This is a genomic window from Leucobacter sp. WKLB1 (genome assembly GCF_059696215.1).
In genome coordinates this window covers 3,084,469-3,199,096 of record NZ_AP046115.1, presented here as the reverse complement: position 1 = coordinate 3,199,096, position 114,628 = coordinate 3,084,469, and the positions used below count along the sequence as shown (strand labels likewise).

Annotated in this window: 102 protein-coding genes and 1 tRNA gene (2 of these 103 running past the window's edge); 55 read left to right on the top strand and 48 right to left on the bottom strand. The window is 67.5% G+C overall.

All coding sequences use genetic code 11. The features are described 5' to 3' along the window. From ACZF5Y_RS14680 to ACZF5Y_RS14660, 5 genes are all read right to left on the bottom strand, one after another. On the bottom strand, positions 1–1,192 hold the 5' portion of the coding sequence (locus ACZF5Y_RS14680) for an LPXTG cell wall anchor domain-containing protein (RefSeq protein WP_497533458.1). It extends 674 nt beyond the left edge of the window; the window shows 1,192 of its 1,866 coding nt (coding positions 1–1,192); its start codon is at positions 1,190–1,192; its stop codon lies off the left edge, out of view. A 211-nt stretch (positions 1,193–1,403) separates the two neighbouring features. After that, complete coding sequence (locus ACZF5Y_RS14675) at positions 1,404–2,132, bottom strand: hypothetical protein (RefSeq protein ID WP_497533457.1); 729 nt, start codon at positions 2,130–2,132, stop codon at positions 1,404–1,406. 115 nt (positions 2,133–2,247) lie between these two features. Continuing rightward, positions 2,248–2,964: a collagen-like domain-containing protein gene (locus ACZF5Y_RS14670; protein WP_497533456.1), complete on the bottom strand. Its 717-nt coding sequence runs from the start codon at positions 2,962–2,964 to the stop codon at positions 2,248–2,250. A 116-nt stretch (positions 2,965–3,080) separates the two neighbouring features. Continuing rightward, positions 3,081–4,007, bottom strand: coding sequence for a carbon-nitrogen hydrolase family protein (locus tag ACZF5Y_RS14665; protein ID WP_497533455.1), 927 nt, complete (start codon positions 4,005–4,007; stop codon positions 3,081–3,083). 30 nt (positions 4,008–4,037) lie between these two features. After that, a complete protein-coding gene (locus tag ACZF5Y_RS14660; RefSeq protein ID WP_497533454.1) occupies positions 4,038–5,378 on the bottom strand; it encodes an MFS transporter in 1,341 nt (446 codons plus the stop codon). 88 nt (positions 5,379–5,466) lie between these two features. Here ACZF5Y_RS14660 and ACZF5Y_RS14655 point away from each other — a divergent pair, with 88 nt between their 5' ends. The 6 genes from ACZF5Y_RS14655 to ACZF5Y_RS14630 all read left to right on the top strand — a co-directional run bounded on the left by ACZF5Y_RS14655 (position 5,467) and on the right by ACZF5Y_RS14630 (position 10,568). Then, entirely contained in the window at positions 5,467–6,390 is a 924-nt protein-coding gene (locus ACZF5Y_RS14655) for a LysR substrate-binding domain-containing protein (protein ID WP_497533453.1), read from the top strand. Positions 6,391–6,453: 63 nt separating this feature from the next. Next, positions 6,454–7,137, top strand: a complete 684-nt coding sequence (locus ACZF5Y_RS14650; protein ID WP_497533452.1) for a GntR family transcriptional regulator — start codon at positions 6,454–6,456, stop codon at positions 7,135–7,137. Continuing rightward, positions 7,134–8,036 carry an NAD(P)-dependent oxidoreductase gene (locus tag ACZF5Y_RS14645; protein WP_497533451.1) on the top strand — a complete coding sequence of 301 codons (903 nt, stop codon included), beginning with the start codon at positions 7,134–7,136 and terminating at the stop codon, positions 8,034–8,036. Before ACZF5Y_RS14650 ends, ACZF5Y_RS14645 begins: the two co-directional genes overlap by 4 nt. Beyond that, positions 8,033–8,452, top strand: coding sequence for a carboxymuconolactone decarboxylase family protein (locus ACZF5Y_RS14640; RefSeq protein WP_497533450.1), 420 nt, complete (start codon positions 8,033–8,035; stop codon positions 8,450–8,452). The genes ACZF5Y_RS14645 and ACZF5Y_RS14640 overlap by 4 nt, the downstream gene beginning before the upstream one ends. A 114-nt stretch (positions 8,453–8,566) precedes the next feature. Continuing rightward, on the top strand, positions 8,567–9,367 hold the full coding sequence (locus ACZF5Y_RS14635) for an N-acyl homoserine lactonase family protein (RefSeq protein ID WP_497533449.1): 801 nt from the start codon (positions 8,567–8,569) through the stop codon (positions 9,365–9,367). After that, entirely contained in the window at positions 9,357–10,568 is a 1,212-nt protein-coding gene (locus ACZF5Y_RS14630; protein WP_497533448.1) for an alpha/beta fold hydrolase, read from the top strand. Before ACZF5Y_RS14635 ends, ACZF5Y_RS14630 begins: the two co-directional genes overlap by 11 nt. Before the next feature lie 440 nt (positions 10,569–11,008). Here ACZF5Y_RS14630 and ACZF5Y_RS14625 read toward each other — a convergent pair. The 3 genes from ACZF5Y_RS14625 to ACZF5Y_RS14615 form a co-directional block, all read right to left on the bottom strand. Further along, positions 11,009–11,082, bottom strand: a tRNA-Met gene (locus tag ACZF5Y_RS14625). A 13-nt stretch (positions 11,083–11,095) separates the two neighbouring features. Beyond that, positions 11,096–11,965 carry a CPBP family intramembrane glutamic endopeptidase gene (locus ACZF5Y_RS14620; protein ID WP_497533447.1) on the bottom strand — a complete coding sequence of 290 codons (870 nt, stop codon included), beginning with the start codon at positions 11,963–11,965 and terminating at the stop codon, positions 11,096–11,098. Between the two features lie 335 nt (positions 11,966–12,300). Further along, complete coding sequence (locus tag ACZF5Y_RS14615; protein ID WP_497533446.1) at positions 12,301–15,927, bottom strand: SdrD B-like domain-containing protein; 3,627 nt, start codon at positions 15,925–15,927, stop codon at positions 12,301–12,303. Positions 15,928–16,245: 318 nt separating this feature from the next. On the opposite strand from ACZF5Y_RS14615, the gene ACZF5Y_RS14610 reads away from it, so the two are divergent. Next, positions 16,246–16,668 (top strand): organic hydroperoxide resistance protein, encoded by a 423-nt coding sequence (locus tag ACZF5Y_RS14610; protein ID WP_053385745.1) that lies wholly within the window; start codon positions 16,246–16,248, stop codon positions 16,666–16,668. Between the two features lie 39 nt (positions 16,669–16,707). Here the strand turns inward: ACZF5Y_RS14610 and ACZF5Y_RS14605 are convergent, their stop codons facing one another. From ACZF5Y_RS14605 to ACZF5Y_RS14550, 12 genes are all read right to left on the bottom strand, one after another. Then, complete coding sequence (locus ACZF5Y_RS14605; protein WP_497533445.1) at positions 16,708–17,466, bottom strand: hypothetical protein; 759 nt, start codon at positions 17,464–17,466, stop codon at positions 16,708–16,710. 3 nt (positions 17,467–17,469) lie between these two features. After that, positions 17,470–18,579, bottom strand: coding sequence for a hypothetical protein (locus tag ACZF5Y_RS14600; protein ID WP_497533444.1), 1,110 nt, complete (start codon positions 18,577–18,579; stop codon positions 17,470–17,472). After that, complete coding sequence (locus tag ACZF5Y_RS14595; protein WP_053353775.1) at positions 18,579–18,872, bottom strand: hypothetical protein; 294 nt, start codon at positions 18,870–18,872, stop codon at positions 18,579–18,581. The genes ACZF5Y_RS14600 and ACZF5Y_RS14595 overlap by 1 nt, the downstream gene beginning before the upstream one ends. Continuing rightward, positions 18,869–19,153, bottom strand: coding sequence for an SAV_915 family protein (locus tag ACZF5Y_RS14590; RefSeq protein WP_053353776.1), 285 nt, complete (start codon positions 19,151–19,153; stop codon positions 18,869–18,871). Before ACZF5Y_RS14590 ends, ACZF5Y_RS14595 begins: the two co-directional genes overlap by 4 nt. A 219-nt stretch (positions 19,154–19,372) precedes the next feature. Beyond that, the gene (locus ACZF5Y_RS14585; protein WP_497533443.1) at positions 19,373–20,533 is read right to left on the bottom strand and encodes a hydroxymethylglutaryl-CoA synthase; all 1,161 of its coding nucleotides are present in this window, start codon (positions 20,531–20,533) and stop codon (positions 19,373–19,375) included. Then, entirely contained in the window at positions 20,530–21,594 is a 1,065-nt protein-coding gene (locus tag ACZF5Y_RS14580) for a hydroxymethylglutaryl-coenzyme A reductase family protein (protein ID WP_497533442.1), read from the bottom strand. The genes ACZF5Y_RS14585 and ACZF5Y_RS14580 overlap by 4 nt, the downstream gene beginning before the upstream one ends. A 58-nt stretch (positions 21,595–21,652) precedes the next feature. Then, entirely contained in the window at positions 21,653–22,837 is a 1,185-nt protein-coding gene (fni, locus tag ACZF5Y_RS14575; protein WP_497533441.1) for a type 2 isopentenyl-diphosphate Delta-isomerase, read from the bottom strand. After that, positions 22,827–23,921: a phosphomevalonate kinase gene (locus ACZF5Y_RS14570; RefSeq protein ID WP_497533440.1), complete on the bottom strand. Its 1,095-nt coding sequence runs from the start codon at positions 23,919–23,921 to the stop codon at positions 22,827–22,829. Before ACZF5Y_RS14570 ends, fni begins: the two co-directional genes overlap by 11 nt. Then, positions 23,918–24,907: a diphosphomevalonate decarboxylase gene (mvaD, locus tag ACZF5Y_RS14565; RefSeq protein WP_497533439.1), complete on the bottom strand. Its 990-nt coding sequence runs from the start codon at positions 24,905–24,907 to the stop codon at positions 23,918–23,920. Before mvaD ends, ACZF5Y_RS14570 begins: the two co-directional genes overlap by 4 nt. Then, positions 24,904–25,923, bottom strand: coding sequence for a mevalonate kinase (gene mvk, locus ACZF5Y_RS14560; RefSeq protein WP_497533438.1), 1,020 nt, complete (start codon positions 25,921–25,923; stop codon positions 24,904–24,906). Before mvk ends, mvaD begins: the two co-directional genes overlap by 4 nt. Positions 25,924–26,118: 195 nt before the next feature. Next, positions 26,119–26,967, bottom strand: a complete 849-nt coding sequence (locus tag ACZF5Y_RS14555; RefSeq protein WP_497533437.1) for a phosphosulfolactate synthase — start codon at positions 26,965–26,967, stop codon at positions 26,119–26,121. A 79-nt stretch (positions 26,968–27,046) separates the two neighbouring features. Then, positions 27,047–28,471 carry an MmgE/PrpD family protein gene (locus tag ACZF5Y_RS14550; RefSeq protein ID WP_497533436.1) on the bottom strand — a complete coding sequence of 475 codons (1,425 nt, stop codon included), beginning with the start codon at positions 28,469–28,471 and terminating at the stop codon, positions 27,047–27,049. A 264-nt stretch (positions 28,472–28,735) separates the two neighbouring features. On the opposite strand from ACZF5Y_RS14550, the gene ACZF5Y_RS14545 reads away from it, so the two are divergent. Together ACZF5Y_RS14545 and ACZF5Y_RS14540 are read left to right on the top strand one after the other, a co-directional pair. Next, positions 28,736–30,604, top strand: coding sequence for an ABC transporter ATP-binding protein (locus ACZF5Y_RS14545; RefSeq protein ID WP_497535345.1), 1,869 nt, complete (start codon positions 28,736–28,738; stop codon positions 30,602–30,604). Between the two features lie 398 nt (positions 30,605–31,002). Continuing rightward, positions 31,003–32,226 carry a pyridoxal phosphate-dependent aminotransferase gene (locus ACZF5Y_RS14540; RefSeq protein WP_497533435.1) on the top strand — a complete coding sequence of 408 codons (1,224 nt, stop codon included), beginning with the start codon at positions 31,003–31,005 and terminating at the stop codon, positions 32,224–32,226. Positions 32,227–32,262: 36 nt separating this feature from the next. Here the strand turns inward: ACZF5Y_RS14540 and ACZF5Y_RS14535 are convergent, their stop codons facing one another. Next, a complete protein-coding gene (locus tag ACZF5Y_RS14535; RefSeq protein ID WP_497533434.1) occupies positions 32,263–32,958 on the bottom strand; it encodes a type 1 periplasmic-binding domain-containing protein in 696 nt (231 codons plus the stop codon). Between the two features lie 156 nt (positions 32,959–33,114). Next, the gene (locus ACZF5Y_RS14530) at positions 33,115–35,712 is read right to left on the bottom strand and encodes a purple acid phosphatase family protein (protein WP_497533433.1); all 2,598 of its coding nucleotides are present in this window, start codon (positions 35,710–35,712) and stop codon (positions 33,115–33,117) included. Positions 35,713–35,959: 247 nt separating this feature from the next. Between ACZF5Y_RS14530 and ACZF5Y_RS14525 the strand changes: the two genes are divergently transcribed. The 7 genes from ACZF5Y_RS14525 to nrdF all read left to right on the top strand — a co-directional run bounded on the left by ACZF5Y_RS14525 (position 35,960) and on the right by nrdF (position 41,848). After that, a complete protein-coding gene (locus ACZF5Y_RS14525; protein WP_497533432.1) occupies positions 35,960–36,418 on the top strand; it encodes a 23S rRNA (pseudouridine(1915)-N(3))-methyltransferase RlmH in 459 nt (152 codons plus the stop codon). Positions 36,419–36,447: 29 nt separating this feature from the next. Beyond that, positions 36,448–37,287: a PfkB family carbohydrate kinase gene (locus ACZF5Y_RS14520; protein WP_497533431.1), complete on the top strand. Its 840-nt coding sequence runs from the start codon at positions 36,448–36,450 to the stop codon at positions 37,285–37,287. A gap of 48 nt (positions 37,288–37,335) precedes the next feature. After that, positions 37,336–37,731: a hypothetical protein gene (locus ACZF5Y_RS14515; protein WP_497533430.1), complete on the top strand. Its 396-nt coding sequence runs from the start codon at positions 37,336–37,338 to the stop codon at positions 37,729–37,731. A gap of 250 nt (positions 37,732–37,981) precedes the next feature. Continuing rightward, the gene (gene nrdH, locus ACZF5Y_RS14510; RefSeq protein WP_053353789.1) at positions 37,982–38,215 is read left to right on the top strand and encodes a glutaredoxin-like protein NrdH; all 234 of its coding nucleotides are present in this window, start codon (positions 37,982–37,984) and stop codon (positions 38,213–38,215) included. Positions 38,216–38,283: 68 nt separating this feature from the next. Then, on the top strand, positions 38,284–38,685 hold the full coding sequence (nrdI, locus tag ACZF5Y_RS14505) for a class Ib ribonucleoside-diphosphate reductase assembly flavoprotein NrdI (RefSeq protein WP_053353872.1): 402 nt from the start codon (positions 38,284–38,286) through the stop codon (positions 38,683–38,685). Further along, positions 38,685–40,826 carry a class 1b ribonucleoside-diphosphate reductase subunit alpha gene (gene nrdE, locus ACZF5Y_RS14500; protein ID WP_497533429.1) on the top strand — a complete coding sequence of 714 codons (2,142 nt, stop codon included), beginning with the start codon at positions 38,685–38,687 and terminating at the stop codon, positions 40,824–40,826. The genes nrdI and nrdE overlap by 1 nt, the downstream gene beginning before the upstream one ends. Before the next feature lie 53 nt (positions 40,827–40,879). Beyond that, positions 40,880–41,848: a class 1b ribonucleoside-diphosphate reductase subunit beta gene (gene nrdF / locus ACZF5Y_RS14495; RefSeq protein WP_053353791.1), complete on the top strand. Its 969-nt coding sequence runs from the start codon at positions 40,880–40,882 to the stop codon at positions 41,846–41,848. Between the two features lie 87 nt (positions 41,849–41,935). On the opposite strand, the gene ACZF5Y_RS14490 is transcribed toward nrdF, so the two are convergent. The 6 genes from ACZF5Y_RS14490 to ACZF5Y_RS14465 all read right to left on the bottom strand — a co-directional run bounded on the left by ACZF5Y_RS14490 (position 41,936) and on the right by ACZF5Y_RS14465 (position 49,998). Next, on the bottom strand, positions 41,936–42,670 hold the full coding sequence (locus ACZF5Y_RS14490) for a Pr6Pr family membrane protein (RefSeq protein WP_497533428.1): 735 nt from the start codon (positions 42,668–42,670) through the stop codon (positions 41,936–41,938). Between the two features lie 390 nt (positions 42,671–43,060). Then, on the bottom strand, positions 43,061–44,719 hold the full coding sequence (locus ACZF5Y_RS14485) for a dipeptide ABC transporter ATP-binding protein (protein WP_497533427.1): 1,659 nt from the start codon (positions 44,717–44,719) through the stop codon (positions 43,061–43,063). Continuing rightward, positions 44,716–45,636, bottom strand: coding sequence for an ABC transporter permease (locus ACZF5Y_RS14480; protein ID WP_497533426.1), 921 nt, complete (start codon positions 45,634–45,636; stop codon positions 44,716–44,718). The genes ACZF5Y_RS14485 and ACZF5Y_RS14480 overlap by 4 nt, the downstream gene beginning before the upstream one ends. Then, entirely contained in the window at positions 45,633–46,682 is a 1,050-nt protein-coding gene (locus ACZF5Y_RS14475) for an ABC transporter permease (RefSeq protein ID WP_497533425.1), read from the bottom strand. Before ACZF5Y_RS14475 ends, ACZF5Y_RS14480 begins: the two co-directional genes overlap by 4 nt. Next, a complete protein-coding gene (locus ACZF5Y_RS14470; protein WP_497533424.1) occupies positions 46,682–48,325 on the bottom strand; it encodes an ABC transporter substrate-binding protein in 1,644 nt (547 codons plus the stop codon). The genes ACZF5Y_RS14475 and ACZF5Y_RS14470 overlap by 1 nt, the downstream gene beginning before the upstream one ends. Beyond that, a complete protein-coding gene (locus ACZF5Y_RS14465; protein WP_497535344.1) occupies positions 48,322–49,998 on the bottom strand; it encodes an amidohydrolase in 1,677 nt (558 codons plus the stop codon). Before ACZF5Y_RS14465 ends, ACZF5Y_RS14470 begins: the two co-directional genes overlap by 4 nt. A 256-nt stretch (positions 49,999–50,254) precedes the next feature. Between ACZF5Y_RS14465 and ACZF5Y_RS14460 the strand changes: the two genes are divergently transcribed. Then, on the top strand, positions 50,255–50,920 hold the full coding sequence (locus ACZF5Y_RS14460) for a TetR/AcrR family transcriptional regulator (protein ID WP_497533423.1): 666 nt from the start codon (positions 50,255–50,257) through the stop codon (positions 50,918–50,920). A gap of 250 nt (positions 50,921–51,170) precedes the next feature. Next, positions 51,171–52,586: a M20/M25/M40 family metallo-hydrolase gene (locus ACZF5Y_RS14455; protein WP_497533422.1), complete on the top strand. Its 1,416-nt coding sequence runs from the start codon at positions 51,171–51,173 to the stop codon at positions 52,584–52,586. Between the two features lie 247 nt (positions 52,587–52,833). Here ACZF5Y_RS14455 and ACZF5Y_RS14450 read toward each other — a convergent pair whose 3' ends face one another. Continuing rightward, the gene (locus ACZF5Y_RS14450; RefSeq protein ID WP_497533421.1) at positions 52,834–54,024 is read right to left on the bottom strand and encodes a PucR family transcriptional regulator; all 1,191 of its coding nucleotides are present in this window, start codon (positions 54,022–54,024) and stop codon (positions 52,834–52,836) included. A 156-nt stretch (positions 54,025–54,180) separates the two neighbouring features. On the opposite strand from ACZF5Y_RS14450, the gene ACZF5Y_RS14445 reads away from it, so the two are divergent. The 4 genes from ACZF5Y_RS14445 (at position 54,181) to ACZF5Y_RS14430 (ending at position 60,282) form a co-directional block, all read left to right on the top strand. Then, a complete protein-coding gene (locus ACZF5Y_RS14445; protein ID WP_497533420.1) occupies positions 54,181–55,512 on the top strand; it encodes an MFS transporter in 1,332 nt (443 codons plus the stop codon). A gap of 92 nt (positions 55,513–55,604) precedes the next feature. Then, complete coding sequence (locus ACZF5Y_RS14440) at positions 55,605–57,287, top strand: thiamine pyrophosphate-dependent enzyme (protein WP_497533419.1); 1,683 nt, start codon at positions 55,605–55,607, stop codon at positions 57,285–57,287. A 10-nt stretch (positions 57,288–57,297) separates the two neighbouring features. Further along, positions 57,298–58,947, top strand: coding sequence for an amidohydrolase (locus ACZF5Y_RS14435; RefSeq protein ID WP_497533418.1), 1,650 nt, complete (start codon positions 57,298–57,300; stop codon positions 58,945–58,947). Positions 58,948–59,016: 69 nt separating this feature from the next. Beyond that, complete coding sequence (locus ACZF5Y_RS14430; protein ID WP_497533417.1) at positions 59,017–60,282, top strand: M20 family metallo-hydrolase; 1,266 nt, start codon at positions 59,017–59,019, stop codon at positions 60,280–60,282. Positions 60,283–60,451: 169 nt separating this feature from the next. On the opposite strand, the gene ACZF5Y_RS14425 is transcribed toward ACZF5Y_RS14430, so the two are convergent. After that, positions 60,452–61,273, bottom strand: a complete 822-nt coding sequence (locus ACZF5Y_RS14425; protein WP_497533416.1) for an SDR family NAD(P)-dependent oxidoreductase — start codon at positions 61,271–61,273, stop codon at positions 60,452–60,454. Positions 61,274–61,440: 167 nt separating this feature from the next. Then, entirely contained in the window at positions 61,441–62,799 is a 1,359-nt protein-coding gene (locus ACZF5Y_RS14420) for a D-alanyl-D-alanine carboxypeptidase family protein (protein ID WP_497533415.1), read from the bottom strand. A gap of 165 nt (positions 62,800–62,964) precedes the next feature. On the opposite strand from ACZF5Y_RS14420, the gene ACZF5Y_RS14415 reads away from it, so the two are divergent. The 3 genes from ACZF5Y_RS14415 (at position 62,965) to ACZF5Y_RS14405 (ending at position 66,227) form a co-directional block, all read left to right on the top strand. Beyond that, positions 62,965–64,137 carry an acetyl-CoA C-acyltransferase gene (locus ACZF5Y_RS14415; RefSeq protein WP_497533414.1) on the top strand — a complete coding sequence of 391 codons (1,173 nt, stop codon included), beginning with the start codon at positions 62,965–62,967 and terminating at the stop codon, positions 64,135–64,137. A gap of 86 nt (positions 64,138–64,223) precedes the next feature. Next, a complete protein-coding gene (gene ppgK / locus ACZF5Y_RS14410; RefSeq protein WP_497533413.1) occupies positions 64,224–65,015 on the top strand; it encodes a polyphosphate--glucose phosphotransferase in 792 nt (263 codons plus the stop codon). Between the two features lie 96 nt (positions 65,016–65,111). After that, positions 65,112–66,227: an FUSC family protein gene (locus tag ACZF5Y_RS14405; protein WP_497533412.1), complete on the top strand. Its 1,116-nt coding sequence runs from the start codon at positions 65,112–65,114 to the stop codon at positions 66,225–66,227. 34 nt (positions 66,228–66,261) lie between these two features. Here the strand turns inward: ACZF5Y_RS14405 and ACZF5Y_RS14400 are convergent, their stop codons facing one another. The 6 genes from ACZF5Y_RS14400 to ACZF5Y_RS14375 form a co-directional block, all read right to left on the bottom strand. Then, the gene (locus ACZF5Y_RS14400) at positions 66,262–66,723 is read right to left on the bottom strand and encodes a DUF3237 domain-containing protein (RefSeq protein WP_497533411.1); all 462 of its coding nucleotides are present in this window, start codon (positions 66,721–66,723) and stop codon (positions 66,262–66,264) included. Positions 66,724–66,734: 11 nt separating this feature from the next. Then, positions 66,735–67,205, bottom strand: coding sequence for a MarR family winged helix-turn-helix transcriptional regulator (locus ACZF5Y_RS14395; protein ID WP_497533409.1), 471 nt, complete (start codon positions 67,203–67,205; stop codon positions 66,735–66,737). After that, positions 67,202–68,467, bottom strand: coding sequence for a flavin-dependent oxidoreductase (locus ACZF5Y_RS14390; protein ID WP_497533408.1), 1,266 nt, complete (start codon positions 68,465–68,467; stop codon positions 67,202–67,204). The genes ACZF5Y_RS14395 and ACZF5Y_RS14390 overlap by 4 nt, the downstream gene beginning before the upstream one ends. Before the next feature lie 523 nt (positions 68,468–68,990). After that, the gene (locus ACZF5Y_RS14385; RefSeq protein WP_053353812.1) at positions 68,991–70,004 is read right to left on the bottom strand and encodes an aldo/keto reductase family protein; all 1,014 of its coding nucleotides are present in this window, start codon (positions 70,002–70,004) and stop codon (positions 68,991–68,993) included. Between the two features lie 120 nt (positions 70,005–70,124). Then, positions 70,125–70,895, bottom strand: coding sequence for an SDR family NAD(P)-dependent oxidoreductase (locus tag ACZF5Y_RS14380; protein WP_497533406.1), 771 nt, complete (start codon positions 70,893–70,895; stop codon positions 70,125–70,127). A gap of 83 nt (positions 70,896–70,978) precedes the next feature. Beyond that, complete coding sequence (locus ACZF5Y_RS14375; protein WP_497533405.1) at positions 70,979–71,419, bottom strand: DoxX family protein; 441 nt, start codon at positions 71,417–71,419, stop codon at positions 70,979–70,981. Positions 71,420–71,512: 93 nt separating this feature from the next. On the opposite strand from ACZF5Y_RS14375, the gene ACZF5Y_RS14370 reads away from it, so the two are divergent. Continuing rightward, positions 71,513–72,481: an arsenic resistance protein gene (locus tag ACZF5Y_RS14370; RefSeq protein ID WP_497533404.1), complete on the top strand. Its 969-nt coding sequence runs from the start codon at positions 71,513–71,515 to the stop codon at positions 72,479–72,481. 72 nt (positions 72,482–72,553) lie between these two features. Here ACZF5Y_RS14370 and ddaH read toward each other — a convergent pair whose 3' ends face one another. Further along, entirely contained in the window at positions 72,554–73,324 is a 771-nt protein-coding gene (gene ddaH, locus ACZF5Y_RS14365) for a dimethylargininase (RefSeq protein WP_497533403.1), read from the bottom strand. Between the two features lie 193 nt (positions 73,325–73,517). Between ddaH and ACZF5Y_RS14360 the strand changes: the two genes are divergently transcribed. After that, the gene (locus ACZF5Y_RS14360; protein ID WP_497533402.1) at positions 73,518–75,689 is read left to right on the top strand and encodes an ATP-dependent Clp protease ATP-binding subunit; all 2,172 of its coding nucleotides are present in this window, start codon (positions 73,518–73,520) and stop codon (positions 75,687–75,689) included. 29 nt (positions 75,690–75,718) lie between these two features. Here ACZF5Y_RS14360 and ACZF5Y_RS14355 read toward each other — a convergent pair whose 3' ends face one another. Then, positions 75,719–76,528, bottom strand: coding sequence for an endonuclease/exonuclease/phosphatase family protein (locus ACZF5Y_RS14355; RefSeq protein ID WP_497533400.1), 810 nt, complete (start codon positions 76,526–76,528; stop codon positions 75,719–75,721). A gap of 285 nt (positions 76,529–76,813) precedes the next feature. Between ACZF5Y_RS14355 and ACZF5Y_RS14350 the strand changes: the two genes are divergently transcribed. The 3 genes from ACZF5Y_RS14350 (at position 76,814) to ACZF5Y_RS14340 (ending at position 79,719) form a co-directional block, all read left to right on the top strand. After that, the gene (locus ACZF5Y_RS14350; RefSeq protein ID WP_497533399.1) at positions 76,814–77,437 is read left to right on the top strand and encodes an excalibur calcium-binding domain-containing protein; all 624 of its coding nucleotides are present in this window, start codon (positions 76,814–76,816) and stop codon (positions 77,435–77,437) included. Positions 77,438–77,684: 247 nt separating this feature from the next. Beyond that, positions 77,685–78,662, top strand: a complete 978-nt coding sequence (locus tag ACZF5Y_RS14345) for an aldo/keto reductase (protein WP_497533398.1) — start codon at positions 77,685–77,687, stop codon at positions 78,660–78,662. Positions 78,663–78,786: 124 nt separating this feature from the next. Beyond that, positions 78,787–79,719, top strand: a complete 933-nt coding sequence (locus tag ACZF5Y_RS14340; RefSeq protein ID WP_497533397.1) for an aldo/keto reductase — start codon at positions 78,787–78,789, stop codon at positions 79,717–79,719. 173 nt (positions 79,720–79,892) lie between these two features. Here the strand turns inward: ACZF5Y_RS14340 and ACZF5Y_RS14335 are convergent, their stop codons facing one another. Continuing rightward, positions 79,893–81,077 carry an ROK family protein gene (locus ACZF5Y_RS14335; RefSeq protein WP_497535343.1) on the bottom strand — a complete coding sequence of 395 codons (1,185 nt, stop codon included), beginning with the start codon at positions 81,075–81,077 and terminating at the stop codon, positions 79,893–79,895. 98 nt (positions 81,078–81,175) lie between these two features. Here ACZF5Y_RS14335 and ACZF5Y_RS14330 point away from each other — a divergent pair, with 98 nt between their 5' ends. From ACZF5Y_RS14330 to ACZF5Y_RS14295, 8 genes are all read left to right on the top strand, one after another. Then, positions 81,176–82,276, top strand: a complete 1,101-nt coding sequence (locus ACZF5Y_RS14330; RefSeq protein ID WP_497533396.1) for a Gfo/Idh/MocA family protein — start codon at positions 81,176–81,178, stop codon at positions 82,274–82,276. Continuing rightward, positions 82,273–83,799: a sugar ABC transporter ATP-binding protein gene (locus ACZF5Y_RS14325; RefSeq protein ID WP_497533395.1), complete on the top strand. Its 1,527-nt coding sequence runs from the start codon at positions 82,273–82,275 to the stop codon at positions 83,797–83,799. The genes ACZF5Y_RS14330 and ACZF5Y_RS14325 overlap by 4 nt, the downstream gene beginning before the upstream one ends. Next, on the top strand, positions 83,796–84,839 hold the full coding sequence (locus tag ACZF5Y_RS14320) for an ABC transporter permease (protein ID WP_497533394.1): 1,044 nt from the start codon (positions 83,796–83,798) through the stop codon (positions 84,837–84,839). Before ACZF5Y_RS14325 ends, ACZF5Y_RS14320 begins: the two co-directional genes overlap by 4 nt. Next, the gene (locus ACZF5Y_RS14315; protein WP_497533393.1) at positions 84,836–86,059 is read left to right on the top strand and encodes an ABC transporter permease; all 1,224 of its coding nucleotides are present in this window, start codon (positions 84,836–84,838) and stop codon (positions 86,057–86,059) included. The genes ACZF5Y_RS14320 and ACZF5Y_RS14315 overlap by 4 nt, the downstream gene beginning before the upstream one ends. After that, positions 86,056–87,282 carry a substrate-binding domain-containing protein gene (locus ACZF5Y_RS14310; protein ID WP_497533392.1) on the top strand — a complete coding sequence of 409 codons (1,227 nt, stop codon included), beginning with the start codon at positions 86,056–86,058 and terminating at the stop codon, positions 87,280–87,282. The genes ACZF5Y_RS14315 and ACZF5Y_RS14310 overlap by 4 nt, the downstream gene beginning before the upstream one ends. A gap of 234 nt (positions 87,283–87,516) precedes the next feature. After that, entirely contained in the window at positions 87,517–88,389 is an 873-nt protein-coding gene (locus ACZF5Y_RS14305; RefSeq protein ID WP_497533391.1) for a sugar phosphate isomerase/epimerase family protein, read from the top strand. Then, entirely contained in the window at positions 88,386–89,402 is a 1,017-nt protein-coding gene (locus ACZF5Y_RS14300) for a sugar phosphate isomerase/epimerase family protein (RefSeq protein ID WP_497533389.1), read from the top strand. The genes ACZF5Y_RS14305 and ACZF5Y_RS14300 overlap by 4 nt, the downstream gene beginning before the upstream one ends. 205 nt (positions 89,403–89,607) lie before the next feature. Further along, complete coding sequence (locus ACZF5Y_RS14295) at positions 89,608–90,267, top strand: TrmH family RNA methyltransferase (RefSeq protein ID WP_497533388.1); 660 nt, start codon at positions 89,608–89,610, stop codon at positions 90,265–90,267. 160 nt (positions 90,268–90,427) lie between these two features. Here the strand turns inward: ACZF5Y_RS14295 and ACZF5Y_RS14290 are convergent, their stop codons facing one another. From ACZF5Y_RS14290 to ACZF5Y_RS14280, 3 genes are read right to left on the bottom strand one after another with little or no spacing between them, the layout of a single operon-like run. Further along, positions 90,428–91,153: a GntR family transcriptional regulator gene (locus ACZF5Y_RS14290; protein ID WP_497533387.1), complete on the bottom strand. Its 726-nt coding sequence runs from the start codon at positions 91,151–91,153 to the stop codon at positions 90,428–90,430. Between the two features lie 14 nt (positions 91,154–91,167). Then, entirely contained in the window at positions 91,168–91,971 is an 804-nt protein-coding gene (locus ACZF5Y_RS14285; RefSeq protein ID WP_497533385.1) for a carbon-nitrogen hydrolase family protein, read from the bottom strand. Continuing rightward, positions 91,971–92,612: an RraA family protein gene (locus tag ACZF5Y_RS14280; RefSeq protein ID WP_497533383.1), complete on the bottom strand. Its 642-nt coding sequence runs from the start codon at positions 92,610–92,612 to the stop codon at positions 91,971–91,973. The genes ACZF5Y_RS14285 and ACZF5Y_RS14280 overlap by 1 nt, the downstream gene beginning before the upstream one ends. Before the next feature lie 363 nt (positions 92,613–92,975). Between ACZF5Y_RS14280 and ACZF5Y_RS14275 the strand changes: the two genes are divergently transcribed. The 14 genes from ACZF5Y_RS14275 (at position 92,976) to ACZF5Y_RS14210 (ending at position 107,427) form a co-directional block, all read left to right on the top strand. Then, a complete protein-coding gene (locus ACZF5Y_RS14275; RefSeq protein ID WP_497533382.1) occupies positions 92,976–94,043 on the top strand; it encodes an extracellular solute-binding protein in 1,068 nt (355 codons plus the stop codon). A gap of 2 nt (positions 94,044–94,045) precedes the next feature. Next, positions 94,046–95,146 (top strand): ABC transporter ATP-binding protein, encoded by a 1,101-nt coding sequence (locus ACZF5Y_RS14270; RefSeq protein ID WP_497533381.1) that lies wholly within the window; start codon positions 94,046–94,048, stop codon positions 95,144–95,146. A 10-nt stretch (positions 95,147–95,156) separates the two neighbouring features. Then, positions 95,157–96,062: an ABC transporter permease gene (locus ACZF5Y_RS14265; protein WP_497533380.1), complete on the top strand. Its 906-nt coding sequence runs from the start codon at positions 95,157–95,159 to the stop codon at positions 96,060–96,062. Between the two features lie 6 nt (positions 96,063–96,068). After that, entirely contained in the window at positions 96,069–96,851 is a 783-nt protein-coding gene (locus tag ACZF5Y_RS14260) for an ABC transporter permease (RefSeq protein ID WP_053353831.1), read from the top strand. Positions 96,852–97,156: 305 nt separating this feature from the next. After that, positions 97,157–97,978 carry a creatininase family protein gene (locus tag ACZF5Y_RS14255; protein WP_497533379.1) on the top strand — a complete coding sequence of 274 codons (822 nt, stop codon included), beginning with the start codon at positions 97,157–97,159 and terminating at the stop codon, positions 97,976–97,978. Continuing rightward, positions 97,975–98,847 carry a nitrilase-related carbon-nitrogen hydrolase gene (locus ACZF5Y_RS14250; protein WP_497533377.1) on the top strand — a complete coding sequence of 291 codons (873 nt, stop codon included), beginning with the start codon at positions 97,975–97,977 and terminating at the stop codon, positions 98,845–98,847. Before ACZF5Y_RS14255 ends, ACZF5Y_RS14250 begins: the two co-directional genes overlap by 4 nt. A gap of 354 nt (positions 98,848–99,201) precedes the next feature. Beyond that, positions 99,202–100,767 (top strand): ABC transporter substrate-binding protein, encoded by a 1,566-nt coding sequence (locus ACZF5Y_RS14245; RefSeq protein WP_497533376.1) that lies wholly within the window; start codon positions 99,202–99,204, stop codon positions 100,765–100,767. 26 nt (positions 100,768–100,793) lie between these two features. After that, positions 100,794–101,747 carry an ABC transporter permease gene (locus ACZF5Y_RS14240; RefSeq protein WP_075201386.1) on the top strand — a complete coding sequence of 318 codons (954 nt, stop codon included), beginning with the start codon at positions 100,794–100,796 and terminating at the stop codon, positions 101,745–101,747. Continuing rightward, on the top strand, positions 101,744–102,589 hold the full coding sequence (locus ACZF5Y_RS14235; protein ID WP_497533374.1) for an ABC transporter permease: 846 nt from the start codon (positions 101,744–101,746) through the stop codon (positions 102,587–102,589). The genes ACZF5Y_RS14240 and ACZF5Y_RS14235 overlap by 4 nt, the downstream gene beginning before the upstream one ends. Beyond that, a complete protein-coding gene (locus ACZF5Y_RS14230; RefSeq protein ID WP_497533372.1) occupies positions 102,586–104,271 on the top strand; it encodes an ABC transporter ATP-binding protein in 1,686 nt (561 codons plus the stop codon). Before ACZF5Y_RS14235 ends, ACZF5Y_RS14230 begins: the two co-directional genes overlap by 4 nt. Positions 104,272–104,273: 2 nt before the next feature. Then, positions 104,274–105,164, top strand: coding sequence for a LysR family transcriptional regulator (locus tag ACZF5Y_RS14225; RefSeq protein ID WP_497533371.1), 891 nt, complete (start codon positions 104,274–104,276; stop codon positions 105,162–105,164). Positions 105,165–105,320: 156 nt separating this feature from the next. Continuing rightward, positions 105,321–106,112: a carbon-nitrogen hydrolase family protein gene (locus ACZF5Y_RS14220; protein ID WP_053387794.1), complete on the top strand. Its 792-nt coding sequence runs from the start codon at positions 105,321–105,323 to the stop codon at positions 106,110–106,112. Between the two features lie 40 nt (positions 106,113–106,152). Continuing rightward, positions 106,153–106,899 carry an HpcH/HpaI aldolase family protein gene (locus ACZF5Y_RS14215; RefSeq protein WP_497533368.1) on the top strand — a complete coding sequence of 249 codons (747 nt, stop codon included), beginning with the start codon at positions 106,153–106,155 and terminating at the stop codon, positions 106,897–106,899. A gap of 93 nt (positions 106,900–106,992) precedes the next feature. Beyond that, positions 106,993–107,427, top strand: a complete 435-nt coding sequence (locus ACZF5Y_RS14210) for a RidA family protein (RefSeq protein WP_497533367.1) — start codon at positions 106,993–106,995, stop codon at positions 107,425–107,427. A gap of 184 nt (positions 107,428–107,611) precedes the next feature. On the opposite strand, the gene solA is transcribed toward ACZF5Y_RS14210, so the two are convergent. From solA to ACZF5Y_RS14195, 3 genes are all read right to left on the bottom strand, one after another. Further along, positions 107,612–108,796, bottom strand: coding sequence for an N-methyl-L-tryptophan oxidase (solA, locus tag ACZF5Y_RS14205; RefSeq protein WP_497533366.1), 1,185 nt, complete (start codon positions 108,794–108,796; stop codon positions 107,612–107,614). 103 nt (positions 108,797–108,899) lie between these two features. Next, positions 108,900–110,048, bottom strand: a complete 1,149-nt coding sequence (locus ACZF5Y_RS14200; protein WP_497533365.1) for a tyramine oxidase subunit B — start codon at positions 110,046–110,048, stop codon at positions 108,900–108,902. Between the two features lie 181 nt (positions 110,049–110,229). Beyond that, the gene (locus ACZF5Y_RS14195; RefSeq protein ID WP_497533364.1) at positions 110,230–110,898 is read right to left on the bottom strand and encodes a TetR/AcrR family transcriptional regulator; all 669 of its coding nucleotides are present in this window, start codon (positions 110,896–110,898) and stop codon (positions 110,230–110,232) included. Between ACZF5Y_RS14195 and ACZF5Y_RS14190 the strand changes: the two genes are divergently transcribed. The 3 genes from ACZF5Y_RS14190 (at position 110,899) to ACZF5Y_RS14180 (ending at position 114,125) form a co-directional block, all read left to right on the top strand. Further along, positions 110,899–112,482 carry a DNA-3-methyladenine glycosylase 2 family protein gene (locus ACZF5Y_RS14190; RefSeq protein ID WP_497533362.1) on the top strand — a complete coding sequence of 528 codons (1,584 nt, stop codon included), beginning with the start codon at positions 110,899–110,901 and terminating at the stop codon, positions 112,480–112,482. Continuing rightward, a complete protein-coding gene (locus tag ACZF5Y_RS14185) occupies positions 112,479–113,057 on the top strand; it encodes a methylated-DNA--[protein]-cysteine S-methyltransferase (RefSeq protein ID WP_497533360.1) in 579 nt (192 codons plus the stop codon). Before ACZF5Y_RS14190 ends, ACZF5Y_RS14185 begins: the two co-directional genes overlap by 4 nt. Before the next feature lie 93 nt (positions 113,058–113,150). Next, a complete protein-coding gene (locus ACZF5Y_RS14180) occupies positions 113,151–114,125 on the top strand; it encodes an IS481 family transposase (protein ID WP_497533359.1) in 975 nt (324 codons plus the stop codon). Positions 114,126–114,188: 63 nt separating this feature from the next. Here ACZF5Y_RS14180 and ACZF5Y_RS14175 read toward each other — a convergent pair whose 3' ends face one another. Both ACZF5Y_RS14175 and ACZF5Y_RS14170 read right to left on the bottom strand, forming a co-directional pair. Beyond that, positions 114,189–114,389 (bottom strand): hypothetical protein, encoded by a 201-nt coding sequence (locus tag ACZF5Y_RS14175; RefSeq protein WP_053353845.1) that lies wholly within the window; start codon positions 114,387–114,389, stop codon positions 114,189–114,191. A 116-nt stretch (positions 114,390–114,505) separates the two neighbouring features. Then, on the bottom strand, positions 114,506–114,628 hold the final stretch of the coding sequence (locus tag ACZF5Y_RS14170) for a hypothetical protein (protein ID WP_497533358.1). 300 nt of this gene lie beyond the right edge of the window; 123 of the gene's 423 nt are visible here — the last part of the coding sequence; its start codon lies beyond the right edge, outside the window; it ends in the stop codon at positions 114,506–114,508.

The following is a 114,628-nucleotide window of genomic DNA, read 5'->3' as shown; positions in this document are numbered from 1 at the left end:
CGAGGTCGAGCGACCCCGCAGGCACCTGCAGCTCAGTCGTGAACGCGCCGTTGGTGATCGAGCGCGCCGGCACCCACGCCATCTGCACCCAGCCGTCAGCGGGCAGTGCGCCAGTGCCCGACCAGACGCTCTGCTCGCCGAAGAGCACGTAGGCACCGTTCACGGCGCTATCGCCGGTGTACCCGGTCGCCGAGACGGTGAGCGTGTGGTCGACGGCGGGGTCGAGGTCGGTGCTCGGGGTGACGGTGATCTTCGGATCCTTGACGGGCTCGGGCTGCGGCTCGGTCGCGACCTTCCAGGACACCGGCGTGAAGAGCTCGTTGTCGGGCTGCAGGCCCGTGGTCGCCTTGTTGCCGAACGTGAAGACGCCGAGCTGGTAATGCTCGCTGGGACGCTTGGCGTCTGCGGCCTGCTTGTTGACGTCGACGGTCCACGTGAAGTTGACGGTGCCGTCGGCATTTTCGACCCACTGCACATTCGCGTCGTTGTTCGGCTGGCTCGAGACGGTGGTGAACACAATCGACGGCCGCGCCGAGTTAGGGGCGCCGTCGGTGGGCTTCCAGGTCTCGGCGATCCATCCGAAGCGCAGTGCGAACCCGGCACCGGTCTCGATCGGGTGGTAGTTGCGCCCCTCGACCGTGAGCGTGGCGCCGGCGGGATCGACATCGGTGTTCGGGGTGACCGTCAATGTCGGTGACGGCAGCGGGGTCTCGCCGCCGTTCTCACCCGAGCCCGGGAAGAGCGCATCCCAGTCGATGATGACCGCGCTGCGCGCCATGACGTTGTCGACAGTGGGGAAGGAACGCGTCGGCCACGCGATGACCTCGTACGACTTCTCTCGGTCGAGCCCTGTTGCCGGGGCAGTGAGGCTGCCATTGATCTCGCCGGCCTCTGATACGACGAGCGACGCTGAGGGCGTCGATGACTGGTCAGCGTCGTAGCTGCCGGCCTCGACCAGCCCTACGTAGACGCTGCGCGCCGACTGCCCGGGGTAGATCGGTGCATCGGCGTATCCGGCGCCGGTGACGGAGATGGTCGCTGACGTGTCGGCGATCACCGAGGTCGACAGCTCAAGGGATGAGCCCGCGGCAGAGGCCGGGGCGGCGAGACCGATGATGGCGCCGGTTGCGACGAGCGCAGCGGCAATCGCACTCGCGAGCGACCGCGATGCGGTTCGCATCGTTCTGGACATGCAAAAACTCCTTCAGGGATCAGCGCGGAACGGCGTGCGCCCGATCACTCGTGTGTGGGCAACCTGAACAAGCTTAGCCTTGCCTAAGTATCATCTGAAATTTAGCACCATGTTCGGCTGGTGCTCCCGGTGCGGCATGCCTGATCGGAACACCATAGTGGGGCCTGATCCGAATGCTGGATCAGGCCCCACTGCAGAGCGTGGTGCTGCGTCAGACCTCGCTGCGCTTACGGCGCGCCAGCGCAGCGACCGCGATGCCGCCAGCGGCGAGCACCACCGCTCCGGCTCCGGCCAGGGCGAGCAGATTGCTGTCTGCTCCGGTGCGCGCGAGCCCGCTCGCTGTCACCGCTGGCCTGCCGGACGCAACCGCGGAGGTCGGGGCCGTGGTTCCGTGGGTGCCGTTCGTCGCTGCCGCGCCCGCGGTGCCCGACCCGGTTGCCGCCGTGCCGCTGCCCGTGCTCGTGCCAGTGCCCGACGACGAGCCCGCGCCCGCCGCGGCAGCTGTGCCGTTGCCGGAGGTGGCATTGGTTCCGGTTGCGGTGCCCGAGCCGGAAGCGCTACCGGTCGCCGCCGACGTGCCGGCACCCGTCGCGCCGTCGGTGCCGTTTGCGGTGCCCGCTCCGTTCGAGCTGGTGCTGCCCGCATCGGCCGAACCGTCGTCTGAGGTGCTGCCGGCGTCTGCGGAGCTGTTGCTCGCATCGGCGTCGATTGAGCCATCGGCATTGATGCTGCCGGCATCGGCAGCGCCCTCGGCTTCGGCCTCAGCTTCAGCCCCAGTGCCGTCAGCGTCGGCGTCCGCCGCGGTATCCGCGTCGGTTCCGGATTCGGCTTCGCCTGCTGCGTCGGCTTCGCCTGCTGCGTCGGCTTCGCCTACTGTGTCGGCATCCGCCGCGGCATCGTCGCCACCGTCGTCGATCGTCGCGAAGCAATTCGCAGGCAACGTGACGACGTCGCCATTGCTCGCCGTGATCGACGCCGCAGCTGCAAAGATCGACGCGGGCGCGAGTGCGACGGCTCCGGGAGGGCCCGCCGGGCCAGCAGGGCCCGTGTCGCCCTTATTCCCCCTGAGGTCCTGGAGCGCCGGGCAACCCGTCTTTCCCGGGAGCGCCGTCTTCGCCGGCCTGACCACGCACGCCCTGGGGGCCGATGACTTCGATGGTGCAGGTCTCTTCAAACCCTGCGCAGTCGCCGCCGTATTGCACAACGCTCCGCGCCACAGACGACGTGATGGCCGTGGTCAGTGCGGTCGCTGCAGCCGGAGCTCCAGACGGGCCCGCGGGCCCCATCGGACCGGGGTCGCCAGTCTCTCCCTTCGGCCCAGCTGGCCCCGGGAGTCCGTTCTTGCCGTTTTGGCCGTCATTTCCATCGGGACCCTTGAGACCGGGTTGACCGGGGGTCAGAATCACGCACACCTGTGCGAAGTCGCCGCAGTTCGGCAGTTCCTCATCGGCGGCACTCACCACTCCGCCAGAGAGCAGAGCACTCAATGCGGTGATGGCACCCGGAGCTCCTGGCGGACCTGCGGGGCCAGCTGGCCCGGTGTCCGCCGTCGGGCCTTGCGGTCCGACTGCACCATTGAGACCGTTGACGCCATCGGCGCCGGGCGCTCCGGTATCGCGTTTTTCTCCGCCCGGCGCATTCGGCACCACGCACGAGACGGGTTCACCTGCGGCGCTCGCTGCCGTGCTGGTGAACAGCACGAGTCCGACGCTGGACAGCAGCATGGTGGTCGCGGCCGCACCGGCCGCAAGTCGTTTCTTCCTGGATTGCATCACTGCCTCGTTTCGATTTCGAGAGAGTCCCCCAAGCACCCAAAATCTAAACGCCGTCCAGCGAGATGCGTAGCTCTTCGTTCACGATGACCCCCCTGCGGGGGACGTTCGTGTGATCAGTCAGATGAAAACGTCACCGAAGTGCGAGGAGTCGTATCGACGCGGAGGCTAAAGACGTCGGGGCGAGAATAGTGACCGGCCGCATCGAAATCGAGGTGCGCGCGTGTCTTATCGTTGAGATCTATGTCCGCATACAGCACTGCCTCGGTATCAAAGACGGGGCCTGCGAGCACCGTGCCGGCAGGGTCGATGATGACGCTGCCGCCTCGCATCAGCACATCACCATGCGGTGTCTCGAAATCGATCGGGTGATCCCCGGGCAAATCCGCGCGCGTTAGGTACTGGCATGCCGACAGCACGAATACCCGACCCTCAAGTGCGACGTGGGTCATTGTTGAGAGCCAAGTCGCCCGGTCGTCCGCGGTGGGGGCGCAGTAGATCTGCACCCCCTGGGCGTACATGGTTTGCCGCATGAGCGGCATGTAGTTCTCCCAGCAGATGACGGTTCCCACTCGGCCAAACGGCGTCGGCATCGTGTCGAGTGTCGAACCGTCGCCGAATCCCCATACCAAGCGCTCTGTGCCGGTGGGCATCAGCTTGCGATGCACGTTCACCAGGCCAGTACTCGGCGAGAGATGCAGTGCCGTGCAGTAGAGAGTGTCACCGAGTCTTTCGATGACGCCGATCACCACATACGCGCCGGCGTCGGCTGCGGCCTTGACAAGTCGAGCCACCTCGGAGCCTTCGAGGGTGATCGCCCCGTGGGCGTAGCGAGCAAATTCTTCCCGTCCACGCGTCGTGCGTAAACCGATTGCAGCGCCGAACGCCGTGCCCTTGGGGTATCCACCGATGAAGGCTTCCGGAAACACGATGAGTTGTCCCCCGGAAGCACCAATCTCGGCGATGAGGGACTCTGCTTTGGTGGTAGCGGCGTCGGCGTTGAACGGTATCGAGGCGCTTTGGACGACGGCGACAGTAGTCATTCGAATCCCTCTCCGAGAATGCGGTTCGGATCAGCCGTGGCTGATATCGACGTTCTTGGTCTCCTTGAGCATGGGCCAAATCACGGCGAGCGCAACGATGGCGACGGCGATGACATAGAAAGCCGGGGAATAGAGCAAGCCTGTGCCCGCGACGAGTGCAGCGGCGATGAGTGGGCCGGGGCCCGCGAGCAGCGCGTATGCGATGTTGTAACCGAGCGACGAGCCCGTCGAACGCACTGAGGCAGGGAAAACCTCGACCAGCAGCACATTGTTCATGACCGCGCAGCAGGCGACGAAGAACGAGAACACGATGAGTGCAAGGAATGCTAAGAAGGGCACGCCGGTGTTGAGAAGGAGGAATGCGGGGAGTGCCCAGACAATGAGGCCGATGATGCCCGTCAGCAGCACGGGTCGGCGGCCGACGCGATCTGACCAGATGCCGACAAGGGGATTGAAAGCGACGTACAACACCATGGCGGCACCGGTTGCGAGCAGCGCGTCAATACGCGGCATGCCCACCGGTCCGGTGAGGTGGTTATTCGAGTACGTGACAAAGTAATAGAGACCTACGCCGAAGATTCCCGAGAACGCGAGTGTCATCACGAATGCGCGGAACTTTACTGCGAACGAGGTGACCTCGACCGAGTTCGTGGCTCGCTTGCGCTCGAGCTCTTGATAGACCGGGGTGTCTTCGAGCTTGCGACGGATGTACACCGCGACGATCGCCATGATGATCGAAGCAATGAAGGGGACTCGCCAGCCCCAGGTCGACAGGGCTTCTTCGCTGAGTGCCGCCGTGAGCAGTGCCGCGACAACGGTGCCGACAAGGAATGCGAGTCCGGCTGTGGCTGTGATCAGGCTCGCGAAGAGGCCTCGCTTGGCTTTCGGCGCACTTTCGCCGATGTAGGCTGCGGCGCTCGTCCACTCTCCACCGACCATCATGCCCTGCAGCAGTCGCAGGATCACGATGATGACGGGAGCAGCGATACCGATCGTTGCATACGCCGGAGTCAGTCCGATGAGGGCGGTGATAATGCCCATGCTCAGCACCGTGATAATGAGCACCGTCTTGCGACCGAACTTGTCTCCGATCGGCCCCAGAAAGAGGGCGCCGACCGGACGCGAGATAAAGCCGACCGCGAAGACCGCAAGCGACGAGAGCATCTCGGCGGTGGGGTCGCCTGACGGGAAGAACTGAGCGCCGATGATCGCGGCGAAGTAGCCGTAGATTGCGAAGTCGAACCACTCCATGAAGTTGCCGATGCCGACGGCGAGGAGCCGCTTGCGCTGCTCCGCTCGGGGCAAATTCAATAATTCGGTCGTACTCTGCGGCGCCTCCCGTGGAGGCAACGCGGTTTCGGGGGTCTGCATGAGTGAGCTCCTTTGGTCGCTGTGCAGCAGGATGAAGAACGAAACAACTGTGTAACGGGCGAGAAACTTTGTCCAATTCATAATTATCATGAGCAATATGAATGTGGTCGATTTAAGACGAGTGGATCTCAATCTTCTCGTGGTGTTTCAAACGTTGATGCAGGAGGCCAGCGTCACGCGTGCGGCGGTCAAACTCAAGCTGAGCCAGAGCGCGGTGAGCGCAGCCCTGGCTCGACTCCGAGTGCTGTTCGACGATGCGCTATTCGAGCGCAGCCGAGCCGGCATGGTGCCAACTTCTCGCGCGCTCGCCATCTCGGCGCGAATCGGGCCGTCGCTTACTTCGATTGCCTGCGTCATCGCCGCCGAGCCCGAATTCGACCCGATGCGGAGCGACCGGATCATGCACATTGCGATGTCCGATGATCTGGAACTCGCGCTGGCCCCTCGACTCGCTCGACTCAAGCTTGCCAACGATTGGCGGGTGGAGTTCGCCCTGCACCAGACGAACAGCACGCTCTGGCAGCGGAGCGTCGACAATCCGCGCAACGATTTGACGGTGACGGTCACGCCGCGCAGTCAGGGTGCCGATGTGCTCTCGGAACCGTTGCTCTCCGGGGGATACCTGTGCGTGTACAACCCGAAGCTTCTGCGCCTCTCATCGCCAGTGACGTTCGAGGAGTACGCGTCGCTGCACCATGCCCGAGTCTCGTTCGATGTGCAGCGCGGGTGGGTGGATGATCTCCTGGCGGCACGTGGGTTTCAGCGCAGGATGCTCTGCGCGGTGAGTCACTTCTCGGGCCTGATTCCGATCCTCGCATCCACTCCGGTCATCGCGACGGTGCCCGAGCATGCCGCGCGTGAGCTGGCTGCACTCGGGGGTCTCGAGCTGAGCCCTGTGCCGCTCCATGCCCCGAAATTCACGCTGTCTACCCTGTGGAATGCGCGTGTTGACGGTAGCCCGCAAAACACTTGGCTCCGGGGGGTATTGCAGGACGTCGTGGCGGAGCTGTGACACGCTGACGGCTTGCGCACCACGGGATTACGGTATTACGGTAATTCCGATTGGAGGTGGCTGATGTTGGAACGTCAAGCAGCACCGCTGCGTGAACAAGCGGTGACGGAGTTGCGCCGTCGCATCGTGAGTGGTTCTTACGTTGCGGGCGAACGTCTCAAAGAGCGCGCGCTTGTCGAGGAACTGTCGGTGAGCCGCACCGTGGTGCGCGAAGCGCTGCGGCAACTCGAAACCGAGCGGCTAATCCGGCTGGAACCGCAGGTCGGACCCGTGGTGGCGGAGCTATCAGATGATCAGGCCCGGCAGCTCTACGAGGTGCGTGCCGCACTTGAGGCGACCGCCGCCCGCCTCGCGGCCATGCGGGCGTCGGATGACGAAATCTCAGAGCTCTACGTCGCGCTCGGCCGTGTCGCGGCCCACCTCGAACCAGTTGATTTGCTGCTTGACGCGAAGCAGCAGTTCTACGCGGCCCTCATCGCTGCCAGCCACAACGCCATCATCGGCGAGCAGCTCGACAACGTGCAATCGCGCATCAGTCAGCTTCGGCGACTAACGCTCTCAGCGCCGAACCGAGGGCCTCAGATGCTCGCTGAGCTGCGGACGGTGGTGCAGGCCATCGGCGACCGGGAACCGGTGCGAGCCTATGACGCAAGCCTCGCGCATGTGCGCGCGGCATCGCGAATTGCACTGGGGCACCTGACTCCCGAGGCTCTCGAAACCTTGAACCCTGCAGAGGAGACGCTGTGACCCGCACGCTATTCATTGGGCTCGGGCGTATGGGGCGCCCGATGTCCGCTCATATTGCACAACGATTTCGCACCAGCGTGCATGACGTATTCCGCGAGGCCGTTGACGCTGTGGCTGCGGAGACGGGTGCCGAGCCGCTCTATGATCTGGCAGACGTGACAGACATTGGAACTGTTCTGCTCATGCTTCCGACGAGCGCGCACGTCGAGGAGATTCTCCGAGGCGCAAAAGGCGACAACGGACTTTTTGCGCGTCTTGCTCCAGGCACGCTCATCATCGATATGGGTTCGAGCGAACCGGCGAGCACGCGCGCGCTTGCCGAAGCCGCTGATGCTCGCGGCTTCTCATATGTAGATGCGCCGGTTTCAGGAGGCATCTCGAAAGCAGGAACCGGAGAGCTGACGATGCTCGTCGGCGGCGACGAAGCTCAGATTGAGCGCGCCCGGCCTTATCTTGAGGCAGTGGGGTCAACCGTCGTCGTCGTGGGAGGCAGCGGGACGGGGCATGCGGCGAAGGCCATCAATAACCTCGTAAGCGCCTCCAACATTGCGATCGCAAGCGAGGCAGTTATTCGTGCGCAGGCCGCTGGTATCGCCCCTCACCGCATCATCGAGGTGCTCAACGCCTCAACCGGGATGAGTCAGGCGAGTCAGGTGAAGTTCGTCAATCACATTCTTCCCGCTACTTATGCATCGAACTTCACTTACGACCTCATGCTCAAAGACATGCGCATCGCTCTCAACATTGATGCCCCCGAGCAGGCGACTGAACTGGCGCGCACCGCGTATCGAATTCTCTCAGAGGGCCGAGAGCATCTCGGAGAGCACCCCGACCACACCGAAATCGCACGAGTCTACGAGCACCTCGCCGGGACTCCCATTGCACAGGAGGACGCATGACCGACAGCACCGTGACCGCTCAGGAGTACATCGACGACATGGCGCGCAAGCGCGGGTATGTGCTCGATTACCACAAGACGATGGCGAAGCAGGATTTTCCGGTACTACAGGCGGCGAATCATCTCGTCTCCGCTGCGTATCTCGATCAGCGCACACTCGATCGCAAAACGAAGGAACTGATCTTCATCGTTTCGCTGACGGTCATGCGCGCGTCGAAGGGGCACATCCAGTCTCACATTCGGGTCGCCCTCGACTTGGGGCTGACGCCGACCGAGATTCTCGAGGCGATTGAGATCGCGCTTCCTGAAGCCGGTGTGGTCGCATTCCAGACCGGGTTCGATGCCTGGAAGGAGGTCGTCGGCGCCGACGGCCTCGAACCCACGGTCGCTGCACACGACGGTGGATCCGGCGCGTAGCTCGTTTCCCCCGCGCCAAAAGTGCGGCTTCCGCGTGCGGGGTCGACCCATCGGCGGATCTCATCCGGCTCCGATGCGGTCGGCGCCGTCGTCTCTTGAAGAACGGATATCGAAGTGACGTCGAAGATGTGGGAAATCCTGGTGATCAAGCACGGTACGCGGCTGACACGTCGCAGTGACGTGTATATGAACTATGGCTTCTACGATGACCCTGATGATGAGTTTAGGCTCAACTACTATCTGTGGGTGTTGCGGAGCGGCGAAGAAGTGATTCTCGTTGATACCGGGTATTCGGCAGAGGGTGCTCGTAAACGGGGACGCGAGGTGCTCATCGATCCGATCGAGGCGCTCGGACGGATCGGGATCACCCCGAGCGACGGACATCCTGTTGTCGTCACGCACGCGCACTACGACCACATCGGCAATCTCGGCGCCTTCACGAAGTCACCGATCTACATCGCCCGTAGCGAGCTCGAATTCTGGACGAGTGAACTGGGTGCGAAACCGCTCTTCTCCCACTACGGCGACGCCGATGAGATCGCCGAACTTCGCCGCGCAGCGGCGCAGGGGCGCGTTCAAGCGTTCTCAGATCGGCACGATCTTGCTCCGGGCGTGGAGCTCATCGAGGTCGGCGGGCACACGCCGGGCCAGATCGTGGTCAAAGTGCAGACATCGATCGGCGAGGTGCTTCTCGCCGCAGATGCGGCGCATTTTCACGAGGAATTGGAACGAGACATGCTGTTCCAGTCAATGGCGGATTTACCGCAGTCCTATCGCACTCTCAAGTGGCTCCGCGATCTTCCCGTTGCGGCACTTGTGACGGGGCATGACGAGGGGGAACTCGACCGATTTCCAACGTATGGCGAGCCACTTGCGGGCCTGGCCTCGATCATCGGGAGGCACGATGCAGAATGACGCGATCGTTCGACAACTGCAGGTGGGAGGCGAATCAGACCAGGTTGCGGCTCTGATTCGAGGCACCGACGTGCAGTTCGTTCTCGCGGGCACCGACTGGGAGTTCAACGTTCGCGTCGATGATGGCTCCATCATTACGACGCTCGGGTCGCGTGCGGGTGCTTGTTACACGCTTTCAGCACCGGACTCGCTCTGGGAGGAACTCCTATCCGAGACCCCAATGCCCGGGTGCCACAGCCTCGTGACACTGGTGCGCTCAGGGGGCATCGCACTGACAGGATCAACGCTCGAATATGAGCGCACCGTGCATATCGCGCGGGCAATCGTCGATGGCGCCCGCCCGTCACGCCCGCAGCTTCCTCTGGGGAGGCCGCTCACCGCAGTTAGTGGTTATCACCGAGTGACGACGTCGCTCGGCACGAGCGACGTCTACGTCGAACGCGCCGGCACAGGCACGTCGATGCTCGCGTTCGCCACTGCGGGGACTGATATTTCGCAGTGGCACGGCATTCTGACGCACACCGACTTCACCGACCACTATGAGCTCATCACTGTGGATCTTCCCTGGCACGGAAAGTCCTCGCCGGCGTGGGGTGCGGATGTCGGCTCCTACAAGTTAACGCCCGAGACCTACACCGAGTTCATCGTGGCGTGCGCTGACATGCTGCAACTCGATCGCCCGGTGCTGGTGGGTGTTTCGATGGGTGGCGGTGCCGTGGTGCACGCGGTGGCAACCCACCCCGAGCGCTTCATCGGAGCAGTGTCGTGCCAAGCGGGACCGTCGGTCACCGCCCGTGCGAATGTGCACTTGCGAGGCACGCAGGTGAACCCAGCAACGTTTATTCCGGAGTGGACCTATGGGCTGATGAACCCAGCGTCGCCGCACGAGTTTAAACAGCGAGTATGGTGGGGATACTCGTCCGGTGGGTTCGGCCTCTACGCGGCTGACATCGAATCGTACTTGCAATGGGATGTGGCAACGATCGCCGATCGGTTTACGGAGCACACACCGCATATCGCAGTGCTGAGTGGGGCATTCGACACCAGTGTGCCAACGGCGCGATCACGTGAACTCGCGACGCTGATCCCGAACTCCTCGTTCGCTGAAATGCCTGATCTAGGGCACTTTCCGCATGCGGAGAACCCGGCGCGATTCGTGCAATATCTGCTTCCCGCGATCGATCGAGTTCTTACGGCGTGACGTTGGCGGCAGCGGCGCGACTGAGGCGCAGTTACCAAGGCAGAAGGAGAGGCCCTCGGGCTGGAAACTAGATCACGGGCCTTTCTCATTGGTGAGGGGCCGCGTCTGATTTCGATACATAGTGGACACAGAGGTGCCACGGGCGTTGATGTCTCGGGACATCATGGACCGTGCACCGCGGCCACCGCTTGACCCGTGCCCTCACGGGTCAGCATCCCTACTGTGGACGCCGCGACGCGGGCCCCGACCCTGACGTGCTCTTCGCCATTAGGGATTGGTGTCAAAAAAGGTCGTCATGCCCACGATTTCTCGCCGAAAACGTGCATAAAGTGACACCGATTCGGCGGCGTCGACCGCAGCGTTCGATTCGACCAATGGCACGCAGCAGAAACAGCGAAAGGCCCCCGACCTGGAAACCAGATCAGGGGCCTTTCTCATCGTTGCGGGGGCGGGATTTGAACCCACGACCTCCGGGTTATGAGCCCGGCGAGCTACCGAACTGCTCCACCCCGCGGCACTCCTCCAGGTTAGCGCGCAGCGCTGGGAAGATCGAATCGAGGCTCGCGCTTGGCGCGCCGTCGCTCGCTCACGATGAAGACGATGAGCAGAACGAGACCGGTGATGATGACCAGATAGGTGCCGACCGAGGGGAGCAATGCCAGGGGATTGCCGGTCGCCGGGTGCGCGCGGAAGAGGAACAGCGTGGGGTCGGTCGACGCGTGCAGCAGCATCGGCCAGATCAGCCGACCGGTGAGCCGCAGCGCCAGGTACATGATGATGCCGAAGCAGAATGTGTACACGACCTGCACCGCAGTCGTGACGAGGCCCTGATCGGTGGTGAAGAAGTTGCCCGCGTGCAGTGCACCGAAGACCGCGGCCGACACGAGGGCCACCGCAATCTCTCCGTGACCGGCCTTGCGCATGAGCATGACGACGAACCCGCGCGTCAGCAGCTCTTCGGCGAACCCGATGCAAAGACCGGTGAGCAGCCACGTCGCGATGAGCACTCCGCCGGCCGCAGCGTAGTCGAGTGCGCCCAGCGCGCTGATGTTGATGGCGAGTACGACGGCGATGCCGATCCAGATCCACCCCCGACCCCCGCGCAGCTGCGGCCCGAAGAGCTCGCGCAGCCATCCGAGCGATGCGGCGAAGGCCACGAGCACGATCGAGCCGAGCACGATCGGCAGTGCCGTATCGATCAGCACGTCGGCGGCGCTGCCGGCGGGCCCGCGCACGGCGCCGCCTGCCGGGAAGATCTGCACTACGGCCAGCGAGAGCAGCTCATAAACGGCGTAGTAGGCGGCGGCAAGGATGATCGCGCGCCACCAGTTGCCGCGTTCCCAGAAGCGGCGCCAGGGCGAGGCGGGTGCGGTGCGGGCATGCTCGGCATCGTGCATGCGGCGTCTCCGATGGGGTGAGATCAGCGGATGCCGCCACCCTACCGCGTTGAGCGCCGTCAGTGTCCCCTGAGCAGGGGACAATCGCGTGCGCGCACTTTCGCCCGTTGCGCGCCACAGATAGATTTTCGCTGTCGAGGTCGGCGCGCACCCCTCGTGCTACCCCCTGCGCGCCCCGCCGCCGGCTTCGATACGCGCCCCCATGGACCGCCCTCCACGGGGGCGCACTTGTGTGCCCCCGTGGAGCTTCCGCGCGGGATCACGTGGGGCCTACGCGAACGGGGGCGCGAACGAGTCGAAACCCATTCGCGCCCCCGTGAGAACCGCGTGACGTGCTATGTCGTGCGGCGCTTGCGCAGCAGGAGCACGCCCCCGGCCAGCAGCAGTGCCAGGGCGCCCGCGATCCAGCCGAACTGACCCGCGCCGCCTGTGCGGGCGAGGTCGTTCACTCCGGGGGTGCCGGGGTGTGCGGGATCACCGGCACCCGTTACCGAGTTCGCCGCAGCGGTCGCACCCGTGCTCGAGGCATCGGCGCTTGCGCCAGACGTGGCCGCAGCGCTGGCATTCGCAGACGTGTCTGCGCCGTTCGTGTCTGCCGAGGCATCGCTGTCGGTGCCTGCGCCAGTGGCGTCCGCATCCGCATCCGGCCCACGACCGGTCGAGTCGGAGTCCGAGTCGCCCTCGTTCGTGGTCGCGTTGACGACGACGCCGGCATCCCAGGTCGGGTCGATGCCCTCGGTGGCGCGCACATCAGCCCACTCGTACTCGTGCGTGAGGCGCGAGTTGTCGGGACCGAGCACGATGATGCCGGTGCGTCCGGTGAACCGATCGGCGTCCGAGTCGATCGCGTCGTCATCGCCGGCGTCCTGGCGGGTGAAGGAGTAGATCTTCGCCTGCTCGGGCGTGAGCGTGAACTGCACCTGGTACTCGCCGGCAGGCAGCTCGTCGAACAGGTAGCGGCCGCGATCATCGGTAGTGGTGGTCGCGATTACTTCGCCGTCGCGGATCAGCTCGACGGTCACGCCGGGAAGCACCTGCTCGTCGCTGTCCTGCTGGCCATTACGGTTGGCATCGATCCACACCACGTCGCCGACGGCGTAGGTGCGCTCGGGCTCTACGACGGGCTCGGGAGTGTTGGGCAGGGCGACCTGCTCGGACGAACCGTCTGCGCCCACGGTGATCCGGCGCAGCTCGTCGCTCAGCACGTAGCCGTCCGGCGCGACGTCCTCGCGCAACCAGTAGGTGCCCGGCTGCTTCACGAGCGGCGAGGTGCCATCCGCGGCCACGATGCGACCGTCCACGAGGCGCAGGTCGCTCAGCGCGACCGTCGTCTCGTCGTCGGCGAGCACCGAGAAGCGGGCGTCGTCGTCGGAGAGCACGGCTTCGGCATCCGTGCTGTCACGCTTGACGAGGTCGAGCGGGTAGCCGTCAGACGGAGTGATGGTGGCGCTGGTGGATCCGATGACGTTGGTGATCCCGACGTTCGCCGCGAAGTCCGTCACGCGCACCTTGAAGTACAGGCTCACGGTCTGGCCGCTGGTCAGCTTGCCCTTCTGCAGCGTGACCGAGTCGTTCTCGGCGTTGTACGTCGCGGTGATGTTTGAGCCGGGAATGCGGTACGTGTCGTTCGCCGCGACGGTGCCGTTCGCGACGTCGCCCGGAGCGACGAACCCGACGAACTCGACGCCCTCGGGCAGCACGTCGACGACGTCTTCGATCATCGTCGTGAAGCTGCCGTGCGGCATCAGCTCGACGCGGTAGACGAAGTCGCTCTGCACGAGGGCGCCCTCGGCATCGGTGTCGACGCGCAGGTTGGTCGTGTAGCTGTCGGTGGCAGCGTCGTAGACGCGCTTGCGCACCTCCATTTCGTTGCCGAAGCTCGTCGCCTCGGCCGAGGAGCTCGACGTGTACACGATCTCGGACGAGGCGCCCTCGTAGCGCGCATTATTCGTGATCTCGAGCGTCTGCTTGCCGTCGAGGGCGTGCGTCGGCAGCGTCACCTCGATGTTCCAGGCCTTCGTGAACGGGCCCTCGGCGCCGCCCCACGCCGCGTCCAGCGGGAATGCCTCGTTCGGCGTGATGATGAGGCTGCCGGCCTCGTCGATCGTCAGATCGTACGTGCTGCCGTCGAGGGGGTAGTTCGAGTCGTAGCGGCCCGTGATCGACGCGCGAATCTGATCGAGCGTCTCAGCCGTCACGTCGAACACGTCGTGATCGATCGCATCGATGATGCGCGAGTGCGCGGCATCGCCGACGTTATTGCCCACCGAGAATACGAAAGGAATCTGCGCGACGCCGCCCGGAGTGACCGAGGTGGTCGCGTTCTTCACCCGCTTACTGAACTTGCTCGAGTCATCGACGCCGCCGGTCGTGTCTTTCGGCACGGTGATGGTCGTCGTCGCATCCTTGCCCTCGTACTTCTTCCACGAGGAATCGGTGCCGAAGATGAAGTAGGCGTTGTTCTGCACCCGGTACTGCGATTCGTACTGATTCTGCGAGCTGCTTGAACCGGGCAGATCGGTGATGGTCGCGTGCGCGGTGACCGTGTACTTCTTCGACGTGTCTTTGCCGAGGTTGAGGTACAGGGTGTTGCCGTCGATGAAGTACTGATGCACGTACGCGTCAGCCGCCATCTCGACCTCGAGGTTGCCGGTGACGTCAGTCGCACGCGTGAATGCCACGGCGTCGCCATTCTGGTCGACGACGGTGATGAAGTTCGCGTCATCGACGTTCCATGCTGCCTGAGCGGGAAGCGGATCGCGCACCACGACGTTGCGGGAGAGCTCGAAGCTCGGGTCAGAGACATTGGCGAAGACGGTAAGGTCGGCGCCGATCGTGTAGGCCACGTCGATGCCGCCCGCAATTTCGGTGCCGGCCGCCTGCGTCGCGCCGAGTCGCTCGGCCGTCGTGTCGACGTTCTTTGAGAACGCGGTGCCGGTGCCCGGCTTGGTGAGGCCCGCGCGATTGCCCGAGAACGACGTGGTCGCGGAGTGCTGCTGGCCGTTCACATCGACCGTGTTCTTGAGCGAGACCGAGTAGCCGCCGCCGTTCACGGGGTTGATGGCGTCGTATTTCGCCTGCAGCTCTTCGCGAATCGCCTCGAGTGTGGCTGCGTCGGTGATGGTGGCGCGGTACTGGAAGGTGTACACCGAGTTCGCTTCGGCATCGAACGTCGTGGTGAACGAGGTGCCCGAGATCGCGGGAATCGAGGTCACGGGTGTGGTCTGCGGGTGCAGGCCATCGGTGTCACGCACGACCTTCGAACCGGTCAGCGAGTTCGCGACGTAGGTGAGCCCCGTACCCAGCGTGTCGGTGAGGGTGACGCTGCGCGCATTGGCGCTCGAGACGGTGACCGTGTAGGGAATCTCGGTGCCGATCACGCTCTCGTCGATGACGACGCGGCCGTCGACGATCGAGTGGGGCAGTGAACCGCGCGACGTCGACTTGCTCGACCCCGTGCCGGTCGCCTGCGGCTGCTCGCCGGGCTTCGTCACGATGACGCGCTGCGTGGTCGATTCGCCGCCCGCCGACCAGACGAGGTCGCGCGACCCGGTGGTCTCGACGTCGGTGAAGGTGAGCAGCAGATCGAGGTAGCCCTGGCTGACGTCGCCGGGGAACGGATCGGCGAACGTGATGACGAGCTCGCCCTGCTCATTCACGGCGAGCGACTGCACCGCCGTGTTGCCCGCGGGTACCGCGAGTGCGCCCTGCGGGATCGTCACGCCTTCCGGCAGCTGCACGGCGACCACGGCGCCGTCATCCATGCTGCCGTAGCCGATCTGGAACGGGTAGCTCTGTCCCTCGACCAGCACCGGCGTGCCGTTGTAGTTGCCGCCTCCGTCAACCGGAAGAATCGTCACCTTGCCGCCGGCAGCGAAGGCCGGGGCGCTCAATCCTCCAAGCGCCAGCAGTGCAACGAGCAGCCCCGTCATCACCTGCAGTAGTGTGCGTGCGCGACCCATTCTCGCGACTCTGTGTGTCATTCTCGCCCTCCCCAGGCATGAAAAAAGAGGGCACGCGAAAAGATCGCGCACCCCCCAGTGCCGACGCTGCTCATTCAGCGCCTCCGAACGTGGACTCAGTCCACGAAGCCGTCATCCAGCCTATCGAATAGATAGCTGCGCATGCACATCGACGGCCGCAGTGACCCCGTGACGGGGGTCACGGTTCTGGGGTTTCGCGCTCAGCGGAGGTGTGGCTCGCACCGGCGTGCCGCACAGGCTGCAGGCGTACGCTGCGCCGTGGGCGCGCACCGGGCGACGCCCGCGAAAGGGGATCCCATGAGTATCGTCTACACCGCAGAAGCCCTCGCCACCGGCGACGGACGCAACGGGCACGTCAAGACCGTCGACGGCTTCGTCGACACTGACGTACGCGTACCCGAATCGATGGGCGGCCCGGGAGGTGCCCCCAACCCTGAGGCGCTGTTCGCCGCCGGCTACGCGGCCTGCTTTCACGGCGCCCTGCAGGCGGTCGCGCGGGCGCAGAAGATCGACATCGCCGATTCGAGCGTCGGATCGCGCGTGCACCTCAGCGGCGGCGTCGACGGCGGATTCGAGTTGTCGGTCGAACTCGAGGTGATCCTGCCCACGCTCGATCACGACCAGGCCCAGCAGCTCGCCGATGCGGCCCATCAGGTGTGCCCGTACTCGAACGCGACCCGCGGCAACATCGACGTGAAGATCACCGCCTCCGACGACTGACCCCCGAAGACCGGTCGCGCTGCGCGCCGTCGACGCCCGCTATCGGGCGGTCTCGATGGCGCGCAGCGCTGCGGCCCCGGTCGCGAGTTCGTCGCGCGCCTCGGGGTGTGCGGCGTACCAGCGGATCGCTTCCGCCACGACCGCCGGGTCGCTGCCGATGTGGTGGGTGTCGATGATGATCGGGCCGACATCGCGGTTCACGATCGTGAGCTTCGCGCCGTGGGGGCCGAACGCGCCAGCGCTCTCGACCGCATCCCACGGGAGATCGAAGCGCCGCGCGCCGCGCACACCGCGAATGCCCTGCGTATCGAGCTGCAATCCGAGCGGCGTGCGCAGGCCCCAGAGCTGTCGCAGCAGTGAAACCGCTCCGAACACGATCAGCGCATACGGCAACAGCTGAGTCAGGCGGGTGCTGCCGATCTGGTTCGGGAGTCCGAGCGCCGTGACGAGCAGCAGGGTCGCCCCAGGGATCATAAACGCGATGGAGACCGCGGCGAATGCTCGCGGGACCGATCGCGGCGGCACGAAACGCAACGATCCGGTGTCGGCAACTCGCACGACACCCGTGGTGAGCGCGCGCGTCCAGATCAGCAGCGCCGTTACGAGCACCAGCGCGGCCAGCGCGAGCGACGCCATGAAGAGCCGGAAGCCCGAGCGGTCATCGGCGAGCGCGACGAGCGTCGGGATCGCGGGCAACAGATACAGTGCCCAGATGATCGGCGAGGGCTCTCGGCCGTTGGGCAGCACCGATCGGCGGTGCGTCGGCATCTGGGGCACGTAGAGTCGGGATCGGGTCACGCCTTACCTCGCCAGCTGCGGGCCCTGCCAGGCCGTCGTTCCGTCATAGAGCCATCCGTCGATGGACTCGCGCACATCGAGTGGTACCCAGGACTCCCATCCCCATTTCGCAGCGCTGCCGATGGCGATGCCGCCGACAACGACGCCGCCGATGACCCAGCCGACCGGGCCGCCGGCCGCGGCAATACCGGCGCCGACAGCGGCACCTCCGCCGATGCCGGCGCCTGCCTCCACGATGGCCGATGATCCGGATTCACCGCTCGCGATGTCGTTGGCCACCGAGATGATCTCGATGACATTGCCCGCGATAGGAATCAGCTTGCTGACGCGCGAGACGCCGTGGATATCGTCGAGGAGATCGGCGACGCCCTCCCTGATTGCGCGTGGGTTGGCAGCTTCGGCCGCGGCCTTCACTCCCGGGTGGCCCGATCGGAGGCCCCGAGTGAAATCGTCGGCATCCTGCTGCATCTGCTGTGCGACACCGCGGTAGTCGGCCAAGTCGCGACGCACGCGCTCATCGGCAGCGGTGAGCGCCGTCGAGACGATGTCAGAGTTGCCGAACTCGAGCTCGTCGAATGTCGCGCCGAGCGACGCGAACCCCTCGACTTCAGCGATGAGCGGAGCCATGTGCTCGGCGATCCACGCCTCCAGGTCGCCCCACCACGTGCCGACGCGTTCTGCGAGGTCGTTGTACGTGCGCACCCGAGACATATGCGCGTCCCACTCCGGATCTTCGCCGGGCATCGAACACACCTGAGCGGAGGTCGTCGGCTGCAGCACCTTCTTGCCGTAGACGACGAGATCGCGCTCGCGGCACTGCTCGAGATACCCATCGAAATCGCGCACACCGCGCTCGAGACGTGTCGCATAGGCGTGGAACACGTCGGCGGCATCGCCGAGATAGCTCGGCACGGAATTACTGTGGTTGCGCACCGCGGTCGTCGTGCGCTGGAACGCGTTGCCGGCCTGGCCGACCATGTACATCTGAGCGTCGCTCGCGATGTAGGCCAGCTCGAGGTCGACCTCGACGAGCCCGTCTTTCATCGCATCGAGTCGCTCCGCGAGTGTATGGATAGCCGCGGGGTCCCCGGGAATGGCGAGATCGATGCTCATCAGTCGGTGAGTTCCGCTTCGAGATCGCGCAGCTCGTCAGCGATCTCCACATCGGTATTGTCCATGTCGTCGATCACGTCGATGGCGATGACACTGAGCGCCCGCGCGGTGTCGGCGGTGAGGCCCGCGGCTTCGACGCCCGCCGAGGTGATGAACGCGATGAAGGTCGAGGCGATGCCGCCATCGGGCGCATCGGGCAAGCGGCCAATGGCAGCGTCCGCGGTATCGACACGGTCGATCACCTCGTTCAGGCGACGCTCCATATTGACGCGATCGATCGAGATCTCGGTCATGCGATGCGCTTTCCGCGACGCTGATCGGGTGGCACGACAAGGTCGAACGCGACCACGTCGAACGGCTGGGCCTGCTTGATGCGTTCGAGCTGTTCGATCGGCAGCAGCACCCACGGCTGGTCGTCGCCGCAGTTCGTGGCGAGCCGATCGAGTGCCGTGTACGCGAGCAGGCCGTCGCGCCCATCGGTGAGCCGTCGCACCACGAACTGCTGCTGTGCGGGGTCGGCGCCCGGCACGACCGGGAAGTAGAGAACGGGCGGCACGATCGTGCGGGGACTCAACGCGGTACTCCTCCGAGGGTTCGAGCAGGGGTATCGCCACTGTACTGCACGGAACTGAACCGTCCGCCGCACGCACGCCAGCGCCGTCCGTCTCGCCGAGACACCGCCGCGCCGCCGAGTGACCGCCCAGATACGTGATCTGAGCGGTCACTCGTGACGGCGGCGGTCACTCGGCGTCGCGGGTCGGGAACGGTGAGCGTTCGACCACCGGCCCGCGGCCTACCGGCGCTCGTAGCGGCGGGCGCCGCCCTGAATGCCGGCGAAGCGGAACGGCGCCTGGGTGACGCGCGGCGTCTCGACGTCGACGTTGCTCGGCAGCACGGTGGCGTGCAGCTCGCGGTACTCGGCGACGGTGAGCGGCACACGCGCGTCGAGCACCGAGGTGAAGTGGTCGGATCGCTTGGCGGCGCCCGCCTGCACGACGCCGGTCAAGAACTCGCTGACGCTGCCCGACCCGTAGCTGAACAGGCCGATCCGTTTGCCCGGCAGGCCCTGCTCGTGGTCAAGAATCGCGGCGAGGCCCGCGTAGACCGAGGCGGTGTAGGCGTTGCCGATCCGGCGATTGTAAATCGCGCCCTCGGCGAGACCCGAATCTCCCAGACCGCCCTCGCCCAGTTCGGCTGAGAGGTGGGTGCTGAGTCGCGCCTGCGCCTTGCGCGCCATCTTCGTATACGGCTGGTGGTAGACGAGGCGGTCGATCTCGGTGATCGCGGGGCCGCCGTGGGCAGCGAGGTCGTCCCACGCACCGGCCATCGCGTCGAGGTACGCCTTGATCGAGAGGGCGCCGTCGACGATCGCGGTCGACGAGTCGTTGGGGCGCCAGAAGTCGTCGACGTCGTCGGTGAAGAGGCCCGAGGCGGGCTCGATTTCGAGGAGCGCGGGGTCGGCGCCGATGATCATTGCGATCGCGCCGGCACCCTGCGTGGGCTCGCCGGGGGAGTCGAGTGCGTACCGTGCCACGTCGCTCGCGATGACGAGCACGCGCTCGCCGGGGTTGCGCAGCACGATGCCGACGGCGGCCTGGATCGCGGCGGTGCCGCCGTAGCAGGCCTGCTTGATCTCGGCGACGCGCACCTGCGGGGGCAACCCGAGCAGCTGGTGCACGTAGACGCCGGCTGCCTTCGAGTGGTCGATGCCCGACTCGGTCGCGAAGAGCAGCGTGCGCACGCCCTCGATGCCGGTGCGTTCGAGCACGGCCTGCGCGGCGGTCGCGCCCATGGTCACGATGTCTTCATCGGCTGCGGGCACGCTGAACTCGTCTTGCCCGAGCCCGATGCGATACTTCGCCGGGTCGACGCCGGCATATTCGGCGAGCACGCCGAGGTCGAGCACGTGGTGCGCGGTCGCCAGTTCGAGGTCGTGGATTCCGATGGAGGTCATGCGCTGGGCGTCCCCTTCCGCTCGATGCGCAGATGCGCGGCCATGAGTTCGCCCGGGTTGGTCTGCGCGGCGATGAGCGACAGCTCGCCGCAGAGCACGGTTGCCGCGATGAGTTCGGCGAGGCGACGCGCGTTCTCACCGGGCTCGCGCTCTTCGCGGCAGCCGATGCGCTCGAGCGCCTCTTCGATGTGGGGCAGGTGCTTGCCGTTGCCGACCGTGCCGACGATGAGATGCGGCACGGTGCATGAGAAGTACAGGCCCTCTTCGCGGTTCTCGGCGTAGGTGATGCCCTGCGAGCCCTCGACGATGTTCGCGGCATCTTGGCCCGTCGCCAGGTAGAAGCCGAGCAGCATGTTGGCGTAGTGCGCGTTCGCGGAACGGATCGCACCGGCGATCGTGCTGCCGACGAAGTTCTTGCGCACGACGAGGTCGGTGATGCGCTGGGCATCGCTGCGCAGCATCTTGCGCACGAGGTCGTGCGGGATCAGGATCTCCGCAACAACGCTGCGCCCGCGGCCGAGCACACCGTTGACCGCCGTGGCCTTCTTGTCGGAGCAGTAGTTGCCCGAGATCGACCCGTACTCGATGGGCAGCCCCCACGAGAGAATGCGCGCCATGAGCGCGTCGGCGGCGTTCGTCACCATGTTGTGCCCCGACGCGTCGCCGGTGGTGAACGCGAAGCGCACGAAGAGCAGGTTGCCCACGATCTCGGAGTGCGCCTCGAGCAGCTTGGCGTGGCGGCTGCCTGCAGAGACGACCTCGCGCAGTTCGTCGAGGCGATCCTCGATTGCCTGCGCCGCGATCTGCGCGTCGACCGCACCCGCCGCGGTGAACTGCACGGAACGGGTCATGCGCTCGCCGGTGACGATGGTGCGGATGCCGCCCTCGATCGCGCGCGAGACACGGGCCCCGCGACCGACCGAGGGCCACAGCGGGGTCTCGTAGGTCGCGAGGGGCACGGAGATTTCGCCGGAGACGGCGGAGCCGGTGATGCGGATCGGGCCCACCCAGCTGGTGGGGATCTCGGTGACGGTTTCCCGTGCGGACGATGCGGCGCTCATGGCTTCCTTCGTGAGAGTGGGGTGACGGTCGGTGCGGGGCCGAACCAGCGGGAACGTGTCATGCGCGGTGCGCCTCCGAGCGCTGCGCGAGCCCGCTCAGGTCAACGTCGCGGTCGGCGCAGAATTCCCGGAGGCGTCCGCGCAGAATGAGGTCGGTGTGCAGCAGTTCGTCGCGGGTAACGGCTCCGAGCAGCGCGTAGACGGCGCGGGTGCGCGCCTGCCAGTCGGTGATGAGGGCGATGAGGCGCTCGGCGCCGCCTGGGTCGCCATCGTGGCCGATCGCCGCGAGGAAGGTTCCGGCGACGCCGACCGCCTGGGCGCCGGCCGCGAGGGCCTTCACCACATCGAACGGCGAGCGCACGCCGCCCGACGCGAGCAGCGTGGGCGCAGGGTGCGGCGCGTCGAGCAGGCTTGCGAGCGCCGACTGCCCGAACCCGGTGAGCATTGCGTACTCTCCGGCCGAGCGGCGCGCGTTCTCGATCTTCAAGAAGTCGGTGCCGCCGCGGCCGCTGACGTCGGCGATCCCGACCCCGATCTCCGACAAGTGGCGCAGCGCCGAGCGGCTGAGACCGAACCCCACCTCTTTGACGATGACGGGCACCGGAGAGGCGGCGGCGAGCTGTTCGACCGAGGTGAGCCACGACGAGAAGTCGCGCGATCCCTCAGGCATCGCCGTCTCTTGCACCGCGTTGACGTGCACCTGCAGGGCGTTCGCGCCGAGCAGCTCGACGGCGCGTGGAGCATCTGAGGCGGGTCGACCGACGCCGACGTTCGCCATCACGAAGCCGTCGGGGTTCTCGTCACGAATCACCGCGAACCCGCGAGCGGCAGCCGGATCATCGAGCGCCACCGACACCGACCCGCAGGCCATGGGCAGCCCGGTTTCGCGCGCCGCGATGGCGAGCTCCCGGTTGATGCGGGTGGTGCGCTCGGTGCCGCCGGTCATGCCGTTGAGATAGAAAGGCGTCTCCCAGTGCCACTCCCCGGCGGCGTACTGCGCGCCCGCGGCGAAAGCGATGCTGACGCCGAGATCGACGCGATCGGCGTCGACGCCGTCGAGCGCCTGGTGCACGAAATCGAGGTCGTCGAACTCGTTGTTGCCCGAGGCGTTGCGGCGCTGGTCGAGCGCAAGGTCGACGTGCTCATCTTTGCGGGCTGCGCGGGCGCTGTCGCCGGCGAAGGCGGGTGTCGCGCCGGCCCCGGCTGGGGCAGTCGCGGCGGCGGAGGCGTCGTTAGAAGTCACTGACGCCTCCTGACGCGGGGTGCGGCGCGAGGCTCAGGCGACGAATGTCGTTCGCCTCCCACTCGCGCAAGATCGGGTCGGTTGCGAGATCCGCCCCTGCGAGCACGATACCGCAGTCGCCTCCGCCGGCACCCGACGGCTTGGCTGAGGCGCCGTAGCGCTCGGAGATGTCGCAGAGCGCCTGCAGCTGCGGGGTCTCGATCGTGATGCCCGACGAAGCGCTGAGGCGCTGCAGCACGCGGCGCGCGCGGCCGATGACCTCGGGGGCGCCGGTGCCCTGATGTTCAAAGGCGGTGACGAGCGCGTCGACACAGGCGCGGCTGTCGTCGATGAACGCGGGGTAGGGCTGCAACTTCTTGCGGGCGTCGGTGGTGCGCACCTGCTCGACGAGGCGCTCGGTCGACGCGGGCGACCCGGTCCAGCCGACGAGCAGTTGGAGCGCGTCGGGGTTGGGCAGTCGCTGCACGCCGCTGCCCGCCCACTCGCCGGTGGCCGCGAGCGTCGCGGCGACGCCGTGCACGGAGCGGTGCACGCGGAGGGCGCCGCGGTCGGGCGACGCGTAGCGGATCCACCCGCCGAACGTGCTCGCTGCCAGGTCGCCGCCCGAGGCGGTCGGAGCGACCTCGATCGTCGCGAGCAGCGCGAGCTTGAACCGCTCGGTGCGGGTGAGGTCGAGGCCGTAGAACTCGTCGAGCGCGGCGACGACGGCGACGGTGACTGCCGCCGACGAGCCGAGGCCGAACTTCCGGCCGCTGACGTCGTCGAGCTCGCTGCCAATGTCGAGGTCGTAATAGCGCGGCGCGAGCCCCAGCTCGGAGCGCAGCTGCTCGACGGCGGTGATCGCGGCGAAGACATAGTCGTAGGGCTGGTGCTCGAGCACGATGCGATCGCTCGCGTCATCGCGCACCCACACGAGCGGCGATCGGCCGTAGGCGCTGGATCGCACGCGGCCCACTTCGGAACCCTCGGTGAGCTGCACCGTGATGTAGCGGTCGACGGCGACGATCACGGCGGGCTGACCCGGGTCGACCACCGCGTATTCGCCCGCGATGTAGAGCTTGCCGGGCGCGCGCTGCACGATCACGCGTCGGCTCCCGCCACCGGCCCGTCAATGGGGGCATCGATGATCTCGGCGCCAGCGCCGGGGCCCACGAGACGCACGGAGCCGAAGCCCGCCAGCGCGTCGCGCAGCTGCTCAGCCTGTTCCGGGCGCACGATCACGGCGACGTTCGGGCCGGCGTCGGCGGTCGCGTATGCCTCAATACCCTGCTCGCGCAGTGCGGCCACGGCGTCGAAGATCGCGACGCTGGTCGGTACGAGGTAGCGGATGGGTGGGTCGCACGACTGGATCACGGCGTGCATGCGCAGCGCGTGCGACTCGGTGATGCGGCCGACCCGGGTGAAATCGTCGGCGGCGCAGGCCTCGAGCATCGCGGCGAGCGACTCTTCGGTGGACGAGATCCAGGCGGGGAAGAACGGCGAGGTGAGCGCGGTGCGACGCATGGCCGCGCGGCTCGAGACGGCCTTCTGCGCGGTGTCGACGGTGACGATCACCATGCGCATGTCGGGGCCGGTGACGGGCTCCGCGTACGAGTGCGCGTCGTCGCCCGCGTGCCAGACGGCGAGGCCCTCGACGAGGCTGCGCGACGCTGACCCCGATCCGCGGCGTGCCAGGCGGCTCAGGTCGCGGCGGTCGAGGTCGAGGCCGTAGGCGTGGGTGGCGGCGGTCGCGAGGGCGGCGAAGCCCGAGGCCGACGAGGCGAGCCCGGCGCCCGTGGGTGCCTCGTTCGTCGAGGTGACGACGGCGTACGTGTCGACCCCTGCGAGCTCGCGCACGCGGTCGAGGAAGCGGGTGACGCGATCGGCGGCGTTGCCGGTCTGCGCAGTGCCGTTCAGGGTGAACACGTCGGCGTCGAGCGCCTCGTCGAGCGCGACCGTCGTGGTCGTCGGGAACGCGTCGAGCGTGAGCGACAGGCTGCCCGCCACCGGCAGGATCAGCTCCTCGTCGTGCTTGCCCCAGTACTTCACCAGGGCGATATTCGGGAACGCGCGAGCGGTTGCGGTCGTCATGCGGCGGGAACCTCCACGGTCCAGGTGCGTTCGGCACCGGCAGCGCGCATCGCGTCGCCGATCTGTGCGGCGTGATCGAGGGAATCGGCGACAGCGATGACGCAGCCGCCGAGGCCGCCACCGGTGAGCTTTGCGCCGGCGGAGCCGACGGAGCGGGCCGCGGCGACGATGGCGTCGAGGCGCTCGGAACTCACACCGACCTCGTGCAGGATCGCGTGCGCCTCGCTCATCGCGGCCCCGATAGCGGTGTGATCGCCGGATGCAAGCGTGTCGATCGACTGCTCGGCGATCTCGGCGAGGCGCGAGAGCAGTGCATCGGTCGGCTCGGGCGCGCGTTCGCGCAACTCGCGGACGGACCCGACGGCCTTGGCGGTCGACCCCGGATGACCGGAATCGGCGAACGCGAGAATCAGTGGAGCGCCCACGCGAATCGGGGCGACCGCGCCGCGATTGAAGCGGATCGCGCCGGTGGCGGCGACCGTGCGGGCGTCGATGCCGCTCGGGGTGCCGTGTGCAACGCGCTCTGCGGTCTGGATGAGGTCGAACAGCGTTTCGCTGTCGAGCTCGGCGCCCGCGAGATCGAACGCCGCGCGGGCGATCGCCGCGGCGACGGCGGCGCTCGAGCCGACGCCGCGCTCGTGCGGGATCGTGCTGGTGATGGTGACCGTCACGCCGGTGGGCTCGTCGGGAGATCCCTCGGTGAGCCCCGCGAGACCGGCGCGCTCGAGCGAAGCGCGGATCGCGGTGACCACCGGAGCGAGACGCTCGGGTGCATCGTCGACGGTGCCGGTGTACAGCGAACTGATGATCCGGAGCCCCGGAGGGCCGGGCTCGATCACTGTCTCGGCGGTGAGACTGTCGACCGGGATCGCGATGGCCGGGGCGCCGTAGACGACGGCGTGCTCGCCGAACAGAATGGCTTTGGCGTGCGAGGCGCCGACCCCGCGGCGCGCTTCCTCCTGCGGAGTCGGGGTCGCCGCAGCGACGCGCGATTCCGCGTGTGGAGTTCGGGACATTCGGATCCGTTCGGTCGGCTCCCGAGGCGTGGACGGCCGCCGGGCACACGTGAAGAGGGCCGGACTTCTCCGTCCCTCATTACGTCAGATCTCTTAGGGTATGCCGATCCGCCTGAAGATGCGACCCGGGGCGGCGGCCCAAAATCTGCTCACCGCCCCGGAAACTCCCGATCGCTTCGAGAATTCGACCCGAAATCAGCTCTCGGCGGAAGGTGCGGGGTTGATCACGCGGCCCCACGTGCTCTTGTTGCCCCAGATGTTCTGACGCAGGCCCTCGAGCTGCAGCGCCTGGCTGTGGTCGACGAAGAGATTGACCTCGTTGCCGTAGTTCTTGATGTACCACTCGAAGACCGGGCCGTCTGCCGCCTCGAACATCACGTTCTCGAGCCCGAGGCCGTTGATGATCGACGCGGCCGCGCCCGTGTTCCACTCGCGCACGTTTTCGGTGATGCCCTCGGACTCGATCATGATGATCGATGCGCCCGCGTCGAGTGCGCGCTGCCCGCGGTCGATCAGGTCGCCGATGTCTTTCTTGCTCTCGCCCGCCAGCTCGGCCTCGCTCGAATCGCCGCCCGATCCGATCTGAATGCCGAGCTCCGGCTTCGCCTTCAGGCCGGCCTTCACGACCTTGTCGACGAGGCGCAGCAGGCCCGACGTATTCAGCATGATGAAGCCGGTCGAGATTTCGATGACGTCGAAGCCGACCTCCTTCGCCTCCTTGAGGTAGTGGTCGACCGCGTCGTCGCCGTAGCGCAGCACGGTCTCGATCCAGCCGCCCGACGACACGTACGAGCCGTGCTCGTGGGCGATGTCGCTGAACGTGCGCACCTGTTCCTGGGGCAGCAGCGCGAAGGATCCACCCGCCCACTTGATGCCGTCGACCCACTGACCGCCGACGTCGAACACATCCTGCAGGTGACGGGTGCCGAAGGTGTCGTAGTAGGGCGCGCGGATCTCGGTGATGCCGAACGTGCGCGGCTTGGCCGGGCGGTAGGCGCGGGGAACGAAGTTGAAGGAGACGTCGTGGGGAACTGCGGTGCTCATGGTGAGCTCCTTTCGTGCGGTGGTGCGGTTGATGCGGTGCGGTGTGCGCGGTGTGCGCAGGCTGCTCTGCGGTGTGGGATCAGGCGGCGTGCGCGGCAGACGCCGTGGTCGCCCCGTCTGCGTTCTGCGCGGCGCTGCGGGTGCGGGGTACGCGTGCGAGCGCTGCGGTCAACTCGCGCGTGCTGCGCGCGTCGAGATCGTGCACGATCTCCGCGATCTCGTCGCGGAGCGCCTGGTCGGCGAACGGCGACGTGAGGGCGTCGAACTTACGCCGGGCCGAGACCCAGTCGAGGGGGTTGTCGTGGAAGCCGTGGTGGCTGTCTTGCGACGAGCGGAAGACCGTGCCGTCGGCGAGCTCGACCTCGAGATCAGCTGGCATGTGCGCCGGGAATCGCGCCGAGAACTCATCGCTCGGAGTGATGGTGACGCGGGTCATGAGGCCCTGCACGTCGGCCGCGACGATGCGCTCGGGCTCGTACTGCTCCGGGTTGAGTGCGCCGTCGAGCAGCACGACCGCGACCATCCACGGCAGCGAGTGATCCGCCTCCTCCTTGTTGCGAACCAGGCGCTTGTCGCCCTCTTCTCCGCCGCCGATGATCGAGTAGGCGACGTCGAAGGTCGTGAGGCGCACGCGCTCGATCGCGCGCGGGTTGAAGCCGTCTTGCGCGCGAATGTCTTGCGCCGCATCGAGCGCCGACTGCGAGTGGATCTCGGCGTTGTGCTTCTTGATGATGGTCTGCCGCACGCGCTCAAGATCTTCGCGCGACCAGTCGAGATCGAACGGGCCCGAGACCGAGTCCTTGAAGCCCTTGTTGCCCTCGAAGACCGCCTCGGGGCCGGTGATGCCGCGGCTCGCGAGCAGGGCGGCGAAGGTGCCGTTCTGCGAGACGTGCGGGTAGGCGAGTCCCTTCCAGTGGCTGAGGTTGCCCGTACGGGTGACGCGGAGCGCCACATTTGCCGTGCCCGCGATGGCCACCGCGTTGGCGATCTGCTCGGGGGCGAGGCCGAGTGCTTTCGCGGCGCCGGCCGCGGCGGCGAACGCGCCCTGCGTCGTGTGATCGAAGCCCTTGGCGCGCACCGGCGCCTCGTCCGAGAGTCGGGCGTGCACCTGGTAGGCGACGCCGAGGGCGGTGAGGAACTCGGCGCCCGATGCGTCGGCCGACTCGGCGGCCGCGAGTACGGCGCCGAGGTTGTCGGAGGGGTGGTTCGTCTCGCCGGGCGCGAGGTAGGAATCCATGAAGTCGAGGTAGCGGCTGAGTGCGCTGTTGTAGAAGGCCGCGCGCTCGGGGCTCGTCGCGCCGCCGCCGATCATCGTCGCGGTGGGGGCGCCGCCCAGGTCTTCGAGGAGGCCGCGGATTGCCTCGGTGGGCTCAGCGTCGAGCGCGCCGATGGCCACGCCCAGGGTGTCGAGCACCCGGATCTTGAGTTGTTCGAGCGCCGCAGCGCTCAGGTCGTCGATCGCTGCCGCGTCGACGAATCGTGCCAGTTCCTGTACTTCGGTCATCGCCCATTCCAATCATCCGATGAATATAAGGGTCACCTTCATTAGACTCCTGAAGTATCTCGACGTCAAGATAGTTTCTCTGGGAATGCTCACGGTTTTCAGGCGTATCGTGCGCGTGCGGCGCGCGTTTCTTGCGGGTGTCCGATCAACGCGCCGCTGCGTGCCGCGCCGACTCGCGGCTCCCTGTCGTATCAACGTGCGACCGCCCGACGCGAACAAATCGACCGAGTGTCGGCGGCGCGCGATATTCTCCGAGGTATGAGCATGGGTGGCGGCCCGGGAGGCCGAGGGTCTCGCGTATCGGCGGGCGACGCAGAACTGCAGCGCAAGCTGAACCGCGCCGCCCCGAAAGTCGACGGGCTCGGGCACCGCATCGCCGAACTCTTCCGGCCTTACCGTGGGCAGCTCGTCATCATCGTGGCACTCGTGCTGGTGTCGGCGGCGCTCGCGATCCTGCCCCCGCTGTTGACGCAGCGCGTCTTCGATGACGGGCTCTTTCCGCTCGACGGCGGCGGGCCGCACCTCACGACCCTCGCCTGGCTCGTCGCCGCGATGATCGCCGTGTTCATCGTCTCCTCGGGCCTTGGCATCGTGCAAACCCTCTTCACCGCGCGCGTCGGCAATCGCGTAATGGGCGACCTGCGCGTCAAGCTGTTCTCGCACCTGCAATCCATGGAGTTGGGCTTCTTCACGCGCACGAAGACGGGCGTCATTCAGTCGCGACTCCAGAACGACGTCGGCGGCGTGGCCAACGTGCTGACGAATACGGTGTCGAACATCATCGGCAACACCGTCACCGTGGTGGCTGCCGCGGTCGCGATGATCTTGCTCAGCTGGCAGCTCACGCTCATCGCCGTGGTGATCATGCCCGTGCTCGTCATCGCCCAGCGGCGCGTCGGGCAGATCCGTGCGAAGATCGCCGGCCGCACGCAAGAATCGCTGTCCGAGATGTCGGCGATCACGCAAGAAGCGCTCTCGATCTCGGGCGTACTGCTGGCGAAGACCTACTCCCGGCAGAGTGCCGAGACCGAGCGCTATGCTGCCGAGAATCGCAACCAGATCGACCTGCAGGTACGGCAGACGATGAGCGGGCAGCTGTTCTTTGCGCTGGTGCAGGTCTTTCTGTCGGCGGTGCCGGCGATCGTCTACCTCATCTCGGGCTGGCTCATCGCGCGCGGGCAAGGCGAAGGGTTCGACCCCGGCATCACCGCCGGCACCATCGTCGCCTTCACAACGGTGCAGTCGCGGCTGCTCTTCCCGCTCGTCTCGCTCATGCGCATCGCGCTCGACCTGCAGACCTCGCAGGCGCTTTTCGCGCGCATCTTCGAGTATCTCGACCTGACGCCGGCCATCGTCGACGCACCCGATGCACAGCAGCCCTCCGATGCCCCAGGTCGCGCCGGCCGCATCACGTTTGAGGGGGTGACGTTCCGCTATCCCGACGCGGGCCCCGACGACCGGCCAACGCTCGACGCGGTGTCGTTCCACGTGGAGCCCGGCGAGTTCGTCGCGTTCGTCGGCGCCTCGGGTTCGGGCAAGACGACCATCGGGTCGCTGATTCCGCGCCTCTACGACGCCTCCGAAGGCACGGTGCGCTACGGCGACGACGACGTGCGCTCACTCAGCCAAGAGGCGCTGATGGACCGCATCGGCGTCGTCACGCAGGAGCCGTATCTCTTCCACGCCACCATTCAGGCGAACCTGCGCTATGCGAAGCCCGACGCCACCGACGCCGAGATCGAGGCAGCCGCGCGCCTCGCGAACATCCACGACACGATCGCGAGCTTCGCCGACGGGTACGACACCGTCGTCGGCGAGCGCGGCTACCGACTGTCGGGCGGTGAGAAGCAACGCATCGCGATCGCGCGCGTGCTGCTCAAGAACCCGCGCGTGCTCGTGCTCGACGAGGCGACGAGCGCGCTCGACACCGTGAACGAGCGCATCGTGCAGCACGCTCTCGAAGACGCGCGCAGCGGCCGCACCACGATCGCGATCGCGCACCGGCTCTCCACCATCGTCGACGCCGACCGCATCTACGTGGTCGGCGCGGGCCGCATCTTGGAGCACGGCACCCACCAGCAGCTGCTCGACCTCGGCGGCTCGTACGCCGAGCTCTACGCCCAGCAGCAGTAGGCGCGCTGTGGCGGCGCGTCGCTGCGCCCACTCCGCTGCGTCGCTGCGCCCACTCCGCTGCGTCGCTGCGCCCACTCCGCCGCGCCGCTGCGCCTATGCCGCCGCTGCGGCCGTGCCGCCGCGCCATCATTGCGATCGGGGTAACTTCGGACCGGTGTTGCGGCAGGAATGGGCGGCCACACCCACCGAAAGTTACCCCGATCGCACTGCGCGACTGCGGATCGGTCGCTGCGCCGCTGCGCTGCTGCGTCCGGTGGCAGCGGGGTCACTTTCGGAGTGTGTTGCGGTACTCGCACCCTCCCAAAGTGACCCCGATCGCACGGGAGCGGCAGCGCCGCAGAGTGGAGATGATCCACCATCGCCGCACCCGGCCCCCGCAGCGTCGTAGGATCGAACTCGTGCGGAACATCACCCAATCCCGGAAGCTCGCCGGGGTGCGCTATGACGTGCGCGGCCCGATCTTGCAGGAGGCCGAGCGCCTCGAGCGCGAGGGTCATCAGATCCTGAAGCTCAACATCGGCAACCCGGCGCCGTTCGGCTTCGAGGCGCCGCCCGAGATCGTCGACCGCCTGCAGCAGGTACTCACCGAGGCTCAGGGCTACAGCGATTCGCGCGGCATCCTGCCGGCGCGCGAGGCAGTCGCCCGCTACTACAGCGAAGAGGGCGTCGCGGGTGTGACCCCCGACGACATCTACATCGGCAACGGTGTGAGCGAGATGATCTCGCTCGTGCTGCAGGCGCTGGTCGATGACGGCGATGAGATCCTCGTGCCGTCGCCCGACTATCCACTCTGGACCGCGCAGGTCACTCTTTCGGGCGGCCAGGCCGTGCACTATCCGTGCGACGAGTCGAACGGGTGGATGCCCGACCTCGAAGCGATCGAGCGCCTGGTCACGCCGGCGACCAAGGGCATCGTGCTCATCAACCCCAATAACCCGACGGGTGCGGTTTACTCGGCCGAGCTGGTGCGCGGATTCGCGGCGTTGGCCGAGCGGCACGGCATCGTGCTGATGGCCGATGAGATCTACGAGCGCATCTTGTACGACGGTGCGATTCACGAGCACGCCGCGCTGCACACGCACGACACCCTGTGCCTGACATTCAGCGGCCTGTCGAAGGCGCAGCGCGTCGCCGGCTACCGTTCGGGGTGGCTCGCGATTTCGGGCGACCGCACCCGCTCGCGCGACTTCCTTGAGGGGTTGCAGCTGCTCGCGAATATGCGCATGTGCGCGAATGTGCCGGCGCAGCACGCGATCCCGGTTGCCCTCGACCCGGCGTCGAACTGGTCGGGTATCGCCGAATTGTGCGCCCCCGGCGGGCGGCTGCGTGAGCAGCGCGATACGGCGCACCGACTGCTCACCGAGATCCCGGGCGTGACCTGCGAGTTGCCGGGCGGGGCGATGTATCTCTTCCCGAAGCTCGACCCCGAGGCGTACCCGATCGCAGACGATCAGGCGTTCGTGATCGATGTGCTGCAGGCGACGCACGTGCTAGTGACGAACGGCCGCGGTTTCAATCTGCCGACGCCGGATCACCTGCGCTTCGTCACCCTCCCGTCCGTGCCGGTGCTCACCGAGGCGATCGGGCGCATCGGCGGGTATCTCGATACGGTTCGGGCCTAGCAGGTCGAGCGCGCGAGCCGGAACTCGAGGAGCAGCTCAGTCCAGGGGAGCGGGGTCGGCGCCGGCTTCGAAGACGAACCCGTTCCATCCGGTTGCGGCTGCGGTGATGCCCGCGAGCACTGCCGCGTCGGCATCGGCAGGCGTGGCGAAGAACGACGGCGCGCGATCGGCGAACACTGCACGCTCGTCGGCGCCGGGCCAGACCGCCGCGGTCACGTTGTCGGTGGGTTCGGCGAGCTGCGTGCCGAGCATGAGGAACTGCTGGTCGAGGTTTGCGGCGCTGAGTAGATCGAAGGCTCCCGCCGTGGCGGGTCCGATGCCGACGATGAGGTCGGGTCGGGCGGTCGTGGCCTGATCGCCGAGCAGGTGAGCCAGCGACTCGTCGGCGCGGTCGGTGGTACGCACATCGACGGACGCGAGATGCTCGGGGGCGAGGCGCAGCAGCGCGTCTGAGACGATCTGTGAATCGGTGTCGCCCGAACTGATCACCACGACGTGCCAATCCGCGGTCGCCTCCGGGATCTGCCCGAGCGACCGTGCGTCGAGTGTCGCGCCGGGCGCGAGCGCGGATTCCGTCGCGGTGCCTTGCGCCGATGTCTGCGCTGCGACGACCGTATCGGAGGTCTGAGGGCCCTGAGTGTCGGCCGCAGAGCTGCACCCGGTCACGGCGATGGCGAGCGCCGTTGCGAAGGCGAGCGCCACGCCGAGACCGGCGGTGCGCATGCTGTGCATAGCTCCTCGGGCGGACGATTCAGTGACGACCTTGGCCGAGACGATCGAACGGTGACGCGAGTGGCTCACGAGTAACTCCAGAAGATCAATAGGGATGCAGCGGTGCGGAGCAGCGGTGGCGGCCGAACCGGAAGACTCGGCCGCCACCGCTGGGTGTTACTCCCCGGCGCGCGCTCGGCGGCGCGCCAGCACGGTGCCCGCGACGACGATGCCACCGAGTGCCAGCAGTGCGCCGGCGATCACGAAGGTCAGGAGCTGACCGTCTGAGCCGGTGACGGCGAGACCACTGCCTGCAGTGGAGCCGGTGCCGGTGGCGACAGGGGATCCCGCACCGCCGTTCGCGGCCGCCTCGGCCGTGGTCGCAGAACCGGAAGAACCAGCAGAACCAGTTGAGCCCGCCGTGCCGTCGGCTGCGGAGGTGCCACCGGCGGAGGCAGCGGAGCCGTCAGCGGTGCCTCCGGCCGTCGCGCCAGCGTCGGCAGCGCCGCTCGCACCCGCTGCATCCGCGTCGGTGGCGGCCTCGGCCGCAGCGACCACGAAGGCGATCGTCACGGGGGTGCCGTCGGCGCGCGTGATCACGAGCTCGTGGTCGCCCGGCTCGAAATCAGCAGGGATCTGCCATTGCAGGTCGATCGCGCCCGCAGCATCTGCCGAGAACGGGTCGAGTGCAATCGGCTCGGAGTGCACCTCGGCGGTGAGCGCTTCGTTGGGCTCGAAGCCCGCGCCAGTCACCGAGAGCGTGCCGCCCTGCTGCACCGATGTGTTGCCGAGGGTGAGCTGCGGCGCGGGTGCGGCAGGGCGTCCCTCGTGGCGCAGCGTCACCGTGTCGACGACGCTGTTGACCGCGTCGGCACCGTGCTGCTCGCTGCGGAGCGTGGTGACGGTGATCTCGTCATCGGAGATGGAAACGTTCGAGTAGTTGCGCACCTGCTCCTGGTTGATGACCGATGCGTACCAGGCCTCGGGGTCCTTGACGTCGTAGTACTTCGAGCCGCTCGCGGAGTTGGCCGTGACGTAAAGCACGTCGCCGTCCTTCGCCGTCACGACCGACTGCCCGGGAACCTCTTCGGCGTTGGCAAGCGCGCCATCGTTGACGAGGTAGCTGCGGGTGTAGCTGTGGTCGTGGCCCTGGAGCACGAGGTCGAAGCCGAGGTCCGAGATGGTCTCGGGCAGTGCCGTGCGCAAGTTCTTGATCTGTGCGTCGAAGACGTGCGAAGCCACGGAGTAGATGGAGTGGTGGAATCCGAGCACCTTCCACTTCGCGTCGGCGCCGTGCTCGGCGACCACGCGATTCATGAACTCGATGTGGCTCGCGGTGTCGCTGCTGTTCGTGTTCAGAATGACGTACAGCACGTCCTTGTATTCGAACCAGTAGTCGCCGCCCGAGGAGTTTGCGTTCGATGCCGGGCCCGCGTTCGGGTCGAAGTTCGGCACGGTGAAGTGCTGCTCGTAGGCCTTAGAACCGACGTCGTGGTTGCCGTTGACGGGCACGAGGGGGTACTCGCGGAGCGCGTCAGGTGATAGGAACGTCGCGTACTGATCCTCGTTCGAAGCCGTGTTGACCTGGTCGCCCGCGGAGAACAGCAGTTCGGTCTCGGGGTAGGTGCTGAGGGCCACGTCGACGGTATCGTTCCAGCCGGCCTCATCGGAGGCGAGGTTGCCCGATGCGCCGACCTGGGGGTCGCCGAAGAAGAGGAAACTCGTGTCGCCCGAGAAGGCGGCCGTGGTGAGCGGGTAGGTCGCCGACCAGCCCGACTCCTCCGAGCCGACGCGGTAGACGTAGCCGCTGCGCTCGGTGAGGCCGGTGATCGTGGCGCGGTGGTTGACCTGGCCGCTGCTCGTCGTGCCGTCGCTGGTCGCGGCGATGGTCTGCGCGCCAGTGACGGGGAATGCGGCGCCGGATCGCGCGGCTTCGGTCGCCGCAGCCGCCGAGGGCATGGCAGCGATCTGCGCCGACTGAGCGGTGTCGCGGTCGGTGTACCAGGTGAGGTTGCGGCTCGTCGCGTCGCCGCCGACGGTCTGCACGATATCGCTCGGCAGGTTGGGCGCGGCCACGTCGACCGCGGTCAGCGACGCGAAATCGAAGTAGATGTCGGAGCTCGTGGCGCGGTCCTGATAGAGCGCGACGGCGACCGTGTTCGATCCGGCGTGCAGTGCTTCGGCCGGGATCGAGAACGTCGAGGTCGCCGGGTCGCCGCCCGAATCGCCGGCGTACATGAGGTTGCGCTCGGACTCGGGGGCGGCATTCACGCGATCGTCGACGAAGCCGGCGACCTTTTCGCCGTTCACGAAGACCTGGATCGCATCGTCGTAGGTGACCTTCGCCTGAAGCTCTGAGATCGCCGAGAGCTCGTCTTCGGTGAGGTCGACGCTCGTGCGGAAGTGGAAGGTGCGCACGTCGACCTTGGAGCTCCCGACGTACTGGTTCAGCAGTGTCGTGACGGGGAACGCAGAGCCCAGCCCGGTGGGGGCTCCATTCTTCGCGCCGAAGGGTGCGGTGCCCGTCTTGAACGCGGAGTCGTCGAAGTCGTCAGTGGTCCAGGCGAGACGATCGGGATTGCCGGCGGCGGGGTCGGTGTCGTTGTCCGAGTACGTCCACTCGGTCGACGCGGTGTCGATGAGCGGAACGTCGGGCACGGCCGCGCTGGCGAAGTCGGGGGCGATGAACGCGGGGGTGAGCCCGGCTACCGCTGCGACTACGGCGAGGCCGGTGACGAGCCGGCGGCGGAGGGGGAGTGGGGAGCGTTGTTGCATGATGAAGTGGTGCAATCCTTCGCGATGATGAGGGGCCCGGAACAGGGCCGTGTTCACGCTACGAGGGCAGATTGATCAGGGTGAGAACGGGGCATGACACTTCTCGAACGACGGGTGACCAAACCCGAACGGCGCGTGGCATCGTGATGAACGCGCGCGTCGGAGGTGTCGTGGCAGACTGGGGCGGGGCCGCCGGGGCCCGCCGGGGCCGTCTCGGCTGTCTCGGCCGCGGGATGAGAGGAGTGGGATGAGCATCCGCGTCCTCGCCGTCGGCAAGAAGCATGAAACCTGGGTCTCCGACGGCATCGACCGCTACGAGAAGCGCCTGCGCAAGCCGTTCGACACCGCTTGGCAGCTGCTGCCGCATTCGTCGCGCGAGGGCGATGCGGCGCGCACTGAGGAGTCTGACCGGCTGCTTGCGAAGCTCGACCGCGATGCCTTCGTCGTGCTGCTCGACGAGCGCGGCAAGAACGTCGACTCCCCGAAGCTCGCCGCCACCCTGCAGCGCGCGTTCGACGGTGGGCGGGCGGTGACCGTGATCATCGGCGGCGCATACGGCGTCGACGATCGCGTGCGTGCTCGCGCAGACTTCGTGTGGAGCCTGTCGCAGCTCGTCTTTCCCCACCAGCTCGTGCGTCTGATGCTCGTCGAGCAGTTGTATCGCTCGCAGGAGATCTCGGCGGGGCGTTCGTACCATCACGTGTAAGGCGATCAGGATCGCCGGAAGGAGCCGCAATGTCGCGTCGCCCGCAGCTTGCCGTGCTCGGCAGCATCAATATCGACCTCATCGCGCAGACGGAGTCGTTGCCCCGACCCGGTGAGACGATCGGTGGTGGCACGTTCAGTCGGCTGCCCGGGGGCAAGGGGGCCAACCAGGCAGTCGCGGCCTCGCATCTCGGTGCGCAGGTGCGCATGGTGGGCGTCGTCGGCGATGACGGTGAGGGTGCACTTGCGCGCGCGGCGCTCGAGGCTGCGGGCGTCTCGCTCGACGCGGTGCGCCGTGGTGCGCAACCGACGGGGGTGGCGCTGATCGGGGTTGATGCAGCCGGTGAGAATCAGATCAGTGTGTGCCCAGGGGCGAATGGCGAAGTCAGTGCGGTCGACGCGGTATTCGGCGACGGTGAGGCGGTGCTTGTGCAGCTCGAGGTGCCGATGGCTGCGGTGGTCGCCGCCGCGCGATCCTGCACCGGATTCTTCGCGGTGAATGCGGCGCCTGCCGCCGATCTGCCGAGCGAGGTCATCGAGCGGGCGGATCTCGTGATTGTGAATGAATCAGAGTTCGCAGCGATCCCCGCACTGCACACCGCTGATGCGCTCGTCGCGGTGAGTCTCGGCGCCGATGGCGCCAAGCTGCTGCGCGGCGGCGTCGAGATCGCTCGAGCGGCGTCGCACGCCGATGAGGTGCGCAGCACAGTGGGTGCGGGTGACGCTTTCTGTGCGGGGCTCGTGGTCGCGCTGGTGAGCGGTGAGGCGCCTGATGCGGCGCTGGCCGCTGCCTGTGCAGTGGGTGCAGCGGCCGTCGCCGACGTGCGCTCGCAGCCCGAGCTGGCGCCGCTGGATGTCTATTTGGGGTAATGCCACGCCCCACCCATCAATGTCGGTGGTCCCCCACACACTGGAACCATGAACCCGTTCCGCCTCTCGACCCGGTTGCAGCCCCCAGCGCGCACGCGCGCCCAGCCTGTCGTCGCCGAGGCCGTTTCGGCCGAGACGCACGCGGCAGCGGCACCGGGGCAGGCCGTTGTGGTGCCGTGGCGCATCTCGCAGCGCTCAGCCAGTGGCGTGATCGAGGTTGAGAACACGGGGGGTGGCCCGTTGCACTCGGTGCGCTTCACACTGGCGGGCGACGGCATGCTCGGGTTGTCGTTGCCGCGAACCATATTGCCCGGGGAGCGGTTGCGCGTCGTGCTGCGGGGAGTGCGCTCCGAGGCGGCTGTCGCGGCGCCCGATGCGATGCTCGTATTGCGCTGGTTTCAGCCCGATGGGAGTGAGCTGCTGTGGCCGATTGCGCTCATCTGAGCCCCCGCTTGCCGACACGCCGAGTCGGGTGTGGAGGGCAAAGTTTTTCGACCCGCGCGGGGTTGTGGATAACCTCCGTGCAAGGGCGGAACGGTGCCGAAAGTTCTCCCCAATTCGCCCCTTGCGCAGGTGGATATCAAGTGGAAAACTACATTGGTGTAACTACATCATGTTGTGGTCGGCCCCGGTGTGGTTCACTAGATGTAGTGCCTCGGTCGAGGCGAGCGAGTTTGTGAGAGAAGGGCGTGAAATGGCAGTCACCGTTTACACCAAGCCGTCGTGCGTGCAGTGCAACATGACCTACCGAGAGCTCGACAAGCAGGGCATCGAGTACAACGTGCTCGACGTCACTGCCGACGAGACGGCGCTCGAAGCGGTCAAGGGTCTGGGCTATCTGCAGGCACCCGTGGTGGTGGCTGATGACGAGCACTGGTCGGGCTTCCGCCCCGACAAGATCTCGGAACTCGCCGGCCGACTCGCGTAAGACGGATGCGTATGGGGCGGGAACACGAGCGGTTCTCGCCCCATGCTGTTTCCGGCAAGTCTGCGCCCATGGCGAACCTCGTCTACTTCTCCAGCGTTTCGGGCAACACGCACCGCTTCGTTGAGAAGCTCGGAACCCCCGCGGTTCGCATCCCGCTGCATGCGAAAGACGAACCGCTCATCGTGCACGAGCCCTACGTGCTCATCCTCCCCACCTACGGCGGAGGGCCTGACACGCGAGCCGTGCCCAAGCAGGTCATCAAGTTCCTCAACGTCGAGGAGAATCGATCGCATCTGCGCGGAGTGATCGCCGCGGGCAACACCAACTTCGGTGAGGCGTACGGGATCGCGGGCGACATCGTCGCCCGGAAGTGCCAAGTGCCCTTCCTCTACCGATTTGAACTCTTTGGAACCCCGGACGACGTGACCGCCGTCCACGATGGATTGGAACAGTTTTGGAAACAGCAGTGATGGAGCCGGGACTCGACTCGTCGAAGATCAGCGAGATGGATTATCACGCGCTGAACGCGATGCTCAATCTGTACGACGCCGACGGTAACATCCAGTTCGATCGCGACCGCGAGGCGGCGCGGCAGTACTTCCTGCAGCACGTCAACCAGAACATGGTGTTCTTCCACAACTACGAAGAGCGCATGCGCTACCTGATCGATAACGACTACTACGAGTCGGAGCTGGTCGAGCAGTACGGCGTTCCGTTCATCGAAGAGCTCACGAACGAAGCGTTCGCGATGAAGTTCCGCTTCCCGACCTTCCTCGGCGCTTTCAAGTTCTTCACCTCCTACGCGCTGAAGACGTTCGATGGTAAGCGCTACCTCGAGCGCTTCGAAGACCGTGTCGTCATGTCGGCACTCGGCCTCGCCGAGGGTGACCGAGAACTCGCACGCGGACTCGTGCGCGAAATCATCTCGGGCCGGTTCCAGCCTGCGACCCCGACGTTCCTGAACCTCGGCAAGGCGCAGCGCGGCGAGCTCGTCTCCTGCTTCCTGCTGCGCATCGAAGACAACATGGAGTCGATCTCGCGCGGCATCAACTCGTCGCTGCAGCTCTCGAAGCGCGGCGGCGGTGTCGCCCTGCTGCTCTCCAACATTCGCGAGACCGGTGCCCCGATCAAGAAGATCGAGAACCAGTCGTCGGGCATCATCCCCGTCATGAAGCTGCTCGAAGACAGCTTCAGCTACGCGAACCAGCTTGGCGCGCGCCAGGGTGCCGGTGCGGTGTACCTCTCGGCGCACCACCCTGACATCATGCGCTTCCTCGACACCAAGCGTGAGAACGCCGACGAGAAGATCCGCATCAAGACGCTCTCCCTCGGCGTCGTCATCCCCGACATCACGTTCGAACTCGCCAAGAAGGGCGAGGACATGTACCTGTTCTCGCCGTACGACGTCGAGCGCATCTACGGCGTTCCCTTCGGCGACATCTCGCTGAGCGAGAAGTACTACGAGATGGTCGATGACGCGCGCATCAAGAAGACGAAGATCAACGCGCGTCACTTCTTCCAGACGATCGCCGAGCTGCAGTTCGAGTCGGGCTACCCCTACATCGTGTTCGAAGACACGGTGAACCGGGCGAACCCGATCAAGGGCCGCATCAACATGTCGAACCTCTGCTCCGAGATCCTCCAGGTCAACACCCCGACCACGTACAACGAAGATCTGAGCTACGGCGCCATCGGCAAGGACATCTCCTGCAACCTGGGCTCGATGAACATCGCGGCAGCTATGGACGGCGGCAATCTCGCCGGCACTGTCGAGCTCGCCATCCGCGCGCTCACCTCGGTCAGTGACCAGAGCCACATCTCGTCCGTGCGCTCCATCGAAGACGGCAACGACCAGTCGCACGCCATCGGCCTCGGCCAGATGAACCTGCACGGCTACCTCGCTCGTGAGCACGTGCACTACGGCTCCGAAGAGGGCATCGATTTCACGAACATCTACTTCTACACGGTGCTCTTCCATGCGCTCCAGGCGTCGAACCGCATCGCGATCGAGCGCAAGCAGGTGTTCGGCGGTTTCGAGGACTCGCAGTACGCATCGGGCGTGTTCTTCGACAAGTACACCGACGAAGCCTGGGTGCCCGCTACCGAGCGGGTCGCCGAGCTCTTCGCGAAGGCCGGCATCGACATCCCGACGCAAGACGACTGGCGCGAACTGAAGTCCAGCGTCATGGAGCACGGCATCTACAACCAGAACCTCCAGGCGGTGCCGCCGACCGGCTCGATCTCGTACATCAACAACTCGACGAGCTCGATTCACCCGATCGCGTCGAAGATCGAGATCCGCAAGGAAGGCAAGCTCGGCCGCGTCTACTACCCGGCGCCGTTCATGTCGAACGAGAACCTCGAGTTCTACCAGGATGCCTACGAGATCGGCCCCGAGAAGATCATCGACACCTACGCTGCGGCGACGCAGCACGTCGATCAGGGTCTGTCGCTGACGCTGTTCTTCAAGGACACTGCCACGACTCGCGACATCAACAAGGCGCAGATCTACGCATGGCGCAAGGGCATCAAGACGATTTACTACATCCGTCTGCGCCAGCTCGCGCTCGAGGGTACGGACATGTCGGAGTGCGTCAGCTGCATGTTGTGATTGCCCTGATCAGAGCACTTTTTTAGAGAATCCACCGGAGTAGAGAGAACCCGATGAATTACAAGCTGGGACACGCGGTTCAGGCGATCAACTGGAACCGCATCCAGGACGATAAAGACCTTGAAGTCTGGAACCGTCTCGTCAACAACTTCTGGCTGCCCGAGAAGGTGCCGCTGTCGAACGACGTGCAGTCGTGGGCCACGCTGACGCCGCAGGAGCAGCTGCTCACCATGCGCGTGTTCACCGGCCTCACGCTGCTCGACACCATCCAGGGCACTGTCGGCGCCGTCTCGCTAATCCCCGATGCCATCACCCCGCATGAGGAGGCCGTCTACACGAACATCGCGTTCATGGAGTCGGTGCACGCCAAGAGCTACTCGTCGATCTTCTCGACGCTGTGCTCGACGCAGGAGATCGACGATGCCTTCCGCTGGTCGGTCGAGAACCCGAATCTGCAGAAGAAGGCGCAGATCATCACCGACTACTACGAGGGCGACGACCCGCTGAAGCGCAAGATCGCGTCGACGCTGCTCGAGTCGTTCCTGTTCTACTCGGGGTTCTACCTGCCCATGTACTGGTCTTCGCACGCGAAGCTCACAAACACGGCAGACCTGATTCGCCTCATCATTCGCGACGAGGCCGTGCACGGGTACTACATCGGCTACAAGTTCCAGAAGGGGCTCGAGAACGAGACCGAAGAGCGCCGCCAGGAGCTCAAGGATTACACGTTCACCCTGATGTACGAGCTCTACGAGAACGAGGTCAAGTACACCGCCGACCTCTACGACCCGGTGGGTCTGACCGAAGACGTCAAGAAGTTCCTCCACTACAACGCCAACAAGGCGCTGATGAACCTCGGCTACGAGCCGATGTTCCCCAAGGAGATGACCGACGTCAACCCGGCCATCCTGTCGTCGCTCTCGCCGAACGCCGACGAGAATCATGACTTCTTCTCGGGCTCGGGTTCGAGCTACGTCATCGGCAAGGCTGTTGCGACCGAAGATGAGGACTGGGACTTCTAACCCATACTGCGCACGGTGCATGAGCTGCACGAAGGCCCCGCGATCCACCACGGATCGCGGGGCCTTCTGCGAACCAGCCGAGCCGCACTACCGCCGGAACACCCGCGCAAGCAGCCGATCGATCGCGAAGTACACGTAGCCGAGTGCAATGAGCACCACCGACAGTGCAAGCACCCACAGCGCGACGCCGCCGACACCCTGCGTTGCGACATCGAGGAACGGGTACGGGTAGGTCTGGCCGGGAACGAACTCACCGCCGAATCCGCCGTAGATGAGCGCAAAGACGAGGTAGGCGTATGGGATCAGCGTCCACAGCAGCGGATCGAACGCGCGCAGGCGACCCTTCGGCACGAACAGCAGCCAATCGACGATCAGGAAGATCGGCGTGAAGACGTGGATCAGATTGTCGGTGAACGAGAACGGTTCGTAGTCACCGCCCTGCTTGAACGTCATCGGCACGAGCACGAACACATAGACGAACATCGTGACCGTGATCGCCATCATGACCGCTGCGCTCCAGCGTGGCGACGGCGTCGACGTGCCGCGAGCGCCGTGCGCACGCAGGTCGCGCACCGTGCGCACGATGAGGATCGCTACCCACACCAAGCACAGCAGGTTGCTGAGCACCGTGTAGAAGAGCAGGGCGTTCCACTCGGGTGACGGCGTCAGCAGGCCGGTGATGCGGATGATGCCGGTCGCGATCAGCGCGAACGCGGCGACCCGGTACACGAGGGCGACCGGGCGCCAGGGGAGCGCGGCTGAGTTCGTCGCCGGGGCAGCGGGTGCGGGGCTGCCCGCAGGCGCGATGGTCTGAGTTTCCATGGTGGGTCTATTCAACCTCACGGTGAGCGCGCAGTGCGAGTGTGCCGCGCGCGAAGTTCGCGCGGGTCTGTGGGTGGGGGCCCGTGCCTCGCTTGCTCGCTCTGCGCCCCTGCCCCCCCGCCATTCACTCCCCACTCCCTGTGACCCGCTCATCACCCCATGGCCCTGCCCTGCCCGCGAGCGCACCGGTTTGGTGCGAGTGCACCACTTTGACAATGGTGCACTCGCGTGAAAGTGGTGCGCTCGCGGCGGGGCGCGGCAGGGCAGGGCAGGGCAGGGCAGGGTAGGCCCGGGCGCGGATGGCGCGGGGGGCGGGGGGGGGGGGGGGGGGCGGATGGCGAGGCGCGGCGCAGCGCGGGCCGGCGCCGGATCACCCGCCCGCGCGCACCCTCACGCCGCCCGCAGCCAGAGGGGTTCGGGGCGCGACGCGATGAGGCGCTGCGTGTATTCCTCGGCGGGGGCCGCGAGAATCTGCGCGGTCGGCCCGGCCTCGACCACCTCGCCGCGCTGCATCACGAGTGTCGTCGTGCAGATGCGCGACACCACCGCGAGGTCGTGGGTCACGAACACGATGGTGAGGCCGAACTGGTCGCGCACTTCCTCGATGAGTTCGAGCACCTGCGCCTGAACAGACACATCGAGCGCGCTCGTCGCCTCGTCGAGCACGAGCACCTGCGGCCGCGCGGCGAGCGCCTTCGCGAGGGCGACGCGCTGCCGCTGCCCACCCGAGAGCGCCTTGGGCCGTGCGGCGAGCTGGTCGGGGCGCAGCCCGACCCGACCGAGCAGCGTTGCCGCCTCGGTCTCGGCGTCGCTTCGCGAACCGCCGCGGTGCAGTCGCACGACGTCGGCGACGGCGCGCCCGATCGGAATGCGCGGGTCGAGCGAGAGATACGGATCCTGGAACACCATCTGTGTGGTGCTCGCCAGCGTGCGTCGCTCGGCTGCGGTGAGCGCGCGATCGGGGCGCTCGACCCCGTCGAACGACAGCGAGCCGGAGCTCGCCTGCTCGAGACCGACGATGATGCGCGCGAGCGTTGATTTGCCCGAACCCGATTCGCCGACGATGCCGAGCGATCCGCCGCGCGCGAGATCGAAGTCGACGCCCGAGAGTGCCACGACGTCGTCGCGTCCGGTGACCCGGTAGCGCTTCGTGATACCGGTCGCGGCGATCAGCGGGGCAGCGGCACCCCCGGCAGGCTCGGGCGAATCCGCACCCGAACCCGCATCGGCATCAGCCCGAATCTCGATCCGCGGCGTCGCCGCGAGCAGGTCGCGTGTGTACGGCTGCTCGGGCGACTGGAAGACGGCTTCGGTTGCACCCTCCTCGATCACGCGTCCGCCGCGCAGCACGACGACGCGCTCGCAGAGCGATGCGGCGAGCCCGAGGTCGTGCGTGATGAACAGCATGCCCATGCCGCGCTCAGCCTGCTGCTCGCGCAGCAGCTCGACGATGCCCGCCTGCGTGGTGACGTCGAGCGCTGTCGTGGGCTCGTCGCAGAGCAGCAGTTCGGGGGAGTCGAGCAGTGCGGCGGCGATCATGACGCGCTGCAGCATGCCGCCCGAGAGCTGATGCGGATACTGCTCGAGCAGCGCGGAGGCGCGCGGCAGCCCGACCTGTTCGAGCTGCGCGACCGCCCGGGCAGCGGCGTCGGCTCGGTTGAGCCCGTGCCACCGCACCAGCGTCTCCGTGAGGAAGTCGCCGAGGGTGCGCACCGGGTTGATGCCGGCGCGCGGATCCTGGAAAATCATCGATGCGCGCGTGCGGCGAATGGTGCGCAGCTGGGCTTCGGTCGCGGTGACGGTGTCGAGGTTGCCGACGCGCACTGACCCGTCGAGTGACGCATGATCGGGAAACAGGCCGAGGGCGGCGCGGGTGGTGAGCGACTTGCCTGATCCCGACTCACCGACGAGTGCGACGGATTCGCCCGCCGCGACCGAGAGTGAGACCTCGTTGAGCAGGGCGCCGCGGCCGGGAACCCGCAGCGACAGCGCATCGACAGTGAGCAGAGCCGGCTGGGCAGAAGATCGAGCTGCAGTCCGTGCGGTCATGAGAAGTTGCCTCCGATGCGGTCCGAGAGTTCTTCGCCGATGATGTTGATGGCGACCACGACGAGCACGACCACGGCGGCCGGCACGAACGTGGGCAGCAGTGCCCCGCTCATGAGCGCCCCGCGGCTCTCGTTGATCATGGAGCCCCAGTCGGCGGTGGGCGCCTGTACGCCGAGGCCGATGAACGACAGCGCTGCGAGGTCGGCGAGCACGTAGCCGAAGTTCAGCGTCGACTGCGCCCCAACGGTCGGCACCACGTTGGGCAGCACGCGCCGCAGGGCGATCCACGACCCCGTGAATCCGAGTACGCGGTAGGCCTGCACGTAGGGGCGGGTGCGCTCTGCGACGATCAGCCCGCGCGTGAGTCGCGCGACGTATGGCACGTACGCGATCGTCATGGCGAGCACGGGGGCGAAGAGCCCCTTGCCGAAGAGCGCGACGGCGAGAATCGCGAGCAGCATGGCGGGGAACGAGAACAGGAAGTCGAACACGCGTGAGAGCACGGCGTCGATCCACCCGCCGCGCCAGGCCGCAACGAGGCCGAGCAGCAGGCCGAGCACCGTCGAGCCGACCACCACGATGAGTGGGCCGACGAGCGAGGTGCGCGCGCCGTACATGAGGCGCGTGAGCAGGTCGCGGCCGAGCGCGTCGGTGCCGAGCCAGTGCGCCCAGCTCGGCCCGGCGAGCACGTTCTGCAGGTCGACGTGGTCAGGGTCGTAGGGCGCGATCAGGGTGGCGAACGCGGCGGCCAGCACCACGATCGCGATGAACGCGAGCGACACCGTCGTCGTGATCGTGAAGCGGCGACGGGTGAGCGAGCGCGGCACGGCGAGGGCGCGCGTCGCCTCGGGCGGCAGCGCTGCCGACGGCTCGGGGGCGCCGGGCGCCGGGCGCGCGGCCTGGGATGCGGTGCTCATCGGGTCTCCGTTCCTGCGGCGATGCGCGGATCGATCAGCGGTTGGATGAGGTCGACGATGGTGTTGATGGTGACGAAGGCGATCACCACGACGAGCACAATCGCCTGCACGACCGGGAAGTCGAGGCGGTCGACCGATTGCACGAGCAGCGAGCCCATGCCGGCGAGGCCGAAGGTCTGCTCGACGATCGCGCTCGAGACGAGTAGGCCCGCAACGAGCACACCGCTCACGAGCAGGATCGGCCCGACCGCGTTGCGTAGCACGTGCCGCAGCACGACCGACGAGCGGGTGAGCCCGCGGCTGGTTGCGACTTCGACGTGCTCGCGCACGAACTGCTCGTTCATCGACGAGCGCGTGACGCGGGCGATCAGTGCGACGAAGGCGAGACCGAGCGCGAGGGCGGGCAGAATCAGGTGCACGAAGCGATCCCACCCCTCGTCTCCGCTGCCGAAGGAGGGGAACCAACCGAGCCGCACGGCGAAGATGGCGATGAGCAGGATCGCGATGACGAACGACGGCACCGCGCCGAGGGCGGTGGAGGTCATCAGGATCACGCGATCCGTCAGTCGCCCGCGCCGCAGGCTGGCGATGATACCGGCCGCGAGCCCGATGATCACGATGAACACGGCGGCGAGCGCGACGAGTTCGAGCGTGACGGGGAGACGCGCGAGCAGCACGTTCGAGACGTCGTCGCGGTACTGCAGCGAGCGGCCGAAGTCGCCGCGCAGCACGCCGCCGATCCATGAGAGGTACTGCTCGATCGGCGACTTGTCGAGGCCGTACTGCTTCGTGACCTCGGCGATCGCCTCGGGGCTCGGGCTGCGCCCGCGCAGCAGGAACCGTGCAGGGTCGCCGGGCACGACGAAGCGGGAAAAGAACACGACGAGCGACGCGGCGAAGAGCGTCGCGACGAGGCCGACGACGCGGCCCGCGATGAACTTCGCCATGCGGGCGCCGCGGCCGCTGCCGGTGCGGGGCGTCTCGGCCCCGTCTTCTCTCAGACGGACGGCGCGCGTCTCGCTGGCTGCTGCAGTGTCACCGGCCATCACTCGGCCCTCCCGATCGTCGCGGCCCAGGGGTAGTACATGTAGTAGATGGAGGGATCGACGCCGGTGATGCGGTCGCCGAGCCACAGGGTCGTCGGCACGTCGAACAGCGGAATCCAGGGCAGCTCCTCGCTGGTCAGACGCTGCGCCTCGGCGGCCAGGTGCGACCGCTCAAACGCGTCATCGGTCTGCAGAGCGCGGTTGACCACGTCGTCGAACTCGGGGTCAGACCACTGCCCGTAGTTCGAGAACTCTCCGGTGCGAATCACGGCGTACATTTCGAGCGGGTCGGTGCTCGACAGGTACCAGCGGGTCGTGAAGAGGTCGACGCCCTCAAGTGCCGATGGGTCGGAGAAGAGCAGGGTGTACGCGTTCGGCGTGCGCGTCTCGATCTCGATGTCGAGGCCGATCTCGGCGCCGGCCGACGCAACCGCCTGCGAGATCACGTCGAACGACGAGTCGATCGATGCCGTGACGTAGGTGATCTTCGCGCCCTCTGCGCCGGCCTCCTTGACTAGTGCGCGGGCGGCGTCGAGGTCATAATCGTGATTCGGCAAGTCGTCGAAGGCCTCTTTCGTGGCCTCCGGGTCGCCGTTCACCCACACCGACTCGGAGGTCAGCGCGTCGGTCGGCGTCGCGTAGCCCTGCACGGCCGCCTTCACGAGCGCTTGGCGATCCAGCGCCATCGTCAGCGCTTGCCGCACGCGCACATCGCCGAGCGGGCCCTCCATGTCAGACACCACGAGGCTCTGCACCGTCGCGTTCGTGCCGAAGTACACCTCGCCGGTGTCGCTCGCGCGCAGCACATCGATGGCATTGCTCGGGATCGTCCACGCGCCGTCGATCTCGCCCGTCTGCAGTGCGTTCACGCGCGCGTTCGCATCGTTCAAGATCACGAACGTCATCTGCTTCGCCTTCGCGCGCAGCTCAGGGTCCCAGTAGTCGTCGAAGCGGTCGAGCGTGATCGATTCGCCCGAGCGCCACTCGGTGAACTTGAACGGACCAGTGCAGTTCACGCCCGTCGATTGATTGCCGTAATCGGCGCCCGCCGCTTCCGTGCTCGCGGCCGACTGGATCACGCCAGGCGCCGCCGACATGAGCTGGTTGAACTGCGAGTCGGTGACCTTCGTGCGCACGGTGACCTCGTGATCGCCGGTCTGCTCGATCGTGTCGACGTTCTTGAACGTGTCGTACCAGAACGAGGCGACCTCGGGGTCGAGATGGCGCTGCAGCGAGACCACCACGTCGTTCGGCGTCATCGTCGTGCCGTCGTGGAACTTCACGCCCTCGCGAATCGTGTACACCCAGGTCAATGGGTCGGGGTGATCGAAGCCGGTTGCGAGCCCGGGGGAGACCGACAGGTCGGAGTTCCAGCGCAGCAGCGACTCGCACACGTTCGCGAGCACGGTGTTGTCGGCGTAGTCGAAGGCGTACGCCGGGTCGAGCGAGTATGGCTCGGTCATGAGCGCCCAGCTGAACGAATCGATGTCGCCCGCCGGTGCCGGCGTGTGTGCCACGAGCTCGAAGGTGCCCGCGTCGGCGCCGATCGCGCTCTGACCGCACCCGGCGAGACCCGCGGCGAGCAGGATCGCCGTGCCGGCAGTCGCCCAGCGCCGCACGCGGTGTCGAGCCGTGCGGGTCATGCTGCGCGCTCCTCAGTGCTGGTGGTGGTGCTGGCGCGGTCGGTGCGTGCGAACACGCGCTCGCCGCCGATCCACGTTTCGTCGACGCGGGCCGTGTGCAGATCCTCCGCTGCGAGCTCGAACAGATTGCGGTCGAGGATCGCGAGATCCGCGTAGTAGCCCGGCAGCAGGCGCCCGGTCGCGTGATCGAGGTGGTTGATGCGCGCCGTGCCCTGCGTGTAGGCGTCGAGGGCCTGCGCGAGGGTGAGGCGCTGCCCGGGCGGGCCGAGCGGTGGGCGCTCGCCGCCGGGGGAGACGCGGTTCACAGCGATGTGGATCGCCTGAATCGGGTCGGGGCTCGACACCGACCAGTCGCTGCCCGCCGCGAGCTCGGCCCCCGAATCGATCAGCTCCCCGAACGGGTAGTGGTGCGCTTCGGCGTCGTCGGCCAAGAACGGCAGCGTGAGCGTGTCGAGCTGCTCCTCGTGGCAGGCCCAGAGTGCCTGAATGTTCGCGGTCGCGCCGAGCGGGGCGAATCGGGCGACGTCTTCCGAACGCACCACCTGCAGGTGGGCGAGGTGGTGGCGGTTGTCGCTCGGCCCGTTCTCGGTGCGCGCGTGCTCGACGGCGTCGAGGGCGTCGGTGACGGCGCGGTCGCCGAGCGCGTGGAAGTGCACCTGCATGTCGGCGGCGTCGAGCGCGGCGACGAAGCGCGCCATATCGCGCGGGTCGAAGAACGAGATGCCGCGGTTCTCGGTCGCGTCGCCGTGGTGGTCGCGGTAGCACTGGTGCATCGCCGCGGTGAAGTTCTCGGCGACACCGTCGACCATCACCTTCACGGAGGCGAGCGAGAGCCGATCGGGGTCGCAGGCCGCCGCCACCTCGTCGCAACGGGCGAGGATCGGCTCCAGCTGGGAGTCGCCGTCTTCACGGTTCCACCACTGCGCGCCGCGCACCCGCACGCGCAGCGCGTCTTCACGCACTGCCCGCAGGTACACGGGCACGGTGTCGGGGCTGCCCATGAACTCGCCGACCGCTGCATCTTGCCACGCGGTGATGCCGAATCCGACGAGGTGCTGCTGCGCGGCGAGCAGCCCGTCGTAGGCCTGATCGAGGGTTGGGCGCGGGCGTACCGCGCCGAAGAGGCTCATTGCACCCTCGTGAGCGGTGCCCGCCGGGAAGCCGTCGGGCTCGCGTTCGAAGCGACCGTCGGCGGGGTCGGGGGTGTCGGCGTCGATGCCGGCGAGTTCGAGCGCGCGGGTGTTCACCCACGCGCCGTGATGGTCTCGGTTCTCGAGCAGCACGGGCCGGTCGGGCACGATCGCGTCGAGCATCTGCCGAGTCGGGGTGCCGCCCGGAAACGCGTCCATCGACCAGCCGGCGCCCAAGATCCACTCCAGCTCGGGGTGGGCCGCCGCGTAGTCGGCGATGGCGGCGAGCGTCTGCTCGGCGGTGTCCGTGCCCGAGAGGTCGCAGCTCAACAGCTCGACGCCGGCCATGATCGGGTGGATGTGGGCGTCTTGGAATCCGGGAATGAGCAATCGATCAGCGAGATCGACGCGCGTGTCGGCCGTTTCGGCGAGGCGAGCAACCTCGGCCGGATCCGTCGTGATGATGCGGCCGTTCGCGACGGCGACACCCCCGCGCACCGGAGCGGCGTCGGTGCCGGTGTAGATCCAGCCGTGTTCGAACACGACCTCCGCGCGTGCGGGGTCTGCGTGCGTCGGGTGATCCTGAGCCGTGCCATGTGCAGCTCGGTCAGGGGTCGGGGAATGGGTCACCGGTGGCCTCCTCGCGGCGTATCTTCATCGATGCGTGGAGCACACGCTATGCGAGTTGCGCGGTGAAGTCAACGTCGTTGACATTGATATTGACTCGTGGAGTCGCACCGTGATTGGATCGTTGCGCGGCCGATATCAGCCGGAAACTCGACGAGCGGAGGTGGCGCCGATGCCCGATGGGTCGAAACGCGTGCGTCTGGATCAGCGCACCATCGTCGACGGCGTACTCGACCTGGCGCGCACCGAACCGAGCTCCCGCGTCACATTCAAGCGGCTCGGCCAGCACCTCGGCGTCGACGCCTCGGCCATGTACCGGCACTTCCGCAACAAGGACGAGCTGGTGCGGGCCTCGCTCGACCGCCTGAGCGGGTGGGCGGCAGAGGCCGGGCGATCCGCCAACGGTACCTGGCGCGAGCGCCTCGAGATCGTCGTCTATCGCACGGCCGAGCTCAGCCTGGAGCACCCGGCAATCGGCATGGAGAGCGCTGTCACCGACCCGGCCGGGCCGGGCGACGCGAGCGCCGTCGAGTTCCTGCTCGAGATGCTCACCGAGGCCGGGCTCACGGGCGACGAGCTGATCCGGTACTACGCCGCGGTCTCGGGATTCATGCTCGCGCACTCCTCGGCGATGGCGCACGAGGCCTTCAACCGCCACCCCGACGCTCGCGATGGATCCATCCCCTGGATCAGCACGTTCGGCCCGGTCGTGCTGAGCGACTACCCGCTTGTGAACACGCACCGCGACGCGCTGCTCGCCGTCGATGGCATGGCCGTGTACCGTGCAGGGGTCTCGGCGATCCTCGACTCGATCGAGCGCGACGGCCCCGCGCGCTGAGGCCTGGCCTCTGCCGTGGCGCTGCGCCATCGCCGCACCCGTCTCTCTCCTCGAATGCACCCTTTTCTCTCGAGTGCACCCCTTTGAAAACAGTGCACTCGCAACACAGGGGTGCTTTCGGTGAGGGGCGGAGGCGGGGGAGGGGCGAGGGGCGCGGGGTGCCGGATCACCCGGCCAACTGCACTCCCGCCGCCGCCGAGTAGGCTGGAACTCTGAACGGGCAGGGCCCGAAGCGAGGAGGTGGCGGCCGGTGGCTGAGGTGTCGCAGCGCGAGGAGCGCACGATCAAGACCGCGAGCGATACCGCCGCCGATACCGCGATCGAGACAACGATCGCCCGCACCAGTGATGCGGCGGCCGACACCATCGCGCTGTTGCGCGCGCTCATTCGCGAGGCGTGCGTCAACGACGGCAGTGTCGAATCGGGCCAGGAGATCCGCAGCGTCCGCGTACTGCAGCGCTTCCTCGCCGAGGCGGTCGCGACCGGCCGCGTTGAGACGCAGGTGCTCGAGTCGGCGCCGGGGCGCGCATCGCTCGTGGCCCGCGTGCGCGGCACCGACCCCGATGCGCCGTCACTCGGCCTGCTCGGACACCTCGACGTCGTTCCGGTCGACGAAGCCGGCTGGACGCGCAATCCCTTCGGCGGCGACCTCGTCGACGGTGAGATCTGGGGTCGCGGAGCCGTCGACATGCTCTACCTCACTGCGGCGTTCGCGTGCGTGCTGCGCGATGTGGCGCTCGCGCCCCAACCGCCGCGCGGCGATCTCGTGCTGATCGCGGTCGCCGATGAAGAGGGCGGCGGCGAGTACGGCATCCACTGGCTCGTGCGGCAGCACCCTGAAGCGGTACGCGTCACCGAGGCGCTCTCGGAGTCGGGCGGCATGCGCATGGGGCGCCATGTCGCGATCGAGATCGCCGAAAAAGGGTCGGCGGGGCGCCGCCTGACCGTTCACGGCAAACCCGGCCACGCGTCGACGCCGTACGGGGCAAAAAGCGCGTCGTATCGCGTGGGCGAGGTGCTGCAGCGGCTCGGCGAAGTCATGCCCGCCGCGCAGCTCGGACCGCTGTGGGAAAAGTTCGTGGCGGCGCGCATCGATGACCCCGCGCTGGCCGAACGGCTGCGCGATCCGGTGCGACTCGATGCCGCTCTGCCGCATCTCGGCGGTATCGCGGGCTACGCGCACGCCGTCTCACGCATCACCATTTCGCCGACCGTGCTGCGAGCTGGTGCGACCCACAACGTGATCCCGGCGTCCGGCACGATCGATCTCGACATTCGCACGCTGCCCGGCACCACCGACGCCGAGGTCGACGAGCTGCTGCGCATGGTGCTCGGGCCGCACGCCGACGAGATCGAGATTCAGCACCTGCGCGGCTGGGCGGCGACGACATCGCCCGCCGATACGCCGTTATTCGCTGCGATCGAGCGCGCGGTAGCGGCGGTCGCCGACGCACCGACGGTGCCGATCATGGCGGCCGGCGGATCCGACGCTCGTGTGCTCCGCGAACTCGGAATCCCCGCCTACGGCTTCGGCCTGCTCGGCCCCGGGTGGACGTACGAGCGGTACCGCGAGGGCGTGCACGGTCACAACGAGCGCATCGACGTCGAGTCGGTCACGCTATCGCTCGAGGCGCTGCAGCGCATCGTGCAGGATCGCGTGGGCTGAGCCGACTCGGCGCTCAGGGCGTCTCGCCGCATCCGCAGCCCGACTCCGTAGATCGGTCAACCCCTGTATCTGCCGGCCCCAGTATCTGCCGGCCCCGTGGATCGGTGTCACTATCTGCGCGTTCTGCGCCGCCTTTCGAACAGAAACTGACACTGATTCGCCGGGGCGGGACTGGGGCGGGACCGGGGCGGGAGCACGGGCGGGAACGGGGCGGAAGAACGGGCGGGCGCAAGCGAGCAGGCCACCGTTACGCCCAGCCTACGACGAGCCGCGCCGCGTCCGCGGGCACGAGCGGGTCGACGCCGGTGAGGTCGGCGAAGCGGCGCAACCGATTCGTGAGCGTGTTGCGATGGCAGAACAGCGCGTCGGCGGACGCCCCGATGCTGCCGGTGCCGAGGTAACTGCGCGCCGCTTCCTCGAGCCGACTTCGCTCGGCGGGAGTGCACCCGGCGAGCGCGGCGTGCACGTCGGCGAGCACGGGCGTGCCCGATTCGAGCAGGCGATCGGCGGCGAGCCGCGCCCACCCGCGGTTCCAGGTCATGGCGCCGAACTCGCCGACGCGAATCAGGTGGGCGAGCGATCGTGCGGTCGTCGCGGCTCGTCGCAGGCCGAGCACCCCGGTCGGCGAATGCGCGATGCCGACGCGAAGTTCGTCGAGTTGGTCGGCGATCTCCGCGAGTCGTGAGCCGGGAAGATCGACGGTGCGCGCGAAGGCGATGAGGGTATCGCCGAAGTGGTGGGTGAATGTGCGCCCGCCGGATCGTTCGAACTCCGAGATGTGCACCCGGAGCGCGGTGATGTCGGTGCCGACTGCGGCGGCGACGCGCAGGTCGGCGTCGTTGCCGAGCCCGAGCTCTTCCGCGATGACGGCCAGACGCTCGGGGTCGGCGGGCGGTTCGTGGAAGATCGATGCGATCAGCCCCTGTCGCACGGAGGCCTGCTCCTCGTTCATGCGCTGCAGTTCGGCGATGTATGCGGCCTCGGTCTGGTGCACGTAATCGTCGACGGTGCGCAGCACGATGTTGGTGTGCCGCACGATGAGTTCGGCATCCTCCGCGGTTGCGGCCCGAGTGAGTGCCTCCCAGAGCACGGTGAAGTCGTGGCGAATCGCGGTCATGAGCGAGGTCAGCGGCAGGCCGGCTCGGGCCCGCGAAACGCCGACGTCGGTGGCGACGGCGACGGGTGCGGTGAAGCCTCCCGCGCGCAGGCCCTCGATGAGGGAGACGAACGAGAGTACGCCGGTGCGCCGCAGCTCCGAGACGGGAATGGGGGCGGGGTCGTAGCCGGGCACGCCGCCGACTCGCGTGAGAAAGCGATCGGTGAGCGCTTCGGGGTCGAGGGCTGACAGCAATTCGAGCCAGCGCGCGTGGTCGGCATCGGTGGGGGTGTCGCTGAGCGCACCCGCGGGGCGCGGGTCAGGGGCGGATCGCGGAGCCATTCCCTCAGAATATGTGCACATGCACTGAATCGCACGCAAAACCGGAGGCGATCCGGCACATCATGTGTGCGAACTCCCTGAGATGATCGTTATCCGACGCCCGCGCACTCCGCGCGGCGCACCGCACGGATCCCGCATCCTCGACGGAGAGAACGCATGAGCGAGACACCCCATACGGCGACCATCGAATACGGCGCCACGCAAGAACTGAGCGTGAAAGACGCGAACAAGGTCGCCCTCGGTGCCCTGATCGGTACTGCCCTCGAGTGGTACGACTTCTTCCTCTTCAGCGCCGCTGCAGCCCTGGTCTTCAACGTCCAGTACTTCACGAGCGAGAACGCGACCGCCGCGGCGCTCGCATCGTTCGCCACGTTCGGCGTCGGCCTCGCGGCCCGCCCGATCGGCGGCATCATCTTCGGTCGCATGGGCGACAGCATCGGCCGCCGCAAGGTGCTGATGATCACGATCGTCGGTATCGGCCTGGTCACGGGCCTGATCGGTCTGCTGCCCACCTACGCGGCGATCGGCATCGCCGCGCCGATCCTGCTCGTGCTGCTGCGCGTGCTGCAGGGTCTCTTCGTCGGCGGCGAGTGGTCGGGCGCGATGACGATCGTCGTCGAGAACGCGCCGCTGCACCTTCGTGCGCGCTACGCCGCGATTCCGCAGGTCGGCTCGCCGATCGGCACGATCCTGTCGTCGGGCGGGTTCTTCGTGATGACCCTTCTGTTCTCGCAGGAGAGCTTCAACTCGTGGGGCTGGCGCATTCCGTTCCTCATCGCGTTCCCGCTGCTGCTGATCGCGATCTACATCCGCTCGAAGCTTGAGGAGTCGCCGGTCTTCCGTCAGCTCGAAGAGTCGGGCGAGGTCGACAAGAGCCCGGTCGCGAGCACGTTCAAGCACAGCTGGAAGCAGGTCATCGTCGGCATGGCCGCCGCACTGCTCGGCGTCGGCGGCTTCTACCTGGTCACCGCGTTCTGCGTCTACTACGGCGTCAACGTGCTCGGCTACTCGTCGTCGCTCATGCTGCTCGGCAGCATGGTCGCCGCGTTCGTCGAGATCTTCGTACTGCTCTGGGGCGGCGCGCTCGGCGCGAAGTACGGCGCCAGCAAGGTGATTCTCTGGGGCGGTATCGCGTCGGCGATCGTCGCAGTGCCCGCCTTCCTGATGCTCTCGTCGGGCAACCCGGTGCTGGTCGTGCTCGCGATGACGCTCGCCGTCGCCGCGCTCTCCCTGCCGTACGCGGCTTCGGGCACCGTGCTCACAGGCCTGTTCCCCGCGAAGACGCGCTACACCGGAGTCGGCCTCGCCCAGAACACCGCGGGCATGCTCTCGGGCTTTATCCCGCTGCTGGCCACCGGCTTCGTCGCCGCGGCCGCCGATCACTGGTGGCCCGCCGCCGCGATGCTCATCTTCTTGAGCCTGTTCTCGGCGTTCGCCGGAGCCGTCGCACCGCGACTCAGCGTGAACCTGCCCGGTTTCAAGCACTAACCCGTGCGACCGGTGCGGATCACCCAGCGTCGGTGATCCGCACCGGTCTCATCGTTTCCCCCGTCACCCAGCTTCCTCGGAAGGACCCCCACATGTCGCAGTCGGCCGGCCACCTCATCGTCCGCACTCTCGAAGCTCACGGCGTGCCCCGCGTGTACGCCGTGCCTGGCGAGAGCTACCTCGATGTGCTCGATGGGCTGCATGATTCGTCGATCGAGACGGTCGTGTGTCGGCAGGAAGGCGGTGCCGGGTTCATGGCTCTCGCCGAGGGGCGGCTTACGGGGGTGCCCGGAATCGCGATGGTGACGCGCGGGCCGGGGGCGTCGAACGCGATGATCGCGATTCACACCGCGTGGCAGGATGCGACGCCGCTCGTGCTGTTCGTCGGCCTGATTCCGGTGGCCGATCGCGAGCGCGATTCGTTCCAGGAGTTCAGCCTGACGGGGTGGTTCGGGTCGACGGCGAAGAAGGTGCTCACCATTGACGATGCGGATCGTGCGGGAGAGCTGGTGGCTGAAGCGATGCGGATCGCGGCCGCCGGCCGCCCCGGCCCGGTCGTGATCGGGCTCCCCGAAGACGTGCTCGTGCATCTGACGGACGCGGCGCCGAGCACGCCGATCGCGGTGCCGAACCCGCAGCCCGCGGCGTCGGAGATCGCGGAGTTGACGGAGCGGCTCGCGCGGGCTGAGCGCCCGGCGTTCGTCGTCGGTGGCGACGGGTGGCAGTCGGGTGCGGGTCGCGAGGTGCTTGCGTTCGCCGAGGCTGCGGGCGTGCCCGTGTTTGCCGACTGGCGCGCGTATGACGCGGTGCTGCACGCGGGTGCGGCGTGGGCGGGCTGGCTGGGCTACGGCCGCGCCGACGCGGTCGCTGCGGGGTACGCGGCCGCAGATCTGCTGGTGCTCGTGGGTTGCGGCCGATCCGATGTGATGAGTGATGGGTACCGGCTTGGCTTTGACGCTGAGACCGTGCTGGTCACGGTCGACCCCGAGGCCACGATGCACGCAGGGCGGTTGGATCAGCATCTGCTCGCGACGCCGCAGGCGTTCGCGGCTGCGCTGGCCGGTGTGGAACCTGCAGCGGCGCGCGGCGCGCGCGACGACGCATGGATGACGGGTCGATCGGAGGCGCAGGCACGGTTCGCGGCGCACCGCCCGGACGCGTCAGTTCCGGGTGTGGCGGGTGCATCGGGGATCCCGGCAGGCACCGAGCATCCCGGCGTCGATCTCGGTATTGCGTTCGGTGAGCTCGACGAACGCCTCGCGGGTGAGGCCGTGCTGACGTTCGGTGCGGGGAACGCGACGATCTGGGCGCATCGCTTCGTGCGACACCTCACGCCGGCAAGCCTCGTGGGGGCGCGCAACGGGGCGATGGGGCTTGCGGTTCCGGCCGCGGTCGCGGCGTCGCTCGCGTTCCCTGATCGACGTGCGGTCGCGGTGTGCGGTGACGGCGATTTCATGATGAACGGGCAGGAGCTCGCGACCGCAGTCGCGCACGGCGGCAAGCCGCTCGTGATCGTGGTCGACAACGGCATCTACGGCACGATCGTGCAGCACCAGGAGAAGCACTACCCGGGGCGCCCGTCGGGCACGCGCATGGCGAACCCCGATTTCGCAGCGTGGATGCAGTCCTTCGGCGGCCACGGCGAGCGGGTCGAGGCGACCGACGACTTCTCGGCGGCGCTGGATCGGGCACTTGCGGCCGATGCGCCCGCACTCATCCACGTACTCATCGCCGACAGCGTGATGCCGCCCGCCGCCGACGAGATCGCAGCCTGAGAGGACCATCATGCAACTCGACCTGATCCTGACCGCGCGCGAAATACTCACCCTCGACCCCGCGCGACCGACCGCCACCGCGGTCGGCGTCATCAACGGCCGCATCGTCGGTTTCGATGACGAACTCACCGGCCTCGACGCTGTACAGCGCCTCGACTTTCCGGAGGCCTGCGTCACGCCCGGCCTCATCGACGCGCACTGCCACACCGCGTGGTGGGGTCTCGGGCTCGCTTCGGTCGACCTCAGCGTGGTGCGCGGGCTCGACGAGCTCTACGCGCAGATCGAGGCGGAGGTCGCCCGGCTCGATGCCGTCGGCGACCCCGATGCGTGGGTGCACGGCACGGGCTTCAACCAGGCCCACCACGGCGGAGCCTTCCCCGACATCGCACGGCTCGACGCCATCACCGGCGAGCGCCCGATGTACCTGCGTCACACCTCGGGGCACGCGTCGATCACAAACACGGCCACCCTGCGCCTCGTCGGTGCCCTCGAGCCCGGCTTCGAGAACCCGACGGGCGGTGTCGTGGTGCGCGATGGCTCCGGATCGCCCACCGGGCTCGTGGAGGAGGCCGCGCAGGGGCTCGTGCAGGCGCTGCTGCTGCCGTACTCGACCGAGCGCCTCGTCGAGGCACTCGAGGCCGCGACCGTGCGCTACGCCGCGCAGGGCATCACGAGCTTCACCGAAGCGGGCGTCGGCGGGGGGTGGATCGGCCACAGCCCCATCGAGGTCGCCGCATACCAGGCGGCCGCCGAGCGCGGCGCGTTGCACGCCCGCGCCCAGTTGATGCCCGCGATCGACGCGCTGCGCCCCCTCACCGGGCACGCCGCAGACTTCGCCCGCGAGGGTGCCGGTGCCGGGCTCGACCTCGGTATCCGCGCCGGTTTCGGCGACGATCTCGTGCGATTTGGGCACGTCAAGGTGTTTCTCGACGGCTCGCTGCTCGGCGCGACCGCGGCCGTCACCGAGGACTACTGCGGTCACGACCACAACACGGGCTATCTGCTCGACGACCCGGCCGTGTACCGCGAGCGTGCGCTCGGCGCGTACCGCGCCGGCTGGCCCCTCGCGCTGCACGCGATCGGCGACGCCGCGATCGACCTCGCACTCGACCTCATCGAGGAGGCGCAGGATCGCTACGGCCGCCGCGACGTGCCCTGCCGGGTGGAGCACTTCGGCATCGCGCGCCCCGACCAGGTGGAGCGCGCCGGTCGACTCGGGCTCGCGGTGACGCCGCAAGCCGGATTCATCGGTGCGTTCGGCGCGCAGATGGCGGAGCGCGTCGGGCCTGAGCGCGAATCATGGTTGTACCGCGGCCGCTCAGTGATCGACGCCGGCATCATTCTCGCCGGCTCCTCCGACCTCCCCGTCGCCGACAACAACCTGCGGCGTGGCATGCAGGCCGCCATCGATCGTCGCACCGAGGCGGGCACCCAGCTCGCCCCCGAAGAAGCGATCACGGCCGACGAGGCACTGCGCACGCACACCGAATGGGCGGCTCGGGCTACCGGCCAGATCGCCGACAAGGGCACGCTCGAACGCGGCAAACTCGCCGACTTCACCGTGTTCTCGGGCTCCCCGCTGACCGCGCCGCGCGTCGCCGACCTCGACATCGTCGCCACGGTACTCGGCGGCGATCTGAGCTACGACGCGCGATCCTGAGCCGAGCTGCGCTCGCCTGCCACCGCTCCAACCCCGCACCACACCCAGCCCGCGCCGAAAGGACCCCTCATGACGCAGCACCACGATGACGCCTTCCTCGCCGACTGGGCCGTGCACTCCCGCTTCGGCGCGGTGCCAAACACGAACGGCGTCGACCGGCAGGCTGCCAGCGCGGCAGACGGCGAGCAGCGCGCGTGGTTCGCCGAGCTGCTGACGGCGCACGGCTTCACGGTCGAACGCGATGCGATCGGCAACCAGTTCGGCCTGCTCGAGCTCGTGCCCGGCGCGCCCTACGTCGTGACCGGGTCGCACATGGACTCGCAGCCGACCGCGGGCCGCTTCGATGGGGCCTACGGGGTGATGGCTTCGGCGCACGCGTGCTTCCGGGTCGCCGACGAGCTGCGCGCCAACCCCTCAGCCGCGCGCGTGAACCTTGCGGTCGTCAACTGGTTCAACGAGGAGGGGTCGCGCTTCAAGCCCTCCATGATGGGCAGCTCGGTGTTCACGGGCAAGCTGCCGCTCGCAGACGCGCTCGCGACGACTGATCCGCACGGTGTGACCGTCGCCGATGCGCTCGGTGCACTCGGCGAGCTCGGAGACGGTGACGTCTTCGGCGGTGCGTCGGGTCGCGATGTCGCGTCGTACGCCGAGATTCACGTGCAGCAGGGGCGCAGCATGGAGGAAGACGGCGTGACCATCGGCCTCGTCGACGCGACGTGGGCGGCGCACAAGTTCGAGTTCCGTGTGACCGGCGCGCAGGCGCACAGCGGGTCGACGCTCATGGAAGACCGTCGCGACGCCCTGCTCGGCGCCGCCCGTCTCGTGGTCGCCGCCCGCGAGCTCGTCGACGAATTCGAGCCCGGCCAGCTCCACACCGCGTGCGGCGAGCTCAACGTCTACCCGAACTCGCCGGTGGTCGTCGCCAGCGAGGTCGAACTGCTCATCGACCTGCGATCGCCGAGCGCCGAGGTGATCCGCCAAGCGCACGCCTCGCTGCAGCGCACGATCGAGCGCGTGCAGCGCGAAGACCGCGTCGAGATCGCCGTCACCGCGGAGCACAGCTGGGATCGCAACCCGTACCCCGAGAACGGCGTCGAGCTGGCGCGCGGGGTGGCCGAAGAGCTCGGCCTCACGCACGACCGAGTCATGACCGTTGCCGGCCACGACTCGACCAACATGAAAGACACCGTGCCCACGGTCATGCTCTTCGTGCCGAGCGTCGCGGGGGTCTCGCACAATCTCGACGAGTTCACCGAAGAGGCCGACCTCATCGCCGGGGTGGATCACCTCACCGGCGTCGTGCGTCGCCTCGCGGGTGGGGCACTGCTCGACTGACCTGGGCCCGCGCCGCCTGCGTCGCCCGCGTCGCCCGCCCGCGTCGCCCGCGTCGCCCGCCCGCGTCGCCCGCGTCGCCCGCCCGCGTCGCCCGCCCGCGCCGCCTGCGCGAATTGGTGTCACTTTCTGCGCGTACCGAGACGTATTTCGCGCAGAAAGTGACACCGATTCAGAGAACGCCGCCGCCTTCTTCCTGGATCGCGTTGCCGCCGTCGACCACGATGAGCTGGCCTGTCACGTACGAGGCACCTGAAGAGCACAGGAACGCAACGACCGCAGCGACTTCGTCTGCGCTGCCCGACCGGCCGAGCGGTGTCGCGTCTCCCATGCGTACCTCGTGTTCGGTCGCAGAGCCGGTGGCGATCCACCCGGGAGCGACCGCATTCGATGTCGTGCCGTGCGGGGCCGCATCGATCGCCACGGATCGGGTGAGCCCCACGAGCCCGGCCTTCGCCGCGTGGTAGCCGACGTCACCGCCGTAGGCGAGTACCGGGCCCGAGACCGACGCGACATTGACGATACGGCCTTGCTCTGAAGCATTGACCAGCGGCAGTGCCGCCTGAGTCACGAGCATGGCAGTGGTGAGGTTGCGCGACAGCGAGAGATTCCACTGCTCGATCGCGATGTCGTCGATGCCGGCGGGCTGTTGGGGGTCGGAGACCGACGTCATGCCGGCGTTGTTCACGACCGCGTCGAGGCGACCGAACTCGGCACGTGCCGCGGCCATGAGCCTCTGCACGTCTGCGCTGATGGTCAGCTCAGCGACGAGCGCGAGTACGCGCGGAGCCGCTTCGGCGAGCGTTCCTGCGAGCAACTCGTCGCGGCGATCGTGGATGCGTTCGGTCGTCGCCGTGATGACGAGGTCGAATCCGGCGGCATGGAGCTGGCGCGCGATGGCGAAACCGATACCTGTGGCGGATCCGGCTCCCGTGATCAACGCGACCGGGTTCGGGCCGACGGGAGCGGATGCGGTCTCACGCGTTGAGGTCACACGCAGACTGTAATCGTTCGCGCTGCCCGGCTGCTCTCCGCCGCGGCCCCGCCCCGCCCCGCCCCGCCCCGCGAATCGGTGTCAATAAGTGCTGCGTTGCGGGTCGATTCGCGGTCCAGAACAGCACTTATTGACACCGATCCGCGATTGGAGTGGGCGCGGGCGCCTCAGCCGAGGCCGAAGAGCTGCCGAGGATGCGTGAGGCGCCAGAGATAGTCGGGGTCGGCGAGCGGTGCGGCCGTCGTGAGGTCGGTCTCGGCGCCGCCGTCGACGGGGGTCTCGACCGTGAGCGTGCCGACGCGCTGGCCGGCGGCGATCCTGGCATCAGCGGCATCAGCGGCATCAGCGGCATCAGCGGCGTCAGATGTTGCCGCGGCATCAGACGCGTCGTCGCCGTCGGCGCGAGCGGCCGCGGCAACGGCTGCCGGATCGCCCGCTGCTCGACGCGACCCCTCCTCGCCGGGCACGAGCACAGCGGTGACTCCGGCACCCGCGATCACCGGCACCGAGGCGCCGTCGACGCCCGTCAGTGTTCCGAACTCCTCGCCTGCGGCGACGAGCGTCACGGTGGAAGGGGCCGCATCGAGTGCCGAGAACATGCTGAGGCTCGACGTGAGGCGATCCTGCGCCGTTTCGCGCCCCAGCACCACCGAGATTTGGGTGACCTCGCGGCCTGCGGCATCGCTGGTGCGGGCGGCCGCGAGGTTGTACCCGGCGACGTCGGTGCGCCCGGTCTTCACGCCGACGACGCCGTCGAGCACGCCGAACAGTGGATTCGTGCTGGTGACTTCGCCGATTTCGGCCATGGGCGTCGCGTACGGCTGCGACATGATTGCAGCGATGGTCGGGTCGGCGAGTGCGAGGCGCGCAATACGCAGCACGTCGCCCGGCGAGGCCGCGTTGCGCTCATCCATGCCGGTCGGCTCGAACAGGCTGAGCGAGGTGATGCCCTGGCGATCTTGCCAGTCGCGCACGGCCGCGAGAAACGCGTCGTTGTCGCCGAACACCGAGTATGCGAAGGCGGCCGCATAGTCGTTGGCCGACGGGATGAGCGCGAGCTCGAGCATCTGCCGCGCGGTGATTTCGGTGCCGACCGCGATCGGGAAGGCGACTCCGTCGGCGTCGAGGTACTGCTGCTGGCGCGCGGCGTCGGCCGCCGACCAGACGTGCACCGCCCCGTCGCCGTCGAGCGGCGCACGCTCGAGCGTGACGAGCGCCGTGACCAGTTTTGAGATGCTCGCGATCGGGGCGGCCTCGATGGTGTTCTCCCAGACCGCGTCGTCGTCGAGCCAGCCGATGGCCGTGGGCGCTGATTCGCCGTCGACCGCTGCCCGCAGATCTGAGTCGTCGAGGCTGAACGTGGTCGAGACCTCGGCGCCCAGCGCGAGCGTCGGAGCGGGCACCGGGGAGATCGCGCACGCGATCGCATAGCCTCCGGCGAGCAGGATCACCAGGCCGCCGCCGACGAAACCGATCACGCGGCCCGTCCGCAGTCGCTGTGCCGGCTGAGCGTCGATTGTGGTCACCGCTCCAGATTAGTGGGCTGCTCGGCGTGGTACCCGGGAATCCGCCCGTGCACAGCCGGTGCGAGTGCGGCTGTGCGATCCCGCGCATGACCCGTGCGACCAATTGCGAGAAGATGGCATTCTTCGACATCGCACGTCAGAACCGCACTACTGAGGAGCTCGCTGATGGCCGCACTGATCGCGGGATACGCCCGCACCCCGTTCACCCGTTTCACCGGGCAGCTCGCGGCGCAACCCGCGACGGTGCTCGGAGCGCACGCGGTGCGCGCGGCACTGGGTCGCGCCGGGGTCGCGCCCGAGCAGGTCGACGCTGTCGTGGTCGGTCAGGTGCTGCAGGCCGGTGCGGGTCAGAACCCGGCACGACAGACCGCGGTTGGGGCCGGCGTCCCGCTGACGGTACCCGCGATCACCCTGAACGCCGTGTGCCTGTCGGGCACGGAGGCGGTGTCGCAGGCGGTGCGCCTGATCAATGCGGGCGAGGCCGAGATCGTGGTCGCCGCCGGCCAGGAGTCGATGTCGCTCGCGCCCCACGTGCTGCCGTTGCGCGCCGGCACCAAGTACGGCGACGCGACGTTCGTCGACACCGTCGATCGCGACGGGCTCTCGGACGCGTTCGACCAGGTCGCGATGGGGGCGCTCACCGAGACGGGCAACGCGCCCCTCGGCCTCACCCGTGAGGAGCAGGACGCGTTCGCCGCCGCCTCGCACCAGCGCGCCGCAGCCTCAGCGGAGTTCCTCGCCGACGAGATCGAGCCGTTCACGGTGACCTCGCGCCGCGGCGACACCGTCGTGTCGAGCGACGACGGCGTGCGTGCAGAGACGACGGTCGAGACCCTCGCCGGTCTGCGCCCGGCGTTCGCTGCAGACGGCACCATCACCGCCGGCAACGCCTCGCAGATCACGGACGGCGCTGCGGCGCTCGTCATCGTGAGCGAGGCCACCGTCGAGCGTCTGGGCCTGACCCCGATCGCCCGGGTCGAGGCGACCGCGTTCGTCGCAGGCCCCGACACCCACCTGCATTCTCAGCCGGCTCGCGCCATCGCTGCGGCTCTCGCAAAGACCGACGGCGCCGCCGCCTCAGACCTTGCAGCCGTCGAGATCAACGAGGCCTTCGCCGCGGTCGGCGTGCAGTCGAGCCGCGAACTCGGCCTCGACGCCGCGATCGTCAATGCGCACGGTGGCGCAATCGCACTCGGGCACCCGATCGGCGCTTCGGGCGCCCGCATCGTCGGCACGCTTGCGCGGCAGCTCGCCGAGCTCGGCTCCGGATCGCTCGGCGCCGTCGGCATCTGCGGTGGCGGCGGGCAGGGCAGCGCGGTGGTGCTCCGCGCGGTCTGACGCCGTCTGCATCGGTTCGAGAAGTGGCGGTTTCGGCGCGGTCGCGTACTGGCGACGCGCCCGCGCCCGCCAGTACACTCGCGGCTATGGGATTGCACCTCACGGCCATCGGCATCGACGTCGGTGGCACCGGCATCAAGGGCGGGGCGATCGAGCTCACGACGGGTGAGCGGATCACTTCGCGGCACAAGGTCTCGACCCCCGAGGGCGGCGCTCCCGCCGATATTGCGCGCGAGGTCGGGGCGATGGTCGCGGCGATTCGCGTCGAGCTCGTCGAGACGGGCACCGCGACTTCCGAGGCCGCCGCGGCGCTGCCGGTCGGCGTGACGCTGCCGGGCGTGGTGCGCGACGGCGTGATGCGCACGGCTGCGAACATCGACCTCAGCTGGATCGGCACCGACGCGCGCGAGCTGCTGAGCGCCGCGGTCGGCGCACCCTGCACGGTCGTCAACGACGCCGACGCGGCAGGTGTCGCGGAAGTTGCATTCGGTGAAGTGCGCGGGCTGCCGGGCGTCACGATGGTGCTGACCTTCGGCACCGGCATCGGATCAGCCCTGGTCGCCGACGGGGTGCTCGTGCCCAACTTCGAGCTCGGGCATCTCGAACTCGACGGCTTCACCTCGATCGAGAAGCACACGGCCGCGAAGGTCATCGAGCGCGAGGGCATCACGCTCGCCGAGTGGGGCGGCCGCGCCGCCCGCTACATCGGGTACCTCGAGCAGGTCATGAACCCGGACCGCTTCGTGATCGGCGGCAGCATCAGCAAGAACGCCGATCAGTATCTGCCGTTCGCGGGCGTGACGGTGCCCGTCGTGCCGGCAAAATTGCGCAACGATGCGGGCATCATCGGTGCCGCGTTCCTCGCCGCCCAGGGGTGAGGCTGAGCCTGTCGCACCTGACAGAGTCCCCGCGAGTATCATTCCACCCGCGCCCCGCCTGAAAGAATAGCGGGGTACAGGCGAGGGGAGTGGTGCATGGCCGAAGCGGTCGATGACGGCGGATCACCCCGCCCGCGTACTCCCGCACCCCCGACCGCGCTGATCAAGGCCGTGCGCAGCCTTTTCCAGATGCCCGCGGGCCCGGGCCCCCGGCTCTGGATCGCGATCCGCGCCGCACTGTCGATCGGCACGCCGTTCGCGGTGCTCACCCTGTTGGGGCACGAGGGGATCGGGCTGCAGACGGCCGCCGGCGCATTCGTCGCCCTCTACGCCGCCGGATTCGCCGCCGCGGAACGTGCGAAGGTGCTGCCGTTCGTCGGCGCCCTGCTGCTCGCCTGCTCGGCACTGGGCGCGGCGCTCGCGCCGTCACCCCTGTGGCTGTCGGTCGGGCTCGTCGTCGTCGCCGGGGTCACCGCAACGCTCGCGTTCGCGTTCCGCCTCGGGCCGCCCGGGCCGGTGTTCTTCGTGCTCAGTTACGGCCTCGCAGCGAACATCACCGGCGTCGTCGACGGGCAGCGGCTGAACTCCCCGCTCGTGCTGCTCGCCGCCCTCGCTGGTGGAGCGCTCTTCTCGTACCTGCTCGCCCTCGCGCCACTGCTGCGCGCCTCCGAACGCGCGAAACCGGTGCGGCCGCTGCGCGAACTGCTTCCAGGCCCGTGGCTCGGGGTGGGTGAGGGGCAGCTGATCCTGCGCATTCTCATCGTCGCCGTGATCGGTACGGTCGTCACCGTGCTCTGGATCGACCCCCATCGCGCGTACTGGACCGTCTCGACCGGCATCGCCGTGATCGGGTTGAGCGCCGTGCGCCGGCACTCGCTCGGACGCGGGCTGCACCGCACCGCCGGCACCCTCGTCGGCGCCGTGCTCTACCTCGCCCTCGCGGGCCTCGGCGCCTTTCCGCTGGTGCTCGCGCTGTTGCTCACGCTGCTGCAGTTCACCATCGAGCTTGTGGTCGTGCGCAACTACGCACTCGCGCTCGTGTTCATCACCCCGCTCGTGCTGCTCATCAGCGGGGCGGCGACCGGCGGCGCGAACCTCATGGGCACCGCAGGCGAGCGCGTGCTCGACACCGTCATCGGTTCGGCGATCGCCGTGGCGACGGCGCTCATTCATCGGAGTGCGAGCGAGCGCGGTGCGGGCGAACTGCGCTGAGCGGCACGCGCTGCGGCTGCGTTGCCCCCCGCCCCTAAGCTAATCGGTACGTCGCGTAGCGCACCGCGTTCGCCGTGCGTTCGGCGACCGCGAGGTACAACGAGCGCTCAAGGTGGGCGAGGCGCGGCGCCGAGGTCTCGACGGTCACGACCGTGCGGAAGTAGTACTCCGAGGGGTCGACGGGCTCTCCGCGCAGCAGCGCCTCGAGCACGGCGGGTTCGCCGCTGCGCACCCCGTTCGCCTGCAGGTAGAGCAACTCGCCCGCGTCTGTGCGCGCAGAGTAGCGACCGTCGATCTCGATCGATCCGTCGGCGCGCACTACCTGCCAGTCGGCACCACCGGGCAAGATGTCGGCGGTCATCGCTCCGGCGATCCGGCCACCGAGAATCGGAATCACGCGGCGGTGCCCTGCCCGGGTGTCGCCGTGGTCCTCGAGATCGCCGAGTTCGACCTCGACGTCGAAGACGTGCTCGAGGGAGGGTATGGGAAGCGTCATGAGTGTTCCGTTCAGGATCGTTGGGGTGCGTCGCCGGGCACGCTCACGGTGAGCAGCGCATCGAGCAGACGCTCGAGGGCGGGTTGGGCCGCGGCGATCACGTCGCGGTCGGTCGGGTCGAGCGTGTCGAGTGCTGCGCCCAGCAAGTTGGCGCTCGAACGGTCGAAGGCTGCGAACAGCTCGCGGGCGCGGGCTGAGGTGGTGACAAGCGATCGCCGACCGTCGTTCGGGTCGGGCGCGCGCTCCACGAGCTTCGCGCGCTGCATGGCCGCGAGCAGGTTGCTGATGGTGGAGCGGTCGAGATGCAACTCGTCGGCGAGCTCGCTTGGGGTGCGCGTCGTCCCGTCGGGCAGGGCGCGGATTACTTGGATCTGCGCGTCCGGAATGTCGGGAAGACCGCCGGCCTCCCGGGTCACCGCGAGTAGCGCTCGCCGCAACGGTGAAATGACCGCGGCGAGGCGCGCGGCATCCACGGCCGTCATGCGGGGCGTCCTATGGACAACGATGCCCGATCGTTCAGCGACTGCGGATGGAACCCCGCCGCCTTCTTGTAGGCCGTCGCGACCTCCTCGAGCTCGGCGGCGCCGATGACGTCGTGAATGTGCGCGAAGCCCTCGGGAGCGCGTTCGGCCGCGAGCACCATGACGCGTTCGGGTCCAGCCTGCCGTGTCTGCTCCAGCAGCGCCGCAGTGGCGGGGCGGCGATCCGCCTCGTATAGCCGCAGCGCCTCCTCGACCGGGCGGTTCGTGCCGAGGTGGAACGCCAGGGTGCGGGCGTCGAGCGTGGCCTGCGACCCGCCATTCGAGCCATTGGGATACATTGCGTGGGCGGCGTCGCCAACCAGTGTGGTGCGCCCGAACGTCCACTGCGGCAGGGCGTCGCGATCCACCATCGGATACTCGAGGATCTCGTCGGCGCTCGAAATCAGCGCCGGAATGTCGAGCCAGTCATACGTCCACCCGTCGAAGAGGTCGACGATGGGCTGCGGGTCGATCGGGTGGTTCCAGTCGGCGTCGCTCGTGCCCTGGCGCCGCTGCTCGGCGATGAAATTGATGGGCATGCGACCGTCTTCGCCGACCGGGCCGAGCGGGTACGCGACGAACTTCTGCTCCCCATCGCCGACCATGACCATGGTGCTGCCGTCGAGAAACGGCTTCGCGTAGGCGACCCCGCGCCACAGGGTGAGCCCGCTCCACGGCGGTGCGCCTTCATCGCGGTAGCGCTCGGCGCGCACCGCCGAGTGGATGCCGTCAGCCGCGATCACGAGGTCGGCGTCGACGGAGACCGGCCCGTTCGCCGTGTCGAAGTGGGCGGTGCTGCCGGGTGTGCTCGTCTGCGCACCCGTGCGATTGTCGACCGAGGTGACGCGGTGGCCGGTGCGGATCACATCGCCGAGTCGCTGCTCGACGAGATCGCGGAGCTTCAGCTGCAGCTGCCCGCGGTGCACCGAGAGCTGGGGCCAGGCGTAGCCCGCGGCCGTGCCGCGCGGCTCCTCCCAGATGGCCTGACCGTGGCGGTTGAAGTACGCGAGCGTGGTGGGGGCGACGCCGAGCGCGGCGATATCGTCGACGATGCCGAGCTCGGTCAGCTCGCGCACCGCGTGCGGCAGCAGGTTGATGCCGACGCCGAGCCCGCGGATCTCGGCCGAGCGCTCGTACACCTCGACGTCGTCGAAGCCCGCGTCGTGCAGGCTCAGGGCGGTGAGGAGGCCGCCGATACCGGCGCCGATGATAACGATCTTCATTGATCACTCCCGTTGGGGGCGGTCGATGCTGACACGCCCAATTGGTTTTGTCGCAAAACTAACACGGGTGTGTCGAGAGCGCAACGGGTGGTTCGGTGGTTGCTCACCCCGGCATCCACCACAGCCTCCACCACAGCAGTCACCACAGCCTTCGCCGCAGCAGCCACCCACAGCCTTCACCGCAGCAGCCACCCACAGCCTTCACCCGCCAGCCTTCGCCGCAGCAGTCACCCGCAGCCTTCACCTGCCAGCGGAGATCCCCTGAATCGCGGACCGAACTCGCGATTTCGGTCCGCGATGTGCTGAATCTCCGCTGTTGGGTGCGAGTGCGAGTGCGGGTGCGAGTGCGAGTGCGGGTGTGAGTGCGAGTGCGGGTGTGAGCGCGAGTGCGAGTGGGAGTGTGGGTGTGAGTCGTGTAGGCGAACGCCGCGTAGGCGCCCCAAACGCACGAGTGGCCCGAACCGCAGTGCGGTTCGGGCCACTCGTGGCGCTGGGCGGATGCCCGGCGAGGCGTTGCGCCGGATCAGACCAGACGTGCCTTCGGGGAGACCCCGTAGGTGTCGTTGCCGTCGCGATTCGGGGTGTCGCCGAGGGCGACATCGATCGCGGCGAGCGTGTCGGCGTCGAGTACCACGCCCGAGGCCTTCACCGTGTCGGCGAGCTGCTCGGGGCGCGAGGCGCCGACGAGTGCTGCGGCAACGTTGGGGTTCTGCAGCACCCAGGCGATCGCGAGCTGCGGCATCGTCAGGCCCGCCTGCTCGGCGATCGGCTTCAGCCGCTGCACGGCCTCGAGGATGTCGTCGCGGAGGTACTTCTGAATGAACTCCGCACCGCTCTTGTCGTCGGTCGCGCGTGAGCCGGCGGGTACGGGCTGACCGGGAAGGTACTTGCCCGAGAGCACGCCCTGCGCCATCGGCGACCAGACGATCTGCGAGATGCCGAGCTCGTCGGAGGTCGGCACGACCTTCTCCTCGATGACGCGGTGCAGCATCGAGTACTGGGGCTGGTTCGAGATGAGCTGCACGTTCAGCTCACGGGCGAGCTGGTGGCCCTCGCGCAGCTGCTCGGCAGTCCACTCGGAGACGCCGATGTACAGCGCCTTGCCCTGGCGCACGATGTCGGCGAACGCCTGGAACGTCTCTTCGAGTGGGGTCTCGTAATCGAAGCGGTGCGCCTGGTACAGGTCGACGTAATCGGTGCCGAGTCGGCGCAGCGAACCGTTGATCGACTCCAGGATGTGCTTCCGGCTGAGCCCCGTGTCGTTCGGCCCCTTGGGGCCGGTCGGGAAGTACACTTTCGTGAAGATCTCGAGGCCCTCGCGGCGCTGGCCCTCGAGTGCGCGGCCGAGCACCGTCTCGGCCGCGGTGTTGGCGTACGTGTCGGCAGTGTCGAACGTCGTGATGCCGGCGTCGAGCGCCGCGTGGACCGTCTTGACCGCCGCGTCATCTTCGACCTGGGAGGCGTGCGTCACCCAGTTACCGAACGTGATTTCTGAGACCTTGAGGCCGCTGTTTCCGAGATAGCGATAGTTGACCATTGCCCCAGCCTATGCCCGTGGGCTCTGCGGGTGACGGTGAGTTTCATGAACTCCGGACGGAAGGTCGGGAGCCGAGAAATCGAAAGGTTGTGGACGCATGACGGGCGGCCAGAAACGGCCTCAGTCGTTCGTGGTCGACATGCGTTCGAGCACGCGGTCGGGCAGAATGCGCGTCAATGGTGCCAGGAGCCGGTAGCGCCAATCGGAGATGACGACGCTGCGGCCCTGCCGCACGCCGATGATGCCCTCGTGCGCGACGCGGCGCGTATTCGCCCAGGCGAGCTGCGGCAACTCGGGCAGGTGGTCTTCGCCCATGTGCGCGTGGAATTCGGTGTCGAGCAGACCAGGGCAAAGTGCGGTGATGTGCACCCCGCGACGACGGAACCGCGCGTTGAGCGCCCGCGACAGCGAGACGACTGCGGCCTTGGCTGCGCCGTACGTGCCGGTCGGGGTGAACGCGGCGACGCTCGCCACGTTGAGAATCCAGCCGTAGCCGCGATCCAGCATCCCGGGAATCGCCGCGTGCGAGAGCCGCAGCGGAACCCACGAGAGCAACTCGTGCAAGCGTCGCTCGTCGTCGAGGTCGCTCTCCTCGAACCCCGCGTATACCCCGAACCCGGCGTTGTTTACCAAGATGTCGATGGGCTGGCCGCTGTCGGCGATGCGCGCAGCGACCGCCTCGAGCTGTTCGGCGTCAGTGAGATCTGCGGGCAGTGCCTGAGCCTGGACGCCGTAGCGACGATGCATGTCAACGGCGAGCGCCTCCAAACGTTCGCCGTCGCGCGCCACGAGCACGAGATTGACGCCTTTCGCAGCGAGCTGCCGCGCGAACTCCGTGCCGAGACCGGCGGAAGCGCCGGTGATGAGTGCGGTGAGTGAGGGAGAAGCCATTGCCCGAGTCTTGCAGTCGGAACTGACCGCGAGGTCAGTATCGCCGCGTCACGGCTTCGAGATCGGGGCAGCGTACGTGCACCTCAGTGTCGCCCACCACGACGCAGGGCCTGCAGGGCGCCGCACGACCACAGCGCCCACAGCACGAGCAGTGGCTGGAAGACGAGTCGGATGCCACGCGCCGCGTCGCTCTCGAGCCCGAACGCGTCGGAGCGGGTGACGTACTGAGAGATGTTGCCGGGGAACACCGCGACGAAGAACGCCGCGATGATCCACCCGATCGGCACGCGCAGTTTGCCCAGCACGATCGCTGCGCCGCCCAGCGTGATCTCGACGATGCCCGAGGCGATCACCACGAAGTCTTTATCGGCGGGCACCCAATCGGGCACCTGCGACTGGAACTCGCGGCGCGCGAACGTGAGGTGCGCAATGCCGGCGAAGAGCAGCCCCGCCCCGAGCAGCACACGGGCAGTGTGCTGCAGCGCGGAAGATCGAGGCGGGTCGGTGGTGACGAGGGCGCTCATGCGGGCTCCGTTCGGTCTGCGGGGAGAATGCCGCCAGCGTACGCCGCACAGCCGACATTGGCGACGGGGTTGCCCACTGCCAGACTGGTGGGCATGCGCGTGGCGATCGAGTGGTGGGATCGGCACCAGGTCGCCTGCTACTTTGCGGCGCTCATTGTCGGCGCGGCGCTCGGCCTCGCACTCCCGATGATCGCGCAGCCGTCGGCGCTGCTGATCACCCCTGCGCTCGCCTTGCTGCTGTTCGCGACGTTCCTCGGAGTTCCGTTCGCGCGCATCGGCGCGGCGCTGAGAGACGCTCGCTTTCTCGCGACACTGCTGCTGCTGAACTTCGTCGTCGCCCCCGCAGTGGTGTTCGGACTCTCGCGATTCGTCGCGCACGATGCGGCGATTCTCATCGGCGTGCTGCTCGTGCTGCTCACGCCGTGCATCGACTACGTGATCGTGTTCGCAGGCATCGCCGGCGGGGCAGCCGATCGACTGCTCGCCGCATCACCGATCCTGATGATCGTGCAGATGGTCTTGCTGCCCGGCTACCTCTGGCTTTTCGGAGGCGGCGAGCTGTTGGCGGCGGTCGACCCCAAACCATTCGTCGAGGCGCTCGTGTGCCTCATCGTCGCGCCGCTCGCGCTGGCCGCAGGGGTGCAGTGGCTCGCGCGGCGACGCGGCCGTGTAGCGAGCTGGGGCGGTGCCGTGATGGCGGGAGCCGCAGCATCGATGGTGCCCCTTTTGGTGCTGGTGCTTGCGGCCGTCGTGGCGTCACAGATCTCTGCGATCGGCCATCGGGTCGGATCGCTGATCGCCGTCGTGCCGATCTATGGGGCGTTCGCCGTGATCGTGGCACTCGCCGGGTGGTGGCTTGCGCGAGGAGTCGGGCTCGATGCCGCCGGGGGCCGCGCCCTCGTATTCAGTGGCGTCACGCGCAACTCGCTCGTGGTGCTCCCACTCGCCCTGGCGCTCCCCGCCACGCTCGATCTGGCGCCGCTCGTTGTCGTGACGCAGACTTTGGTCGAGCTCGTCGTGATGGTCGTGGGGATACGGCTGATCCCGCGACTCGTGCGGTGAGCGAGTGACACGATGCGTCGTGTCACTCGCCCGGGGTGTGAGGCGCGGGATCAGGAGCGGGATGACGCCGGCTCAGTACGCGTCTCGCACGCGCACCGACAGGCAGGTGGGGCAGCCCTCGAGTTTCTCGTACTCGGCGAGGGGCACCTCGGTGACGGTGTAGCCGAGGTCGCGCAGCATCTCCGCGGTCTTCGGGGCGGAGGCCGAGATGATGAGTTCGGATTCGCTCAGGCAGACCACCGCGGTGCCGTGCGGCTCGGGCACTGGCAGGAAGCGGTCGAAGATGTCGGAGTTGTCGACGAACTCGGGGTACCCGATGACTGTGCCGTCGGGCAGCGCGGTGACCGCGGTCTTGAGATGCAGCACCTTGGTTACGGGGACGCCGACGACCTTCGCACCGAGCGGGCCGAGGATGCGTCGCAGCTGTGCAACGCCCTCGGCGTTGGTGCGGCCGCCGCGGCCGACGTAGACGGTGTCGCCGATCTTGAGTACGTCGCCGCCGTCAAGGGTTCCGGGTGCGCGGATCTCGGCGATCGGCAGGCCGAGCTCTTCGAGCGCCTTTCGCGTGCCGGAGGTCTCGGGCTTGCGGCTGTCGGCGCCGGGGCGCGAGATGACGGCGACGTTGCGGAACATCACGACCGTGTCCTCGATGAATACGGAGTCGGGGCAGTCGTCTGCCGGCTCCACCTCGATCGTCTCCCAGCCGTGCGACTGCAGCGCTGCGACGTACCCGCGCCACTCCTCGCGAGCGCGCTCGAGGTCGACGGTCACCTTCTCGATGTGGTCGACGATGCCGTCGTCGAGCAGGGGGCTGGGCTGGCGCACGAGTGCGATCTGAGACATGCGGGTGTTCCTCGATTTCTTGCGGAAACGCTGGGGTGTTCAGATTCCAGCGTATCGGCACTGGCGATCGGCGTCGCACTGAGCTAAACTTGAGTCAACACCACTCAAGTTTGCGGAAAGAGCCTGATCGCGCACGATCACCGAGGTACGAATCGGCGAACCGCACCCCATCCCCGCATCAGAAAGGACTCCCATGCAGGCCAATTGGACGCCCGCCCAGGGCGACGGCGATCAGCAATCGGCACTCGAGCAGTTCGGCGTGAACCTCACCGAGGTCGCGCGCTCGGGCAAACTCGATCCCGTCATCGGCCGCGACTCCGAGATTCGTCGCGTCAGCCAGGTGCTCACCCGTCGCACCAAGAACAACCCCGTACTCATCGGCGAACCCGGCGTTGGCAAGACCGCCGTCGTCGAGGGCCTCGCCCAGCGCATCGTCGCGGGCGACGTCGCTGAATCGCTTAAAGACAAAGAGCTCATCTCGCTCGACATCTCCGCACTCGTCGCGGGCGCGAAGTACCGTGGCGAGTTCGAGGAGCGCATGAAGGCGGTGCTGCAAGAGATCAAGGACTCCGACGGCAAGTTCATCACCTTCATCGACGAGTTGCACACACTCATGGGCGCCGGCGGCGGCGAGTCGTCGGTCGCGGCCTCCCAAATGCTGAAACCGATGCTGGCCCGCGGCGAGCTGCGGCTGATCGGCGCCACGACCCTCGACGAGTACCGCGAGTACATCGAGAAAGACGCAGCGCTCGAGCGCCGGTTCCAGCAGGTGTATGTGGGCGAGCCCTCGGTCACCGACACGGTGGCGATCCTGCGCGGACTGAAAGAGCGCTACGAGGCGCACCACAAGGTGACGATCGCTGATTCGGCGCTCATCGCCGCCGCGGCGCTGTCGGATCGCTACATCACCGCCCGCCAGCTCCCCGATAAGGCGATCGACCTGATCGACGAGGCCGCCAGCCGCCTGCGCATGGAAATCGACTCGGCGCCGGTCGAGATCGACGAGCTGCGCCGCGCGGTCGACCGACTGAAGCTCGAAGAGCTCGCGCTCAAGAAAGAGAAAGACGATGCCTCGAAGGATCGCCTGGCGAAGCTGCGCGAAGACCTCGCGGGCATGCAGGCGGAACTCGATGGGCTTGAAGCGCGCTGGGCGCGCGAGCGCGACTCGCTGAACCGCGTCGGCGCGCTGCGCGAGAAGCTCGACCAGCTGCGCATGGAAGCCGAGATGGCGCAGCGCGAGGGCAAGCTCGAGAAGGCGTCGAAGCTGCTGTACGGGGAGATCCCAGTGATTCAGAAGCAGCTCACGGAGGCGGAGGTCGCCGAGGCCGCGGGGGCTGTTGACGGTGAGGATCGCATGGTCAACGACCAGGTCACCGATGAAGACATTGCCGGCGTGGTGGCGGCCTGGACGGGCATTCCCGTCGGGCGCCTACTGCAGGGTGAGACCGAGAAGCTGCTCGCGCTCGAGCACGAGCTCGCGAAGCGACTCATCGGCCAGGGCGACGCGGTGCGCGCCGTCGCCGACGCGGTGCGCCGCACGCGGGCCGGCATCGCCGACCCCAACCGACCCACCGGTTCCTTCCTGTTCCTCGGGCCAACCGGCGTCGGTAAGACCGAGCTCGCCAAGGCGCTCGCCGAGTTCCTCTTCGATGACGAGCACGCCATGGTGCGCATCGACATGTCGGAGTACGGGGAGAAGCACTCCGTCTCCCGGCTCGTCGGCGCCCCTCCGGGGTATGTCGGCTACGAGCAGGGCGGCCAGCTCACCGAAACGGTGCGACGTCGGCCCTACTCGGTCGTGCTGCTCGATGAGGTCGAGAAAGCGCACCCCGAGGTGTTCGATGTGCTGCTGCAGGTGCTCGACGATGGGCGTCTGACCGACGGACAGGGCCGCACGGTCGACTTCCGCAACGTCATTCTGATCCTGACCTCGAACCTCGGCTCGCAGTATCTGATCGACCCCGATCTCGAATGGAGCGAGAAAGAGGGCGCGGTGCGCGAAACCGTGCGGCGCGCATTCAAGCCCGAGTTCATCAATCGGCTCGACGAGATGGTGATCTTCCATCCGCTGTCAGAGGCCGACCTTGCACAGATCGTCGAGCTCTCGATCGATCGCTTGCAATTGCGCCTGTCGCCGCGCCGGCTCACCCTGGCCGTCACCCCCGACGCGCGCAGCTGGCTTGCATCGCGCGGCTACGACCCGATCTACGGTGCGCGCCCGCTGCGCCGCCTCATGCAGAAGGAGATCGACGACCGGCTGGCTCGGGCGATCTTGTCGGGCGAAGTGCGCGACGGGTCGGCGGTGCGCGTCGACGTCGCCGGCGACGGTGATGGGCTCGCGCTGTCGGTGATGGCCGGGGCGTAGGCGGAGCCGGCAGGCTGCGTGTGCCGGGGTTACCTCGGCACACGCAGCTCAGCGAAGACCGGGAGGTGGTCTGACGCCCACCCGCCCCGCGCGGGTTCGCTGATGATGCTGATGCGATCCACCGCGATATCGGGTGTCGTGTAGATCCAGTCGATGCGGCGCCCGGGCGTCGGAGCCGCATACCCCGCAAACGTGCGGTACTCGGGCGTGAGCCGTGCGCTCGCCGCAGGCCACGCATCGCGCATCGCATCGTGCTGACTGAGAATGCGGGCGGGCTGCGACTTCGGCCCGGTGTTGAAATCGCCGGTGAGGATCGCCGAGCCCAGCGGGTTGTCAGCGGTCGCGAGCGCGCGCAGCTGCTCGGCAGAGTGCAGCCGGGCATGGCCGCTGAGCAGGTCGAGGTGCGTGTTGAGGTGTCGGAAGCGCGCGCCGGTGCAGCGATCCTCGAAGTTGGCGACGACCGCGATGCGCGGAATCACGTTGCCCCAACTGCGCGACCCCGGCACATCGGGCGTCGCCGAGAGCGCGATCTGGCGCCAGTCGGTCAGCTCGAGCCGGCGTGCGTCGTACAGGATCGGGCAGGCCTCGCCCGTGCCGCGCGCACTGCGGCCCGTGCCGATGCTGCGGAAGTCGGCGCCGAGCGAGTCGCGTACCCACCGGCCCTGACCCCCGAGCGCCTCTTGCGCGCCGAGCAGGTGGGGGCGATGCTGCTGCAGCAGCTCGCGCAGGCGGTGCTTGCGGAGCCACCAGCGGTCGGCCCGCGGCTGCAGCAGTGCGCTGAAACGGCGACGCACGTTGAACGTCATCACCCGCAGCGCATCGTCGGCTTCGAGCGTCATGCCCCCAGGGTAGTGGGGTGGTGCGCTTCCCGAGCAGCTTGCTTTTCCGTACCGCGCTCAGCGGGTGATCTGCACTCAGAGGATCGCCCCGCACCCAAACGGTTCCGCTGAGTGCAGATCTTTCTCTGAGCGGAAGCCGAAAGCGCTCGGCGGCGGGAGTGGAGCCTCCCGAGGATGAAAACGCGGGCGAAAACCTGGTCGATCGTGCAAAAGCGCACCGTGTACATGTCTACGCTGGGGTGTTCGCCAGAGTGACGACGCACAGACATAGAGGTAGTAAACGCAATGACGCATTGGATTCCCGGTTCCGGATCACCGCAGGCCGCCGTACCCGTACCCGTACCCGTACCCGCACGCGCGAAGCGCAGCAAATGGGTCTCGGTCGGCGTTCCGGTCATCAGCTCGCTGCTCGCGTTCGGGCTCGGAACCGGGGTGGGTGCGGGTGGATCCGACGCCCAGCACACGGAACTCGTGGCGACGGAGCAATCGCTCACTTCGGAGCTCGAGCAAGCCAATCAAGAAGTGCGTGCCGCAGACGATGCGCTCGAAGCCGCTGAAGAAGCCGCGTCGACCGCGGAGCAGGCGGCAGAGCAGGCGCGTACCGATTTGGAGACGCAGAAGCAGCAGGTGCTGTCGCTCCAGGCGCAGGTGGAGACGCACGCGACCGAGGTCGGGGATCTGAGCGCGTCGAATCAGGCGCTCGCCGCACAGGTCGCTGAACTCCAGAGCACCTCGGCACCGGCGCAGTTCGTCGACTCAGGAGCATCGATCGGCGTGCCACAGTCGACCTCGACCTACTATGCGAACTGTGACGCAGTGCGGGCGGCAGGCGCGGCGCCGCTGTACGTGGATTCGCCCGGCTATTCGCGCAAGCTCGACCGCGATGGCGACGGCGTTGCGTGCGAGTAGCGCGGTCTGTTCCGCACCGCGCTCAGCCGGTGATCTGCAGTCAGAGGATCGCCCGACGCCCAAACGGTTCCGCTGAGTGCAGATCTTCCTCTGAGCGCAACTCCGCGCCCTCATTGCTCCTGCGCGGCGGAAGGCGCAGAGCCCCGAACCGCCGCCGCGCGGCGTCACATCGGAATGCGGGCGCAGCCTCCGCTGTTAGCGTCGAGTGGACGCACCGCATGGTGACCCGACCCGCGAAGGAGACCTCATGACTCAGGCTGCACCGAACGCAACTGCTGCACGGACCCGCATCGGATCCTCCGACCTCGAGATCGCACCGTTGGCGCTCGGCGCCAACGTGTTCGGCTGGACGGCCGACCAGGCCACCTCGTTCGACGTGCTGGACGCGTTCGTCGCGGGCGGCGGCGACTTCGTCGATACGGCAGACGGATACTCGCACTGGGCGCCGGGCAACACGGGCGGCGAGTCGGAGACCATCATCGGTGAGTGGTTCGCGGGCCGCCGCAGCCGTGATTCGATCACCCTCGCCACGAAGGTGTCGACGCACCCGCAGTTCACGGGCCTCGCCGCGGCGAACGTGCGCGCGGCCGCCGACGCCTCGCTGCAGCGCCTGCAGACCGACCGCATCGACCTGTACTACGCGCACTTCGACGACGCCGAGACTCCGCTCGAAGAGACGGTTGCCGCGTTCTCGGAGCTCGTCGACGCCGGCAAGATTCGCGCCATCGGCGTCTCGAATTACACGGCTGAGCGCATCGCCGAGTGGTTCCGGATCGCACGAGCGGGCGGCTACCACCTGCCGGTGGCACTGCAGCCGCACTACAACCTGGTCGAGCGCGAGTTCGAGACGAACGGCCTCCGCGCCGTCGCCGACGACGAGCAGCTCTCGGTCTTCCCGTACTTCTCGCTCGCCAAGGGCTTCCTCGCGGGCAAGTACCGCGATGCCGCCGACGCGACCGCGGCCGGTGCGAGCCCGCGTGCGGGCGAGGCCGCCGGCTACCTCGACGATCGCGGTCGCGAGGTGCTCGCCGCACTCGACGCCGCCGCCGAAGCGCACGGCGTGCCGGTCGCTGCGGTGTCGCTCGCGTGGCTGCGCCAGCAGGCCACTGTTGCCGCCCCGATCGCGAGTGCACGCAACCTCGAGCAGCTGCCCGCACTGCTCGCGTCGCTCTCGCTCGAGCTGAACGTGGCAGAGTTGGCGGCCCTCACGGCGGCCTCCGCCTGATCGCGCAGGCCGAGAGCGGTGGAGCGGGCGCAGCCCGCTGATCCCGCAGGCTCTGACCCGAACGCCCCGACCCCGCGCACGCAACGGGTTTCGGGGCGTTCGTGCGTTCGGTAGGGTGAGCCGCATGCGGACTTTCACACTGCCGGGAACCGACCTGACCGTCTCTGATGTCGTGCTGGGGTTGATGCGCATCCAGGAGAAAACCGACGATGAGGTGCGCACGCTGGTGAGTGCGGCTCGTGATGCGGGCATCAACTTTCTGGATCACGCCGACATCTACGGTTCTTCGGTGCACGGGTGCGAGCGCCGATTCGCCGAGGCGCTGCGGCTCACACCCTCCGAGCGCGAGCAGTGGGTGATCCAGTCGAAGGCCGGTATCATCACCGACGGCCCGTACTTCGACTTCTCGTACGAGCACATCATCGAGACGGTGCACGGCTCGCTCGAGGCGCTCGGCACCGACTACCTCGACATTCTGCTGCTGCACCGCCCCGACGCGCTGGTCGAACCCGAAGAGGTCGCCCGCGCCTTCGACGAGCTCTCGGCCGCGGGCAAGGTGCGCGCCTTCGGCGTCTCGAACCACACTCCCCGCCAGATCGACCTGTTGCGCAAGTACGTGTCGCAGCCGCTCGTCGCGAACCAGCTGCAGCTCTCGATCACGCACTCGCCGATGATCGCGCAGGGTGTCGCCGCGAACATGCAGGGCCTGCCGCAGTCGGTCACCCGCGACGATGGCGTGCTCGACTACTGCCGCCTCAACGACATCACGGTGCAGGCCTGGTCGCCGTTCCAGGCGAACTTCTTCGACGGCCCGTTCCTGGGGTCGGATCGCTACCCCGAGCTCAACGCGGTCATCGACCGCCTCGCGGCGCAGTACGGGGTGCCGGTCGAGGCGATTGCGGTGGCGTGGATCACGCGTCACCCCGCGCGCATGCAGGTGGTGCTCGGCACGACCTCGCCCGACCGCGTGGCCGCCGCCGCGCAGGGTTCGGACATCACGCTGACCCGCGCGGAATGGTACGAACTCTTCCGCGCCGCCGGCTACACGGTGCCGTAAGGCGCTGCGGCTGCCGCGTCGCTCCAGAGGGCGATCGGGGTAACTTCGGACCAGTGTGGGCAGCCGAATCGCCCCCAACACTGGTCCGAAGTTACCCCAATCGCAGAATGGCTGTGGCAGCTGCGAAGGGGCGGCGAAACGAAGCGGCGGCGGAGTGCACCGCCGCCGACCCACTACCCGCCAAGGGCGGCCGTGATGCGTTCGGGGGCGAGCGCCGCGTCGATCGCGAGCTGCGCCGCGCCGTAGATCGCGGCGTTGCCCGCGGCGCGCGACGGTGCAATGGCGAGCTGCTCGGTCGAGAGCGGGATCGACCGCGCGTAGACGACTTCGCGCACGCCGGCGACGAGGTGCTCGGCGGCCTGCGCCATGGTGCCGCCGATGACGATCGCTGACGGGTTCATGATGCTGACGCACGCGGTGAGCACTTCGCCGACGTCGCGCCCGGCCTGGCGAATGCGCTGGATCGCGCCGACGTCGCCCGCCTTTGCGAGTGCGACGACCTCGCTCGGTCGGTGCAGCGGGGCCTCGGCGGTACTGAGCGCTGCCGCGAGCGCGCGCCCCGAAGCGACCGCCTCGAGGCAGCCGCGATTGCCGCAGGGGCAGGGCGTATCCGCGGCGCGGGCGAGGGCGATGTGCCCGATGTCGCCGGCGGCGCCGTTCGCTCCGCGGCGCAGCGATCCGCCGGAGATGATGCCGGCGCCGATGCCGCTCGCGACTTTCACGAAGATGAGATCGGTCACGCCGGGCCATGATGTGGCGAGCTCGCCGAGCGCCATGATGTTGACGTCGTTGTCGACAAGCACGGGGGCATCGATGCGGGTGCGGATGGCGGCGGGAATGTCGAAGCGATCCCACCCCGGCATGATGGGCGGGTTGATGGGGCGCCCGGTCGAGAATTCGACGGGGCCGGGCACGCCGATGCCGACGCCGGCGACGTGCGAGACGTCGTATCCGAGCCCGGGCAGCAGTTCGTCGGCGGCATCGAGGATCCAGGCGATCGCATCTTCGGGCCCTGACGCGATCTCGCGGGGCGCGGAGGCTTCGGCGAGCAGTTCGCCGTCGAGATCGGTGACGGCGACGCGCGCGTGCAGGGCGCCGAGATCGGCGGCGAGCACGACACGAGCGCGCGGGTTGAAGGCGATCTGCGCCGAGGGGCGTCCGCCGGTCGAGGCAGCATCGGCGACGGGGGCGATCAGCCCGAGGTCGATGAGCTGATCGATGCGCTGCGTCACCGTGGGGCGTGAGAGGCCAGTGATCTGCGCGAGCTTCGCCCGCGTGCGCGGCTTGCCATCGCGGAAGAGCTGCAGCAGCCCGCCGGCGGTGGAGATTCCGGGTCCGGATGAGGAAGATGGCACGATCACGCTTTCAGTAAAGCACAACACGAACTTGAGTAACGGTTTGGTTACTTATGAAGAATAGTTGACAAAAGTGGGGAATGTGGAAACACAATAGACACATGCCCCCGCAGACGAAGGAGTCTCGCTGGTCACCGAGCGTCGGAATGCTCGGCGCCGGTTTCATGGCTCGCACCCACACCACCGCAGCCCGCCTTGCCGGCGCACGCCTCGACGTGCTCGCCAGTTCGCGCCCCGAGCGGGCCGAGACCGCCGCCGCCGAACTCGGCTACTCACGGGCGACGACCCCCGAGCGCCTGCTCGCAGAAGCACTCGACGTCGTGCACGTGTGCACGCCGAACACGAGTCACACTGCGTATGCACGCGCGGCGCTGCTCGCCGGCTCTCACGTCGTCTGCGAGAAGCCGCTCGCCACCTCGGCTGACGAAGCCCGCGAGCTGGTCGCTCTCGCCGAGCAGCAGCAGCGCGTCGCCGCCGTGCCATTCGTCTACCGGTATCACCCGATGGTGCGCGAGGCGCGCGCCCGCATCGCCAGCGGTGAGGCCGGTGCCGTGCTCACGATTTCGGGGCGCTACCTGCAAGATTGGTTGCTGGGCGCGGGCGATGACAACTGGCGGGTCGCGGCTGATGCCGGCGGGCCGTCGCGGGCATTCGCAGATATCGGATCGCATCTCGTCGACCTCCTCGAGTTCGTGAGCGGTGACCGCATCACGCGTCTCGTTGCGACGACGCGCACGGTGCACGCGGAACGGGGCGGCCAGCCGGTCGACACCGAAGACGCGGTCGCTCTGACGATCGAGCTCGCCGGCGGCGGCATCGGGTCGCTGCTGATCTCGCAGGTCGCGCCCGGTCGGAAGAACGCGCTGGTGCTCGAGATCGCCGGCGCCGACGAGAGCGTGCGGTTCGCGCAGGAGGATCCCGAGACGCTCTGGGTCGGCCGCCGGGCCGGCTCCCTGCTGCTGCGGAGAGACCCTGAGACGCTTTCCGCCGATGCGGCTCGGCTGTCGAACGTTCCGGCAGGTCACGCCCAGGGGTACCAAGACGCCTTCAACGGATTCATCGCCGACGCCTACGCGGCGGTCGCGGGCGAGACCCCGGAAGGGCTGCCCACCTTCCGCGACGGCCTGCGGGCCGCCATCATCACGGATGCCGTGCTCGAGTCCGCGCGATCCGGAGCCTGGGTGGAGGTGAGTGCGGCATGAGCGAGACACCGACCGCGACAATGACCGCGACTGCCCCCGTGCTCTCCGTGCGCGACATCCGCAAGCAGTTCTTCGGCGTTGAGGTGCTGCACGGCATCTCGCTCGATCTCGTGCCGGGCACCGTGCACGGGCTCGTCGGCGAGAACGGCGCGGGCAAATCGACGCTGATGAAGATCGTCGCCGGGGTGTACCGCCGCGATGGCGGCGATGTGCAGCTCGACGGCGCGAGCGTCGACTTCGGGCACCCCGTCGAAGCGGCAGCGGCAGGCGTTGCGACGGTGTTTCAGGAGTTCAACCTGCTCTCCGATCGCACCGTCGCCCAGAACGTCTTCCTCGGCCGCGAGCCGCGCAGACGCGGCTTCATCGACACGCAGGCCATGCGCCGCGCGACGACCAGACTGCTCGAAGACCTCGGCATCTCGGGCATCGACCCCGATTCGCAGGTCGGCAGCCTGACCGTCGCCGAGCAGCAGATCGTCGAGATCGTGAAGGCGCTCTCGATCGACGCCCGGGTCATCTCCATGGACGAGCCCACGGCGGCGCTCGCCGATCACGAAGTGGCGATCCTGTACCGCGTCATTCGCCGTCTGCGCGATCGCGGCGTCGCGATTCTCTACGTCTCGCACCGGCTGAAAGAGATCTTCGATCTCTGCGACACCATCACGGTGATGAAAGACGGTTCGCTCGTCTCGAGCGACGCGGCGGCGGCGCTGGATCAGCCCACGCTCGTCAGGCGCATGGTCGGTCGGCCCATCAGCGCGTTCTTCCCCGACCCCGAGCCGGGCACCGTCGTCGGCGAGACGATCGTGCGCGTGCGCGGCGGCGGCAACACGCAGCTCGACGGCATCGATCTCGACCTGCACGCCGGCGAGGTCGTCGGGCTGTCGGGGCTGCAGGGCTCCGGGCGCACCGAGCTCGTCGAAGCGATCTTCGGCGCCGAGCCGTTCACCCGTGGCACCCTCCAGCTCGCCGGAGCGACGCGCACCATTCGCAGCCCGCGGCAGGCCGTGCGGCTCGGCGTCGCGCTGGTCACCGAAGACCGCAAGCGCACCGGCCTCGCACTGAACCAGTCGATTCTCGACAACGCCCTGCTCGCCATCCGCAGCGTCTTCCCCCGCCGCACGCGCGCCGAGCGGGCATCGATTCCCGGGGTGTTCGACGCGCTCGAACTCGTGAGCCGCGGCCCAAACCAAGAGGTGCAAGCGCTGTCGGGCGGCAACCAGCAGAAAGTGGTGCTCGCGAAGTGGCTCGCCACCGAGCCCCGAGTCGTGCTGCTCGACGAACCCACCCGCGGCATCGACGTCGGTGCGAAGGTCGCGGTTTACCAGCTCATTCGCGAGCTGGCGAAGCGCGGCGTGGCGATCCTGCTCGTCTCCAGTGAGCTGCCCGAGGTCATCGGCATGGCCGATCGCGTGCTCGTCATGCGCGACGGCCGCATCGCGGGCGAACTCCCCGCCGGGTCGACCGAAGAAACCGTCCTCGCGCTCGCGACGGGCGCCGCCGATGAACGGGGAGCCGCATGAGCCTCGCACTGCCCGCGCGCCTGAAGCGCCTCGACACCACCGCGATCGTGTTCATCGCGCTGATCGTGGTGCTCGCGCTGAGCGCGATCCTGGTCGCGACGGTCGGTCGCAACCTGTTCAGCGCCGGCAGCATCCGCGACATCCTCACCGGTATGAGCGTGCTCGGCTTCGTCGCGATCGGCCAAACCCTCGTGATTCTCGGCGGATCGCTCGACCTGTCCGTGCCCTACGTCGTGAGCCTGACCAGCCTCATCGCCGCGCAGACGATGAACGGTCAAGCCGGCATGGTGCTGCCGGGCGTGCTGCTCGCGCTCGCCGTCGCCGCCATCATCGGGCTCGCGAACGGGGTGATCGTCACCGTGCTGAAGGTGCACGGCTTCGTCACGACGCTCGGTGTCGGGCTCATGCTCAAGGGCTACCTCGACACGAACTACCAGGGCACGGCCGGTTCGACGCCGTGGGCATTCCAGCTCTTCGGGGCCACCGGCATCGGGCCAGTGCCTGTGTCGACCGTGGTCATGCTGCTGCTCGCGGGAGTCGTCGCCTTCTTGCTTGCCCGCACGGGCTTCGGGCATCATCTCTTCGCCGTCGGCGGCAACGCCGAGGTCGCGCGACTCTCGGGCGTGCGCACCCGCCGACCCCTCATCTGGGCGCACGTGCTCTGCTCGGTCTTCGCCGGCATCGCCGGCCTGCTGCTCGCCAGCCGCCTCGGCGTCGGCAGCCCGACCGTCGGCACGCAGGGCGGGTACGACCTGCTCTCGATCGCCGCGGTCGTGCTCGGCGGCACCCTGCTGGCCGGTGGCCGTGGATCGATCTGGGGCACCATCGGCGGCGTCGCGATCTTCGCGGTGCTCGACAACCTCATGAGTGTGCTGCAGGTGAACCCGTTCCTCAAAGACGTGGTGCGCGGGGCGGTCATCGTGATCGCCGTCGCCGTCTACTCCCGCAGGCGTCTCGTCGCCCGGCGCGAGCGCTTCACCCGATCGGGGGAGGCGGCCCCGCTGCCCGCCGACGTCACCAGCGAAGGAGGTGCGCGATGACCTCGAACCTCACGCGACCCGTCGAGACGCCCGCAGCGACGACCGCGACCGCATCGGCTTCGGGCCTCGCCCGATTCGTGCGCACGGCCATCAGCCCGCGCGGCGCGGTCTACCTGCTGCTCGTCGTGCTGCTGATCGCCGTGGCGATCCTGAACCCGTCGTTCGCAGAGCCCGGGCAGCTCGTGCGCTACATTCAGCGCGTCGCCCCCATCGCCATCGTCGCCATCGGCCAGTACTTCGTGATCGTGAGCGGCGAGTTCGACCTGTCGCAGGGCTCGCTCGTCACCACTCAGGTCGTGCTCGCGGGCACGCTCATCGGGCAAGACGACGCGAAGGCGCTGCCGGTGCTCGTGCTGCTGCTGGTGCTCGGCACCGTCGTCGGCATCGTCAACGGGCTCGTCACCACCTTCTTGAAGGTGCCGTCGTTCATCGTCACCCTCGGCATGATGCTCGTGCTCTACGGCGGCGTCATGTGGTGGACGGGCGGAGCCGCGACCGGCAACCCCGCCGACTCGTTCCGACAGATCGGACGCGGCGGCATCGAGGGGTTGCCGATCATCGGTCTGCTGCCGTGGGCCGTACTCGTGCTCGCCGGCGTGGTCGGGATCGCCGCATGGCTCTCGCGCCGCCCCTTCGGGCGCACACTCGTCGCCATCGGCGACAACCCCGCGGCCGGCGTTTTCGCCGGAGCCTCGGTGTGGCGCACCAAGACCGCCGCCTTTGTCATCTCTTCGCTTTCGGCCACGATCGCCGGCGTGCTGCTCGTCGGCTACGCCGGTGTGCACCCCTCCGTCGGCAAGGGATACGAGTTCATCGCCATCACCGCGGTCGTGCTCGGTGGCGTCGTGCTCGGTGGTGGCCGCGGCTCGGTCTGGGGCGCACTCGCCGGAGCCTTCGCGCTCGAGACGCTCTTCACCCTGCTCAACTTCACCTCGGTGCCCTCGACCCTGCGCGACGCCATCCAGGGCGCCATCATCATCGCGGCCGTCGCCTACTCGGGCGCCGCGTTCCGCGCACGCCGCAAGAAGCCGACCGGGGCGCTCGCCGCCGTCGGGGCTGCTGCCGCTGGGGCCGGTGCGGATCCCGCACCCCTCGGCGACCCCGCCGACGCCGCCCCGACCGGTGCGACACCCACAGACCCGGCGGGGAGCACCCCGTCACCCGATCCCACCGGCGACGCTGCCGCGCGGGGCGACCAAACAAAGGAGAACCGATCATGAAACGATCGCTGAGCATTACGGCGAGCCTCGTCGGCGCGGCATCGCTGATCCTGCTCGCGGGGTGCACCACCGACCCAACGGTGGAGAACCCGGCAGACGACGCCACCACCGAGACGAGCGAGTCGACCGACTCGGGCGACTCGGGCCAGTGGTTCGACCAGGCCCTCTTCGACAAGCAAGACGCAGAGCGCGGAGTCACCCCCGAAGGGCCGGAAGACCAGCCCTACCTCCAGATGATCAACGCCGAAATGCGCGACACCGCCGACTGGGCCTCCGACGGAGCCAAGAAGGTCTGCTTCGCCAACGCATCGATCTCGAACCCCTGGCGTCAGACCGGCTGGATCACGATGAACGAGCAGCTCAAAGTGCTCCAGGAATCGGGCGCCATCTCGTCGATGGAGACGCGCGACGCCAAAGACAGTGACGACACGCAGATCGCCGACATCGACTACTTCATCGCCGAAGGCAATTGCGACGGCTTCATCATCTCGCCCAACTCCACCGCGGCAATGACGCCCGCCGTCGAGCGCGCCTGCGAGACCGGCAAGCCCGTCGTCGTCTTCGACCGCGGCGTTGAGACCGACTGCGCCGTCACCTTCATTCACCCCATCGGCGGCTTCGCCTGGGGCATCGACACCGCCGAGTTCCTCATCGACAACCTCGACAAGGGCGATAAGGTCGTCGCCCTCCGCATCCTCCCCGGCGTCGACGTGCTCGAGCAGCGCTGGGCCGGCGCCGAGAAACTGTTCGACGAAGCCGGCATCGAAGCCGTCGACTACTTCACCGGAGCCGACCCCGCCGAAATCAAGAAAATCATCTCCGACGAACTCGCCAAGGGTGACGTGCAAGGCATCTGGATGGACGCCGGCGACGGCGCCGTCGCCGCCATCGAAGCCTTCGAAGACGCGGGCAAAGACTACCCGGTCATGACCGGCGAAGACGAGCTCAGCTTCCTGCGCAAGTGGAAGGACACCGGCCTCACCGGCCTCGCCCCCGTCTACTCCAACTTCCAGTGGCGCACGCCGCTGCTCGCCATGGAGCAGATCTTCGACGGCAAGGAAGTGCCCACCGAATGGGTGCTGCCGCAAAGCCCCATCACCGCCGACGAACTCGACGAATACCTCGACCGCAACGAAGGCATGCCCGACGGGCACTACGCCAAATTCGGTGGAGAGGATCTGCCGGGGTACCCGAAAGTTTGGCAGGAGCGGGTGATTCCGTAAAGCAGTAAGCGCCTGTTCGCGGGTGCGAATGCCCCACACAGACTTGAGCAAGGGAACCCGGCGCGTCTTCACCGCGCCAACCTTGATGCGTCTGTGCGGGGCATTCGCACCCGCGAACAGGCTCCGCTGTTACGGGTCAGCCCTGAGGGCGCTCGTGGGTCAGCGTGTTGGAAAGTTCAGCGTTACGAAGGGGTGAGCGTATGAGTGATGGTGAGAGTGTGGCGGGGGGGGGGCGTGGTTCGGGAGCTCGGGGTGAACACCTGGGTGTGGACGTCGCCGCTCAACGATGACTCGTTGCTCGCCATCGCCGAACGGGCTCAGGGGATCGGGTACACACTGCTCGAGCTGCCCGTCGAATCTCCCGGCGATTGGGATCCCGCGCTCGCCGCCGAACGGCTGGGCGGGCTCGGCATGGAGGCACGCGTCGTCGGGGCCATGGGGGAGGGTCGCGACCTGCTCGACGATCGCCTCCGCTCGGCCACGCAGGCGTACCTGAGCCACTGCGTCGACGTCGCGGTCGCGGTGGGGTCTCCGACCGTTGCCGGCCCATTCACCGCGCGCACCGGGCGGGTATGGCGCATGGACGCCGCGGAGCGTGCGACGGCGATTGCGTCGTTGCGCGAGGCGATCCTGCCTGTTGCCGCCTACGCCGCCGAGCGCGGAGTCACGCTCGCGATCGAGCCGCTCAATCGATACGAGACGAGCCTGATCAACACGGTGGAGCAGGCGCTCGACGCACTCGGGCCGCTGCTCGGTGCTGACTCGGGGGTGGGCCTCGCACTCGACGCGTACCACCTGAACATCGAGGAGCGGTCGCCGGCGGCGGCGATCCGGGCCGCGGGGGAGCACGTCGCCGTGGTGCAGGTCTGCGGTTCCGATCGTGGGCCCGCCGGCCCCGATCACACCGACTGGGATGGGTTCTTCGACGCGCTCGACGACATCGGCTACACCGGCCCGCTGACCCTTGAGAGTTTCACGGGAAACAACGACACCATCGCAACCGCGGCGTCGATCTGGCGCCCGCTTGCCGAATCGCAAGACGAACTCGCCCGCATCACCTACGATTTTCTCACCGACCACCAGCTGCGAAGGAGCGGCCGACCATGACGCACGAAGCATCGCACCCCGTCACCCTGTTCACCGGGCAGTGGGCCGACCTGCCCTTCGAAGAGGTCGCCCGCCTCGCCGCAGAGTGGGGCTACGACGGCCTCGAGATCGCGGCGTCGGGCGATCACCTCGATCTGCAGCGCGCCGACGAAGACGACGCGTATCTGCAGTCGCGACTCGACGTGCTCGACCGCTACGGACTCAAGGTCTGGGCGATCTCGAACCATCTCGCCGGCCAGGCGGTCTGCGACGACCCCATCGACTTTCGGCACCAGGCCATCGTGCGCCCCTACGTCTGGGGCGACGGAGACCCCGAGGGCGTGCGCCAGCGCGCCGCCGCAGACATGCAGCGCGCCGCACGCGTGGCCCGCAAGCTCGGCGCCGACGTGGTGACGGGCTTCACCGGGTCGAAGATCTGGCCATACGTTGCAATGTTTCCGCCCGTGCCGGCCTCGGTCATCGACGAGGGGTACGAAGATTTCGCTCGGCGCTGGACGCCCATTCTCGACGTCTTCGACGGCGAGGGGGTGCGGTACGCCCACGAAGTGCACCCGTCTGAGATTGCCTACGACTACTGGACGACGGTGCGCGCGCTCGAAGCGATCGACCACCACCCGGCATTCGGGTTGAACTGGGATCCGAGTCACCTCGTATGGCAGGGCATCGACCCGATCGGCTTCATCGTCGACTTCGCCGACCGCATCTGCCACGTCGACTGCAAAGACACGCGCCTGCGCCCGCCGACCGGGCGATCCGGCATTCTCGGATCGCACCTGCCGTGGGGCGACCCGCGCCGTGGCTGGGACTTCGTGTCGACCGGGCACGGCGACACCCACTGGGAGGACGCGTTCCGCGCGCTCGGCAGCATCGGCTACGACGGCCCCATCTCGATCGAGTGGGAAGACGCCGGCATGGACCGCCTGCACGGCGCCGCCGAGGCCGTGACCCGCATCCGCTCGCTGCTGTGGCAGCGCCCCACGGCGTCGTTCGACGCGGCGTTCTCGAATCAGTAGCACTGGTGCGCGGCCGCGCCGCTCCGCCGCCACAGCTCTGCCGCCGCACAGCTCTGCCGCCGCGCAGCGCCGCGATGCGATCGGGGTCACTTTGGGAGGGTGTTGTCGTCATCGCACCCTCCCAAAGTGACCCCTTTCCCGTTGACGGAGGGCCCCGACGAGGCTGCGCGCCGGATCACCCGCCGCCGCGTGGGAGAATCGTCGGGTGAGTGACGCAGCGCCCGAGACGACCCCGACCGCCGAGCGCTCGACCTCCGGGGTCGGGCCGTGGCCCGGGGGCCGCGACGCCTGGCCGACCGAGGAGTTCTACGACGCCGAGCTGCTCGAGCACGGCGATACCCGCAATGTCGTCGACCGCTACCGGTACTGGCGCATGGAAGCGATCGTCGCCGATCTCGATGAGCACCGCCACCCGTTCCACGTCGCGATCGAGAACTGGCAGCACGACATGAATATCGGATCGATCGTGCGCAGCGCGAACGCGTTCGCCGCCGACACCGTGCACATCGTCGGGCGTCGCCGCTGGAACAAGCGCGGGGCGATGGTGACGGATCGCTACCAGCACGTCGAGCACCGGGAAGACGTCTCGGCACTCGTCGAGTGGGCGCGAGCTGCAGGAGTGCCGATCATCGCGATCGACAACGTGCCCGGCTGCGTGCCGATGGAAACGTTCGACTGGCCCGAACGTTGCGTCATGCTGTTCGGGCAGGAGGGGCCGGGCCTCACCGCCGAGGCGATCGCCGCCTCCGAAGCCGTAGTTGAGATTTCGCAGTACGGGTCGACCCGCTCGATTAACGCGTCTGCCGCCGCCGCAGTGGCGATGTACAGCTGGGTGCAGCAGCACTCACCCCTGCGCCCTCGCTAGCGGAGCCCGACGCGCGCCGCCCCGCTCGCGAACGCACCACTTTTGCGCGAGAGTGCGCATCATTGACCGGTGCTCTCGCGCAAAAGTGGTGCGTTCGAGGGGAAGAAGCGGCGGGCGGCCCGCGGCGGCGGCGCGCCCAGCCCGTCGCCGCCCCCGACCCCTAGTTCCTGAAGATCTGCGAGATCTCGCCGAGGCTGCCCACGAGGTGCGACTCGAGCAGCGAACGCGCAGTAACGAGGTCGAACTCTTCGACGGCGTGCGCGATCTCGCGGTGTTGCTCGATCGCGGTGCAGCGGCGCGACGGCACGGCCGAGAACATGGCGATGCCGATGCGCACCTGGCGGTCGTGAATGGTGTTGTAGAGCTGGGCGAACTCGGTGTTGCCGGTGGCTTGCACCAGCGTCCAGTGGAACTCTTTGTCGGTGACGACCATGTCGACGACGCGCTCGGGGTCGTCGTCGTAGATTGCCTGCTGCTCGTCGATCAATCGGTTGAGGCGATCCACGATCGGCACTCGGTGCTCGCAGACCCACTGCACGCCGTACCCTTCGAGCACGACGCGGGTCTGGGCCTGCTCCTGGATCGCGCGCAGCGTGATCTCGGGAACGATCGCGCCGCGGTGGGGGATCAGGGTGAGGAGTTGCTCCGACTGGAGACGGGAGAACGCCTCCCGGACCGGAGTCCGGGAGACGCCCGTCGCCAGCGCGACCTCGTTCTCGGTGATGACCGATTGCGGGGCCAATACGAGGGTGATGATGAGGTTCTTCAGATACCCGTAGGCGTAGTCTGCGGCTTTCACCCCGTCCGGTCGCAGGCCCGGCGGCAGCGGCGTCTTCGCCGACCAGCCGCCGAACCGGGCCTGAGAAACATCCGGGATCTGCTGCATGGGTTGATCGTAGCTCAGGCCCGGGGGCTGACGTCGAAGCGTCGATTCTCCAAGCACGGATTGGTGGTGCGCACCTGCGCGATGCGCTCGGAGCTCACCACTGCGGTGGCAAATGCGTCGGCTTCTTCGCCCACGGAGGCGCGGGTGATGCCGAGCGGATCGATGACCTGGCTCTGCCCGGTGCAGTGCGGCCCGGTCTGCCCTGCCGCGGCGATGTATGTCGTGTTCTCGATCGCCCTCGCCCGCAGCAGGGACTCCCAGTGGAATTCTTTCAGCGGCCCCACGGCCCAGGCTGCCGGGTACACGATGACGTCGGCGCCGTGGTCGACGAGCCAGCGCGCGATCTCGGGGAACCGCAGGTCGTAGCAGGTGGCCGCGCCGACGGTGATGCCGTTGACCTCGAAGGTGAGCGGTTCGGCGGCTGCGGCCGCAGTCACCGAGTCCGATTCGCGGTAGCCGAATGCGTCGTACAGGTGGATCTTGCGGTAGTAGCCCGCGAGCGCGCCCGACGGGTCGATGTGCACGAGGGTGTTGTAGGGGTGCGCACCCTCGTTGGTTTCGGTGAATCCGGCGACGACATGGGTGCCGGATCTCTCGGCCGCTCCCTGCAACGCGGTCAGGAAGGGCCCATCGAGCGTTTCCGAGTGCGTCTGATCAGGAAACTCTTTGGCCGAATCCGAGTACATGGCGTTCTCGGGGATCACGACGAGGTCGGAAGTCGGTCCCGCCCGTTCGATGAGCGAGACGGCGAGCGCGCGGTTGCGCTCGATGTCGGGTGTCGCGGCGAACTGGGCAACGGTGAGGCGGAACTCGCTCATCAGGCGGCCCCGATCGTCTCGAAGTACTTCGCGGCGCCGCTCCACTCCGAGAGCTTCTTGCCGGCGACGATCTCATCCTTCTTGGCGGGCTCGGCGCCCTCCTTGCCGCGCAGATCGGCGACGATCTCGTCGATTTCGGCTTCGGTAAGCACGGCGATACCGTCGGAGTCGGCGAAGATCGCGTCGCCGGGGGTGATGACGACGCCGCCGACGGTGATTGGTACGTTGATCGCACCCTCGATGCCGAGGATGCGCGTGGTGCGCGCCGAGACGCCGCGCGAGTAGACGGGGAGCCCGAGCTCGAGCACCTCGTCGAAGTCGTTCATCGCCCCCGAGAGAATGACACCCTCGGCGCCGCGGGTCTTCGAGGTAAAGGCGACCATGCCGCCGAAGCTCGAGCGGTCGTCACCCGACTGTTCGACGACGAGCACGTCGCCGGGGCGCAGGTGATCGGCGGCGACGTGCAGCGCAGTGGAGTCCATGTGGGGGAGCCGCACGGTGACCGCGGTGCCGGCGAATTGGATCGGGCGGCGGTTCGGGGTGAGACCGCGCACGAACCCGAAGTCGCGCAGGTGACCGAGTGTTGATGTTTGCACGGTGAGAAGCGACTGGCGGCGCTCCTCGGAGATCTGGGTGGGCATGGGGAGGAATTCGAACACGGCGTCGTGCCTTTCCGGTGGCGGCTTCCGCGAGGAGTCGCACACCTCAATGTGTGGATCTTCGAGTGGATCGTGCAGGGCGGACCAGGCTCATCGCACAGATTGTGTACGTGTTGTATACACGTGCCATGCACCGTAGCAACGAAACTTCGGAAAAGGAACCCCGCATTCGATAACAATTGATAAAAGTGCAGATCAGAGGCGTGTAAATAGCATGCGTGGACGTGATTGGGCCGAAATAACATTTCTGAATTCGACCCTTGCGCGATCCCGAATCGCCCCGTATCGTCGCTCTCGACCAGGCTCGTTGACATGGGTGTGAGTGAACTTCAAAGGAGAAGCACCATGTCAGTGAAGACCAAGATCGGCGTGTCCGCCGTGATGATTTCCGCGCTCGCGCTCACCGCGTGCAGCGGCGCCTCCGGCGGCTCTGGCTCGTCGAACCCCGACGCCGTCGAGGTGAACGTGCTCGGTTACGCCGCGCTCTTCGACGACCAGTACACCGCCGCGGTCGTCGACAAGTTCAATGCGTCGCAGGACGACGTGGTCGTGAACTTCGTGCCCGCGCAGAACAGTGCGGAGATGCTCGGCAAGCTGCGCAGCGAAGCGTCGAGCCCCACGGTCGACCTCGCGATCATGGACGCTTCGGTCGCGCACACCGGCAACCAGGAGGGGTTGTTCGCGAAGGTGAGCGAGGCCGACGTGCCGAACCTGGCGAACGTCGTCGAGCTCGGGCAGAACGCCCACGGCTTCGGCCCCGCGGTCACGTTCGACAACCTCGTCGTGCTCTACAACACCGAGGCGGTGAAGACCCCGCCGAAGGGCATCGCCGACCTGTGGGATGCTCCCGAGAACTCGGTGTCGATCCCGGCTCCGCCGGACATCCAGGGCCACACACTCACCGCATTGACGGCGAACAATCTCGGCGTCGACTACAAAGACACGATCGAGCCCGCGATCGAGAAGCTCGCCGAGCTCGCGCCGCTCGTGAATACGTGGGAGCCCGTGCCCGACGTCTACCAGCCCGTGATCTCGGGCACCTCGCAGTACGGCGTCGGCTGGAACGCCCGCGCCCAGTACTTCGCCGACGACTCCGATGGGGCGATGGGCGTTGTGCAGCCCGATGACGGCATCGGCTTCCAAATCAACACCATCAACCTCGTCGAGGGCACCGAGAAGACCGAAGCCGCGCAGCAGTTCATGGACTACGCGCTCTCGAAGGAAGCTCAGGAGTCGTTCGCCGAAGCGCTGTTCTACGCGCCGGTGGTGTCTGACGCGGAGATCCCCGAAGCCGTGAAAGATCGTGTCGCCGATTCTGCCGACCCGAACATCGTCGACATCGATTGGATCTGGCTCGCCGACCAGCGCGATGCCTGGACCGAGCAGTGGCGACGCAGCGTGATCGGAGGCTGAGCATGACGGAGCAGCTCGACCCCGAGTACCTGTCGATCCGCAACCTGCAGAAGACCTACCCGAAGACGGCCGCACCCGCGGTCAATGATGTGAACCTCGATGTGCAGCAGGGCGATCTCGTCGCCCTGCTGGGCCCCTCGGGGTGCGGCAAGACGACGACGCTGCGCATGGTCGCCGGCCTGCTCGAACCCACGTCGGGGCAGATCTTTGTGAACGGCAAGGATGTCGTGTCGACCCCGGTGCACAAGCGCGGCATGGGCATGGTGTTCCAGTCGTACGCGCTCTTTCCGCACCTCACGGTCCAGGAGAACGTCGCGTTCGGCCTGCAGATGCACAAGGTGCCGCGTGCGCAGATCGGCCCGCGCACTGAGGAGGCGCTCGAAAAGGTGCAACTCGGGCACTTGAAAGCGCGCAAGCCGGCCGAGCTCTCGGGCGGCCAGCAGCAGCGCGTCGCACTCGCACGCGCCCTCGTGATCCACCCGCTGCTGCTGCTGCTCGATGAGCCGCTGTCGAACCTCGACGCCAAGCTGCGCGAGGCGATGCGGCGCGAGATTCGCGGCATCCAGCAGGAGTCGGGCACCACGACCCTGTTCGTCACGCACGATCAAGACGAGGCGCTCGACATGGCGGATCGCATCGCGATCCTCAACAACGGCGTCATCGAGCAGTACGACCGGCCGACAGCCATCTACGAGAGCCCCGCGACGAAGTTCGTGGCGAACTTCGTCGGCAAGGCGAACTTTCTCGAGGTGGGGTCGGTATCGGGCAGTTCGGGCGGCGCCTACCAGGTGCAGTCGGAGCTCTTCGGCAGCTTCGCGGTGGCCGGTGCGCCGGGCATCGACGGAGCGGCCTCGCTCGTGGTGCGGCCGCATCGAGTGTCGGTTGCAGCGAGCGATGCGCAGGCGGGATCACTGCCCACCGCGCGTGCCCGTGTCGTGGCGTCGAGCTACACCGGCAACGTGCGCAGCTACGACCTGCACCTCGACAGCGGCCAGGTCATGCGCGCCGACAAGCTGAGCACGGCCCATGACGAGCTGCGGATCGGCGACGAGGCGTACGTGTCGTTCGAACCGGGCGACGCGCACCTCGTGCCGGAAGGGTGAGGGGGACGCTATGACGGCCACGCACACCAACACGGAGTTCATCAGCATCGGCATGAAGTCGAACCGGGCGCGCAACCGCTCGCGGTGGTCGGCCTATGGACTGGTGATCCCGGGCATCATCGGCCTGTTCGTCAGCTTCCTGCTGCCGCTCTTCGTGATGATCCGCATGTCGCTGAACGAGAACGGTTCGGGTGGGCAGCTCATCGAGACGCTCACCGCCGCCTCGTACAGCGATGCGCTCTCTGACCCGTTCTACTGGAAGGTGATCGGCAACACGCTGCTGCTCGGGCTCGTCTGCGGGCTCGGCGCGGTGGTGCTGTCGTACCCGATCGCGCTCTTCCTGACGCGCACCACCTCGAAGTGGAAAGGGGTGCTGATGGCGCTCGCCATCGCGCCGCTGCTCACCTCGGCCGTGGCGCGCACGTTCGGGTGGATGGCGCTGCTCGGCGACCAGGGAGTGATCAACGCCGCGCTGCAGAATTTCGGGCTGATCAGCACCCCGCTGCGGTTGAGCAACAACTTTCTCGGAACGGCGATCGCGCTCGTCGAGATCCTGATGCCGTACGCGATCCTGGCAATGATCTCGGGCTTCGGGCGCATCAACGCCTCGCTCGAGGAGGCTGCGGGATCGCTCGGCGCTTCGAAAGCGAAGGTGTTTTTCCGGGTCACGCTGCCGCTCTCACTCCCCGGCGTCTTCACGGGGTTCCTGCTCGTGTTCGTGCTCGCGGTGAGCTCGTTCGTGACGCCGAAGCTGTTGGGCGGCGGCCGCGTGTTCATCCTCGCGACCGAGGTCTACAGTGAGGCGACGCAGACGCTCAATTGGCCACTCGCGTCAGCGCTGTCGGTCATTCTGCTCGCGGTATTCGGTGCGATCGTCGCCGTGTACCAGCGCCTGATCAAGCGATTCGAAGGGTGATGCGCCATGGCGAAAATTCTGAACCGGATCGTCGTGACGATCGTCTACCTCTTCCTGTTGGCCCCGATCATCGCCGTCGTGCTGATCTCGTTCAACGACTCCAAGAGTCTCGCGATCGAGATCGGGGCGCCGTCGTTCCAGTGGTACGAGAGCATCTTGCAGAACACCGACCTCATGGACGGTGCGCGGGTCAGCCTGGTCACCGCCGTGGTGACGGCGGTCGTCGTACTGGTGCTCGGGGTTCCGGTCGCGCTTGCGATCGCGCGCTACGAGTTTCCGGGCAAGGCCGCGGTGTCGGGGTTCTTCCTGTCGCCGCTGCTCGTGCCGGGTGTCGTGCTCGGCCTCGGCCTGCTGCTGGTGTTCCAACCGGTTGGGCTCGTCGGCACGTACCCCGGCATTGTGCTCGCGCACTTCGGGGTGACGGTGCCGTACGTGATTCGCACGACGCTTTCGAGTCTGGTGACGAGTGACATGCGCTGTGAGGAGGCGGCGCGCGTGCACGGGGCGAACTCATTCACCACGTTCCGTCGCGTGACGCTGCCGATCATCGCGCCGGGCATCCTCGCCGGCGGCGTGATGGCGTTCATCATCTCGTTCGATGAGGCCGTGATCTCGCTCTTCGTGGCCGGCTCCGGGCACACGACGCTGCCGGTGGAGATGTTCCGCTACCTGCAGTACCGCTCGGACCCGGGCCTCGCCGCGCTGTCGGTGATCCTCATCGCCCTGTCGGTCGTGATTGTGCTCGTGATCGAGCGCGCCGTCGGCCTGCGGAAGGTGGTCAACTCGTAGCGCCACCCCTGCCCCCGCCGCCTCCCCGAGCGCACCCCTTTTGCGCGAGCGCACACGTATTTCGAAGGTGCTCTCGCGCAAAAGGGGTGCGTTCGAGGGAGGGGTGGGCGCGGGGAGGTCGGGAGGAGAGGACGCGGGGGTGCGTGGCGGGGGCGCCGCGCACCCCCGCCACCCGCTCCCGCGTGATATTCGCCCGGCGTGCCATAAGCCTCGCGTCTCGAATATCACACCGCCTTATACTCCGTGCCCCGAACTGTGCGCAAAGTTATGGTGAGGAGCACGCACATCAACGGAGAGGCGAGCACATGGGGCACTTCAGAACACACCGACTCGGGGAACTCAGCTGGACGGAGGCGCGCGACGCTGCGGCCCAGAATCCGATCGTGCTGATTCCTTCCGGTGCCATCGAGCAGCACGGCGCGCACCTGCCGCTGAACGAAGACGCGATTACCGCCGAGTGGGTGTCCGAGTACATCGCGCAGCACATCGACACCCCCGTGCTCGTGGCGCCGACGCTGAGCTACGGCCACTCGCCGATCTTCGACGGGTTCGCGGGCACGCTGAACCTCTCGTTCGAGACGCTGCAGGCGGTGCTGTTCGAGGTGATGGACAGTCTCGTGAAACACGGCTTCCGCCGCATCGTCATCGTCAACAACAATGGCGGCAATCAGGCGTCGGCTGCGCACGCGGCGGATCGCCTCCGCAAGAAGTACGGCGTGCTCGTCGGCAGCGTCTACCCGTGGGGCATCGGCTACCGGGTGATGCGCGATCTCTACGAGGATCCGGCCACCGCGTACGGCCACGGCTCCGAGCCCGAGCACAGCGCGATGCTCGCGATGTTCCCCGAGCTCGTGCAGTCGCAGCTCATCGCCGACGGCGGCCTCGTGCCGTTCGAAGGATGGACCCCCACGAACTACTCGGAGGGCGCGATTCCCGGCACCGCCGAGTCGGGCACCCTGTACTGGGATTTCTCGGATGTCAGCCCCTCGGGTGTCACCGGCGACCCTCGCCTCGGCTCGGCCGAGATCGGCGCCGAGTGGATCAAACGGGTTGCGCACGACGTCTGCCTCGGCTTCGTGCAGGAGTTCGAGCGCAATACGGTGAACGCCGAATGGGCGCGCGCATGAGCGGCGCCGACTCCGAGCCGCAGGCCCACGACCGCGCGAACCTGCAGATCAGCGTCGGGCAGTTCCCCGCGATCGAAGACAAAGCGGCGAACCTCGCGGCCGTCCGCGAGCTCGCGGCGCGCGCCGCGGCGGCGGGGTCGCGCGTGCTGATTCTGCCCGAGATGGCAATGTACCACCGCGTCACGGCGTCGGTCGCCGAAGGCGTCGCGGCAGCCGAAGAACTTGACGGCCCGTTCGCGACCGAGGTGCTTCGCCTGTCTCGGGAGTACGGGCTCTTCATCGCGGCCGGCATGTCGAAACGGGTGCCGGGGGTGGTCGAAGCGGATCGCGCACTCAACATCCTCCTCCTCGCCGACCGCGGTGAGATCGTCGCCGAGTACGAGAAGATTCACCTCTACGACGCCTTCGCGGTCAAGGAGTCCGATTCGATCACCCCGGGCGATGCGCTGCCACCGGTGCTCGACATCGATGGCGTGCGGGTCGGGTTCGCGATCTGCTACGACCTACGATTCCCCGAACTCTTCCGCCTGCTCATCGACCAGGGAGCCGAGGTGCTGGCCATCAGCGCGGCCTGGGCGCGCGGGGTCGTCAAAGAGGATCACTGGCTTGCGCTGCTGCGAGCTCGAGCGATCGAGAACACTGCTTACGTCTTCGCGTCCGATGAGGTCAGTGTGAAGTCAGTGGGGCGCAGTGTCATCTTCGACCCGCTCGGTCTGCAACTCGGCGATGCGGGCGAGCAGGAGCTCGCGCTCATCACAGCGACCGTCGAGCCCGGGCGCATCGCCGCGGTGCGCAGCACGTTGCCGTCGCTGCGTAATCGCAGAGTCGCAGTCGAAGCCCGGGTGCACCCGCTCCCGCCCGCCGGCTGACTCACTGACCCGAAAACTCACTGCACGGGCGGGTGATCCGCCACCCATGACGCCTCCGATTCCGAGCAACACGCGCGGAATCGGAGGCGTTCTGCATTGCTGGCGCACTGAAATCGAAGCATTTCATGGCGCTGACCTGCATTTTTACACAGTATAAGTTGGGCGTTATTCTCGTTACCCAATTCTTACTTGCAGCCTATGTTGTCGGCTTCTAGATTGGGCGTTGAACAGTTCACCTGTTCACCCAGCACCCTCGACCGGCACGACGACCGAGCTCTCAGCGTTGAGACTCCTCGCCATGCAGAGACCATCAGTCGCGCCACGAGGTCGGTCACCCAACGAAGGGAATACCCGATGTCCTCCTCACGCCCGCAGCGCCTGAAGCCCTGGCTTTCGGTTCTCTCGCTCGGCGCCGTCGCGGCGCTCGCGCTCACCGCTTGCAGCGGCTCCTCTTCCGGCGACTCCAGCGGCGACGGCTCTGCCGAGCAGGTGCTGACGTTCGGACTCTCGGCCGATCCGGCGCAGCCCATCACCGGTGCCTCGCAGGGCACCGCGGTCAACCAGCTGCTCACGATGGTGCACCGCGGCCTTACGAGTTTCGACGCCGATGGCCAGGCGGCGCCGGCCCTCGCCGAGAAGATCGACACTCCCGATGACACGACCTACGTGTTCACGCTGCACCCCGATCTCACGTTCAGCGACGACAGCGCGCTCACCGCCGACAACGTCAAGAGCACCCTCGACTACTACCGCGACCCGGCGAACGGTTCTCAGCTCGCCGCGCTGCTTGCAGACATCGACAGCATCGACAGCGACGGCGCCTCCGAGGTCACCGTAAAGCTCTCGCAGCCGAACAACGCCTTCCTGCAGTATCTCGCGCTGCCGTTTGCGGGCATCGTGCCCGATGCGTCGCTCAACCCCGACACCGCCAACTGGGTGGGCGCCGGCCCCTGGGAGATGACGAACCTCGATCAGGGCATCGGCCTCACGATGGAGAAGAATGACGGCTATTACGATGCCGACAACATCGCGCTCGACGAGATCGACGTGAAGTTCTACGCCGACGGCGAGGCGCGCACGAACGCGCTGCTGTCGGGCGATGTCGACCTCATCGACTACGTGACATGGGAGAACTTCGACCGTGTCGCCGACGCAGGTTTCACCGTCGACCAGGTCAACGGACCGTTCCAATACGTGCAGTTCAACGTCGAAGACGGCCCGTTCGCCGACCCGAAGGTGCGCCAGGCCGTCGCGTACGCCCTGAATCGCGACAACTCGGTACTCGCCGCGTTCCAGAGCAATGGCACGGCGCTCAACGGTCTGTCGATCCCGGAGACCGACCCGGCATACGATGAGGATCTCGCGAACCTCTGGAGCTACGACCCCGAGAAGGCGAAGTCGCTGCTCGCGGAGGCCGGCTACCCCGACGGCTTCCCAGCGACGCTCCTGTCGACCTCGCAGTACACGTTCCTGCAAGACAATGCGCTCTCGGTGCAGGAGGATCTGAAGGCGATCGGCATCGACGTCACGCTCGACGCTCCCGACTGGTCGACTCGCGTGTCGCAAGGCAACGAGGGCAAATACGACATCGCCGTCTCCGGTGACAGCGGCGCTGTCGCCGATCCGTCGTACCTCATCAACTGGGTCACCGACGATCGCACCTACAACGTGAGCTGGGGCTACAAGAACGACGAGATCGCCGACCTCATCGGCCAGGGTCTGCAGGCGACCGACGACGCCGAGAAGCATGACATCTACCAGCAGATCGGCAAGATCTGGGCCGAAGACGTGCCGTTCGCGTCGCTGAACACCCGCGCCCAGGCCTATGGCTACAACGATCAGGTAGAGGGCTTCTCGAACTTGCCGGGCACCCTCACGTTCTACAGCGGCTACATGCTGGCGAACACCTCGATGAAGTAACCACCGACTCAGGAAGACATCACATCGTGCTTGCATTCATTGCGAAGCGCCTGGCGATGGGCGTGGGCCTCGTGCTCCTCGTACTCACGCTCATCTTCTCAGCGCTGCATTTCGTGCCGGGCGACCCGGCCGTGCTGCTCCTCAGCGTCGGCGATGGGGGCGCCCCCACGCCGGAAGCCGTCGACCGGGTCCGTGAACAGCTGGGTCTGAACCAGCCGTTGTTCGTGCAGTACCTGCACTTCCTCGGCGGCGTGTTCACCGGTGACCTCGGCAACTCGTTCAAGACGTCCCAGCCCGTGCTCGAGGCGATCGGGGCCCGACTGCCCCGCACCCTCCTGCTCGTCGGCTTCGCGACGCTCCTCTCGGTCGTGTTCGGCATCACCCTCGGCGCCCTGGCCGCCCGCAAGGGCGGCTGGGTCGACACCCTGGTTACCGCGCTCAGCTCGATCGGCGTCGCGCTTCCGGTGTTCGTGTTCGGCGCCGTACTGATTCTGCTGTTCTCGATCTCACTGAAGTGGTTCCCCGCGGGCGGCTACGTCGATTTCGCGAAGGATCCGCTGGGCGCCATCTGGTCCCTGATGCTGCCGGCGATATCGCTCGCCGTCGGCTTCTCCGCCCAGATCGCCCGCATGACACGGTCGGCGGTGCTCGAAGTGCAGGGGCAGGACTGGGTGCGCACCGCGAAGTCGATCGGCCTGGCCCCGTTCACGGTGTTCCGCAAGCACGTGCTGCGCAACTCCCTGACCCCGGTCGTCACGGTCATCGGCATCGGCTTCGGCACCCTGCTCGGCTCGACCGTGCTGGTCGAGCGGGTCTTCAACTACCCCGGAATGTCGAGCCTGCTGGTCGACGGCGTCACGAACCGTGACTACCCCGTGGTGCAGGGCATCGTCATCGTCATCGCGCTCATGTTCATTCTGATCAACATCGTCGTCGATGTGATCTACGGCATTCTCGATCCCCGAGTGAGGCGGTCATGAAAATCAGTCCCCGCCTGCGTCAGGCGATCACGCCCCTGCGCGTCATCATGGCCGTGTACATCGTCGTCATTCTCGTCGTGATGTTCCTCGCTCCGGTGCTCGCGCCCTACGATCCGATCGCGCAGAACGTCGCGCTGCGGCTGAAGCCCCCGTTCTCGGAGGGTCACCTGCTCGGAACCGATGAGCTCGGCCGCGACATCCTGTCGCGCGTCATGTACGGCGCCCAGATCGAGCTCTTCATCGCCCTCGGCGCAACGCTGCTCGCAACGGGCCTCGGCACGCTGCTCGGTCTGCTGGGCGCGTACTTCAACGGGCTCACCGAGTTCATCACCATGCGCCTCATCGTCGATGTGGTGCTCGCGTTCCCGCCGATCATTCTCGCGTTGCTCGCGGTCACCCTCTACGGGCCCGGAGCGGTGACACTGATCATCGCGATCGGCGTGCTCTTCGCCCCGATCTTCGCGAGAATCACCTACGGCCAGGTGCTGTCGGTGAAGCGCGAGGAATACGTGGACGCCGCGAAGACCTTCGGCGCACCGACCATCGTGGTCATGTTCCGCACGGTGCTGCCGAATGTCTCGGCGCCCATCATCGTGCAGTTCTCGCTCACGATGGCCGCGGCGATCCTGCTCGAATCGGGACTCAGCTACCTCGGACTCGGCGTCGTGCCGCCCACCCCCTCGTGGGGTTCGATGGTGGCCCAAGGGCAGCGATACCTGACGACCGACCCGCACGCATTGCTCGTGCCCGGCATCGTTGTCGTGCTCACCATTCTCGCGTTCGGCATCCTCGGTGACGCCCTCCGCGATCTCCTCGATCCGAAAGCAAAGAAGCGATCATGAGTACTCCACTCCTCAAGATTGACCGTCTCTCCGTCGAGTTCCAGACCCCCGACGGGTGGCGAGCGGTGACCCACGAAGTCTCGTTCGAACTCGAGAAGGGCAAGACCCTCGCACTCGTCGGTGAGTCGGGATCGGGCAAGTCGGTCACGTCCATGTCGATTCTCGACCTGCTCCCGCCGAACACGCGACGCACCGGAACCATCTGGTTCGACGGCGTCGACGTCACCGCGTTCTCGGACAAGGCGCTGCGCAAGCTGCGCGGATCGCGCATCGCGACGATCTTTCAGGAGCCGATGACGGCGATGAACCCGGTCTACACGGTGGGCGACCAGCTCATTGCGGCGCTGTCGAGCCATCGTGAGCTCACGAAGACCGAGGCGCGCGAGCGGGCCATTCAGCTGCTGCGCGACGTGCACATGCCGAATCCCGAGCAGAAGGTCGACGACTACCCGCACCAACTCTCGGGCGGTCAGCGGCAGCGCGCGATGATCGCGATGGCGATCTCGAGCGAGCCCGAGCTGCTGATCGCGGACGAGCCCACGACGGCGCTCGACGTCACCGTGCAGGCCGAGATTCTCGACCTCATCGCGGAGCTGCAGGAGCGGCTCGGCATGGGCGTGCTGATCATCACCCACGACATGGGGGTCGTCGCCGATGTCGCCGATGACGTGGTCGTGATGAAAGACGGCGAGGTCGTCGAGGCCGCACCGTCGCGCCAGCTCTTCGCGAACCCGCAGCAGCCCTACACGCAGCAGCTGCTTGCCGCGGTGCCGCACCTCGGCAAGGCGAAAGACTTCTTGGACTCGTCGGGCAACAAGCTGCGCATTGACGGCGTCACCGCGCTCAATGTGCTCCCGGAGGTCGTGCTCGAACTCGACCAGGCGGTCATCCGCTACCCGGGTCGCTGGCGCCGCCCCGGCTTCCAAGCGATCAACGGCATCGACCTGCAGGTCGCGAAGGGCGAGATCGTGGGTCTCGTCGGTGAGTCGGGATCGGGCAAGTCGACCATCGGTAAAGCCGCGATCGGCCTGCTCCCCGTGTCCGAGGGCACGCTCGAAGTCGAGGGCGAGCGCATCGCCGGCCGTGGCGGCGCCGCCATGAAGCAGCTGCGCAAGCACGTCACGATGGTGTTCCAGGATCCGGCCTCGTCGCTGAATCCGCGGCGCACCATCGGGCAGGCGATCAGCGACCCGCTGCTGTGGCAGGGCATCGTGCGCGACGGTCGCAAGCGCCGCACCCGCGCGAAAGAGCTGCTCGAGCAGGTGCAGCTCAACCCCGACTGGGTAGACCGGTATCCGCACGAACTCTCGGGTGGCCAGCGGCAGCGCATCGGCATCGCGCGAGCGATCGCGACGAACCCGGTGCTGATGATCGCCGACGAGCCCACGTCGGCGCTCGACGTGTCGGTGCAGGCGCAGGTGCTCGACCTCTTCCTCGGTCTGCAGCGCGAACTCGGGTTCTCGTGCCTGTTCATCAGCCACGACCTCTCGGTGGTCGAGACCCTGTCGAACCGCGTGGTCGTGCTGCGGCACGGCGACGTCGTCGAGCAGGGGCCGACCGAGCAGGTGCTGCACCACCCGCAAGACGAGTACACGCGACGGCTCATCGCGGCCGCTCCCGTGCCCGACCCCGAGGTGCAGCGCGAGCGTCGAGCGATCCGACTGGCAGCGAAGCAGGCCTGATCATGGAGACCCGACGCCTGGAAGCCTTCGTCGCACTGGTCGACGCCGGCGGCTTTCGCCAGGCTGCGGACGAGCTCTTCATCACGCAGCCCGCGCTGTCGCAGCAAATCGCGCGACTCGAGAAAGACGTCGGCGTGCAGCTGATCGACCGCACCACGCGGCCGATCACGACGACCGAGGCGGGGCGCGAGTTCTACTTCCGCTGCCGCAACGTGCTCGACTCGATGCGCGAGGTGTCTCAGCTGCTCTCGGATGCGCGCGATGCGCAGTTCGGGCGCGTGCGCATCGGCATCGTGCCGGCGATGCTTTTCGCCTCGCCGGCACGGGCCGTGCGCACCTTCCAGGAGCGATTCCCCGAGGCCGAGGTGAGCCTGCGCAGCATCGCGACGGGCACGCTCATCGAGGAGCTGGAGCAGGGCAGCGTCGACGTCGCAGTGCTGCTGACACGGCCAACCCTGAAAGACCTGTCGACGGTTGACCTCTTCAGCGACGACTACATGGTCTGCCTGCCCAGCGGTCACCGGCTTGGGGGGCAAGACGAGGTGAGCTTCGCCGAGCTGCGTGACGAGCGGTTCATCCAGGGCATTCGAGCGGCGAACCGGATGGGCTTCGACTCCGTCGTCTCGGCCTGCATGAGCGCGGGCTTCTCGCCGAACAGCGTCGAGGCCTTCGGCTCCTACCTCGATCACGCTGGGCTCGTCTCGGCCGGCATGGGCGTCTCGTTCGCGCCGCAGTCGTTCGCGCACCTGCGACCGAACGGGGTGAGCTATCACAAGCTCGTCAATCCGAGCGCGAGCATGACGGCGACGATCTCCTGGTACCCGAGGCGTCTCGACTCAGTGGGTCGGGCGTTCGTCGACCACTGCATCGCCGACTGCACGACGGGCGGGTGACGCGCACCCGGCCTCGCGATCCCGCACCCTCCACTCCACTGCGACCCGCACCCGGCACCGCGCCGACCGCCGTTCGCACGGAGCGCGGTCGAACACACCCAAAAACTTCCCAAGATCCCCGAAACCTCATCCCAGATTCACCCGGAAGGACCCCCCATGAAACTCTCCATCTGCCAGATCGTCTCGACTGAGGACGTCGCGGCGAACCTCGCCGAAATCGGCCGAGTCACCGAGATCGCCGCCGCCGAGGGCGCCGACCTCGCCGTGTTCCCCGAGTTCGCGATGATCGGCGTCACCGCGCTCACCCCCGAGGTGCTCGCGCAGGCGCAGCCCCTCGACGGGCCGTTCGTCACCGGCCTCGAGCAGATCGCCGAGCGCACCGGCGTCTCGATCGTCGCCGGCATTCTCGAGGAGATCCCGGGCGAGACTCGCGCCTACAACTCACTCGTCGTGCTGACCCCCGAAGACGGCCTCGTCGCGGTCTATCACAAGGCGCATCTGTACGACGCGTTCGGGTTCAAGGAGTCCGACAACATCTGCCCGGGCTCCCTCGACGGCGCCATCACGTTCGACATCGCCGGCGTGAAGGTCGGCATGCTGACCTGCTACGACCTGCGCTTCCCCGAGGCCGCGCGCCAGCACGCCGACGCCGGCGTCGACGTGCTCGTATACCCCGCCGCGTGGGTGCCCGGTCCGCGCAAGGAAGATCACTGGCAGACGCTCGCCCGCGCCCGCGCGATCGAGAACACGTTCTACGTCGCCGCGGTGTCGCAGGGCCCGTCGTTGGGTGTCGGCGGCAGCCTGATCATCGACCCCATGGGGCTCGTGCTCGGCGAACTGGGGGAGCGCAACGGTGTCGCAACGGCGGCCATCTTGCCCGACCGCATCTCCGAGGTGCGCCAGACCAACCCCTCGCTTGCGAACCGCCGGTTCACGATCGCCTCCTGACTCCTCCTCTTCTCCGCAACTCCTGAAAGGAACACCACTCATGTCACAGCAACTCAAGCAGGGCGCCTGGCTCTCAGACTCCAGCGTCGCCATTGCTGAAATCGTCGCGAATCTCGGGTACGACTTCGTGGTGCTCGATGTCGAGCACGGTGCATTCGACCTCTCCATCCTCGAACGCTTCATTCCGGTGCTGAAAGGTCTCGGCCTCGAAGTGCTCTCGAAGGTGCTCGTGCCTGAGCGCGGGGCGATCCAGCAGGCACTCGATTTCGGCTCTGACGGCGTCATCATTCCCCACATCGAAGGGCTCGAGCACGCGAAGAAGGTCACCGACTTCGCGAAGTTCCCGCCGCTCGGCACCCGCAGCCTCGCGGGCGGCCGCACCATGAACTACGCGGGCTACGACGACGAGTGGGTCGCCGCGCAGGATCGCGACATCAAGATCTTCCCGATGGTGGAGGATCCGGGTGCGCTGCGCGACATCGAGGCGATCGCGGCGCTGCCCACCGTCGACGGCATCTTCATCGGCCCCGGCGATCTGTCGCTGATGCGCGGGCGCGGCGTGTACCGCCAGACCGAGGCCGACTTCGACGACTTCCGCAAGGTTGTCGCCGCGGCGCGCGCGAACAACAAGCCGTGGGTGCTGCCCGCATGGACCACCGTCGAGAAGGAATTCGCCGCCGCAGAGGGCGCCGACTACGTGCTCCTCACCATGCAGCACAACGCCATCGCCGAGGGGTACGGCAGCGCCCGCACCCTCATGGACGGCATCGTCGCCGCTGCGAAGTAATTCGTGCACCGGGCCCGGCCGCCGCTGCATGCGGAGTCGGGCCCGGTGCGTTGTTGTCGTTGTTGTCGTTGTTGTCGTCTGGAGGATGCCACCGTGAATGATTCAGCTCAGCCCGGCCCGGTGATCCGGCGCTATTCGCCCGAGGGCATCGCGGCGCCCGTCGGAGCCTACTCGCACCTCGCCTCGGTTTCGGGGCCCGTGGAGTGGGTGTTCATCTCGGGGCAGGTGGGCGCCGATCGCGACGGCGCGGTGCCTGACGACATCGCCGCGCAGACCCGAAACACGCTGCGCAACATCGAAGCGCTCATTGCCGCGGCCGGTGGCACGCCGCAGTCGATCGTGCGGCTCATGTCGTTTGTCGTCGGCGCCGAGCACATGCCCGAGTACGCGGCGGCGCGCAACGCGATCTTCGCGGAGTGGTTTCCGTCGGGCGACCTGCCTGGCCACTCGCTCGCGATCGTCGCGGGGCTCGCGCAGCCCCACCTGCTCGTCGAGATCGAGGGGTGGATCGCGCTGCCCGCGCGGTGATGGCGGCGGCGCGTCGTTCCGCCCCCACCCCGCGTCGTTCTGCCCCAACCCCGCGTCGTTCCTCGAGTGCACCCCTTTTGCGCGAGCGCACCCGTTTCGCGCCGGTGCACTCGCGCAAAAGGGGTGCGCTCGCGAGCAGGAGGGCGCGGCGGAACGTGGCGCAGGGCGCGCGCCCCCGCTGCGCCTAGTGCCCGCCCCCGGTGTAGGCGCCCGTCACGGCGAGGCGCTCGAGGTGGGCGGGGAGCGCGAAGCGCGGATCCCAGCCGGTGACCGCGTCGAGGTCGTCGCCGGCAGCTAGCTGTGCCGCCCACCCGCCGAGCTGCGGCGAGAACTTGAAACCGTGGCCCGAGAGCCCGGTCACGGTGACGACCCGCCCGCTGGCGCTACGATCGACGACGGGCAGGCGATCCGGTGTGTATGCGCAGTGGTGCACGCTCTGGCGCACGGGCTCCGGGTTGATCTCGGGGAACAGTTCGGCGGCGCGCTGGCCGATCTTGATGAGTTCGGCGCGCGTGTGCGACGCAGGCACCTCGTCGACGTCGCGGAACACCGGCCACTCCGGGTTCGTGCACGCCTTGAACGAGTACCCGTCGAAGCTGGGGGCGCCGAAGAAGTGGATCGGGCCGACATCGCGCAAGAACGCCGGGAAGCGCGACGGCACGAACTGCTCGGGGTGCTTCGGCATGAACCAGGTGAGGCCGAGCACCTGGAGGCGCAGCAGGTCGTTGAGCTCGGGGGAGAGCCGGGTCGACCACGATCCCGAGGCGACGACGACCGACCGGGCGAGCCACGCGCCCTGCGGGGTGCGCACCACAACGCCGTTGCCGCGCTCCTCGATCTCGAGCACCGGGGTGTTGAAGTGCAACTCGGCGCCGTTCGCTTCAGCGAGGTCGAGCGCGCTCATCACTGCGACCTCGGGGCGCAGGCCGCCGCCGTGCTCGTCGAGCAGGGCCACATCGCCGTCATTGATGCGGTGCTGGGGGTATTCCGCCCGCAACTCCTCGGTGCTGAGCAGACGGTGGGGAATTCCGAATTCGCGCACGGTGCCGATCGCGGTGTCGAGGTCGGCAAACCCCTCAGGGGCGATGCTGAGACAGCCGACCTCGGCGTAGATGTCGCGCCCCGATTCGCGCTCGAGTTCGCGCCAGAGATCGCGCGACCGCTGAATCATGCGCACGTACGTGCCGCCCTCGTGCACAGCGGTGCGGAAGACGCGCGACTCGCCGACGTACGAACCGTGCGGGTGCACGCGCCCGTACTGCTCGATGCCGACGACCTTCAGGCCCTCGCGCTTGCTCAGCTGCCACAGTGCCATCGAGCCCACGGTGCCGGCGCCGATGACGATCACGTCGGTGTGCTGCAGTTCCATCAGTCTTCTTTCTCGGGTGGTCGGGTCGGTGCGGGTGCGGGTGCGGTCGCGGGTGCGAGTGGGCTGCTGAGGTGCGGGATCGCGTCAGATTCCGAGGCGCTGCCTACGCGAGCGCGGGCGCGTCCCAGAGGTTCAGCTGCGTGCCGATGCCGTCGCGCACGGCATTGCGATACACCTGCGTCGCCCACGCCACATCTTCGACCGGCATGCCGCCGACCGAGTAGATGAAGATTTCGTCGTCTGACTGGCGGCTCGGCGTGATACCGCGAATGATCTCTCCCACGTCTTCGAACTGCTCCGGGGCCATACGGCCGTCGCGCACCCGGTCGACGAGGCTGATGCCCCAGATGCCGACGACCTCGTGCGCGGGTTCGGGCAGCTCTTCGGCCCACGCCTGGTAGATCTTGCGCGCGTCGACGACGTGGCGGGAGCGCTGCACGAGCGGTTCCTCGACGGCGAGGTGCGCGGAGCAGCAGATGAAGGCGCCGGGCTTCACCCACTCGTCTCGCACGAGCGGGTAGTGCTCCGAGCCCGACTGGCTGGGCACGGCGATGCTGACGATGTCGCAGTCGCGCACGGCGTCTTCGAAGCTGTCGACCTGCTCGAGGGTGAGCTGCGGAAACTTCTCGGACGCCCACGCGATGAAGGTGTCGACGCCGCCCTGGCTGCGGCCGAAGACGCGCACGGTGTCGATGCCGGGGCGCACCGCCACGAATGATTCGAGCGAGGTGCGATTCATGGGGCCGGGGCCGACAATGCCGACCACGCGCGCGTCTGCGAGGGCGAGCTCGCGGGCTCCGACACCGGGGATCGCGCCGGTACGGTACGCGCTGAGCAGGTTCGCCGACATGATCGCGAGCGGCGCGCCCGTGTCTTTGTCGCTGAGCGTGAACATCAGGATCGAGCGCGGCAGGCCGCGCTCCTTGTTCGCCACGTTGGACCCGTACCACTTGCACCCGGCCGCCTGGTAGTCGCCGCCGAGGTACGCGGGCATGGCCATGAACCGGCGATCCGGCCCATCGACGGGCATGCCCGGAAACGTCTCCGTTTCGGGGAAGAAGATCTGCGCACCGTGCGAATTGTTCTCGGTGCCGGCCATGCGGTAATCGCCCTCGGCGAACAGGCCGAGCATGTCTGACATCGTGTCGACGCACGCGGCCATGTCGGTCACTCCGGCGCGAATCATGTCTGCCTCGTTGAGGTACAGAAAGTCGATGCGCGTATCGGCTGCGGTGGGGGCAGGTTCTGGCACGGCGGTGTGTCCCTTCGAAAGCGGGCCCGGCGACGGTGCGGCGGGTAGCGTCAGCCTAGAACTATCCATTTGGATAGTCAAGTGCGCATTGCTTCCACGATGCACGCGGGGCAGGCGATGCCGTGTTGGGTAGGCAGTGGCGGTGCGGTGAGCCGAGGGGCGTGAGACGCGAGAGTCGCAGTTACCCCAGAGGCCGCGCGGCCGCCGCGACGAGCGTGCGGATGCGCGCGAGCGCGGGTTCGACGGTTTCAGGGAGCACAAGCTGCTTGAAGACGATGCCGTCGAGTGCGAACCAGATCAGCTCGGTCAGTTCGGCATCATCGACGCCGAGGCGGGCGAGCTGCTGTGCGATCGCCTCGCGGTACGCCCGGTAGTGGCGCTCGGCGAGGGGCCGCAGCTCGGGGCGCCGACGCGACTCGAGCAGCAGCTCGTACTGGAAGGCCTGCACGCCGCTCTCGCGGTCGGCCAGTGACTCGATGCCGGCGGCGAAGGTGTCGACGGTGAGCCCGGCGCCGACCATGTTCGAGCCTCGCAGGCTCTCATCGATCGCGAACTCCATGGCCTCGGCCACGAGTTGGTCGCGCGTGCCGAAGTGGTGCCGCACGAGCCCGTGCGAGACGCCCGCTTCGGCGGCGACGGCGCGATAGGTGAGTGCGCGCAGCCCGCCCGCGGCCACGACGACGACGGTGGCGCGCAGCAGCGCATCGCGGCCCGAGAGGTCAGTCATGGTGTCGAGGGTATCGGCTTCGCCCGAAGCGACCCGTGCGCGCGGCTTGCGGGTCGGCGTGCGCGCACCGCGATGTCCGATTTCCGCGTGCACGGGTGATCCGGCACCGCGAGAATGGGTCACGTGAACCCCGCACCCGCCGACCGCGACTCTCGCACTCTGCAGCTCGACTTCGATGCCTGCTATCGGGCAGCTTCGGGGCGAGACGCGCGATGGGACGGCCGGGTGTACCTCGGGGTCACGAGCACCGGCATCTACTGCCGCCCCTCGTGCCCCGCGCGCAAACCGCTGCCTGAGAACTGCCGGTTCTTTCCGAGCGCCGCGGCCTGCGTCGCCGCGGGATTCCGTGCGTGCAAGCGCTGTCGCCCCGACGCGGTACCGGGCACCCGCGACTGGGATTCGCGGGGAGATCTCGTCGCACGGGCGGTGCGCCGCATTCGTGAGGGTGCCATCGACACCGTCGGCGTCACCGGCCTGGCCCGCGAACTCGCGGTGAGCGAGCGCCACCTGCGACGCATGCTGGTCGATGAAATCGGCGCCGGCCCGTTGCAGCTCGCGCGCACCCGTCGAGCGCACGCCGCCCGTGCGCTCATCGATCAGACCGACCTGTCGCTCACCGACATCGCCTTCGCTGCGGGGTTCGGCAGTGTGCGTCAGTTCGGTGACGTGATGCGAGAAGAATTCGGGATCGCCCCATCGCAGTTGTCGCGCCGCGCCCTCCGCAGCTCGAGGTTGCTCTCTGCGGAGCCGACGTCTGACGAGCGCCCGACACTTGCACTGCAGCTGCGCACGCGCGCACCGTTCGAACCCGGTGCGCTGCGCGCTTCGCTGGTCGCCCATGCGATTCCCGGCCGCGACCGCATCGACCCTGACGGGTCTACGGAGCACGCACTCGACGTGCCCGGCGGCACCGCGGTCGTGCACGTGCACTGGCCCCTGGTTGCGACCGGTGTCGAGATGGTCGGCGCCGAACCCGGCCGAGCGGGCACCGTGGCGATTCCTGTCACGCTGACGCTGCCTCGACTCGCGGACGTGATGCCCGCGATCGCGATCGTGCGTTGCATGCTCGACCTCGACGCTGATCCCGGGCAGATCGCCGAGGCGTTCGCAGTTGATTCCCGCCTCGCCCCGCTGGTCGCCGCCCGGCCCGGGCTGAGGCTGCCGGCCGCGCGTGCTCCCCACGAGACCGCACTCGGCACGGTGCTCGGTCAGCAGATCTCGCTCGCCGCCGCCCGCACCGTGCAGGGCCGACTCGCCGCCCGCTTCGCGACGCCGCTCATGGGCACCGCCTCAGCCCCCGGATTCCACGGCGCGCTCGACATCGCCGCGATCGCTGCGGAATCAGCGGAGAGCCTGCGGTCGACGCTCGGCCTCACGAGCCGGCGCGCCGAGACACTGCGTGCGCTGGCTGCGTCGATCGCCGGAGGGCTCGAGCTCGGCGCCGGTGCTGACCGGGAGGCCGCTCGACGCGAGCTTGCGGCACTCCCCGGAATCGGGCCGTGGACGGTCGAGATCATCTCGATGCGTGCACTCGGCGACCCCGACGCCTATCCTGCGGGCGACCTCATTCTGCGACGGGCGCTCGGTGATCCGACACCCCGCGAGGCCGAGCGGATCGCCGAGCCCTGGCGGCCATATCGCGGGTATGCGACGCAGCACCTCTGGGCAGACTTCTTGGAATCGACCGCGCGAAAGGATCTCGCATGACCACCACACCCCTCCGCTGCACCGTCGTCGATGTGGTCGGTGCACCGTTCCACGCGATCTGGTCGCCCCTCGACGGCGCCGTCCTCGCGGCCGGATTCGCCACCGAGAGCGATCCCGAGGCGCACTCGCTTGCCGAACGGCTCGGGCACCTCGACCCTGATGCGGTGGCGGGCGGGATCGTCGAATCGCGCGATGACGAGCACCCGATCGCACGGGCCCTGTACGCCTATGCCTCGGGCGACCAGCGGGCGATCGATGCGATCGCGGTGCGTCAACCCGAAACCCCGTTTCGCGGAGAGGTCTGGCGGGCACTTCGCGGTGTCGGGCCCGGTCAAGCAGTGACGTACACGGAACTGGCAACGCTTGCTGGTCGTCCGTCGGCCGTGCGCGCCGCAGCTTCGGGTTGCGCCAATAACCTGGTGGCACTGATCGTGCCGTGTCACCGCATCATTCGGCGAGACGGTGGGCTCGGCGGGTATCTCTTCGGAACCGAGATCAAAGCGCGCCTGCTGCAGCACGAGGGTGCCTGGCAGCCTGATCTCATCGAGCTCGCGACGGGCGGTTCGCGCGCCTAGTTGTACTGACCCGGATCGTTGTTGACATAAGAGAAGCCCCCGGTGTCGAGTTGGAGCTGTCTAGTTCTACATCTCGAACCACGGAGGCTTCTCATGTCCCACGCTAACGCCCGACTGGCTCCCGCGGGCCGTTTGATCATGATTCAGCGCATCCAGTCCGGGCGTGCGGTCGCGCATGTCGCCGCTGAGATGGGGGTCTCTCGCACGACTGCGTGGCGGTGGTGGCGCCGATTCCGTGAGTTGGGGATCGTGGGCTTGAAAGATCGATCCAGCGTCGCGCACACGCATCCCAACCGCACCAATGCGTGCGCGGAGACTCGTGTGCGGATCATGCGTGAGTTGACCCGCCGCGGCCCGGTCTTCATTGCGGGCAAGCTCGGCATGCACGCCTCGACGGTCGGACGGGTGCTGCGCCGCCACCGGGAACCATTGCTGCGCGATATCGATCCCGTCACGGGAACTCGGATCCGCGCAGAACGACGATCCGCGAACCGATACGAGCACGATCATCCAGGCTCGTTGATCCATATCGATGTCAAGAAACTCGGCCGCATCCCCGACGGTGGCGGTTGGCGGCTACACGGTCGTCGCGAACGACCGAACCGGAAACGGGGACACGGGTACGACTATGTCCATACCGTGATCGATGATCATTCGCGTGTCGCGTACGCCGAGATCCACGATGATGAGAAAGGTGTTACCGCGGCTGGGGTCTTGGAGCGTGCGATCGCGTTCTATGCGTTGCTTGGGGTGCGGGTCGAGCGTGTCATCAGCGATAACGCTTTCGCATACCGGCACTCCGCAGTGTTTCGTGGTGTTCTTGACGCTCACAACATCGCGCAACGGTTCATTCGTCCGCATTGCCCGTGGACGAATGGGAAAGTCGAACGCTTGAATCGCACACTCGCGACGGAGTGGGCGTACGCGCGGCCGTGGGCGTCGAACGAGGATCGCCGGGCAGGGTTGACTGCCTGGCTCGATTATTACAACCTGGACAGGCCCCATCTCGGTATCGGGGGCCAATCTCCGATCGATCGCGTCAACAACGGTCGAGGTCAGTACACCTAGTGGCGGTGGCGCGTCGCAGCGTTGTCGGGAGCGATAATGCGGCACGACCCCCCGCGCTGTGGCTCAGGCCGGTGAGAAGCGGTTGCGCAGTTCAGCTGCGCGGCGAATGTCGCCCTCGAGCGCGGCGGTCTGCTCAGGAGCGAGCGTTCCATCCTTCTTCGCGTTGTCGAGTCGCTCGAGGCCGGCCTGCACCTCGGTGTCCAAACCATCGAGCACAATCTGCTGAATGCTCTGCGGCAGGCGCTGAAAGCTTGTCGTATCCATACCTTTCACGGTACAAGGTCAGACGTGTATCCGTCACATCCTGGCACGAACTGCGATGCGTGTTCTGCAAAAAGTCGGGGAATCTGCTGAATTCTTATGATTCGACTATGGGTGACTCATACGTCCGGATCGACTGTGACATCAATCACGGCCGTGCGCTGCTCCTGCGGATCCTCGGGTACGGCGCCTCGGAACTGGTACTCGAACTGCACGCGGGTGATACCCGCCCCGACCGCACT

Bases quoted from the DNA above. Each gene is read 5' to 3' on its own strand.
- ACZF5Y_RS14355 (WP_497533400.1), bottom strand. From the start codon at position 76,528: ATGACGCTCGAAGCCGACGATGCGCTGCGGGTGATGACGTTCAACGTG.
- ACZF5Y_RS14620 (WP_497533447.1), bottom strand. From the start codon at position 11,965: ATGCACGATGCCGAGCATGCCCGCACCGCACCCGCCTCGCCCTGGCGC.
- ACZF5Y_RS14245 (WP_497533376.1), top strand. From the start codon at position 99,202: ATGTCCTCCTCACGCCCGCAGCGCCTGAAGCCCTGGCTTTCGGTTCTC.
- ACZF5Y_RS14485 (WP_497533427.1), bottom strand. From the start codon at position 44,719: ATGACCGCACGGACTGCAGCTCGATCTTCTGCCCAGCCGGCTCTGCTC.
- ACZF5Y_RS14400 (WP_497533411.1), bottom strand. From the start codon at position 66,723: ATGACGCTTCCCATACCCTCCCTCGAGCACGTCTTCGACGTCGAGGTC.
- ACZF5Y_RS14310 (WP_497533392.1), top strand. From the start codon at position 86,056: ATGAAACGATCGCTGAGCATTACGGCGAGCCTCGTCGGCGCGGCATCG.
- ACZF5Y_RS14650 (WP_497533452.1), top strand. From the start codon at position 6,454: ATGTTGGAACGTCAAGCAGCACCGCTGCGTGAACAAGCGGTGACGGAG.
- ACZF5Y_RS14330 (WP_497533396.1), top strand. From the start codon at position 81,176: ATGCCCCCGCAGACGAAGGAGTCTCGCTGGTCACCGAGCGTCGGAATG.
- ACZF5Y_RS14290 (WP_497533387.1), bottom strand. From the start codon at position 91,153: ATGCAGCAGATCCCGGATGTTTCTCAGGCCCGGTTCGGCGGCTGGTCG.
- ACZF5Y_RS14595 (WP_053353775.1), bottom strand. From the start codon at position 18,872: ATGACCGAGATCTCGATCGATCGCGTCAATATGGAGCGTCGCCTGAAC.
- ppgK (WP_497533413.1), top strand. From the start codon at position 64,224: ATGGGATTGCACCTCACGGCCATCGGCATCGACGTCGGTGGCACCGGC.
- ACZF5Y_RS14285 (WP_497533385.1), bottom strand. From the start codon at position 91,971: ATGAGCGAGTTCCGCCTCACCGTTGCCCAGTTCGCCGCGACACCCGAC.
- ACZF5Y_RS14610 (WP_053385745.1), top strand. From the start codon at position 16,246: ATGAGTATCGTCTACACCGCAGAAGCCCTCGCCACCGGCGACGGACGC.
- ACZF5Y_RS14415 (WP_497533414.1), top strand. From the start codon at position 62,965: ATGGCCGCACTGATCGCGGGATACGCCCGCACCCCGTTCACCCGTTTC.
- ACZF5Y_RS14250 (WP_497533377.1), top strand. From the start codon at position 97,975: ATGAGCGGCGCCGACTCCGAGCCGCAGGCCCACGACCGCGCGAACCTG.
- ACZF5Y_RS14225 (WP_497533371.1), top strand. From the start codon at position 104,274: ATGGAGACCCGACGCCTGGAAGCCTTCGTCGCACTGGTCGACGCCGGC.
- ACZF5Y_RS14350 (WP_497533399.1), top strand. From the start codon at position 76,814: ATGACGCATTGGATTCCCGGTTCCGGATCACCGCAGGCCGCCGTACCC.
- ACZF5Y_RS14535 (WP_497533434.1), bottom strand. From the start codon at position 32,958: ATGCACAGCATGCGCACCGCCGGTCTCGGCGTGGCGCTCGCCTTCGCA.
- mvk (WP_497533438.1), bottom strand. From the start codon at position 25,923: ATGTCCCGAACTCCACACGCGGAATCGCGCGTCGCTGCGGCGACCCCG.
- ACZF5Y_RS14275 (WP_497533382.1), top strand. From the start codon at position 92,976: ATGTCAGTGAAGACCAAGATCGGCGTGTCCGCCGTGATGATTTCCGCG.
- ACZF5Y_RS14300 (WP_497533389.1), top strand. From the start codon at position 88,386: ATGACGCACGAAGCATCGCACCCCGTCACCCTGTTCACCGGGCAGTGG.
- ACZF5Y_RS14525 (WP_497533432.1), top strand. From the start codon at position 35,960: ATGAGCATCCGCGTCCTCGCCGTCGGCAAGAAGCATGAAACCTGGGTC.
- ACZF5Y_RS14435 (WP_497533418.1), top strand. From the start codon at position 57,298: ATGCAACTCGACCTGATCCTGACCGCGCGCGAAATACTCACCCTCGAC.
- ACZF5Y_RS14390 (WP_497533408.1), bottom strand. From the start codon at position 68,467: ATGAAGATCGTTATCATCGGCGCCGGTATCGGCGGCCTCCTCACCGCC.
- ACZF5Y_RS14580 (WP_497533442.1), bottom strand. From the start codon at position 21,594: ATGAGCGCCGCATCGTCCGCACGGGAAACCGTCACCGAGATCCCCACC.
- ACZF5Y_RS14600 (WP_497533444.1), bottom strand. From the start codon at position 18,579: ATGAGCATCGATCTCGCCATTCCCGGGGACCCCGCGGCTATCCATACA.
- ACZF5Y_RS14630 (WP_497533448.1), top strand. From the start codon at position 9,357: ATGCAGAATGACGCGATCGTTCGACAACTGCAGGTGGGAGGCGAATCA.
- ACZF5Y_RS14440 (WP_497533419.1), top strand. From the start codon at position 55,605: ATGTCGCAGTCGGCCGGCCACCTCATCGTCCGCACTCTCGAAGCTCAC.
- ACZF5Y_RS14175 (WP_053353845.1), bottom strand. From the start codon at position 114,389: ATGGATACGACAAGCTTTCAGCGCCTGCCGCAGAGCATTCAGCAGATT.
- ACZF5Y_RS14395 (WP_497533409.1), bottom strand. From the start codon at position 67,205: ATGACGGCCGTGGATGCCGCGCGCCTCGCCGCGGTCATTTCACCGTTG.
- ACZF5Y_RS14670 (WP_497533456.1), bottom strand. From the start codon at position 2,964: ATGCAATCCAGGAAGAAACGACTTGCGGCCGGTGCGGCCGCGACCACC.
- ACZF5Y_RS14230 (WP_497533372.1), top strand. From the start codon at position 102,586: ATGAGTACTCCACTCCTCAAGATTGACCGTCTCTCCGTCGAGTTCCAG.
- ACZF5Y_RS14615 (WP_497533446.1), bottom strand. From the start codon at position 15,927: ATGGGTCGCGCACGCACACTACTGCAGGTGATGACGGGGCTGCTCGTT.
- ACZF5Y_RS14530 (WP_497533433.1), bottom strand. From the start codon at position 35,712: ATGCAACAACGCTCCCCACTCCCCCTCCGCCGCCGGCTCGTCACCGGC.
- ACZF5Y_RS14280 (WP_497533383.1), bottom strand. From the start codon at position 92,612: ATGCCCACCCAGATCTCCGAGGAGCGCCGCCAGTCGCTTCTCACCGTG.
- ACZF5Y_RS14180 (WP_497533359.1), top strand. From the start codon at position 113,151: ATGTCCCACGCTAACGCCCGACTGGCTCCCGCGGGCCGTTTGATCATG.
- mvaD (WP_497533439.1), bottom strand. From the start codon at position 24,907: ATGACGACCGCAACCGCTCGCGCGTTCCCGAATATCGCCCTGGTGAAG.
- ACZF5Y_RS14185 (WP_497533360.1), top strand. From the start codon at position 112,479: ATGACCACCACACCCCTCCGCTGCACCGTCGTCGATGTGGTCGGTGCA.
- ddaH (WP_497533403.1), bottom strand. From the start codon at position 73,324: ATGTCTCAGATCGCACTCGTGCGCCAGCCCAGCCCCCTGCTCGACGAC.
- ACZF5Y_RS14545 (WP_497535345.1), top strand. From the start codon at position 28,736: ATGGGTGGCGGCCCGGGAGGCCGAGGGTCTCGCGTATCGGCGGGCGAC.
- ACZF5Y_RS14265 (WP_497533380.1), top strand. From the start codon at position 95,157: ATGACGGCCACGCACACCAACACGGAGTTCATCAGCATCGGCATGAAG.
- ACZF5Y_RS14470 (WP_497533424.1), bottom strand. From the start codon at position 48,325: ATGACCCGCACGGCTCGACACCGCGTGCGGCGCTGGGCGACTGCCGGC.
- ACZF5Y_RS14550 (WP_497533436.1), bottom strand. From the start codon at position 28,471: ATGACCGAAGTACAGGAACTGGCACGATTCGTCGACGCGGCAGCGATC.
- ACZF5Y_RS14520 (WP_497533431.1), top strand. From the start codon at position 36,448: ATGTCGCGTCGCCCGCAGCTTGCCGTGCTCGGCAGCATCAATATCGAC.
- ACZF5Y_RS14475 (WP_497533425.1), bottom strand. From the start codon at position 46,682: ATGGCCGGTGACACTGCAGCAGCCAGCGAGACGCGCGCCGTCCGTCTG.
- ACZF5Y_RS14380 (WP_497533406.1), bottom strand. From the start codon at position 70,895: ATGGCTTCTCCCTCACTCACCGCACTCATCACCGGCGCTTCCGCCGGT.
- ACZF5Y_RS14665 (WP_497533455.1), bottom strand. From the start codon at position 4,007: ATGACTACTGTCGCCGTCGTCCAAAGCGCCTCGATACCGTTCAACGCC.
- ACZF5Y_RS14430 (WP_497533417.1), top strand. From the start codon at position 59,017: ATGACGCAGCACCACGATGACGCCTTCCTCGCCGACTGGGCCGTGCAC.
- ACZF5Y_RS14345 (WP_497533398.1), top strand. From the start codon at position 77,685: ATGACTCAGGCTGCACCGAACGCAACTGCTGCACGGACCCGCATCGGA.
- nrdF (WP_053353791.1), top strand. From the start codon at position 40,880: ATGAATTACAAGCTGGGACACGCGGTTCAGGCGATCAACTGGAACCGC.
- ACZF5Y_RS14555 (WP_497533437.1), bottom strand. From the start codon at position 26,967: ATGAGCACCGCAGTTCCCCACGACGTCTCCTTCAACTTCGTTCCCCGC.
- ACZF5Y_RS14325 (WP_497533395.1), top strand. From the start codon at position 82,273: ATGAGCGAGACACCGACCGCGACAATGACCGCGACTGCCCCCGTGCTC.
- ACZF5Y_RS14405 (WP_497533412.1), top strand. From the start codon at position 65,112: ATGGCCGAAGCGGTCGATGACGGCGGATCACCCCGCCCGCGTACTCCC.
- solA (WP_497533366.1), bottom strand. From the start codon at position 108,796: ATGGAACTGCAGCACACCGACGTGATCGTCATCGGCGCCGGCACCGTG.
- ACZF5Y_RS14585 (WP_497533443.1), bottom strand. From the start codon at position 20,533: ATGACCTCCATCGGAATCCACGACCTCGAACTGGCGACCGCGCACCAC.
- ACZF5Y_RS14340 (WP_497533397.1), top strand. From the start codon at position 78,787: ATGCGGACTTTCACACTGCCGGGAACCGACCTGACCGTCTCTGATGTC.
- ACZF5Y_RS14385 (WP_053353812.1), bottom strand. From the start codon at position 70,004: ATGGTCAACTATCGCTATCTCGGAAACAGCGGCCTCAAGGTCTCAGAA.
- ACZF5Y_RS14640 (WP_497533450.1), top strand. From the start codon at position 8,033: ATGACCGACAGCACCGTGACCGCTCAGGAGTACATCGACGACATGGCG.
- ACZF5Y_RS14260 (WP_053353831.1), top strand. From the start codon at position 96,069: ATGGCGAAAATTCTGAACCGGATCGTCGTGACGATCGTCTACCTCTTC.
- ACZF5Y_RS14515 (WP_497533430.1), top strand. From the start codon at position 37,336: ATGAACCCGTTCCGCCTCTCGACCCGGTTGCAGCCCCCAGCGCGCACG.
- ACZF5Y_RS14655 (WP_497533453.1), top strand. From the start codon at position 5,467: ATGAGCAATATGAATGTGGTCGATTTAAGACGAGTGGATCTCAATCTT.
- ACZF5Y_RS14370 (WP_497533404.1), top strand. From the start codon at position 71,513: ATGCGCGTGGCGATCGAGTGGTGGGATCGGCACCAGGTCGCCTGCTAC.
- ACZF5Y_RS14445 (WP_497533420.1), top strand. From the start codon at position 54,181: ATGAGCGAGACACCCCATACGGCGACCATCGAATACGGCGCCACGCAA.
- nrdH (WP_053353789.1), top strand. From the start codon at position 37,982: ATGGCAGTCACCGTTTACACCAAGCCGTCGTGCGTGCAGTGCAACATG.
- ACZF5Y_RS14255 (WP_497533379.1), top strand. From the start codon at position 97,157: ATGGGGCACTTCAGAACACACCGACTCGGGGAACTCAGCTGGACGGAG.
- ACZF5Y_RS14360 (WP_497533402.1), top strand. From the start codon at position 73,518: ATGCAGGCCAATTGGACGCCCGCCCAGGGCGACGGCGATCAGCAATCG.
- nrdI (WP_053353872.1), top strand. From the start codon at position 38,284: ATGGCGAACCTCGTCTACTTCTCCAGCGTTTCGGGCAACACGCACCGC.
- ACZF5Y_RS14480 (WP_497533426.1), bottom strand. From the start codon at position 45,636: ATGAGCACCGCATCCCAGGCCGCGCGCCCGGCGCCCGGCGCCCCCGAG.
- ACZF5Y_RS14220 (WP_053387794.1), top strand. From the start codon at position 105,321: ATGAAACTCTCCATCTGCCAGATCGTCTCGACTGAGGACGTCGCGGCG.
- ACZF5Y_RS14315 (WP_497533393.1), top strand. From the start codon at position 84,836: ATGACCTCGAACCTCACGCGACCCGTCGAGACGCCCGCAGCGACGACC.
- ACZF5Y_RS14270 (WP_497533381.1), top strand. From the start codon at position 94,046: ATGACGGAGCAGCTCGACCCCGAGTACCTGTCGATCCGCAACCTGCAG.
- ACZF5Y_RS14450 (WP_497533421.1), bottom strand. From the start codon at position 54,024: ATGGCTCCGCGATCCGCCCCTGACCCGCGCCCCGCGGGTGCGCTCAGC.
- ACZF5Y_RS14460 (WP_497533423.1), top strand. From the start codon at position 50,255: ATGCCCGATGGGTCGAAACGCGTGCGTCTGGATCAGCGCACCATCGTC.
- ACZF5Y_RS14215 (WP_497533368.1), top strand. From the start codon at position 106,153: ATGTCACAGCAACTCAAGCAGGGCGCCTGGCTCTCAGACTCCAGCGTC.
- nrdE (WP_497533429.1), top strand. From the start codon at position 38,685: ATGGAGCCGGGACTCGACTCGTCGAAGATCAGCGAGATGGATTATCAC.
- ACZF5Y_RS14490 (WP_497533428.1), bottom strand. From the start codon at position 42,670: ATGGAAACTCAGACCATCGCGCCTGCGGGCAGCCCCGCACCCGCTGCC.
- ACZF5Y_RS14320 (WP_497533394.1), top strand. From the start codon at position 83,796: ATGAGCCTCGCACTGCCCGCGCGCCTGAAGCGCCTCGACACCACCGCG.
- ACZF5Y_RS14235 (WP_497533374.1), top strand. From the start codon at position 101,744: ATGAAAATCAGTCCCCGCCTGCGTCAGGCGATCACGCCCCTGCGCGTC.
- ACZF5Y_RS14375 (WP_497533405.1), bottom strand. From the start codon at position 71,419: ATGAGCGCCCTCGTCACCACCGACCCGCCTCGATCTTCCGCGCTGCAG.
- ACZF5Y_RS14660 (WP_497533454.1), bottom strand. From the start codon at position 5,378: ATGCAGACCCCCGAAACCGCGTTGCCTCCACGGGAGGCGCCGCAGAGT.